The sequence below is a fragment of the Azospira sp. MPR-LB4 genome (assembly GCF_058809525.1).
The window spans coordinates 1,236,688-1,347,153 of record NZ_CM179521.1 but is presented as its reverse complement, the minus strand read 5'-3'; the positions used below and the strand labels follow the sequence as shown (position 1 = coordinate 1,347,153).

General features: G+C 68.0%; 99 protein-coding genes and 1 pseudogene (1 of these 100 only partly in view). 53 read left to right on the top strand and 47 right to left on the bottom strand.

Features of this window, described 5'->3' with window-relative positions; genetic code table 11:
* Nucleotides 1-254 carry the 3' portion of a YjhX family toxin gene (locus AC3QLZ_RS06135; RefSeq protein ID WP_014238442.1) on the top strand. It extends 4 nt beyond the left edge of the window, so 254 of the gene's 258 nt are visible here — the last part of the coding sequence; its start codon lies beyond the left edge, outside the window; it ends in the stop codon at nucleotides 252-254.
* Nucleotides 255-336: 82 nt separating this feature from the next.
* Complete coding sequence (locus tag AC3QLZ_RS06130; RefSeq protein ID WP_130459006.1) at nucleotides 337-843, top strand: GNAT family N-acetyltransferase; 507 nt, start codon at nucleotides 337-339, stop codon at nucleotides 841-843.
* A 124-nt stretch (nucleotides 844-967) separates the two neighbouring features.
* Here the strand turns inward: AC3QLZ_RS06130 and AC3QLZ_RS06125 are convergent, their stop codons facing one another.
* The 5 genes from AC3QLZ_RS06125 to AC3QLZ_RS06105 form a co-directional block, all read right to left on the bottom strand.
* Entirely contained in the window at nucleotides 968-2,236 is a 1,269-nt protein-coding gene (locus AC3QLZ_RS06125) for a TolC family protein (protein WP_157870666.1), read from the bottom strand.
* 8 nt (nucleotides 2,237-2,244) lie between these two features.
* Nucleotides 2,245-2,565 carry a DUF3240 family protein gene (locus AC3QLZ_RS06120; RefSeq protein ID WP_492783505.1) on the bottom strand — a complete coding sequence of 107 codons (321 nt, stop codon included), beginning with the start codon at nucleotides 2,563-2,565 and terminating at the stop codon, nucleotides 2,245-2,247.
* Complete coding sequence (locus AC3QLZ_RS06115) at nucleotides 2,562-5,648, bottom strand: efflux RND transporter permease subunit (protein WP_492783504.1); 3,087 nt, start codon at nucleotides 5,646-5,648, stop codon at nucleotides 2,562-2,564. Before AC3QLZ_RS06115 ends, AC3QLZ_RS06120 begins: the two co-directional genes overlap by 4 nt.
* Nucleotides 5,648-6,805 carry an efflux RND transporter periplasmic adaptor subunit gene (locus tag AC3QLZ_RS06110; RefSeq protein WP_492783503.1) on the bottom strand — a complete coding sequence of 386 codons (1,158 nt, stop codon included), beginning with the start codon at nucleotides 6,803-6,805 and terminating at the stop codon, nucleotides 5,648-5,650. The genes AC3QLZ_RS06115 and AC3QLZ_RS06110 overlap by 1 nt, the downstream gene beginning before the upstream one ends.
* Nucleotides 6,806-7,024: 219 nt before the next feature.
* Nucleotides 7,025-7,984 (bottom strand): helix-turn-helix domain-containing protein, encoded by a 960-nt coding sequence (locus tag AC3QLZ_RS06105; protein WP_152089652.1) that lies wholly within the window; start codon nucleotides 7,982-7,984, stop codon nucleotides 7,025-7,027.
* 118 nt (nucleotides 7,985-8,102) lie between these two features.
* On the opposite strand from AC3QLZ_RS06105, the gene AC3QLZ_RS06100 reads away from it, so the two are divergent.
* Nucleotides 8,103-8,627 (top strand): cysteine hydrolase family protein, encoded by a 525-nt coding sequence (locus AC3QLZ_RS06100; protein WP_287873885.1) that lies wholly within the window; start codon nucleotides 8,103-8,105, stop codon nucleotides 8,625-8,627.
* 137 nt (nucleotides 8,628-8,764) lie between these two features.
* Here the strand turns inward: AC3QLZ_RS06100 and AC3QLZ_RS06095 are convergent, their stop codons facing one another.
* Nucleotides 8,765-9,667 carry a LysR substrate-binding domain-containing protein gene (locus tag AC3QLZ_RS06095; protein WP_492783502.1) on the bottom strand — a complete coding sequence of 301 codons (903 nt, stop codon included), beginning with the start codon at nucleotides 9,665-9,667 and terminating at the stop codon, nucleotides 8,765-8,767.
* Between the two features lie 189 nt (nucleotides 9,668-9,856).
* Here AC3QLZ_RS06095 and AC3QLZ_RS06090 point away from each other — a divergent pair, with 189 nt between their 5' ends.
* Entirely contained in the window at nucleotides 9,857-10,255 is a 399-nt protein-coding gene (locus tag AC3QLZ_RS06090; protein WP_014238433.1) for a RidA family protein, read from the top strand.
* Between the two features lie 157 nt (nucleotides 10,256-10,412).
* On the opposite strand, the gene AC3QLZ_RS06085 is transcribed toward AC3QLZ_RS06090, so the two are convergent.
* Complete coding sequence (locus tag AC3QLZ_RS06085; protein ID WP_287873883.1) at nucleotides 10,413-10,991, bottom strand: cob(I)yrinic acid a,c-diamide adenosyltransferase; 579 nt, start codon at nucleotides 10,989-10,991, stop codon at nucleotides 10,413-10,415.
* An 85-nt stretch (nucleotides 10,992-11,076) separates the two neighbouring features.
* On the opposite strand from AC3QLZ_RS06085, the gene otnI reads away from it, so the two are divergent.
* On the top strand, nucleotides 11,077-11,871 hold the full coding sequence (gene otnI / locus AC3QLZ_RS06080) for a 2-oxo-tetronate isomerase (RefSeq protein ID WP_492783501.1): 795 nt from the start codon (nucleotides 11,077-11,079) through the stop codon (nucleotides 11,869-11,871).
* A gap of 287 nt (nucleotides 11,872-12,158) precedes the next feature.
* Here the strand turns inward: otnI and AC3QLZ_RS06075 are convergent, their stop codons facing one another.
* Nucleotides 12,159-12,635 carry a bacteriohemerythrin gene (locus AC3QLZ_RS06075; protein WP_014238430.1) on the bottom strand — a complete coding sequence of 159 codons (477 nt, stop codon included), beginning with the start codon at nucleotides 12,633-12,635 and terminating at the stop codon, nucleotides 12,159-12,161.
* A gap of 359 nt (nucleotides 12,636-12,994) precedes the next feature.
* Between AC3QLZ_RS06075 and AC3QLZ_RS06070 the strand changes: the two genes are divergently transcribed.
* Entirely contained in the window at nucleotides 12,995-14,314 is a 1,320-nt protein-coding gene (locus AC3QLZ_RS06070) for a glycerate kinase type-2 family protein (protein WP_492783500.1), read from the top strand.
* 229 nt (nucleotides 14,315-14,543) lie between these two features.
* Here the strand turns inward: AC3QLZ_RS06070 and AC3QLZ_RS06065 are convergent, their stop codons facing one another.
* On the bottom strand, nucleotides 14,544-15,443 hold the full coding sequence (locus AC3QLZ_RS06065; protein ID WP_287873880.1) for a LysR family transcriptional regulator: 900 nt from the start codon (nucleotides 15,441-15,443) through the stop codon (nucleotides 14,544-14,546).
* A 109-nt stretch (nucleotides 15,444-15,552) separates the two neighbouring features.
* Here AC3QLZ_RS06065 and AC3QLZ_RS06060 point away from each other — a divergent pair, with 109 nt between their 5' ends.
* The 11 genes from AC3QLZ_RS06060 (at nucleotide 15,553) to AC3QLZ_RS06010 (ending at nucleotide 24,575) form a co-directional block, all read left to right on the top strand.
* Nucleotides 15,553-16,287, top strand: a complete 735-nt coding sequence (locus AC3QLZ_RS06060) for a sulfite exporter TauE/SafE family protein (RefSeq protein ID WP_492783499.1) — start codon at nucleotides 15,553-15,555, stop codon at nucleotides 16,285-16,287.
* Nucleotides 16,280-16,681, top strand: coding sequence for a hypothetical protein (locus AC3QLZ_RS06055; RefSeq protein ID WP_492783498.1), 402 nt, complete (start codon nucleotides 16,280-16,282; stop codon nucleotides 16,679-16,681). The genes AC3QLZ_RS06060 and AC3QLZ_RS06055 overlap by 8 nt, the downstream gene beginning before the upstream one ends.
* Nucleotides 16,682-16,732: 51 nt before the next feature.
* Nucleotides 16,733-17,542, top strand: a complete 810-nt coding sequence (locus AC3QLZ_RS06050) for a FadR/GntR family transcriptional regulator (RefSeq protein ID WP_492783497.1) — start codon at nucleotides 16,733-16,735, stop codon at nucleotides 17,540-17,542.
* Nucleotides 17,535-18,995 (top strand): FAD-linked oxidase C-terminal domain-containing protein, encoded by a 1,461-nt coding sequence (locus AC3QLZ_RS06045; protein ID WP_492783496.1) that lies wholly within the window; start codon nucleotides 17,535-17,537, stop codon nucleotides 18,993-18,995. The genes AC3QLZ_RS06050 and AC3QLZ_RS06045 overlap by 8 nt, the downstream gene beginning before the upstream one ends.
* Nucleotides 18,992-20,092, top strand: a complete 1,101-nt coding sequence (gene glcE / locus AC3QLZ_RS06040) for a glycolate oxidase subunit GlcE (RefSeq protein WP_492783495.1) — start codon at nucleotides 18,992-18,994, stop codon at nucleotides 20,090-20,092. The genes AC3QLZ_RS06045 and glcE overlap by 4 nt, the downstream gene beginning before the upstream one ends.
* 1 nt (nucleotide 20,093) lies before the next feature.
* On the top strand, nucleotides 20,094-21,356 hold the full coding sequence (gene glcF, locus AC3QLZ_RS06035) for a glycolate oxidase subunit GlcF (protein ID WP_492783494.1): 1,263 nt from the start codon (nucleotides 20,094-20,096) through the stop codon (nucleotides 21,354-21,356).
* Between the two features lie 6 nt (nucleotides 21,357-21,362).
* On the top strand, nucleotides 21,363-22,259 hold the full coding sequence (locus tag AC3QLZ_RS06030) for an HDOD domain-containing protein (protein ID WP_014238421.1): 897 nt from the start codon (nucleotides 21,363-21,365) through the stop codon (nucleotides 22,257-22,259).
* 61 nt (nucleotides 22,260-22,320) lie between these two features.
* The gene (locus AC3QLZ_RS06025) at nucleotides 22,321-22,632 is read left to right on the top strand and encodes a hypothetical protein (protein WP_014238420.1); all 312 of its coding nucleotides are present in this window, start codon (nucleotides 22,321-22,323) and stop codon (nucleotides 22,630-22,632) included.
* 21 nt (nucleotides 22,633-22,653) lie between these two features.
* A complete protein-coding gene (locus tag AC3QLZ_RS06020) occupies nucleotides 22,654-23,394 on the top strand; it encodes a PP2C family protein-serine/threonine phosphatase (RefSeq protein WP_492783493.1) in 741 nt (246 codons plus the stop codon).
* Nucleotides 23,395-23,462: 68 nt separating this feature from the next.
* Entirely contained in the window at nucleotides 23,463-24,029 is a 567-nt protein-coding gene (locus AC3QLZ_RS06015; RefSeq protein ID WP_492783492.1) for a hypothetical protein, read from the top strand.
* Nucleotides 24,030-24,164: 135 nt separating this feature from the next.
* Complete coding sequence (locus tag AC3QLZ_RS06010; RefSeq protein WP_014238417.1) at nucleotides 24,165-24,575, top strand: hypothetical protein; 411 nt, start codon at nucleotides 24,165-24,167, stop codon at nucleotides 24,573-24,575.
* A gap of 83 nt (nucleotides 24,576-24,658) precedes the next feature.
* Here AC3QLZ_RS06010 and AC3QLZ_RS06005 read toward each other — a convergent pair whose 3' ends face one another.
* Together AC3QLZ_RS06005 and AC3QLZ_RS06000 are read right to left on the bottom strand one after the other, a co-directional pair.
* Nucleotides 24,659-25,798, bottom strand: a complete 1,140-nt coding sequence (locus tag AC3QLZ_RS06005) for a methyltransferase (protein WP_492783491.1) — start codon at nucleotides 25,796-25,798, stop codon at nucleotides 24,659-24,661.
* A 106-nt stretch (nucleotides 25,799-25,904) separates the two neighbouring features.
* Nucleotides 25,905-27,329 carry a DEAD/DEAH box helicase gene (locus tag AC3QLZ_RS06000; RefSeq protein WP_492783490.1) on the bottom strand — a complete coding sequence of 475 codons (1,425 nt, stop codon included), beginning with the start codon at nucleotides 27,327-27,329 and terminating at the stop codon, nucleotides 25,905-25,907.
* A 344-nt stretch (nucleotides 27,330-27,673) separates the two neighbouring features.
* Here AC3QLZ_RS06000 and AC3QLZ_RS05995 point away from each other — a divergent pair, with 344 nt between their 5' ends.
* Complete coding sequence (locus tag AC3QLZ_RS05995) at nucleotides 27,674-28,246, top strand: GIY-YIG nuclease family protein (RefSeq protein ID WP_492783489.1); 573 nt, start codon at nucleotides 27,674-27,676, stop codon at nucleotides 28,244-28,246.
* Between the two features lie 208 nt (nucleotides 28,247-28,454).
* Here the strand turns inward: AC3QLZ_RS05995 and AC3QLZ_RS05990 are convergent, their stop codons facing one another.
* The 3 genes from AC3QLZ_RS05990 to AC3QLZ_RS05980 are packed head-to-tail and all read right to left on the bottom strand — an operon-like array spanning nucleotide 28,455 to nucleotide 30,703.
* Nucleotides 28,455-29,186 carry a hypothetical protein gene (locus AC3QLZ_RS05990; protein WP_014237851.1) on the bottom strand — a complete coding sequence of 244 codons (732 nt, stop codon included), beginning with the start codon at nucleotides 29,184-29,186 and terminating at the stop codon, nucleotides 28,455-28,457.
* A 27-nt stretch (nucleotides 29,187-29,213) separates the two neighbouring features.
* Nucleotides 29,214-30,380 carry a site-specific DNA-methyltransferase gene (locus AC3QLZ_RS05985; RefSeq protein ID WP_492783488.1) on the bottom strand — a complete coding sequence of 389 codons (1,167 nt, stop codon included), beginning with the start codon at nucleotides 30,378-30,380 and terminating at the stop codon, nucleotides 29,214-29,216.
* Nucleotides 30,377-30,703: a hypothetical protein gene (locus tag AC3QLZ_RS05980; RefSeq protein ID WP_014237849.1), complete on the bottom strand. Its 327-nt coding sequence runs from the start codon at nucleotides 30,701-30,703 to the stop codon at nucleotides 30,377-30,379. Before AC3QLZ_RS05980 ends, AC3QLZ_RS05985 begins: the two co-directional genes overlap by 4 nt.
* A gap of 162 nt (nucleotides 30,704-30,865) precedes the next feature.
* Between AC3QLZ_RS05980 and AC3QLZ_RS05975 the strand changes: the two genes are divergently transcribed.
* The gene (locus AC3QLZ_RS05975) at nucleotides 30,866-31,885 is read left to right on the top strand and encodes an IS1595 family transposase (RefSeq protein WP_014237848.1); all 1,020 of its coding nucleotides are present in this window, start codon (nucleotides 30,866-30,868) and stop codon (nucleotides 31,883-31,885) included.
* 59 nt (nucleotides 31,886-31,944) lie between these two features.
* On the opposite strand, the gene AC3QLZ_RS05970 is transcribed toward AC3QLZ_RS05975, so the two are convergent.
* On the bottom strand, nucleotides 31,945-32,394 hold the full coding sequence (locus AC3QLZ_RS05970; RefSeq protein ID WP_014237847.1) for a hypothetical protein: 450 nt from the start codon (nucleotides 32,392-32,394) through the stop codon (nucleotides 31,945-31,947).
* Between the two features lie 225 nt (nucleotides 32,395-32,619).
* On the opposite strand from AC3QLZ_RS05970, the gene AC3QLZ_RS05965 reads away from it, so the two are divergent.
* Nucleotides 32,620-33,696: a toll/interleukin-1 receptor domain-containing protein gene (locus AC3QLZ_RS05965; RefSeq protein WP_492783487.1), complete on the top strand. Its 1,077-nt coding sequence runs from the start codon at nucleotides 32,620-32,622 to the stop codon at nucleotides 33,694-33,696.
* Nucleotides 33,697-33,829: 133 nt separating this feature from the next.
* Here AC3QLZ_RS05965 and glnE read toward each other — a convergent pair whose 3' ends face one another.
* Nucleotides 33,830-36,613, bottom strand: coding sequence for a bifunctional [glutamate--ammonia ligase]-adenylyl-L-tyrosine phosphorylase/[glutamate--ammonia-ligase] adenylyltransferase (gene glnE / locus AC3QLZ_RS05960; protein WP_205230782.1), 2,784 nt, complete (start codon nucleotides 36,611-36,613; stop codon nucleotides 33,830-33,832).
* 158 nt (nucleotides 36,614-36,771) lie between these two features.
* Here glnE and AC3QLZ_RS05955 point away from each other — a divergent pair, with 158 nt between their 5' ends.
* From AC3QLZ_RS05955 to AC3QLZ_RS05935, 5 genes are all read left to right on the top strand, one after another.
* On the top strand, nucleotides 36,772-40,749 hold the full coding sequence (locus AC3QLZ_RS05955) for a YhdP family protein (RefSeq protein ID WP_492783486.1): 3,978 nt from the start codon (nucleotides 36,772-36,774) through the stop codon (nucleotides 40,747-40,749).
* A complete protein-coding gene (locus tag AC3QLZ_RS05950; protein WP_014238411.1) occupies nucleotides 40,730-41,563 on the top strand; it encodes a carbon-nitrogen hydrolase family protein in 834 nt (277 codons plus the stop codon). Before AC3QLZ_RS05955 ends, AC3QLZ_RS05950 begins: the two co-directional genes overlap by 20 nt.
* Nucleotides 41,564-41,662: 99 nt before the next feature.
* On the top strand, nucleotides 41,663-43,102 hold the full coding sequence (tldD, locus tag AC3QLZ_RS05945) for a metalloprotease TldD (RefSeq protein ID WP_416243989.1): 1,440 nt from the start codon (nucleotides 41,663-41,665) through the stop codon (nucleotides 43,100-43,102).
* A gap of 213 nt (nucleotides 43,103-43,315) precedes the next feature.
* Nucleotides 43,316-43,819, top strand: coding sequence for a hypothetical protein (locus tag AC3QLZ_RS05940; RefSeq protein ID WP_492783485.1), 504 nt, complete (start codon nucleotides 43,316-43,318; stop codon nucleotides 43,817-43,819).
* Between the two features lie 1,593 nt (nucleotides 43,820-45,412).
* The gene (locus tag AC3QLZ_RS05935) at nucleotides 45,413-45,790 is read left to right on the top strand and encodes a hypothetical protein (RefSeq protein ID WP_492783484.1); all 378 of its coding nucleotides are present in this window, start codon (nucleotides 45,413-45,415) and stop codon (nucleotides 45,788-45,790) included.
* 528 nt (nucleotides 45,791-46,318) lie between these two features.
* Here AC3QLZ_RS05935 and AC3QLZ_RS05930 read toward each other — a convergent pair.
* The gene (locus AC3QLZ_RS05930; RefSeq protein ID WP_492783483.1) at nucleotides 46,319-47,191 is read right to left on the bottom strand and encodes a LysR family transcriptional regulator; all 873 of its coding nucleotides are present in this window, start codon (nucleotides 47,189-47,191) and stop codon (nucleotides 46,319-46,321) included.
* Between the two features lie 134 nt (nucleotides 47,192-47,325).
* Between AC3QLZ_RS05930 and AC3QLZ_RS05925 the strand changes: the two genes are divergently transcribed.
* The 5 genes from AC3QLZ_RS05925 (at nucleotide 47,326) to AC3QLZ_RS05905 (ending at nucleotide 54,802) form a co-directional block, all read left to right on the top strand.
* A complete protein-coding gene (locus tag AC3QLZ_RS05925) occupies nucleotides 47,326-48,531 on the top strand; it encodes an MFS transporter (RefSeq protein WP_416243992.1) in 1,206 nt (401 codons plus the stop codon).
* A gap of 64 nt (nucleotides 48,532-48,595) precedes the next feature.
* Nucleotides 48,596-51,343 (top strand): cation-translocating P-type ATPase, encoded by a 2,748-nt coding sequence (locus tag AC3QLZ_RS05920; RefSeq protein WP_492783482.1) that lies wholly within the window; start codon nucleotides 48,596-48,598, stop codon nucleotides 51,341-51,343.
* A gap of 186 nt (nucleotides 51,344-51,529) precedes the next feature.
* On the top strand, nucleotides 51,530-52,774 hold the full coding sequence (locus AC3QLZ_RS05915) for a cation:proton antiporter (RefSeq protein ID WP_152089622.1): 1,245 nt from the start codon (nucleotides 51,530-51,532) through the stop codon (nucleotides 52,772-52,774).
* Nucleotides 52,767-53,891, top strand: coding sequence for a YbdK family carboxylate-amine ligase (locus tag AC3QLZ_RS05910; RefSeq protein WP_287873859.1), 1,125 nt, complete (start codon nucleotides 52,767-52,769; stop codon nucleotides 53,889-53,891). The genes AC3QLZ_RS05915 and AC3QLZ_RS05910 overlap by 8 nt, the downstream gene beginning before the upstream one ends.
* Nucleotides 53,892-54,022: 131 nt before the next feature.
* On the top strand, nucleotides 54,023-54,802 hold the full coding sequence (locus AC3QLZ_RS05905; protein ID WP_130458974.1) for a gamma-glutamyl-gamma-aminobutyrate hydrolase family protein: 780 nt from the start codon (nucleotides 54,023-54,025) through the stop codon (nucleotides 54,800-54,802).
* A gap of 36 nt (nucleotides 54,803-54,838) precedes the next feature.
* Here AC3QLZ_RS05905 and AC3QLZ_RS05900 read toward each other — a convergent pair whose 3' ends face one another.
* The 3 genes from AC3QLZ_RS05900 to scpB are packed head-to-tail and all read right to left on the bottom strand — an operon-like array spanning nucleotide 54,839 to nucleotide 56,490.
* On the bottom strand, nucleotides 54,839-55,237 hold the full coding sequence (locus AC3QLZ_RS05900; RefSeq protein ID WP_287873858.1) for a hypothetical protein: 399 nt from the start codon (nucleotides 55,235-55,237) through the stop codon (nucleotides 54,839-54,841).
* A gap of 34 nt (nucleotides 55,238-55,271) precedes the next feature.
* Nucleotides 55,272-55,664, bottom strand: a complete 393-nt coding sequence (locus AC3QLZ_RS05895; RefSeq protein ID WP_287873857.1) for a VOC family protein — start codon at nucleotides 55,662-55,664, stop codon at nucleotides 55,272-55,274.
* 46 nt (nucleotides 55,665-55,710) lie between these two features.
* Nucleotides 55,711-56,490, bottom strand: coding sequence for a methylmalonyl-CoA decarboxylase (gene scpB, locus AC3QLZ_RS05890; RefSeq protein WP_152089618.1), 780 nt, complete (start codon nucleotides 56,488-56,490; stop codon nucleotides 55,711-55,713).
* Nucleotides 56,491-56,625: 135 nt separating this feature from the next.
* On the opposite strand from scpB, the gene AC3QLZ_RS05885 reads away from it, so the two are divergent.
* The 5 genes from AC3QLZ_RS05885 (at nucleotide 56,626) to AC3QLZ_RS05865 (ending at nucleotide 63,975) form a co-directional block, all read left to right on the top strand.
* Nucleotides 56,626-57,993, top strand: a complete 1,368-nt coding sequence (locus AC3QLZ_RS05885) for a citrate transporter (RefSeq protein ID WP_130458970.1) — start codon at nucleotides 56,626-56,628, stop codon at nucleotides 57,991-57,993.
* A gap of 90 nt (nucleotides 57,994-58,083) precedes the next feature.
* A complete protein-coding gene (locus AC3QLZ_RS05880; protein WP_308806116.1) occupies nucleotides 58,084-59,853 on the top strand; it encodes an ATP-binding protein in 1,770 nt (589 codons plus the stop codon).
* Nucleotides 59,850-60,509, top strand: coding sequence for a response regulator transcription factor (locus AC3QLZ_RS05875; RefSeq protein ID WP_014238396.1), 660 nt, complete (start codon nucleotides 59,850-59,852; stop codon nucleotides 60,507-60,509). The genes AC3QLZ_RS05880 and AC3QLZ_RS05875 overlap by 4 nt, the downstream gene beginning before the upstream one ends.
* A 196-nt stretch (nucleotides 60,510-60,705) precedes the next feature.
* Nucleotides 60,706-61,974: a putative Na+/H+ antiporter gene (locus tag AC3QLZ_RS05870; protein ID WP_130458968.1), complete on the top strand. Its 1,269-nt coding sequence runs from the start codon at nucleotides 60,706-60,708 to the stop codon at nucleotides 61,972-61,974.
* A 36-nt stretch (nucleotides 61,975-62,010) separates the two neighbouring features.
* Nucleotides 62,011-63,975: a monovalent cation:proton antiporter family protein gene (locus tag AC3QLZ_RS05865; protein WP_205230774.1), complete on the top strand. Its 1,965-nt coding sequence runs from the start codon at nucleotides 62,011-62,013 to the stop codon at nucleotides 63,973-63,975.
* Between the two features lie 21 nt (nucleotides 63,976-63,996).
* Here AC3QLZ_RS05865 and AC3QLZ_RS05860 read toward each other — a convergent pair whose 3' ends face one another.
* Entirely contained in the window at nucleotides 63,997-64,698 is a 702-nt protein-coding gene (locus tag AC3QLZ_RS05860) for a Crp/Fnr family transcriptional regulator (RefSeq protein ID WP_492783481.1), read from the bottom strand.
* Nucleotides 64,699-65,084: 386 nt separating this feature from the next.
* Between AC3QLZ_RS05860 and AC3QLZ_RS05855 the strand changes: the two genes are divergently transcribed.
* Together AC3QLZ_RS05855 and AC3QLZ_RS05850 are read left to right on the top strand one after the other, a co-directional pair.
* Complete coding sequence (locus AC3QLZ_RS05855) at nucleotides 65,085-65,996, top strand: universal stress protein (RefSeq protein ID WP_492783480.1); 912 nt, start codon at nucleotides 65,085-65,087, stop codon at nucleotides 65,994-65,996.
* Between the two features lie 393 nt (nucleotides 65,997-66,389).
* Nucleotides 66,390-66,965 (top strand): hypothetical protein, encoded by a 576-nt coding sequence (locus AC3QLZ_RS05850; RefSeq protein WP_492783479.1) that lies wholly within the window; start codon nucleotides 66,390-66,392, stop codon nucleotides 66,963-66,965.
* Nucleotides 66,966-67,044: 79 nt separating this feature from the next.
* On the opposite strand, the gene AC3QLZ_RS05845 is transcribed toward AC3QLZ_RS05850, so the two are convergent.
* Together AC3QLZ_RS05845 and mtnA are read right to left on the bottom strand one after the other, a co-directional pair.
* Nucleotides 67,045-67,695, bottom strand: coding sequence for a class II aldolase/adducin family protein (locus AC3QLZ_RS05845; protein WP_492783478.1), 651 nt, complete (start codon nucleotides 67,693-67,695; stop codon nucleotides 67,045-67,047).
* Nucleotides 67,685-68,776, bottom strand: coding sequence for an S-methyl-5-thioribose-1-phosphate isomerase (gene mtnA, locus AC3QLZ_RS05840; RefSeq protein WP_492783477.1), 1,092 nt, complete (start codon nucleotides 68,774-68,776; stop codon nucleotides 67,685-67,687). The genes AC3QLZ_RS05845 and mtnA overlap by 11 nt, the downstream gene beginning before the upstream one ends.
* A gap of 196 nt (nucleotides 68,777-68,972) precedes the next feature.
* On the opposite strand from mtnA, the gene AC3QLZ_RS05835 reads away from it, so the two are divergent.
* The 4 genes from AC3QLZ_RS05835 to AC3QLZ_RS05820 all read left to right on the top strand — a co-directional run bounded on the left by AC3QLZ_RS05835 (nucleotide 68,973) and on the right by AC3QLZ_RS05820 (nucleotide 72,618).
* Complete coding sequence (locus AC3QLZ_RS05835; RefSeq protein ID WP_492783476.1) at nucleotides 68,973-69,932, top strand: YXWGXW repeat-containing protein; 960 nt, start codon at nucleotides 68,973-68,975, stop codon at nucleotides 69,930-69,932.
* 253 nt (nucleotides 69,933-70,185) lie between these two features.
* On the top strand, nucleotides 70,186-70,908 hold the full coding sequence (locus AC3QLZ_RS05830; RefSeq protein WP_492783475.1) for a hypothetical protein: 723 nt from the start codon (nucleotides 70,186-70,188) through the stop codon (nucleotides 70,906-70,908).
* A gap of 186 nt (nucleotides 70,909-71,094) precedes the next feature.
* Nucleotides 71,095-72,261 (top strand): pyridoxal phosphate-dependent aminotransferase, encoded by a 1,167-nt coding sequence (locus AC3QLZ_RS05825; RefSeq protein WP_492783474.1) that lies wholly within the window; start codon nucleotides 71,095-71,097, stop codon nucleotides 72,259-72,261.
* A 180-nt stretch (nucleotides 72,262-72,441) separates the two neighbouring features.
* Nucleotides 72,442-72,618: a hypothetical protein gene (locus AC3QLZ_RS05820; protein ID WP_492783473.1), complete on the top strand. Its 177-nt coding sequence runs from the start codon at nucleotides 72,442-72,444 to the stop codon at nucleotides 72,616-72,618.
* Between the two features lie 126 nt (nucleotides 72,619-72,744).
* Here the strand turns inward: AC3QLZ_RS05820 and AC3QLZ_RS05815 are convergent, their stop codons facing one another.
* Genes AC3QLZ_RS05815 through AC3QLZ_RS05800 form a run of 4 tightly spaced genes read right to left on the bottom strand, consistent with a single transcriptional unit; the run spans nucleotide 72,745 to nucleotide 77,936 of the window.
* Complete coding sequence (locus tag AC3QLZ_RS05815; protein WP_492783472.1) at nucleotides 72,745-73,680, bottom strand: 5'-nucleotidase; 936 nt, start codon at nucleotides 73,678-73,680, stop codon at nucleotides 72,745-72,747.
* A gap of 17 nt (nucleotides 73,681-73,697) precedes the next feature.
* Nucleotides 73,698-74,063 (bottom strand): Crp/Fnr family transcriptional regulator, encoded by a 366-nt coding sequence (locus tag AC3QLZ_RS05810; RefSeq protein WP_492783471.1) that lies wholly within the window; start codon nucleotides 74,061-74,063, stop codon nucleotides 73,698-73,700.
* A 20-nt stretch (nucleotides 74,064-74,083) separates the two neighbouring features.
* Nucleotides 74,084-75,775: a Na/Pi cotransporter family protein gene (locus tag AC3QLZ_RS05805; protein WP_492783470.1), complete on the bottom strand. Its 1,692-nt coding sequence runs from the start codon at nucleotides 75,773-75,775 to the stop codon at nucleotides 74,084-74,086.
* 16 nt (nucleotides 75,776-75,791) lie between these two features.
* Nucleotides 75,792-77,936 carry a hypothetical protein gene (locus AC3QLZ_RS05800; RefSeq protein WP_492783469.1) on the bottom strand — a complete coding sequence of 715 codons (2,145 nt, stop codon included), beginning with the start codon at nucleotides 77,934-77,936 and terminating at the stop codon, nucleotides 75,792-75,794.
* Between the two features lie 154 nt (nucleotides 77,937-78,090).
* On the opposite strand from AC3QLZ_RS05800, the gene AC3QLZ_RS05795 reads away from it, so the two are divergent.
* Nucleotides 78,091-79,143 carry an aldo/keto reductase gene (locus AC3QLZ_RS05795; RefSeq protein ID WP_287873843.1) on the top strand — a complete coding sequence of 351 codons (1,053 nt, stop codon included), beginning with the start codon at nucleotides 78,091-78,093 and terminating at the stop codon, nucleotides 79,141-79,143.
* Between the two features lie 119 nt (nucleotides 79,144-79,262).
* Here the strand turns inward: AC3QLZ_RS05795 and AC3QLZ_RS05790 are convergent.
* From AC3QLZ_RS05790 to AC3QLZ_RS05775, 4 genes and pseudogenes are all read right to left on the bottom strand, one after another.
* A pseudogene (locus AC3QLZ_RS05790) lies at nucleotides 79,263-79,991 on the bottom strand (YoaK family protein); the annotation flags it as partial.
* 198 nt (nucleotides 79,992-80,189) lie between these two features.
* Nucleotides 80,190-80,621 carry a hypothetical protein gene (locus AC3QLZ_RS05785; RefSeq protein ID WP_287873842.1) on the bottom strand — a complete coding sequence of 144 codons (432 nt, stop codon included), beginning with the start codon at nucleotides 80,619-80,621 and terminating at the stop codon, nucleotides 80,190-80,192.
* 49 nt (nucleotides 80,622-80,670) lie between these two features.
* Nucleotides 80,671-81,855, bottom strand: coding sequence for an acyl-CoA dehydrogenase (locus AC3QLZ_RS05780; RefSeq protein WP_287873841.1), 1,185 nt, complete (start codon nucleotides 81,853-81,855; stop codon nucleotides 80,671-80,673).
* A gap of 79 nt (nucleotides 81,856-81,934) precedes the next feature.
* Nucleotides 81,935-82,648, bottom strand: coding sequence for a hypothetical protein (locus AC3QLZ_RS05775; RefSeq protein WP_287873840.1), 714 nt, complete (start codon nucleotides 82,646-82,648; stop codon nucleotides 81,935-81,937).
* Between the two features lie 174 nt (nucleotides 82,649-82,822).
* Here AC3QLZ_RS05775 and AC3QLZ_RS05770 point away from each other — a divergent pair, with 174 nt between their 5' ends.
* From AC3QLZ_RS05770 to alaS, 4 genes are all read left to right on the top strand, one after another.
* A complete protein-coding gene (locus AC3QLZ_RS05770; RefSeq protein ID WP_287873839.1) occupies nucleotides 82,823-84,187 on the top strand; it encodes an extracellular solute-binding protein in 1,365 nt (454 codons plus the stop codon).
* A 20-nt stretch (nucleotides 84,188-84,207) separates the two neighbouring features.
* On the top strand, nucleotides 84,208-85,002 hold the full coding sequence (gene ugpQ, locus AC3QLZ_RS05765) for a glycerophosphodiester phosphodiesterase (RefSeq protein WP_287873837.1): 795 nt from the start codon (nucleotides 84,208-84,210) through the stop codon (nucleotides 85,000-85,002).
* Between the two features lie 120 nt (nucleotides 85,003-85,122).
* A complete protein-coding gene (locus AC3QLZ_RS05760; protein WP_014238375.1) occupies nucleotides 85,123-85,506 on the top strand; it encodes a hypothetical protein in 384 nt (127 codons plus the stop codon).
* Between the two features lie 251 nt (nucleotides 85,507-85,757).
* On the top strand, nucleotides 85,758-88,451 hold the full coding sequence (alaS, locus tag AC3QLZ_RS05755) for an alanine--tRNA ligase (protein WP_014238374.1): 2,694 nt from the start codon (nucleotides 85,758-85,760) through the stop codon (nucleotides 88,449-88,451).
* Between the two features lie 73 nt (nucleotides 88,452-88,524).
* On the opposite strand, the gene AC3QLZ_RS05750 is transcribed toward alaS, so the two are convergent.
* From AC3QLZ_RS05750 to AC3QLZ_RS05740, 3 genes are read right to left on the bottom strand one after another with little or no spacing between them, the layout of a single operon-like run.
* Nucleotides 88,525-89,181 carry a Crp/Fnr family transcriptional regulator gene (locus tag AC3QLZ_RS05750; RefSeq protein ID WP_014238362.1) on the bottom strand — a complete coding sequence of 219 codons (657 nt, stop codon included), beginning with the start codon at nucleotides 89,179-89,181 and terminating at the stop codon, nucleotides 88,525-88,527.
* Nucleotides 89,182-89,213: 32 nt separating this feature from the next.
* Nucleotides 89,214-90,536, bottom strand: a complete 1,323-nt coding sequence (locus AC3QLZ_RS05745; RefSeq protein ID WP_492783468.1) for a cytochrome-c peroxidase — start codon at nucleotides 90,534-90,536, stop codon at nucleotides 89,214-89,216.
* A gap of 52 nt (nucleotides 90,537-90,588) precedes the next feature.
* On the bottom strand, nucleotides 90,589-90,897 hold the full coding sequence (locus tag AC3QLZ_RS05740; RefSeq protein ID WP_014238360.1) for a DUF4242 domain-containing protein: 309 nt from the start codon (nucleotides 90,895-90,897) through the stop codon (nucleotides 90,589-90,591).
* 232 nt (nucleotides 90,898-91,129) lie between these two features.
* Here AC3QLZ_RS05740 and AC3QLZ_RS05735 point away from each other — a divergent pair, with 232 nt between their 5' ends.
* The gene (locus AC3QLZ_RS05735; protein ID WP_014238359.1) at nucleotides 91,130-91,441 is read left to right on the top strand and encodes a hypothetical protein; all 312 of its coding nucleotides are present in this window, start codon (nucleotides 91,130-91,132) and stop codon (nucleotides 91,439-91,441) included.
* On the top strand, nucleotides 91,441-91,944 hold the full coding sequence (locus AC3QLZ_RS05730) for an NUDIX domain-containing protein (RefSeq protein ID WP_492783467.1): 504 nt from the start codon (nucleotides 91,441-91,443) through the stop codon (nucleotides 91,942-91,944). Before AC3QLZ_RS05735 ends, AC3QLZ_RS05730 begins: the two co-directional genes overlap by 1 nt.
* 54 nt (nucleotides 91,945-91,998) lie before the next feature.
* On the opposite strand, the gene AC3QLZ_RS05725 is transcribed toward AC3QLZ_RS05730, so the two are convergent.
* The 9 genes from AC3QLZ_RS05725 to AC3QLZ_RS05685 form a co-directional block, all read right to left on the bottom strand.
* Nucleotides 91,999-92,937, bottom strand: coding sequence for a C-GCAxxG-C-C family (seleno)protein (locus AC3QLZ_RS05725; protein ID WP_014238357.1), 939 nt, complete (start codon nucleotides 92,935-92,937; stop codon nucleotides 91,999-92,001).
* 217 nt (nucleotides 92,938-93,154) lie between these two features.
* A complete protein-coding gene (locus AC3QLZ_RS05720; RefSeq protein WP_492783466.1) occupies nucleotides 93,155-94,417 on the bottom strand; it encodes an EAL and HDOD domain-containing protein in 1,263 nt (420 codons plus the stop codon).
* 5 nt (nucleotides 94,418-94,422) lie between these two features.
* A complete protein-coding gene (locus AC3QLZ_RS05715; RefSeq protein ID WP_152089594.1) occupies nucleotides 94,423-95,667 on the bottom strand; it encodes an EAL and HDOD domain-containing protein in 1,245 nt (414 codons plus the stop codon).
* 10 nt (nucleotides 95,668-95,677) lie between these two features.
* Complete coding sequence (locus AC3QLZ_RS05710) at nucleotides 95,678-97,072, bottom strand: phosphomannomutase/phosphoglucomutase (protein WP_152089593.1); 1,395 nt, start codon at nucleotides 97,070-97,072, stop codon at nucleotides 95,678-95,680.
* A gap of 61 nt (nucleotides 97,073-97,133) precedes the next feature.
* Nucleotides 97,134-98,126, bottom strand: a complete 993-nt coding sequence (locus AC3QLZ_RS05705; protein ID WP_014238353.1) for a hydrolase — start codon at nucleotides 98,124-98,126, stop codon at nucleotides 97,134-97,136.
* Nucleotides 98,126-98,563, bottom strand: a complete 438-nt coding sequence (locus AC3QLZ_RS05700; protein WP_014238352.1) for a YybH family protein — start codon at nucleotides 98,561-98,563, stop codon at nucleotides 98,126-98,128. Before AC3QLZ_RS05700 ends, AC3QLZ_RS05705 begins: the two co-directional genes overlap by 1 nt.
* 15 nt (nucleotides 98,564-98,578) lie before the next feature.
* Nucleotides 98,579-99,586, bottom strand: coding sequence for a lipopolysaccharide heptosyltransferase II (gene waaF / locus AC3QLZ_RS05695; RefSeq protein WP_152089592.1), 1,008 nt, complete (start codon nucleotides 99,584-99,586; stop codon nucleotides 98,579-98,581).
* A 28-nt stretch (nucleotides 99,587-99,614) separates the two neighbouring features.
* Complete coding sequence (locus tag AC3QLZ_RS05690; protein WP_014238350.1) at nucleotides 99,615-99,803, bottom strand: zinc-finger domain-containing protein; 189 nt, start codon at nucleotides 99,801-99,803, stop codon at nucleotides 99,615-99,617.
* 26 nt (nucleotides 99,804-99,829) lie between these two features.
* Complete coding sequence (locus AC3QLZ_RS05685; RefSeq protein ID WP_014238349.1) at nucleotides 99,830-100,750, bottom strand: branched-chain amino acid transaminase; 921 nt, start codon at nucleotides 100,748-100,750, stop codon at nucleotides 99,830-99,832.
* A gap of 147 nt (nucleotides 100,751-100,897) precedes the next feature.
* Here AC3QLZ_RS05685 and AC3QLZ_RS05680 point away from each other — a divergent pair, with 147 nt between their 5' ends.
* The 3 genes from AC3QLZ_RS05680 to mnmA are packed head-to-tail and all read left to right on the top strand — an operon-like array spanning nucleotide 100,898 to nucleotide 103,064.
* A complete protein-coding gene (locus tag AC3QLZ_RS05680) occupies nucleotides 100,898-101,350 on the top strand; it encodes an NUDIX hydrolase (RefSeq protein WP_014238348.1) in 453 nt (150 codons plus the stop codon).
* Nucleotides 101,347-101,943 (top strand): hypothetical protein, encoded by a 597-nt coding sequence (locus tag AC3QLZ_RS05675; RefSeq protein ID WP_492783465.1) that lies wholly within the window; start codon nucleotides 101,347-101,349, stop codon nucleotides 101,941-101,943. The genes AC3QLZ_RS05680 and AC3QLZ_RS05675 overlap by 4 nt, the downstream gene beginning before the upstream one ends.
* Nucleotides 101,940-103,064 carry a tRNA 2-thiouridine(34) synthase MnmA gene (mnmA, locus tag AC3QLZ_RS05670; protein ID WP_130458941.1) on the top strand — a complete coding sequence of 375 codons (1,125 nt, stop codon included), beginning with the start codon at nucleotides 101,940-101,942 and terminating at the stop codon, nucleotides 103,062-103,064. Before AC3QLZ_RS05675 ends, mnmA begins: the two co-directional genes overlap by 4 nt.
* Before the next feature lie 51 nt (nucleotides 103,065-103,115).
* Here the strand turns inward: mnmA and AC3QLZ_RS05665 are convergent, their stop codons facing one another.
* The 4 genes from AC3QLZ_RS05665 to AC3QLZ_RS05650 form a co-directional block, all read right to left on the bottom strand.
* On the bottom strand, nucleotides 103,116-104,096 hold the full coding sequence (locus tag AC3QLZ_RS05665) for a response regulator (protein WP_492783464.1): 981 nt from the start codon (nucleotides 104,094-104,096) through the stop codon (nucleotides 103,116-103,118).
* Between the two features lie 85 nt (nucleotides 104,097-104,181).
* Nucleotides 104,182-106,821, bottom strand: coding sequence for an EAL domain-containing protein (locus AC3QLZ_RS05660; protein WP_014238344.1), 2,640 nt, complete (start codon nucleotides 106,819-106,821; stop codon nucleotides 104,182-104,184).
* Nucleotides 106,818-107,825, bottom strand: coding sequence for a response regulator (locus tag AC3QLZ_RS05655; RefSeq protein ID WP_492783463.1), 1,008 nt, complete (start codon nucleotides 107,823-107,825; stop codon nucleotides 106,818-106,820). The genes AC3QLZ_RS05660 and AC3QLZ_RS05655 overlap by 4 nt, the downstream gene beginning before the upstream one ends.
* 166 nt (nucleotides 107,826-107,991) lie before the next feature.
* Nucleotides 107,992-108,600, bottom strand: a complete 609-nt coding sequence (locus AC3QLZ_RS05650; RefSeq protein WP_014238342.1) for a glutathione S-transferase — start codon at nucleotides 108,598-108,600, stop codon at nucleotides 107,992-107,994.
* Nucleotides 108,601-108,805: 205 nt separating this feature from the next.
* On the opposite strand from AC3QLZ_RS05650, the gene purB reads away from it, so the two are divergent.
* Together purB and AC3QLZ_RS05640 are read left to right on the top strand one after the other, a co-directional pair.
* Nucleotides 108,806-110,173 (top strand): adenylosuccinate lyase, encoded by a 1,368-nt coding sequence (gene purB / locus AC3QLZ_RS05645; protein WP_014238341.1) that lies wholly within the window; start codon nucleotides 108,806-108,808, stop codon nucleotides 110,171-110,173.
* 31 nt (nucleotides 110,174-110,204) lie between these two features.
* Nucleotides 110,205-110,435, top strand: coding sequence for a hypothetical protein (locus AC3QLZ_RS05640; protein WP_152089589.1), 231 nt, complete (start codon nucleotides 110,205-110,207; stop codon nucleotides 110,433-110,435).
* Nucleotides 110,436-110,466 lie beyond the last annotated feature (31 nt).

Here is a 110,466-nt window from a genome sequence, read left to right as displayed (position 1 = left end):
ATCTTTCCAAGCCCGAGCAGCGGACGTTGCACGTCCTCGCCAAAGGCGGCCATATCGAACATCACCGCGATGCTTCCGGCCGCATTACCCACGTCGATTGCTATACCCGCGAAGGTTTCGTCCTCAGCGACTGCACCTTGCCGGTGTTCAAGAAGCTGAAGGCCAAGCGCCTCATCGCCTCCCTGGACGGCCGGCCTTACCGGATCAACCGGGCCGGCCTGGGGGCCGTGCGCGGCCAGCTCGACAACCAGTAATCCTCCCGCGCCACCGCCCGGCCCGGGTCCCTACTGGCGGCTGGGCGGAGCGGCGCCTGCATTGCAAAAAGGAATTCATCACATGACCATCACCATTCGTCCCGAAGAGCCGGCCGACAGCGCCGCCATTTTCGACCTGACCCGCCTGGCCTTTGCCACGGCGGCCCACAGCGCGGGCACCGAGCAGTTCATCGTCGGCGCCCTGCGAGATAGCGGCAGGCTCAGCCTTTCCCTGGTGGCGGAGGAGGGCGGGCGTCTCCTCGGCCACGTGGCCTTTTCGCCGGTGACCCTGAGTCCGGCCGCTCCCGGCTGGTTTGGGGTCGGCCCGGTTTCGGTGCTGCCAGAGCATCAGGGCTGCGGCATCGGCAGCCGGCTGATGCGGCACGGCCTGGAGGAACTACGCCGGCGCGGCGCCGCCGGCTGCGTGCTGGTGGGGGTGCCGGCCTTCTACGCCCGCTTCGGCTTCGTCCAGGCGGCGCCGCTGCTGCTGCCGGAGGTGCCGCCCCAGTACTTCCAGGCCCTGGCCTTCCAGGGCCCGCTGCCGGCTGCCAGCGTCGCCTTCGATCCGGCCTTCTTCGCCACCGCCTAGCCGTAGCGGTCCGCTGCCCGGCAGCGGCACCATCGCCACCAACAAGAAGGGACGGGCTTTCCCACCGCTGCACGGTGGGGAGGCCCGTCCCTTCTGCCTTCCAGGGCGGTGCTTCGTGACGGCCTTATTTCTCCGTGTGCTCCCCGTCCACCGGCCACAGGCCGTGGCCGTCCAGGTACACCCGGTAGCGGCTTTCCAGGGCGTCGAGGCGGCTCTGGTTGGCGGCGAGGCGGGCTTCGTTGGCCTGGCGCTGGGCGGTGAGCAGTTCGGTGATGCCGGCTTCGCCCAGCTGGTAGGCCCGGGCCATGAGGGCGGCGGCCTGTTCGATGCGCTGGGCGGCATCCTCGGCCCGGCGCCAGGATTCGTAGGCGGCCCGGGCGTTGGCCAGGAGGGCGGCCACTTCGGCGTTGATGCGGGCCAGGGTGGCGGCTTCCCGGCTGGCGGCGGCGCTGGCGTAGGCGGCGTCGCGGCGGGCGGTGGCGCTGCGCAGGCTGCCGGAGAAGGGGATGGAGATGCTGACCCCGGCGATGCGTTCCTCGCCGCCCTTGTCGGAGCCCACGTGCACCCCCAGGGTGGGGTCGGGCATCCGCTCGGCGTCGGCCCGGTTGGCCACCAGCCGGGCCTGTTCGCTTTCGGCCCGGGCCAGCATCAGCTCGTGGTTGTGTTCCAGCAGGTGCTCGCGCCACTCAGCCTCTTCCAGGGGCAGGGGCTCGCTGGGGGCCACCTGCCTGGGCTGGGGCAGGGAGGGGAAGCGGGCCGCCAGGTCGGCCTCGGCCACCTGGCGGCGCAGGCGGGCCTGTTCCAGGGCGGCCTGGGCCTGGGCGGCGGCGGCTTCGGCCTGCATCAGTTCCAGGCGCGGCGCGTCCCCCAGCTGCACGCGGCGGGCGGTGACCTGGCGCTGGCGGGCCAGGGATTCGCTCTGGCGCTGCCACTGGGCGGCGCCTTCGTTTTCCCGCAGCCAGATGAACCAGTAGCGCAGCAGGCTGCGGGAGGTCTCGTGCAGGGTGTCGCCCAGGGCCACCTTGGCCATGGCTTCGCCGTTGGCGCCGAGCTGCTCGTCGAGGGCGGCCTTGCCGGGCAGGCGGATGCCCCGCTCGATGCCGCCGCTCCATTCCCGGTAGCGTTCGTTGGCGGCACCATTGACGCCGTTGACGTTGCGCCGCTGGCTGCCGACCCGGGCGGTCCATTCATAGGGGCCGGCTTCCAGGCGCTTGCGGTTTTCGCCCTCGGCTTCCAGCATGGCTTCGGCGGCCTTGGCCTGGGGCGCGAGGCGGATGGCGTTCACCGCCGCTTCCCGCGGCGGCAGGTCGGTGGGGTAGGCCAGGGGTGGCGGTTCGGCGGCCTGGAGGGCGGCGCTGCAGAGCAGGGCGGCCAGGGGCATCAGTTTCAGCATGGGGCCCATTACAGCCTCCCGGATTGCTGGACCGGGGCGGTCCAGTAGTAGATGTCGGCGCCGGTGAATTGCTGGCGCAGGTCCCGCAGCAGGTCGTGCACATGGGTGCCGGCCATGAGGGCCTGGATGCGGAAGCGGCGGGCCCGGCCGCGCACCCGTTCGGCGGCGGTTTCGTAGGCGATGTCGCCGCCGTGGGCATCCACCGGGCGGGAGGTGAAATGGCCCACGGTCTCGGCCCGGTCGAGGAGGAAGTCCACCACCGCATCTTCCAGATTGGGGTGGATCACCAGGGTCAGGCAGGTATCCACGGGGCGATTGTTTGCGTTCATGGCCGTTCTCCCGGAGTGTTGTCGAAGCCGAAGCGGCGGTAGAGGATGGGCAGCAGCAGCAGGGTCAGCAGGGTGGAGCTGAGCAGGCCGCCGATGACGACGATGGCCAGAGGCTTCTGGATCTCGGAACCGGGGCCGCTGGCGAAGAGTAGGGGTACCAGGCCGAAGGCGGCGATGGAGGCCGTCATCAGCACCGGGCGCAGGCGCCGCCTGGCCCCTTCCCGCACCACCTGCTCCAGGGGCAGGCCCTGGGTGCGCAGCTGGTTGAAGTAGGTGAGCATCACCACGCCGTTGAGCACGGCGATGCCGAGCAGGGCGATGAAGCCGACCGAGGCGGGCACCGACAGGTACTGGCCCGAAAGCAGCAGGGCGAAGACGCCGCCCACCAGGGCGAAGGGGATCATGGCCAGGACCAGGCCGGCCTGGCGCAGGGAGCCGAAGGTGGAAAAGAGCAGCATGAAAATCAGGCCCAGGGCCACCGGCACCACCAGCATCAGGCGCTGGGCGGCCCGCTGCTGGTTCTCGAACTGGCCGCCCCAGACGATGCGGTAGCCCTGGGGCAGCTTCAGCTGCTGGGCCACCTTGGCCTGGGCTTCCTCGACGAAGCCCACCAGGTCCCGGTCCCGCACGTTGGACTGGATCACCACGTAACGCTGGGCGTTTTCCCGGTCCACCTTGACCGGGCCTTCCACCCGCTCGATCTTGGCCACCTGGGACAGGGGCACGGTGCGGACATTGGCGCCTTCGCCGGGCAGGGACAGGCGCAGGTCGGCGAAGCGCTCGACGCTGGTCTTGTAGTCCGGGCCGCCCCGCAGCAGCACCGGGGTGCGCCGCCCCGGCTCCACCACCAGGCCGGCGGGCAGGCCTTCCACCAGGGTCTTGAGGGCGTTCTGCACGTCTTCAATGGGCAGGCCCAGGCGGCCGGCGGCGAGGCGGTCGATCTCCACCTTGAGGTACTGCACCCCTTCGTTCTTCAGGGTGAACACGTCCTCCGCGCCCTTGATGCCCTTGAGCAGGGCGACGATGCCGTCGGCGGCGTGATTGAGCTGGTCCAGGTCGGTGCCGAAGACCTTCACCGCGATGTCGCCGCGCACGCCGGTGAGCATTTCCGAGATGCGCATGTCGATGGGCTGGGTGAAGGTGTAGGCGATGCCGGGGAAGTCTTCCATCACCTGGCGCAGCTGGTCGGTGAGCCAGTCCTTGTCCGGCTGGCGCCATTCGTTGATGGGCTTGAGCACGAGGAAGGTGTCGGTCTGGTTGAGGCCCATGGGGTCCAGGCCCAGTTCGTCGGAGCCGACCCGGGCGATGATGTTCTTCACCTCCGGCACCCGCTCCAGGATGGCCCGCTGCACCCGCTGGTCCGTTTCCACCGTCTCCTCCAGGCTGATGGAGGGCAGCTTTTCCAGCTGGATGATGAGGTCGCCCTCGTCCATGGTGGGCAGGAAGGTCTTGCCCAGCAGGGTGTAGGCGCCGATGGCCAGCACCAGCAGGGCCAGGGCGGCGACCACCACCTGCCGGGTGTGGGCCAGGGCCCAGTCCAGGGCCGGGGCGTAGGCGGCGTTGAGTTTCTGCACCAGCCAGGCCTCGTGGTGGCCGCCCCGCTGCATGAGCATGGAGGCCAGGGCCGGGATGACGGTGAGGGCCAGCAGCAGGGAGGAGACCAGGGCGAAGACGATGGTCAGGGCCACCGGGATGAAGAGCTTGCCTTCCAGCCCTTCCAGGGTCAGCAGGGGCACGAAGACGATGACGATGATGGCGATGCCGGAGGCCACCGGCACCGTCACCTCCCGCACCGAGCGGTAGATGACGTGCAGCAGGGGCAGGCGGGCGGAGGTGTGGGGGCTGGAGAGGTGGCTCTCCACGTTTTCCACGATCACCACCGCCGCATCCACCAGCATGCCGATGGCGATGGCCAGGCCGCCCAGGCTCATCAGGTTGGCGGAGAGGCCGAAGTACTGCATGAGGATGAAGGTGAGCAGGGCCGAGAGGGGCAGGATCACCGACACCACCAAGGCCGCCCGCAGGTTGCCGAGGAAGGCCAGGAGCAGGATCACCACCAGCACGATGGCCTCGCCCAGGGCCTTGGAGACGGTGCCCACGGCCCGCTCCACCAGATGGCCCCGGTCGTAGAAGGGCACGATGCTGACGCCTTCGGGCAGGGTGGCCTGGATCTCGGCCAGCTTGGCCTTCACCTGGTCCACCACCTGCTGGGCGTTGGCGCCGCGCAGGCCCAGCACCAGGCCTTCCACCGCCTCGCCCTGGCCGTCCTTGGTCACCGCGCCGTAGCGGGTGAGGGCGCCGAAGCGCACCTCGGCCACGTCGCCCACCCGCACCGGATTGCCGCCGCGCTGGGCGATGACGATGGCGCGCAGGTCGTCCAGGCTGTGCACGGCCCCTTCGACCCGCACCAGCAGGGTTTCCTCGCCCTCGGTGAGGCGGCCGGCGCCGTCGTTGCGGTTGTTGCCTTCCACCGCCTGGCGCAGTTCGTTGAGGCTGACGCCGCGGGCGTTGAGGGCCGCCGCATCGGGCACCACCTCGAAGGCCTTGGCGTGGCCGCCCAGGCTGTTCACGTCGGCGACGCCGCGCAGGGTGCGCAGCTGGGGGCGGATGGTCCAGTCCAGGATGGTCCGCTTCTCCTCCAGGGAGAGGGGGCCTTCCACGGTGAACATGAACATTTCCGAGAGGGGCGTGGTGATGGGGGCCAGGCCGCCGCTGGCGCCGGGGGGCAGCTCGACGCCGCCGAGGCGCTCGGCCACCTGCTGGCGGGCCCAGTAGATGTCGGTGCCGTCCTCGAAGTCGATGGTGACGTCGGCGATGGCGTATTTGGAGGTGGTGCGCAGGATGCGCTGCTTGGGGATGCCCAGCATTTCCTGCTCGATGGGCACCACGATGCGGGCCTCCACCTCTTCCGGGGTCATGCCCGGGGCCTTCATGATGATTTTCACCTGGGTGGTGGAAACGTCGGGGAAGGCGTCGATGGGCAGGTTGTGGAAGGCCATGATGCCGGCGCCCACCAGCAGGGCCGTCAGCACCAGCATCAGGAGGCGCTGGGCCAGGGAGAATTCGACCAGGCGGGAGAGCATTATTGGGCGCTCCCGGCATCGCTGGCGGCGCTGGCAGCAGTGCTCCAGGCGGACTTGAGGGCACTGACGCCCTTCACCGCCACTGCCGCGTTGGCCGCCAGGGAGCTGCCGCTCACCAGCACATCGGCGCCGGCGTTACCGGCCACGCTCACCGGGGTGGCCTGGAAGCCGGGCCTGGCGCCGGCCGTCTGCACGAAGACCCAGGCCTGGCCGGCCTGGCGCACCACGGCGGCCTGGGGGATGCGGTAGGTGGCGCTCTTGCCGGCAGTGGCGCCGGCCTGGGGCGCCGCGGCCACCGTGGCTTCCACCATCTGGCCCGGGTGCAGGGAGTCGAGACCCGCGTCCATCCTCGCCCGCAGGGTCACGGTCTGGCTGCCGGGGCTGATCTGGCGGCCCACGTTGATGAGCTTGCCGCTGGCCTCGCTGCCGGCGATGTGCACCGCCGCCCCTTCCTTCAGGTTGCCGGCCAGGGCGGCGGGGGCCTGGATTTCCAGCCACAGGGGATTCAGTTGGGCCACGGTGAACAGGGCGGTGGCCGCCTCCACCCGGCTGCCCACGGCGGCGCTGGCTTCCAGCACCACGCCGTCCAGGGGCGCGCTGACCGCCACTTCCGGGGTCAGGCTGCCGCCGCCGGCGGTGGCACCGGCAATGCGCAGTTCGGCCTGCAGTTCCCGCGCCGCCACCGCCGCCTGGGCCTGGCTGGCGCGGCTGGCCTGGAGCCGGGCTTCGGCGATGATGCCTTCCTTGAACAGCTGTTCGTCCCGGGCCAGGCTGCGCTGGGCCAGGTCGGCCTGCTGCCTGGCCTGCAGGTAGTCCCGCTGCACCTGCAAGAGGCCCGGGCTGGCCAGGCGGGCCAGCATCTGGCCCTTCTTCACCGTCTGCCCGGCCACGGCGCCCACCTGGGTCAGCAGGCCGGCCAGGGGCGCCGCCACCACCCGCATCTGCTCCACCGGCACCACCACCTTGGCCGGCAGGCCGGCGGCGCTGCCCGTGTCGGCGGCGGCCAGGGGCCGGGTTTCCACCCCCAGGGCCTTGGCCTGGGCAGGGGCCAGGGCAATGAAGTCGGCCGGGTTGGCAGCCCGGGCCGGAAAGGACAGGGCGCAGAGCAGGGCGACGGCGGCGAGGCTGAAGCTGGGGGAAGGATGGCGACGGTTCATGGCGGCACTCTGAGTCAGTTTGTGCGCCACCTTAACCGGCGAATCTTAAGGCGGTCTTAAGGCGCAGGGATGGGGCTTGCCGCCCTGCCTGCCCGGCGGGGCAGGAAGGACGCGGATTTCCGCCATGCCATGCCGGAGAGGTAGGCGAGGCAAGGCGTTCCGGGCATGGGGGCGTTGGCGGGCTGAGCGGCGGGCGGTGTTGCGGGCATGGCGGCAACCTCAGGCCCCGTCCCGGGCGCCGAAGGATTGCCGCCACTGGCTGGGGGAAACCCCCAGGCTGCGGCGGAAGTGCAGGCGCAGGGCTTCCGGGGAGCCGAAGCCGGCCAGCTGGGCGATGCGCTCGATGCCGTGGTCGGTGCTTTCCAGCAGGCGCTGGGCCAGGCCCAGCCGTTCCCCCAGCAGCCACTGGCCGACCGTGGCGCCGGTGAGCTGGCGGAAGTGGCGGGTGAAGGTGCGCCGGCTCATCAGGGCCTGGGCCGCCAGGCTGTTGAGGTCGTGGGGCTGTTCCAGGCTGGCCCGCACCCGGTCCAGCAATGCCGCCAGGCGGGAATCGCCGGCGCTGGCGGGCAGGGGCTGGGGGATGTACTGGGCCTGGCCGCCCTGGCGGTGGGGCGGCGTCACCAGGCGGCGGGCCACCCGGTTGGCGGCAGTGGCGCCGCAGCGCTGGCGCAGCAGGTGCAGGCAGGCGTCGATGCCCGCCGCCGTGCCGGCGGAAGTGAGGAGGTTGCCTTCGTCCACGTAGAGCACCCCCGGGTCCAGGGTCACGGCCGGGTAGCGGCGGGCGAAGTCCGCGGCGAACTCCCAGTGGGTGGTGGCGCGGCGGCCGTCCAGCAGGCCCGCCTCGGCCAGCACGTAGGCCCCCAGGCACAGGCCCACCACCTGGGCGCCGCGCCGGTGGGCGGCCACCAGGGCGTCGAGCACTGCCTGGGGCGGCCGTTCCGCCGGATCGCGCCAGCTCGGCACGATCACCACCCGGGCCGTGGCCAGGGCCTCCAGGCCCTGTTCCACGTTGAGGCTGAAGCCGGCGCTGGTGGCGAGGGGGCCGTCCTCCCAGGCGCACACCCGCAGTTCGAAGGCCGGGGCGCCCAGGTGGCGCTCGCCGAAGACGACGCAGGGCACGGAGAGGTGGAAGGGGCTGATGCGCTGGTAGGCCAGCACGGCGACGGGGAGCCGGTTCATGGCAGTTCCCGGGAAATGGTGTGGCCCGATATTAACGGAAATTGTCATTCGGGCCACTGCCGGTGGTGCCGGGGCTGGCCAATAATCGGCCCATCGCACCCCACTCAAGGAGATTCCCATGAGCAACAGCAAACCCGCCCTGGTCGTCATCGACCTGCAGAACGACTATTTCCCCGGCGGCGCCTTTCCCCTGTGGCAGCCGGAGGCGTTGCTGGAGCGCACCCTGGCGGCGGTGGCCGCGGCCCGGGCCCGGGGCTTGCCGGTGATCCTGGTGCAGCACGTGGCCGATCCGGCCAAGGGACCGGCGCCTTTCTTCAACCAGGGAACGTCGGGCGTGGACCTCCACCCCCGTCTCCTGGCCGCTGCGCCGGAGGCGCCGGTGGTGCTGAAGCGTTTTGCCGACAGCTTCCACCAGACCGATCTGGAAGCCGTGCTGGCACAGCGGGGCATCACCGAGCTGTGGCTGTGCGGCATGATGACCCACAACTGCGTCACCCATACCGCCCTCTCCAGGGCGGCGGAGAAGTACCCGGTCTCGGTGCTGAAGGACTGCTGCACCACGGTCAGCGAGATGATCCACCGCATCGCCCTCAGCGCCCTGACCACCCGGGTGGCGGTGGTGGACACGGCGGCGCTGCTGTAGGCCGGCCCGCCCGGGGCGGTCGGCACCGGCGGTTTGCCGGCGCTGCGGCTGCTGCTGTGGAAAGTGCCGTCCGGCGGGCCGCCAATCGCGGCGAGGGCGCCGGCAGGCCGTGGCGCGGGTCGGCTCCCGGCCCGGCGTCAGGAAATGCCGGCGATCAGTTCGGACGCCCAGTCGATGAAGGCCCGCAGCCGGGCATTGTTGCGCCGGCTGGGGGGGAAGGCGGCATGCAGGGGCATGGGGTCCAGTTGCCAGTCCGGGAATAACCGGATCAGGGAGCCCGCGGCCACGTGGGGCCGGGCCATGTAGTCGGGCAGCCAGACGATCCCCAGCCCGGCCAGGGCCGCCGCCAGGTAGGCGTTGCCGTCGTCCACGGCCAGGGCGTAGTGGCCGCGGATGCCGAGGGCCTCCTGCTGCCGTCGCATCAGATAGGACGCCTGCTGGTTCCGGTGGGCCCACAGATAGCCGACGATCCGATGCTCCGGACCCTCCAGTTCCCGGGGGTGCTGCGGCGAACCCAGGCGCTGCAGATAGTCGGGCGCCGCGTAGGTCTGCAGGCGCAGGTCGCCCAGGCGTCTGGCAATCAGGGTCGGGTCCGCCATGGGGCCGCCCCGGATGACGCCGTCGATGTTTTCGTCCAGCAGGTCCGAAGTACGGTCGCTGACCCGCATGTCGATCTGGATGTCGGGATGGCGTGCGAAAAAGGCGGACAGGGCCGGCAGCAGCACCAGGCGCGCCAGGGGGCTGGGCACGTCGAGGCGCAGGCGGCCGCCCAGGGTCTCCTGGCTTGCGGTGACGCTGTTTTCCGCATCGTCCAGATCGGCCAGCAGGCGCACCGCCCGCTCGTAAAAGGCGCTGCCGGTGCCGGTCACTCCCACCTTGCGCGTGGTCCTGTCCAGCAGCCGGACCTGCAGCCGCTTCTCCAGCTGCTGCACCAGCTGGGTCGCCGTGGCCCGGCTGATGTGCAGGGTCTCCGCCGCCTTGGTGAAGCTGCCGGTGTCGACGACGCAGGTAAAGGTGCGCATGGCATCGAAGCGGTCCATGTTTGTTTTGATTTTCCGGTGATGATTGTTTGCATTTTACAAACACTGTTGCCCAGCCGCCGCCATTTATCGGCCCCGGCCCCGGCGCTACAGTGGGTGCTCCGCTGCAGCGTTCCCTGCCTCCGGGGGGGCGCTCCCCTTACCGCCATGTCCGGCCATCGCCGCCGGCCAAGAAAGAGAGCCCTTGCCATGACATCACCCCGCGATGCGGTATTTCCGCCGGGGCGCCAAGCCCTGTATGAACGCAACCGCTATTCCCCCGCCGTGCGCTCGAACGGCTTCCTCTTCGTCTCCGGCCAGGTCGGCAGCCGTGACGACGGTTCGCCGGAACCGCAGCTGGAGGCCCAGATCCGCCGCGCCTTCGACAACCTGAACGGGGTGCTGGAGGCCGCCGGCTGCACCTTTGCCGACGTGGTGGAGGTGACCGTGTTCCTGGTCGATCCCGAGGCCGTGCTGGAGACCTTCTGGCGGGTGTTGCCGGACTACTGGGGCGAGGCTCCCTATCCCGCCCTGACCGGTGTGGGGGTGACCTGGCTCTATGGTTTCCAGTTCGAGATCAAGGTCATCGCCCGCCTGCCCGGGGCCTGAGCCCGATACGCCCGGCAGACTGGGGCCGCCCGGTAACTCTGCCCAGCCGGTCGCTGCCCCCTTGATGGCGCCAGGGCTTGCGGCCAGGACTGGCTGGCGGCCACCGGCCAAGAAAAAAGGCACCGAGCGGTGCCTTTTTCTTTCCAGCTTCAGACCTTCACGCCTGTTTCGGCTTGGCCTTGCGCTCGTGCTTCCACAGCACGTCGCCGCAGCCGGCGGCGTGATTGAGCCCACGGCCGAGGACGAAGAGCAGGTCGGAGAGCCGGTTGAGGTACTGGCGCGGGCCGTCGGCCACGCTCTCGGCGTGGGCCAGGCGCACCACGGCGCGCTCGGCGCGGCGGCAGATGGTGCGGGCCAGATGGGCGTGGGCGGCGGCCCGGGTGCCGCCGGGGAGGATGAATTCCTTGAGGGGCGCCAGGGGCTCGTTGAAGTCGGCCACCCATTGCTCCAGGCGCAGCACCTGTTCTTCCTTGACCATTTCCATGCCGGGGATGCACAGCTCGCCCCCCAGGTCGAAGAGGTCGTGCTGGACCTGGATCAGGGCTTCCCGCGCGGCGGCGTCGATGGCCTCGGGGAAGCTTTCGGCCAGCAGCAGGCCGAGGGAGGAGTTGAGCTCGTCCACCTCGCCGATGGCGTCGATGCGCAGGCTGTCCTTGCCGGTGCGGGAACCGTCGCCGAGGCCGGTTTCACCCTGGTCGCCGGTGCGGGTGACGATCTTGGAAAGGCGGTTGCCCATGGCGGTCTCCTCTGTCTTATAGATAACTTGGTGGGCCGATTATACTGAGGCTTTCCCCTTCGCCGCCCTTGCGTTTCCCGCCCTTATGTTGAAATTTGCCGCCAATCTGAGCTTTCTCTTTGCCGAGCATCCCTTCCTCGATCGCTTCGCCCGGGCCGCCGCCGCCGGCTTCCGGGGCGTCGAGTACATGTTCCCCTACGCCCACGCCAAGGAGGAAATCGCCGAGCGCCTGCGGGCCCACGGCCTGGAGCAGGTGCTGTTCAACCTGCCGGCGGGGGATTGGGAGGCGGGCGAGCGGGGCCTCGGCTGCCTGCCCGGGCGGGAGGCGGAATTCCGCCAGGGCGTTGAGCTGGCGCTGGAGTACGCGCTCACCCTGGGCTGTCGCCGGCTGAACTGCCTGGCCGGTCTGGCCCCTGCCGGGGCGGTGGAGGCGGCGGACGTGGAAGCCGAATTGCGCGCCACCTTCATCGCCAACCTGCGCTGGGCCCACGCCAAGCTGGCGCCCCACGGCATCGAGCTGCTGGCCGAGCCCATCAACAGCCGGGTGGACATGCCCGGCTTCTGGCTCGACCGCCCGGCCAAGGGCCTGGAGGTGCTGGCGGAGGCGGGCGTGGGGCGGCTGCAGTACGACCTCTACCACGCCCAGATCATGGAGGGGGACCTGGCCCGATTCCTGGAGCGCCATCTGGCGGCCATCGGCCACCTGCAGATCGCCGACAACCCGGGGCGCCACGAACCGGGCAGCGGCGAAATCCATTACCCCTATCTCTTCCGCCGCCTGACGGAACTGGGCTACGACGGCTGGATCGGCTGCGAATACAAGCCCGCCGCCGGCACCGAGGCCGGCCTGGGCTGGCTGGCGGCGGCGCGGGACATCTGAAAGGGGAGTGGCCTGGGGGCCAGGCAGGACGGCCATCTCAGCCATGGGTCATCGGAGAATGGCTTCGTTGCTGCCTCAGCGGGCAGGTGTTGTACGGCGGTCGCGCCGGGCTCCTCTCGGCGGGCCTTGTCGCTTACGGGGCAGGCGGGCCGATTTTCCCGGCGGCAGTCCCCTATAAGCGGCAAGCCGCGGGGGCGGCAGCATCGCCCGGGGCGCCACGGCCGCGGCAAAAAGAAACGGCAGCCTCGCTGCCGTTGTCCTGCACTGCCGGCCTCAAGCGGCCCGGCTTACCAGAAGCGCCACCAGGCCTTCTTCGAGTTCATGGCCGCCTCCACCTCCGGCGACCAGTCGGCGGCCAGGGGCACGCCGAGGAAGTGGCTGCCGAAGCGCTTGTCTGTCTCGCTGATGTGCTTGGTCAGCCACACCTTGAGGAAGTGCAGCAGCTCGAAACTGATGGCGGCCTTGCCCGTGTCCAGCTTCTCCTGCAGTTCCCGGATCTGGCGGATCAGCTCCTCGTGCTGGGCCTTGTGGCCGGGGAAATCCGGGTAGTTGGTGACCCGCATGAGGCTCTCTTCCACGGTGAAATGGGTGCGGGTATAGTCGGCCAGCCGGTCCAGGATCTCCCGGGAGGTGGCGCTGCCCTGGTGGTCGCGGATGGCCTCGTGGAGCTGGTTGAGCAGGCCCACCAGGACCTTGTGCTGTTCGTCGATTTCCTGGATGCCGACGGAAAAATCGTCGCTCCAGGTGAAAAGTTCGGTGCTCATGGACGGGCGCTATGGTCAGAAAGGCAGAAGGCGGTAAATAGGCGGCAACGGGGCAACGGCCCCATGTCCGCCCCGGCCGGCCCGAGGCCGGCGCAGACCGGGCCCTTGGCCGCAGGGAGCCCGGAGGCTGGGCGGTCAGCCTAACCCCTGGACGCCGGCGGCCGTTGATCCAGGTCAAGAAAGTATGCATTAGGTAATAGCGAGGTAATAGCGCGCTGCCGGGCGACCTGCCCAGCGCACGGCCGGCCCGGGCAGCACCGGCGCGGGCCATCGGCCCCGCTTCTGCCGCCAGCCGCCGCCAGCCGCCGACGCTGGCGGCGAGTGCCGTCCGGCCAGTCCCGACTTTTCCCGGAGTCCCCATGTCCGCTGCCTCCCACAAGCAACTAGCCCCCGACGCCCTGCTCCACAACCTGCTGCAGGCCGCCCTCGCCGCCGCCGATCCGGCCCGGCTGGTGCCGCCCCATCTGCCGGACCCGGCCAGCCTGCCCGAGGGCGGGCGCCTGGTGGTGGTGGGCGCCGGCAAGGCGGCAGGGGCCATGGCCCGGGCGGTGGAGGAACACTGGCCCGGCCCCCTCTCCGGCCTGGTGGTGACCCGCTACGGCCACGGCCTGCCCTGCCGCCGCATCGAAGTGGTGGAGGCGGCCCATCCGGTGCCGGACGTCGCCGGCGAGGCCGCTGCCGCCCGCATCCTGGAACAGGTGCGGGGCCTGACGGAAAAGGACCGGGTGCTGGCCCTCATTTCCGGCGGCGGTTCCGCCCTCATGGCGGCCCCGGCCCCCGGCGTCAGCCTGGCCCAGAAGCGGGCCCTGACCCGGGCCCTGCTGCTCAGCGGTGCCGACATCGGCGAGATCAACTGCGTGCGCAAGCACCTCTCGGCGGTCAAGGGCGGGCGCCTGGCCGCCGCGGCCTGGCCGGCCCCGGTGCTGACCCTGGCCATTTCCGACGTGGCCGGGGACGATCCCTCGGTCATCGCCTCCGGCCCCACCGTGGCCGATCCCACTACCTGCGCCGACGCCCTGGCGGTGCTGGCCCGCCACGGCATCGAGGTACCGCCGGAAGTGGCCGCCCTGCTGCAGTCCGGCGCCCTGGAGATGCCCAAGCCCGGCGATCCCCGGCTCGGCCGCAGCGACTACCGGCTCATCGGCCGGCCCCAGCAGTCCCTCCTGGCCGCCGCCGAGACCGCCCGGGCCGCCGGCATCACGCCCCTGGTGCTGGGGGACCGGGTGGAAGGGGAGGCGAAGGAGGTGGCCAAGGTCTCGGCCGGCCTGGCCCTGGCCTGTCAGGACCACGGCACGCCCCTGGCGCCGCCCTGCGTGCTCCTCTCCGGCGGCGAGACCACCGTCAGCGTGGCGCCGGGCGCGCCCCTGGGCCGGGGCGGGCGCAACAGCGAATTCCTCCTGGCCCTGGCGCTGGCCCTCGGCGGCCGGCCCGGCATCCACGCCCTGGCGGCGGATACGGACGGCATCGACGGTTCCGAGGACAACGCCGGCGCCCGCATCGATCCGGCGACCCTGGCCCGGGCCGCCGCTGCCGGCCTGGACGCCCGGGCCCATCTGGCCGGCCACGACGCCTACGGCTTCTTCGCCGGCCTGGGGGACCTGCTGCTGACCGGCCCCACCCGCACCAACGTCAACGACTTCCGCGCCGTGCTGGTGCTGCCGGAGGAGGACAACGGCTGAGGCCGGGCCCTTGGCCGGCTCAGGCGCCGGCGCGGCACCACCAGTTTGGCGGTCTGCTCCTGCACCTGTACCGTGTCGCCGTGCTGGTTGAGGATTTCGCTGCGCACCGTGACCATGCCCTGCCTGGGTTTGGAACGGGAGGACAGCACGGACTGCACCTCGTTTTCCACCCGCAGGGTGTCGCCGGGCAGGGGCGGCGGATGAGGCGCCGGGGGCCGGGTGTGGCGCCTCAGATGGCCGGCGGCGCGGCTTGCCGCAGATGCTCCACCAGCTGCCGGGCATAGGGCGGCAGCGCCTCCAGCCGGCGGCAGCAGAGCCGCAACTGGCGGCTGGCCCAGGCATCGGCCAGGGGCAACACCGCCAGATCCATGCTGCGGGCGTAGCGGCGGGCTGCCGTCACCGGGATGATGCCGACGCCGACGCCCGCTTCCACCATGCGGCAGAGGGCGTCGAAATTGCCGAGCCGCACCCGGTAGCGGGGCTGGCGGCCGATGCGGGCGCCGTGGGCGGCGAGAAAGTCGGGCAGGGCGCTGCCCGGGGTGAGGCCGACCCATTCCCAGTCCAGGGTGTCGGCGAAATTGACCGTCTCGCGCCCGGCGAGCCCATGACGGCGGCTGCATACCAGCACCAGGCGGTCTTCCCGGAACGGCAGGGTTTCCAGCTCCCCCGGGTCCACCGAGTCGGCAATGATGCCCACATCGCCCAGGCCGGCGGCGATGGCCTCGACGATGTGGTGGCTGAGCCGTTCCTCCACGTCCACATCGACCTGGGGATGGGCGGCGAGAAAGGCAGCCAGGGCCTCCGGCAGGAACTCGCTGAGGGCGGCGGTGTTGCCCAGCAGCCGGATGTGGCCCTTGAGGCCCTGGGCATACTGGCCCAGGTCGCCGCGCAGATGCTGCACCTGGGCCGCGATGGTCTGGGCGTGGTGCAGCAGGGCCCGGCCGGCGGGTGTCGGCGTGACGCCGCGCCGGCCCCGTTGCAACAGGGGCGTGCCCAGGGTTTCCTCCATGCCGCGGATACGGGCGCTGGCCGAGGCCAGGGACAGATGGCAGCGCTCGGCGCCGGCCGTGATGCTGCCGCTGTCGGCGACCTGGATGAAGAGATTGAGGTCCGTGAGATCGAAACGCATGGCGCGGCTCCCTGCTCAGCCTATGGAATAGCCGAAGTGTGCCTGAGGAAAATGCCGATTTTCAGGGGGTGATCCATGTTTCAGACTGAGGCTCATGGAAAACTCACTCATGCTTCTCGCCGTCGGCACCCTGGCCGGCGCCATGAATGCCCTGGCGGGCGGCGGCTCCTTCGTCACCCTGCCGGCCCTGATCCTGGCCGGGGTGCCGTCCACCGTCGCCAATGCCACCAGCACCGTGGCCCTGTTCCCCGGCGCCCTGGCCAGCGCCTGGACCCTGCGGCGGGACTTTGCCCCCTTTCCCGGGGTGGCCACCTCCCGCCTGCTGGCGGTCAGCCTGGCCGGCGGGCTGATCGGCGCCATTCTGCTGCTGCTGACGCCCTCCCGCCATTTCGACCTGCTGGTGCCCTGGTTGCTCCTGCTGGGGGCCGTGGCCTTCGCCTGGGGCGGCGCGGCGGGCCGCCTGCTGCGACGGCAGCGCCATCCGGGGCCGGGCCTGATGCTGGCCGGCCAGGGGCTGCTGGCCGTCTACGGCGGCTATTTCGGCGGCGCCGTGGGCATCATGATGATGGCCCTGTGGGGCATCTGGGGCTACACCGAACTGCGGGCGGTGAACGGTGCCAAGAGCCTGTTCGTCGGCGCCACCAATGCGGTGGCCGTCCTCTGCTTCATTGTCGCCGGCCAGGTGCGCTGGGGGCCGGGTCTGGCCCTGGCGGCTGGCGCCGTTGCCGGGGGCTGGCTGGGGGCGCGGCTTAGCCAGCGCCTGGAACCCCGGCGTCTGCGGAAGGGGGTGGTGCTGCTTAACTTCGTCATGGCCGGCGCCTTCTTCTGGCGCACCTATGGCTGAAGTCCTGCCGCCCTTGCCCGGGTGCCGGCGGCTGTATCTGTACGAGAGGCCGGGGGAAGGGCTGGTCAATGGCCGGGGGGAACCCCTGGCCGGCTGCGGGGCGGCCCGGGTGGTGTTCCTGTTCCGTCACGGCCGCTGCCGTCGGCTGTTGCTGTCGCCAACTGCCGCGAGGCTTGGCGCTGCCGGCCCGTCCGGGTTGCGTGCCTACGGGGCCGCCTATTTCCATCTGGCCCGCGACTTTAGCGGGGTCGCGCTGCCCGCTGACCCCATTGCCGGCTGGCTGGCCGGGTTCATGCTGGAAGTGCCGAGGGAGATGCCGCCGGGGCTGTTGCATTTCCTCTCCGCCCCGGCGTGGGGCGCAGGCCGGGGGCGGGGAGGGTTTCCCCTAGGTTGACCGGTGGCGGGGCGGGTTTTAGTCTTGGCAAAAATTTGTCAGACAACTTTCATGGCCGCTTCCCCATCCCTTGCCAGCACTGCCGCCCCGGGTTCCGCCCGGGGCCGTGGCGTGGGCCCTTCGGCCGGGCTTTCCGCCGACATCGGGGCGGCCCTGGAGCAGCGCATCCGCAGCGGCGCCTATGCGCCGGGGGCGCGCCTGCCGACGGAAATGGCCCTGGCCGCCGAGTTCGGCGTTTCCCGCGCCGTGGTGCGGGAGGCGGTGGCCCGCCTCAAGGCCGACGGCCTGGTGGCTTCGCGCCAGGGCTCGGGCATGAGCGTGGCCGCCCGGCCCGACAGTGGCAGCTTCAAGCTGGCCCCGGGGACCCCGGCGGGGGAAGCCCTCAGCCACATCTTCGAACTGCGGGCCCTGGTGGAGACCGGGGCGGCGGAACTGGCGGCACGGCGCCGCACCCCGGCCGACCTGGCGGCCATGTACGCGGCCCTGCAAGCCATGGGCGAGGCGGTGCGCCAGGGCGACGACGGCGCCGAGGACGACGACGTCTTCCACCAGGCCATTGCCGCCGCCACCCACAACCCGGAAATCCGCCGCTTCGTCAGCTTTCTTTCCGCCCAGTTTTCCGAAAGCCGCCGTCCCACCTGGGACGAAGCCGGCCATGCCACGGGCCGGGCCGCGGCGGCCCAGGCCGAACACGAACGGCTCTACGCCGCCATCGCCGCCGGCGATGCAGCGGCGGCACGCCAGGCGGCGGCCGGCCATCTCTATCAGGCGGCGGCCCGGGTGGGCGCGGCGCCCCAAGCAACCTGTCTTGAAGCCAAGCTGGCCGTGGGCCCAGCGCACGAGGAGAACGACCATGGGTGACCGTCTGCCGGACAGTCCGGATTTCGCCGTGGACCAGGCGGCCCTGCTGGCCGCCCTGGGGCGCATCCTGCCCCCGGGCCGGGTCTACGGGGAGCCGGAGGACCTGCGTCCCTACGAATGCGACGGCCTCACGGCCTACCGCAACCTGCCCCTGGCGGTGGCCCTGCCGGAGACGGAGGCGGAGGTGCAGGCCATCCTGCAGCTGTGCCACCGGCTCAAGGTGCCGGTGGTGCCCCGGGGCGCCGCCACGGGCCTTTCCGGCGGCGCCATGCCGCACCACAAGGGCCTGCTGCTGTCCCTGGCCAAGTTCAAGAAAATCCTCAAGGTGGACCCGGTGGCCCGCACCGCCCTGGTCCAGCCCGGGGTGCGCAACCTGGCCGTGTCCGAGGCCGCCGCGCCCTATAACCTCTACTACGCGCCGGACCCTTCTTCCCAGATCGCCTGCACCATCGGCGGCAACGTCTCGGAGAACTCGGGCGGCGTGCATTGCCTCAAGTACGGCCTCACCGTGCATAACGTGCTGCAGGTGCGGGGCTACACCATGGCCGGCGAGGCGGTGACCTTCGGCAGCGCCGCCCTGGATGCCCCGGGCTTCGACCTGCTGGCCCTGCTCAACGGCTCCGAAGGCATGCTGGCGGTGATCACCGAGGTGCTGGTGAAGCTGACGCCCAAGCCCCAGGTGGCCAAGGTGGTGCTGGCCTACTTCGATTCCGTCACCAAGGCCGGCAACGCGGTGGCCGACGTCATCGCCGCCGGCATCATTCCCGCCGGCCTGGAGATGATGGACAAGCCCGCCACCCACGCCGTGGAGCCCTACGTCAAGGCGGGCTACGATCTCGACGCCGAGGCCGTGCTGCTGTGCGAATCCGACGGCACGCCGGAGGAGGTGGAGGAGGAAATCGCCGCCATGCGCGCCGTGCTGGAAAAGAGCGGCGCCACCTCCCTGCGGGTCTCCGCCAACGAGGCCGAGCGCCTGCGCTTCTGGGCCGGACGCAAGGCCGCCTTCCCCGCCGTGGGCCGCATCACCCCGGACTACCTGTGCATGGACGGCACCATTCCGCGCAAGAACCTGGCGAAGATGCTGCTGGCCATCGCCGAGATGGAGAAAAAGTACGGCCTGCGTTGTGCCAACGTCTTCCACGCCGGCGACGGCAACCTGCACCCCCTGATCATGTACGACGCCAACCAGCCCGGCGAACTGGAGCGGGCCACCGCCTTCGGCGCCGAGATCCTGGAGCTGTCCGTGGCCCTGGGGGGCTCCATCACCGGCGAGCACGGCGTCGGGGTGGAGAAGATCACCCAGATGTGCGCCCAGTTCACGCCGGAGGAGCTGGCCCGCTTCGAGGGCGTCAAGCAGTCCTTCGACCCGGCCGGCCTGCTCAACCCGGGCAAGGCCATCCCCACCCCGGCCCGCTGCCGGGAGTATCGCCAGACCCGTGGAGAAAAGGCATGAGCCAGGTTTTCGAACAACAGTGCCGGGAGCGCATCCTGGCCGCATCCGCCGGCGCCCCCCTGCTGCTCCGGGGTGGCGGCAGCAAGGACTTCTATGGCCGCCCGGTGCAGGGCGACATTCTCGACACCCGCAGCCATCGCGGCGTGGTGGCCTACGAGCCCACCGAACTGGTGGTCACGGTGAAGGCCGGCACGCCCCTGGCCGAACTGGAGGCGGTGCTGGCGGAAAAGGGCCAGTACCTGGCCTGCGAGCCGCCCCATTTCGGCCCTGATGCCACCGTCGGCGGCATGGTCGCCGCCGGCCTCTCCGGCCCCCGCCGGGCCCAGGCCGGGGCCGTGCGGGACTTCGTCCTCGGCGTGCGCCTGATGGACGGCCAGGGCCAGGTGCTCGACTTCGGCGGCCAGGTGATGAAGAACGTGGCCGGCTACGACGTGCCCCGGCTCCTGGCCGGCAGCCTGGGGCAGCTGGGTCTGCTGCTGGAAGTGTCCCTCAAGGTGCTGCCCCGGCCCGTGGCCGAGGCCACCATCCGCCTGGAAACCTCCCAGGCCAAGGCCCTGGCCCTGATGAACCAGTGGGGCGGCAAGCCCCTGCCCATTTCCGCCACGGTGTGGAGCGACGCCGGGCACCCGGACGGAGAGGCAATCACGGTGCGCCTTTCCGGCGCCCGTGCCGCCGTCGCCGCAGCCCAGGCCGCTCTTGGCGGCACCCTGGTGGAGGCCAGCGTTGCGTCTGCCTTCTGGGCCGGGGTGCGGGAACAGACCCATCCCTTCTTCGCCGGCGCCGGCGGTGCCAACGAGGCCGCCCTGTGGCGCCTCGCCGTGCCCTCCACGGCGCCCCAGCTGGACCTGCCGGGGCGCACCCTGGTGGAGTGGGGTGGTGCCCAGCGCTGGCTGGTATCCGACGCCGAGGCCCGCCACGTGCGGGCGGTGGCGGAAAAGGCCGGCGGCCACGCCACCCTGTTCCGCGGCCCGGCAGCGGCCCGGGACCAGGCCTTCCACCCCCTGGCCTCGCCCCTGCTGGACATCCACCGCCGCCTGAAAGCCACTTTTGACCCCCGCGGCGTCTTCGCCGCCGGGCGCCTCTACGAGGGCCTCTGAGATGCAGACCCAACTCGCCGATTTCATCAAGGACACGCCGGCCGGCAAGGAGGCGGACGCCATCCTGCGCACCTGCGTGCACTGCGGCTTCTGTACCGCCACCTGCCCCACCTACCAGCTGCTGGGGGACGAGCTGGACGGCCCCCGGGGCCGCATCTACCTGATCAAGCAGGTGCTGGAGGGCGGCCCGGTGACCGAGCGCACCCGCCTGCACCTGGATCGCTGCCTCACCTGCCGCTCCTGCGAGACCACCTGTCCCTCCGGCGTGAAGTACCACCGCCTGCTGGACATCGGCCGCCAGGTGGTGGAGGAACGGGTGCCCCGGGGCGGCCTGGAAGCCCTCACCCGCCTGGCCCTCAAGGAGGTGCTGCCGCGGCCCTGGCTGTTCAACCCGGCGGTGGCCGTGGGCAAGGTGTTGAAGCCCTTCCTGCCCTCCGTCCTCGGCGACAAGATTCCCGCGGCCGCCGGCGGGCCGGCCAAGCCCCGGCCCACGGCGGTGCGCCAGCGCAAGGTGCTGGCCCTGGCCGGCTGCGTGCAGCCCGGCCTGGCGCCCAACATCAACGCCGCCGCGGCCCGGGTGCTGGACCGCCTGGGCATCCAGATGATCGAGGAGCAAAAGGCCGGCTGCTGCGGCGCCCTGCGCTTCCACCTCAATGCCCAGGAGGCGGCCCTGGACGACATGCGGCGCAACATCGACGCCTGGTGGCCCCACGTCGAGGCCGGGGCCGAGGCCATCCTCATGACCGCCTCCGGCTGCGGCGCCCACGTCAAGGAATACGGCCACCTGCTGCAGGACGATCCGGCCTATGCCGCCAAGGCGGCCCGCATCGCCGAACTGACCAAGGACGCGGCCGAGCTGGTGCTGGCCCACAAGGAAGCCCTGCTGCCCCTGCTGGCCCACCAGCCGGCGGCCGGGCGCAAGGTGGCCTTTCACTCGCCCTGCACCCTGCAGCACGGCCAGGGCATCCGCGGCGTGGTGGAGGAGCTGCTGGCCGCCGCCGGCTTCACCCTCACCCCGGTGGCCGACAGCCACCTGTGCTGCGGCTCGGCGGGCACCTACTCGATCCTGCAGCCGGAACTGTCCAAGCAGCTGCGGGACAACAAGCTTTCGGCCCTCGGCGCCGGCCTGCCGGAAGTGATCGCCACCGCCAACATCGGCTGTCTCACCCACCTGCAGAGCGGCGGCGCACCTAGGGGGACTCCTAGTGCCGTGCCGGTGCGGCACTGGGTAGAATTGCTGGAAGAGCAATTACCCCAGACTTAAGGCCCCATGACCTCCTCTGCCTCCGCCGCCGCAACGGTCGAATCCGTCCCTGAAAGCCGTCTGCAAAAGGACGAGAAGACGCTGCAGCGGCTGCTGTCCCAGGGCGTCAAGCTGCCGCCCCAGCCCAAGGTGGTGGAGGAACTGGAGCGGCTGCTGCGCAGCGACGAGGCGGACCTGCGGGCCCTGGCCAGGGTCATTTCCCAGGATGCGGGCATTACCGCCATGCTGTTCAAGGCGGTGCAGTCCTCCGCCTACCGCCAGCACCAGCCCTTCGACAACCTGGAGAAAATCCTCCAGGCCATCGGCCTCAAGCAGACCCTCAACCTGGTGCAGGCCATCGCCCTCATGGGCGCCAACAAGGTTTCCAAGCACCGCAAGGCCTACGAGCGCTTCTGGAGCCGCTCCCAGACCATCGCCCAGCTGGCCATGCTGATCGCCGACGAGCGGGTCATGGTGTGCAACGTCTTCCCCGACCAGGCCTACCTGGCCGGCATCTTCCACGACTGCGGCGTGCCCCTGCTGATGGAGCGTTTCCCCTCCTATTGCCGGGCCATGCACCTGGAGGAGAACGACACCTGGATCGACCTGCTGGAGGAGGACAAGAAATACCAGGCGGACCACTGCGTCGTCGGCTATTTCGTGGCCCGCCACTGGCACCTGCCCGAGTTCATCTGCGAGGCCATCCGCTTCCACCACGACCTGCCCCAGCTGGTGCCGGGCGACTCCCGCAGCCTGGCGGCCATCATCCAGCTGGCCATCCACGCCTACCACCAGTATCTGCACCTGGACGACCCGGACTGGGGCCGGGTGGTGGAGGACGTGCAGGAGGAACTGGGCATCCATGCCGACGACCTGCCCGAATACCTGGACGTGCTGCTGGAGCGCTTTCAGCACCAATCCTGACTCGGGGCCGGCCCCGGCGCTATAATCGTCCGGAAAAACCATCCCCTGAAGGACAGCACCCTTGAATACGGCCACCTTTATCGACGCCAACGGTCAGGAACGCCCCGACCGCCGCGGCAACAGCAAACTGCGCAATGTATTCGACGCGGTGTATGTGCAGATCGAACCCTTCTTCGACCCCAAGAACACCTGGGGCGGCCACTCCCTGGAACACCTGGCCTTCCGCGTGGTGCGTGACAGCCACCCGGAACTGACCCAGCAGGAAGTGCATCAGGTCATCGTCGCCGCCACCCGGGTCTTCCACAGCCGCAATCCCCACATGGCGGGCAAGGTGCCCAGCGCCGAGGAAATCAAGGACAAGCTGCTCGGCTAGGCACGGCCCCGGGAGCCTCTCATGGCGCTGACCCTGGATGCCTGCGTCGCCCAGCATCAGGGCGACCGCAAGGAACAGCAGGACCGGGTGGGGCTGATGGCCCATCCCCGGCTCAAGGGCACGGTGCTGGCAGTGCTGGCCGACGGCATGGGCGGCCACACCGGCGGCGCCCTGGCGGCCGAGCAGGTGGTGCATACCGCCCAGAACAACTTCTCCAGCTACGCCCCCAAGGATGAGGCCGCCGGCGACCTGCTGCGCACCGCCATCCACGAGGCCCACCTGCTGATCCGCACCAGCCGCTTCCTCAACGAGAAGGACCCCCACAGCACCGCCGTCATGCTGGTGCTGGAGCCCGGCGGCGCCACCTGGGCCCACTGCGGCGACTCCCGCCTCTACCACTACCGGGGCGACCGGCTGCTGCAGCACAGCGCCGACCATTCCTACGTCGAGCATCTGGTGCGGGCCGGCAAGATCACGCCGGAGCAGGCCCTGATCCACCCCAACCGCAATGTCCTGCTCACCTCCCTGGGCGACAAGGACGATCCCAAGATCGACGTGGGCCAGGCCGAAGTGCAGCCCGGCGACAGCTTCCTGCTCTGCTCCGACGGCCTCTGGGCCTATTTCTCCGACGCCGAGATCGGCGGCGTGCTGGCCGCCTTCCCGGCCCGGGAAGCGGCGGAAATCCTCATCAACCGGGCCCGCCAGCGCTGCCAGGGGGAGGGCGACAACTGCTCCCTGGCCATCCTCCGCCTGCTGCCCTGAGCCGTCCGCCGCCAGGCCGCTGGCATGGAAATCGCAAATGCATGGCCGTCTTCCCCCCGGAGCCGGTCATGAACATCGCTTCCCTCAACAGACTCTACGCAACCTACAGCACCGCCTCGGCCACGCCCGTAAAGGCCGCCGCCACTGACGGCAGCAGCACTGCCACCCAGACGGCGGCCGCCAGCAACCTGCCCCAGGAGTTGCCGCCCCTGGAGTGCCCCACGCCCGCATCGGTGGCCGCCGCCAAGGAAAAGTTTGCCGCCAATGCGGCAGAGAAGTTCCGCCAGGCCGGCATCCAGGTGCCGCCCGAGCCCGTGCTGACGCCGGACCGCATGGGCTACGTCAGCGTCGCCAACGACCATCCGGACAAGGCCAGGATCGAGCAGTTGTTCCATGAAGACACGGAGCTGCGGGACCAGTTCGCCGAGGTGGCTTCCGGCGAAGAGATGCTTCATGCCGTTCAGGGTTACGAGGACTACGCCGCCCGCTATGCCGCGCTGCAGGGCAATCCCTCGGCCCAGGCCGCCCTGGTGGAAGCCCGCATCGCCTACAACAACCAGAGTTTCTACATCACCCTCAAGGGCGACGGCGGCACCGAGACCTTCTTCGGCGGCCTGCAGGGAGTGTCGGCCTGAGCTTTGGCGGTGGCCGGCTGTCACCGCTTCATCAGCATTTTTTGATATTGATTCTGGCATCCCGGGTCGCGGCGGCCTAGATTGAAGGCAGGGAATCGCCGTGTCTTGCCAACCCCTCTGTGGAAGGAGCCAATCATGAAAACACCGACCCTCTGTGCCGTTTCCGCCCTCCTGGGCGCCCTGCTGCTGCCCGGCCTGGCCCAGGCCGCCGATACCGCCAAACAGGCGGCGCCGGCCAAGCAGGAGCAGATTTACGGCAGCCAGCTGATGACGCCCCAGGAACGCCGCGAACACCGGGCCAAGATGCGCAGCGCCAAGACCGCCGAGGAGCGGGAAAAGGTGCGCCTGGAACACCACGAGGCCATGCAGGCCCGGGCCAAGGAAAAAGGCGTGACCCTGCCCGAGGTGCCGCCGGCCCGGGGCGGCGGCATGGGCCCGGGAGGTGGCATGGGTCCCGGTGGCGGTGGGATGGGGCCCGGCGGTGGCGGCATGGGTCCGGGCGGTGGGGGTATGGGCCCCGGCGGCATGCGCAACGCCAATCCCTGAAACAGTCTCACCTCAAGACAAGGGCCGCGTCACGACGCGGCCCTTTTGCGTTGACCGGCCCGGGGCGGGCCCTGCTGCCGGCGCTAAGCGGCCCGCAGGCGCCACAGGGAGGTGACTTCGGCGGCCCGGGCGGCGTGCAGGGGATCGTCGGCGTCCCGGGTCTTGCCGTGGCTGGGGCGGATGTCGTGGCGGGCCGCCACTTCCAGGCCGGCGGCGGCGATCCAGTCGAGCAGCTGCTGGCGGGAGCGCAGGCCCAGGTGCTCGGCCAGGTCGGAGATGATCAGCCAGCCTTCGCCGCCGGGCGCCAGATGGTCCTTGAGGCCGGCCAGGAAGCCGCGCAGCATGCGGCTGTCCGGGTCGAAGACGGCGTATTCGATGGGGGAGCTGGGCTTGGCCGGCACCCAGGGCGGGTTGCACACCACCAGGGGCGCCCGCCCCTCGGGAAAGAGGTCCCGCTGCTGCAGTTCCACCCGGGCGGAGAGGTCCAGGCGTTCCAGGTTTTCCCGGGCGCAGGCCAGGGCCCGCGGGTCCATATCCGTCGCCACCACCCTGGCCAGGCCCCGCTTGGCCAGCAGGGCGGCGATGACGCCGGTGCCGGTGCCGATGTCGAAGGCCAGCTCCGAGGCAGGAAGGGGGGCCTGGGCCAGCAGTTCCAGGTATTCGCCGCGCAGGGGCGAGAAGACGCCGTAATGGGGGTGGATGGCGGCGCCCAGGGCCGGGATGGAGACGCCCTTGCGGCGCCATTCGTGGGCGCCCACCAGGGCCTGCAGTTCCCGCAGGCTGACGACGAAGGGCTCCCTGGCCGGGCCGTAGGCCTCAGTGCAGGCGGCGCTGAAATCCGGCGCCCGGCGCAGGTTCACCCGGTAGTCGGCGTCCACGGCGATGAGCAGCATGGCCAGGATGCGGGCCCGCTGGCCCTGGGCCTGGCGGTGCAGATGGAAGGCTTCGGTGAGTGAGGCCGGCTTGCTGGCCTTGCCTTTGCCCTTGGGCTGCTTGCGCTCGATGCGCCGGGCCAGGGCCTGCAGCAGCTGGCGGCCGTTGTGGAAGTCGCCGCGCCAGAGCAGGGCCGTGCCCTCGCAGGCCAGGCGGTAGGCCTGGTCGGCGTTGAGGGTGTCGTTGGCCACCAGCACCCGCTTCGGCGGCGGCAGCCCGGCCTCGGAGCGCCACAGGGCGGTGTGGTCGGTGCCGTCTTCGCTCCAGCGGATCATCGGTGCGTCGCTCATGCTTGCTTTCTTGGCCGGCCCCGTGGGCGGCCCGCTCGGTTGATTCGGATGCCGGGAGTAAAAAAGGCCACCGGGAGGTGGCCTTTTTGCTGCCCGCAGGCTTGCCTTACTTGCGCCCCAGGCCGCCCAGGAGGGCCGCCACCATGGGCTTCTTCGGCTTGTGGGGATCGGGCTTGCCGACCGGGGTGTGGGCCGCTTCCTCCTTGCTCGGCACCGTGGCCGGGGCGGCCTTGGGCTCGTAGGGCTTGGAGAAGTCGAAGCCGTCCTTGGCGATCATGTTGTTGCGCTTCACCGGGGGCTTGCTGCGGCCGGCCACGGGCTGGGACGGGGCGTGGGTCTCGTGGGCCCGGCGCTTCTTGCCGCTGCCGGGGGGATATTCGTAATCCATCTCCGGCTCGAAGCCGGCCACGGCCACCTGCTCGATCTGCATCTTGATCAGCTTTTCGATATCCGCCAGATAGCCGACCTCGTGGGCGCAGACCAGGGAAATGGCGTTGCCCTGGCGGCCGGCGCGGCCGGTGCGGCCGATGCGGTGCACGTAGTCTTCCGGCGTGTGGGGCAGCTCGAAGTTGATGACGTAGGGCAGGTGGTCGATGTCCAGGCCGCGGGCCGCCACGTCGGTGGCCACCAGCACCTTGCAGCCGCCGTTCTTGAAGGCGTCCAGGGCCTTGATGCGCTCGTTCTGGGACTTGTCGCCGTGGATGGAGTCGGCGGCGATGCCGGCCCGCTCCAGTTCCCGGGCCAGACGGCCGCAGCCCTGCTTGGTGCGCATGAAGACCAGGGTCTGGGTGATTTCGCCGGAGCGCAGCAGCTTGATCAGCAGGTCCTTCTTGCGCGTCTCGGCCACCGGGTGCACCCGGTGGGTGATGGTGTCGTTCACCTGGTTGCGCCGCGCTACTTCCACCAGGATCGGCGACTGCAGCATGGTGTCGGCCAGGCGCTGGATCTCGTTGGAGAAGGTGGCGGAGAAGAGCAGGCTCTGCCGGGTCTTCGGCAGCATGTTGAGGATGCGCTGGATGTCGGGGATGAAGCCCATGTCCAGCATGCGGTCGGCCTCATCCAGCACCAGGGCCTGGACCTGATTGAAGGAGACGCTCTTCTGTTCCACGTGGTCCAGCAGGCGGCCCGGAGTGGCGACGACGAACTCCACGCCCTTCTTCATCTCGGCGATCTGGGGCTTGATATCCACGCCGCCGAAGAGGCAGATGGAGCGGAAGTGGGTGTGCTTGGTGTAGGACTTCACCGACTCATACACCTGCAGCGCCAATTCCCGGGTGGGGGCCAGCATCAGGGCGCGCACCGGGTGCTTGGCCGGCGACGGGCTGGCCGTATCGAGGTGCAGCAGGCGCTGGATCAGGGGCAGGGTGAAGGCGGCGGTCTTGCCGGTACCGGTCTGGGCGCAGGCCTTGAGGTCCTTGCCCTGCAGGACCAGGGGAATGGCCTGCTGCTGAATCGGGGTTGCTTCGGCGTAACCCATCTCGGTCACGGCCTTAAGAATTTCGGGCGCCAGGCCCAGTTCGTCAAAACGCAAAGGGGGCGTCTCCGCAGAAAAGTAAATGTGGCATCAAGGACATAGGGCCGGGATTATACACCCATGCGAGCCGGAGGCCGGAATGGGGGAAATGGGTCGTTTGCGGCGACCGGCCTGGGAGGCAGGCGGGATGCGCTTCTCCGGAATGGCATGTCCGGGAGGGGCGTGGGGATTGGGTTGCAGGGCAGGGGTCTGGGGCGATTCGGGGATGGCTGGTGGCCGGGTTGATGCCCAGGTTTTCCGGGGAGGGAAAGTTGCAGTGCTTTGACTTAGTCACTCGACATAGGTTGAACGGCTGATTATGCTCATGGCCTGAAATTCATACTGGTGAGTCAGGAAAATTCATGCTTATTCGAAACTATGGTTTGCTCTGGGAAAGGAAATATGTGTTCTGGGGGCGCGGCAGTAACAGAGGTCATTTACATGGCTATCGGCGCCCAAGCGATGATGGCGCAGACTTTCGCGACCAAATTGGCATTTATGTCCTCTACGACAAAGACCTTAATGCCATTTACGTTGGTCAAGCCGGAAGTGGAGAAACTCGGTTATTTCATCGTCTTAAACAACACACGAATGATCACCTGTGGAATCGATGGGAATATTTTTCGTGGTTTGGATTTCGACGAGTCAATGGAAGTGGGGCTCTCTCTGAACACGATCATCCAGACAAACTGTTCAAATCTGATGGCTCCATCTTATTAAATGAGCTGGAGGGCGTATTGCTATCTATTCTGGAACCTAAGCTCAACAAGCAAGGGCCGCGGTGGAAAGATGTTGAAGAGTTTTATCAGTGGGTTGACGAAAATTTGGAAGAGCGTCAAGTAGGCGAGGTACTTAAGCGCATAGATGATTTGGAAAAAAAGATCGAGTTGCTACAGCACAATATCCGGAATTATGTAGCAGCCGCACAAAGCTGAATTTTGTGCCTTCTACCGCCATGTCGCCCACCGCCAAATAGAAACGCCGCGCAATGGCTTCGTGCAGTCGGGCTCCAATTGCCCGAGGCGAACACCATTGAACGGCGAAGTTTCAGTGTGCTTATTGCTGCGGGCACTGTCAACGTCAACGCATTTAGTCACCCGCTGGCATCGGTGGCTCCTCCCGCAACTCGAACATCTCGCTTTCTTATGGTGTTGCTATGCCAAACATAGCCTGGCTCATACCCAAATAGTCAAGACCAGCGCAGATGGGGGTGATGGCGCGATACCACGCGTTATCTTGGTCAGTACGGCTCACGCCAATTGTTTCCAATAGCTCACGGCTCGCGCCACCAACGATGTAGCCGATCAGCTCACCCTTCTCCAACTCATCCTCAAAGATGCGTACCGCCGGTCCGCTCTCTTGGGGAATATCGCACGGGCGAAGGTAGAAGATAACTTGCCAGTACCAATCGCGGGGAGGTTCGGCAGGTTTGTTTGCCGAGGTATACCAGCCGTAGATGGATAGCTTCTTTACGATCTTATCCGGTGGCGCAAGTCGATAGCAGAACGATGAACGAACCTCTATTGTTTGCGTACTTCCCGGCTTATTTAATTCAAGATCGTATGGATCTGGATGCTCAAAGCCGTCCGTCCGGGTCTTATCGTATTCATTTACCGAAAATGACAATCCCAATTGAGCTATGCGCTGATTAAGCAGTTCGGCTACCGCAGCATCAGCCAGTTTTCCCGCAATAATCCGATTACGGATAACGTGCGGAGGCCGGCGGATGCCCCCCGGGTTATGAACATTGATGAAGTTAACCTTGGCGTCTGCGACTGCACTTGCTGCTTTTATATCGTTAGCATCAAAGACCACCTCAATTATAACGTGATCCTTGTCGCCTTCGCACTTCCACTTCTTAGCTGAGAACTTCACCTGACCCCCTGTGGTACTGGAATGGCATTATGCTAGCAGGGTTTTCACCCTCTTCGCTACCGTTTGTTTCTGTTGTACAGGTTGGTTCAGATCGTTGAACTGGTAGTGCACATCTGGGAAGAATGCATTAAGTCGGTGACGCATTAGCGTCACCGCAAGCTCTGATACGTCAATACCAATCCATTTACGGCCAAGCTTCTGTGCCGCATGCGTTGAGGTGCCACAGCCAGCAAAAGGGTCAAGTACCACGTCTCCCTCATTACTACTGGCACCTATGATTCTCTCCAGCAAGGACAATGGTTTCTGTGTTGGGTAGCCCATCCGCTCTGCCGCCGCATGGGAAAGCGGGGGAATGTCGGTCCATAGTCCAGGGCACGGAGTGCCCTTCTGCTCATGCAAATAGCGCTTGAGGTACGGGCGTCCCGTGGTACTCCAAGTAAGACGATTCTCCTGATCTAGTGCCTCCACCTTTTCTCTCACCAGACGCCAGCCCCACTCAGGACGATAGCCTTTGTATTCATACGCTAGATTGGGACGTGGCCCCATCGAGGCCGTACGTATGATTTCATGGAGTCGGTAGCGTCCGCGTTCATCCTCAAATCGGTAGAACTTTCGCACGTACTCTGGATCGTGGGGAAGATACACAGGATTCCAAGTAAAGCCTTTGCCTGCGTAGAACAACAGAGTGTCATGGATATGCGCCCATTTCTTACTGTCATTGTGGCTGCTGGTGCGCTTCCAGACGATCTCATTGCGGAAATTATCCGCACCAAATATTAGGTCAAGCACAACTCGCAAGTAACTGCTGGCTGATGTATCGCAATGTAGATACAAGCTACCAGCAGGTTTTAGAACTCGCTTCAACTCCAGCAGCCGTACGCTCATCATCACCAGATAGGCAGCCAAGCTATTAAAACGAAGCCCCTGCGTTATCGCCCCCAATAGCGCGCCAAGCTCAACGTGACGAGTTTGAATATCCAGTAACGTTTCTGCCGTCTCGGCTGTCCACGTCCAAGTATCCACAAATGCCATAACACGCAAGCTGCCTTGTCCATTTCCCGATGGATTAGCAGATACGTAATCGTAGTCCGCGTTTGACGCAAATGGCGGGTCAAGATAGATCAGATCAACGCTATTGGAGGCCACGCTATTCCGCAAGACTTGCAAATTATCACCTAGGTAAAGCTGATTCATGGCAGGACATCCTTGGTAGTTGCGCTTCTTGCCTTCTTGTCGATGAACATATCCGGCTGCTTGGTGCCACCGAACTTCCCTTTGGCCGCTCCGCCGCGTTCTTTCTTCGGCGTTAGCTCCAGCTGTGACAGCGGCCCCTTGAAATCAACTTCACGCCTCGCCATTTCCGCAATCAGTGTCACCACGATGGCCCAGTGGTCGGGCACATGGCCGTCTTTTGCGTAATTGGTGAAGGTGTTGGCGTGGGTGCAGACCAGCCGGGAAAAGCCGCGAATGCTTAACCGCGCACGTCCCAAGCAATCAACGAAATCGTCGTAGGTCATTCTGAATACCCATTAACAGATACCTAAAGCATAGTAAACAAAAGTATGTAAGTCAATAAATATTTTAATTCGCTGACGACAACAAATTAATTTGTGTTTTCTTGACTTCAGCATGCTGTGGCATATAATTAACACATAGATATATGTGTATTGAGGTGGCCCATGTCCCAGCACTTCCTCCTGTCAGCAAAAGCCCGGACGCTCTCCTTGAAGCGGCTGTTCGACATGAGCGATGCGGAAGCCTTTGACCTGTTCAAGGAACTGCGCTGGGGTGAAGGGGAAGAAGTGGCGTGCCCGTGCTGTGGCTCGGTGGCAAAGCACTACTTCATCGCCACCCGCCGCCAATGGCGCTGCCGGGACTGCAAGCACACCTTCTCGGTGACCTCCGGGACGATCTTCGCCTTCCACAAGCTGCCGTTGAAGACCTACCTGATCGCCATTGGCATCTTCACCAATGCCGCCAAGGGCATTTCCGCCCTGCAATTGGGCCGCGACCTGGATGTGCAGTACAAGACGGCCTTTGTCCTGGCTCACAAGATCCGGGAATCCCTGATGGAGCACCGGGACGAATCGGCCCTGGCCGGCGAGGTGCACATGGATGGGGCCTACGTGAATGGGCATATCCGCCCGAAGAACAAGAAGGTGGATCGCATTGACCGCCGCCTGGCGGTGAATCAGCGCCCGGACAAGCGTTGCGTGTTTGTGATGCGACAGAAGGTGGAAGTGGAGGGCAACGAAATCCGGGGTGCCAACAAAACCCTGTCCTTCGTCATCAAGGCCGAGAATCAGGCCGATGTATCCAAGCTGGCGGCAGCCTTCGTGTCCCAGGGCGCCGTGATCTGCGCGGACGAATCCAACGCCTACGATCCCCTGCATGCCAAGTTCCAGACCCGGCGGGTGAACCACAGCCAGGAATACCGGGCCGACGATGGCACGACCAACAACCTGGCCGAGTCTTATTTCAGCCGCTTCCGCCGCATGCAGTACGGTCAGGTGCACAAGTTCGGGAACCTCTACCTGGCCAACTACGCCAACGAGGCCGCTTACCGGGAAGACACCCGGCGGGAGTCCAACGGGACCATCTTCATGGACATCGTGAAGAAGTGCGCCCGGACCCGGACGCACCATGACTGGTGTGGTTACTGGCAGGGCAACCGGCGCACTGAGGAACGGCTGATGTAACAACTAGCCATTCGACTAAGCGAGCAACCAACGCTCGCCAAGTCGCTGGTTATAGCCTCTTAAGCCAGTTTCCAGAAGGTGGTCAGGCCATCCCGGTCCTTCCCCGCTTCCACGACGAAACCCCGGTCCTTGAGGCGGCGCAGGGTGCCCGACAGGGTGCGTTGCAGGGAGCCACGTAGTTTCTGAGAATCTTCCCATCCCTTTTGCTCAATGATCTGTGCAGCCAGCAGGGCGGTGGTGAGAGGCTGTTCGGACACGCGCAGCAGATCAAGAACCAGGGTGTGGCTTTCTCCCTGTTTGAAGTGTTTGAAGCCACCGGCTTTGGCGCCACGCACGCGCTTTACGCCAATCCCCGCCAGGTTGAAGTCCGGGGCGAATATCTTGATGCTGGCATTGAGGTTTGCCAGGTCTGCACCGAGTCGGCTAATCTCTTTCCGATGGAATTCCACCAGCCCGGCCAGTTCAGCCCGCTTCTCTACCAGGGCCGACACCACATGCGGTTGCGCCATTTCTTGCTCCTGTCCTTCAATTTGACAGGCCGATTCTAGGCGCTCAGGTCAGCAGGGGCTTTGTGCGGCTGCTACATAATTCCGACAATATCTAACCATTTTGTCGAGAAGGGTAGTCCAAAACTTCGCGTTTGGTTTCTTGTCTTCGGCACCCGCAACTCCTCACGTCAAACGTTAGCCGCCATCAGCACTTCGCCATATCCATCTCAAGGGAGATAGCAAAGAATGACCGACAGCACAGATTCAATTGACAAACCCAAGGGAACTGCCAATCCGCTGATATTCATCAGCCACGACACGAGAGACGGTGACCTCGCGGAAGCGTTCAGTAAGTTGCTTAAGAGTGTCAGTGCTGGAATGCTTAAATCATTCCGATCGTCCGATAAGAAAGGCACTGAAGGAATCGAATTTGGCGATGAGTGGTACAAGGCTCTTATGGCAAAACTACACTCCGCGTCAGATGTAGTGTGTCTGCTTACTGAGCGTAGCCTGGAACGCCCGTGGATACTCTACGAGGCAGGGGTGGCGAAAGGAAAGCTTGATACCCCGGTGCATGGGCTTGCACTCGGAGTGCCGTTAAGCCGAGTTAGTACAGGACCGTTCTACCAATTTCAAAACAGCGACGATAGCGAAGATCTTCTTTCAAAGTTGACACTTCAACTGTGTCGCCGCGTTCCGGGATTGGAACCCGATGCAGATGTGGTAAAGGCGCAGGTTCAAATATTCAAGGCGACTGCTGGCGAGATACTGAAGAGCCTTGGAACAGCGAAAAAACCAGAGAAGAAGGAATCTATCGAGGAAGGCGCCGTCGCAAAGGTGCTGGAAGAAATGAAGTTACTCGTTCGAGAACTGCCCATCCGCCTAGAGCAGAGGATGGTTGATGGTCCAGATCGTTTTCGCCCACGCCGCCCGCGCCGATTTCATCCGATGATGGTTGATGAAATGTCTCACATGATTGCCCACCGCCCGGACGATCCTGTGGGAATTCTCTTAATTGCTGGCTTTCTGCGTGATGATTTTCCGTGGCTTTACGAAATTGGCATGGAGGCCTACAGGGTTGCAAAGGCAGGTTCTTCCGAAGCTACGCACGATGCATTGCGCACGTTTCGAGATGCTTGCGAGGTAACCATGCGAGGGCCATTCCTCGATGAACTTGGCCTGTCGAGTAAGGATGCCCACATGATGTTCAGGGAGCTACCGATGATCGTAGATCACTACATGCATCGAATACTCGACAACAAACCAATTCGGAAACGCCCTCGTGCGCCGAAGAGCGATGAGCCACAAACCAATAGCGGCTAACCTATCAATTGAGAGAATTTCGCACGAAAAGCCGCGCGAGATTCTCTCATTTAGGCGTCGGCACCTCCCCGGAGCCGCCGGATTCCCGGCGGCTTTTTCATTTCGGGCCCGCGGAATCTGCCGCCTCTAGCCCTTACCCCTTGAACACTTCCTCCCACAACGCCCGTACCGCGGCGATGCGCTCCGCCACCGACTCCCTGGCCACCCGGCTCTTGGGGCTGCCGTTGAGGCGTTTGGCGTGTTGCAGGCGGCGGTAGTCGCGGTAGGCGTTTTGCACCGGCTCGGCCAGGGCGGCGGGGATCAGGCCGAGGCGGGCGGCGATGCCGAGGAGGGCGATGTTGCCCAGGTTGCCGGTGAGTTCCGGGTGCTCGTGGGCGTGGCCCAGCACCAGGTACTGGATGATGAATTCCACGTCGATGATGCCGCCCGGGTCCTGCTTGATGTCGAATTCGCCCCGGGCCACGGTTTCGGCATCCGAGGCGTTGGCGTCGATCATCTTCTGGCGCATGGCCAGCACTTCTTCCTTGAGCTTGGCCCGGTCCCGGGGCTGGCGCAGGATTTCCTCCCGGATGGCGTCGAAGCCCCGGCCCACGTCCGCGTCGCCGGCGACGAAGCGGGCCCGGGTGAGGGCCTGGTGTTCCCACACCCAGGCGCTGTGCAGCTGGTATTCGCGGAAGGAGGCGAGGGAGGAGACCATGAGGCCGGAATCGCCGTTGGGGCGCAGGCGCAGGTCGGTCTCGAAGAGCAGGCCGGCGGGGGTCTGGGAGGATAGCCAGGTGTTTACCCGCTGGGCCAGGCGGGCGTAGACCTCTTCGGCCTCCTGGGCGGTGTCCTTCTTTTCGTCGAAGAGGAAGATGATGTCCAGGTCCGAGGCGTAGCCCAGCTCCTTGCCCCCCAGCTTGCCGTAGCCGATGACGGCGAAGACGGGCTCTTCCCGGTGCCGGGTCTTCAGCTTGCCCCAGCACAGGCGCACCGTCTCGGCCACCATGATGTCGGCCAGTTCGGTCAGGTGGTCGGAGATTTTCTCGATGCTGTGCAGGCCGGCCAGGTCCTGGGCCAGCAGGCGGAAGACCTGGGCGTGGTGCATTTCCCGCAGCAGGTCCATTTCCCGTTCCGTGTCGCCGGCGCATTCGTCCAGGGCCCGGCGCAGTTCGCGGCGGAAGCGCTGCCAGTCGGTGGCCACTTCCAGCAGGCGCGGGTCCAGCAGTTCATCCAGCAGGATGGGGTGGCGGGTCAGGTATTCGGCGGCCCAGCTGGAGCCGCCGATGAGTTCGGCCACCTTCTTCAGGGCCTGGGGATACTGCTGCAACAGGGCCAGATAGGCGCCGCGGCGGCCGATGGCCTCGAGGAAGGCGAGGCAGCGGGAGAGGGTCAGGTCCGGCGTCGGCGTCGCCGCGGCGGCTTCGATCAGGCGCGGGCCCAGGGCGTCCATGCGTTCCCGGTTGCTGGCGGGCAGCTGCTGGTAGCGGGCGCCGTCGCGGAAGGCCTGCAGCCGTTCCAGGGAGTCCTGCACGTCGGCAAAGCCGAGGCCGGCGAATTTTTCCTGGGCGCCGTCGCATTCCAGGGCGCCCTGCCACAGGGCGGTGAGGGTCTCGCTCTGGGAGCTGGGGGCCTCCGGTTCGGCAAAGACGGCCTCGAAGTGCAGGGAGACCCGCTGGCGATGGCCGTCGAGCACGGCCAGCAGGGCCGGGTAGTCGGGAAAGCCCATGGATCGGGCGATGCGGGCCTGGCCCTCCGCATCTTCAGGCAGGCTGTGGGTCTGCTGGTCGGCCACGTATTGCAGGCGGTGTTCCAGGCGGCGCAGGAAGTCGTAGGCGGTGCTCAGCTCGTCCACCGCCTCCTGGGCCATCAGGCCCCGTTCCGGCAGCAGGGCCAGGACCTGCAGGGTGGGGCGGATCTGCAGGGCGGTGTCGCGGCCGCCGCGGATCAGCTGGAAGACCTGGGCGATGAACTCGATTTCCCGGATGCCGCCGGGGCCCAGCTTGACGTGGTTGGCCATGTCCTTGCGCGCCACCTCGCGGCGGATCTGGGCGTGCAGGTCGCGCATGGCGTTGATGGCGCCGAAGTCCAGGTACTTGCGGAAGACGAAGGGGCGGCCGGTCTGGCTCAGCACCGGGCCCCAGTTGTTCACGTCGTTGGCGCCGGCGTTCATGACCCGGGCCTTGATCCAGGCGTAGCGTTCCCACTCCCGGCCCTGGGTGATGAAATAGTTTTCCAGGGCGTCCAGGCTGCACACCAGGGGGCCGGAATCGCCGTTGGGGCGCAGGCGCATGTCCACGCGGAAGACCTGGCCGTCGGCGGTGAGGTCTCCCAGGGCGATGATGAGGCGCTTGCCCAGGCGGTGGAAGAAGTCGTAGTTGTCCACCTGGCCGCCGCCGTCGGCGCGGCCGGCGGTCTGGCCTTCTTCCGGATAGACAAAGATGTAGTCCACATCGGAGGAGACGTTCAGCTCCCGTCCGCCCAGCTTGCCCATGCCCACCACCAGCAGGCGCTGGGGCCGGCCCTGGCTGTCCAGGGGTTCGCCGTACTGCTGCACCAGGCTGCGGTGCACGAAGTCCAGGGCGAAGTTGGTGGTGATGTCGGCCAGCAGGGTCATGGTTTCCACCACCTCCTGCAGGGGCGCGGCGGCGGCCAGGTCGCGGATGATGAGATGGGCCATGACCCGCTGGCGCAGGCGCCGCAGCACCGGTTTCAGGGCTTCCTCGTCGGCCGGGGCGGCCTGGGCGATCCACTCCTCCAGATCGGCGGCGGTGAGGGGGCGCTGCCAGGATTCGGCCAGGATCGGCACCAGTTCGCCGCGGCAGGAGAGCAGCTGGCGCAGGTAGGCACTGTGGTCCAGGGCTGGTTGCCAGGCGGCGGGAAAAGTCGTGTCGGCGGCGGGGGCGGGAGCGGCGTTATTGTTGGAATCGTTATTCATCAGGGAATCATCCGGTTATATCCGGGGTTTCCGGGGGTGGCTGGGTTAAAATCCACCCCTTCGCCCAGAACTTGCCATTGTAGTGACCCGCCCAATACCTTTGCAAAGCGCCGCCGCCATCGTTGCCGCCGCCTCCGCCCTGTTGCCGGTCGAGGCCCATGACTGATTCCGTCCTGCGGTCGGCCCTTTACCACCGCCTGCACGCTCTCCTGCCCTTCCTCGTCAGCCCCCGGGCGCGCCAGTTCTGGCGCCGCGCCGGCCGCCTGGCCCTGGTGGCGGGGGTGGTGGTCTATTTCGTCTTCGCCTTCCTGGTGCTGGCCCTGCGCTACTGGGTGCTGCCCAACGTGGGCAACTACCGGGCCGACATTGAACAGGCGGTGAGCCAGGCCGTCGGCCTGCCGGTCACCATCGGCCACATCGATGCCGGCTGGCGCGGCCTGCGCCCCGAGCTGACCCTGGCCGATGTGCGGGTGGCCGACAGGCAGGGCTATCCGGCCCTGGCCTTCGAGCGTGTGGAGAGCGTGCTCTCCTGGTGGAGCGTGCCCCACCTCTCGCCCCGCCTGCACCTGCTGGAAATCAGCGAGCCGACCCTGCTGGTGCGGCGCCTCGCCGACGGCCGCTTCGAGGTGGCCGGCATTCCCCTGGAAGACGGCAAGAGCGACGGCAGTGCCCTGCACTGGGTGCTGAGCCAGGAGCGCATCCACATCAAGGACGCCACCATCGTCTGGGAAGACCTGCAGCGGGGCGCCCCGCCCCTGACCCTGGAGGCGGTGAATTTCCTCCTGGAGAACCGGGGCCGCCGCCACCGTTTCGGCCTCTCTGCCCTGCCGCCGGCGGAGCTGGCTTCCCGCCTCGATCTGCGGGGTGACCTGCGGGGCTCCGATCCGCAGCAGCTGGAGGACTGGAGTGGCGAGCTGTACACCGAATTCGTGCACACCGACCTGGCGGCCTGGCAGGCCTGGGTCGATTACCCCGTTTCCCTGCCCCAGGGCAGTGGCGCCCTGCGCCTGTGGCTGGAGGTGGAAAAGGGCCTGCCGGTGGCGGCCACCGCCGACGTGGGCCTGCAGGACCTGCGCCTGAAGCTGGCCAAGGACCTGCCGGAACTGGACCTGCTGCGCCTGGCGGGCCGCATCAGCGGCGAGCGGCGCAACGGCGACACCCGCTTCTCCGGCAAGCGGGTCGGCCTTGCCACCCGGGACGGTACCAGCCTGGAACCCACGGATTTCGCCTTCTCCTGGCAGGAGGGCGGCCTTTTCTCCGACCGCCGCCGCGGCAGCGCCGCCGCCACCACCCTGGACCTGGGCGCCCTGGCGGCCCTGGCCGAGCACCTGCCCCTGGGGGCCGAGGTGCGCCAGTGGCTGAACGACTACGCCCCCCGGGGCCTGGTGCGGGACCTCAAGGCCAGCTGGACGGAAAACGAGGGCAAGCCCCAGGACTACAACCTCAAGGCCCGCTTCGACGGCCTCGGCATCAAGGCCAGCAGCCGCTTCCCGGGCTTTGCCGGCATGAGCGGCACGGTGGACGCCGGGGACCGGGGCGGCAGCCTCACCCTGCGCTCGGCCAAGGCCCAGCTGGAACTGCCCCAGGTCTTCCCCGATCCGCGCCTGGCGGTGGATGCCCTCAACAGCCAGGTCAGCTGGAAGATCGACGGCAGCCGCCTCGACGTCAGCCTGGACAGCCTCACCTTCAACGGCCCCGACGCCACCGGCTCGGCCCAGGGCACCTACCGCCTTAGCGGCGACGGCCCCGGCAGCATCGACCTCACCGCCGGCATCAGCAAGGCCGACGGCACCGCCGTCTGGCGCTACATGCCCAAGGTGGTGTCCCAGGACGCCCGGGACTGGCTGAAGAGCTCCATCACCGGCGGCACCGCCTCCGAAGCCAAGCTGGTGCTCAAGGGCGACCTGGCCCGCTTCCCCTTCCTCGACCCCAAGGACGGCCAGTTCCTGGTCACCGCCCGCATCAACGGCGCCACCCTGGAATACGCCTCCGGCTGGCCCCGCATCGACGACATCCAGGGCTCCCTGCGTTTCGAGGGCGCCCGCATGCTGATCGAAGCCAAGAGCGCCAAGCTGCTGGGGGCCCGCCTTTCCGGCGTCAAGGCTGAGATCGCCGACCTGGAGGCGCCGGAGGAGCTGCTCAGCATCACCGGCAAGGCCGAAGGCCCCACCGGCGAATTCCTCAAGTTCATCGACCAGAGCCCGGTGGGCGACAAGATCGACAACTTCACCGACGGCATGAAGGCTCAGGGCGAAGGCCGCCTCAACCTGCAGCTGGAACTGTTCCTGCGTCGCATGGCCGACAGCCGCATCAAGGGTGACTACGAATTCCTCAACAACCAGGTGACGGTGGAGCCGGGCCTGCCGCCCATCACCCAGGCCAACGGCCGCCTGCACTTCACCGACGCCGGCATCAGCGTCAAGGAAATCACCGGCCAGTTCCTCGGCGGCCCCATGAAGCTCTCCGCCAGCAACGAGGGCGACAAGGTGCTGGTCAATGCCTCCGGCAGCCTCACCGCCGCTGCCCTGCGCCGCCAGCTGGACCTGCCCCTGTTCGACAACGTCTCCGGCAGCGCCGCCTGGAAGGGCGAGGTGCGGGTGCGCAAGAAGACGGCGGAGCTGGTGGTTGATTCCGACCTCAAGGGCCTGGCCTCCAGCCTGCCCGAGCCCTTCAACAAGAGCGCCGCCGCCGCCCTGCCCCTGCACCTGGAGCGGGGCGCCCTGGCCGAAACCGCCCCCCGCAAGGGCGCGCCGGCCCCGGTGGCGAGGGAACAGGTGAAATTCACCCTGGGCAAGCTGGCCAGCGCCCACATCATCCGCCGCCGGGAAGCCGCCGGCCCGGTCACCGAGCGCGGCGCCATCGCCATCGGCGAAGGCCTCAGCCTGCCCGAGCGGGGCCTCGCCCTGACGGTGAGCCTGCCCAGCGTGGATGCGGATTTCTGGCGCAAGGCCCTGACTCCGGCCAACGGCAACGGCGCTAGCGCCAGTAGTGGCGGCAGCGCCACCGCCGGCGAGTCGGCGGCGCCCCTCTCCCTGGCGGTGCTGAAGACGCCCCTGCTGGACATCTCCGGGCGGCGCCTGCACGACGTCACCCTGAAGGCGGCGCCCGCCGGCAACAGCTGGCAGGTGGAGGTCAACGCCAAGGAAGCCGCCGGCCAGATCAACTGGGACGGCGCCGGCCAGGGCAGGGTCAAGGCCCGCCTCAAATACCTGACCCTGCCGGAAAGCACGCCCCAGCAGGAAGCCATGCAGCGCCTGGGCGAGGCCGAGAGCCAGGACGAACTGCCGGGCCTGGACATCGTTGCCGACAATTTCGTCCTGGGCAGCCGCCGCTTCGGCAAGCTCGAACTGCTGGCCCGCAACGAAGGCCGGGTGTGGCGCCTGGACAAGGTGCTGCTCTCCAGCCCGGACGGTTCCATCAACGGCAAGGGCCTGTGGCGCACCGATCCCCGGGGCGCCCACCGCACCGACGTGGAGTTCAGGCTGGAAGCGGGGGACGCCGGCAAGTACCTGGATCGCCTGGGTTTCCCCGGCACCCTCAAGCGGGGCAGCGCCACCCTGGCGGGCAAGCTGGCCTGGAACAACACGCCCACCACCCTGGACATTCCCAGCCTCTCCGGCGAGGTCAAGCTGACGGCGGAAAAGGGCCAGTTCGCCAAGGTGGAGCCGGGCATCGGCAAGCTCATCGGCCTGCTTTCCCTGCAGTCCCTGCCCCGGCGCATCACCCTGGATTTTCGCGATGTCTTCTCCGAAGGTTTCGCCTTCGACAATGTGGAGGGCACCTTCAAGGTGCAGAATGGTCTGATGAAGACCTCGGACCTCAGCATCGACGGTCCGGCGGCCAAGGTGGGCATCAAGGGCGACATCAACCTGGACAACGAAACCCAGAACCTGCGGGTGCGGGTGCAGCCGGCCCTGGGCAGCTCCGTGGCCCTGGGCACGGCGGCCCTGGTCAATCCGGTGGCCGGCGTGGCCGCCCTCATCGCCCAGAAAGTGCTGCAGAATCCGGTGGACCAGATTTTTGCTTTCGAATACGCCGTCACCGGCAGCTGGGAAGACCCCAAGGTGGAAAAAGTATCCGCCGCCAAAGCCGATAAATCCGAGAAGGCCAAGACCGATGAATCCGCCAAGCCCTGAGCGCCAGAAGACCGAAAATGCCCTGATCGCCGCCGTGCAGCTGGTGTCCGGCCCCCGGGTCGCCGACAACCTGGCGGCCGCCGCCCACGGTGTCGCCGAAGCGGCGGCCCAGGGCGCCCGCATCGTCGCCCTGCCCGAGTACTTCCCCATCATGGGCATGGCCGAGGGCGACAAGGTCAAGGTGCGGGAAGCCGACGGCCACGGCCCGATCCAGGAATTCCTCGCCGCCACGGCAAAGCAGCACGGCATCTGGCTCATCGGCGGCTCCATTCCCCTGGAGGCGAAGGACGCGGCCAAGGTGATGAATTCCACCGTGGTCTACGACCCGGCCGGCCAGCGCGTGGCCCGCTACGACAAGATCCACCTGTTCGGCTTCCAGAAGGGCCTTGAGCGTTACGACGAGGCCGCCTCCATCGAGGCCGGCAGCGAGCCGGTGGCCTTCGACACGCCCTATGGCCGCATCGGTCTTTCCATCTGCTACGACCTGCGCTTCCCCGAGCTGTACCGCCGCCTGGCGCCGGTGGACCTGATCGTGGTGCCCGCCGCCTTCACCGAGACCACCGGCCGCGCCCACTGGGAAATCCTGCTGCGGGCCCGGGCCATCGAGAACCAGTGCTACGTGCTGGCCGTGGGCCAGGGCGGCAAGCACGAGAACGGCCGGGAGACCCACGGCAACAGCATGATCGTGGACCCCTGGGGCACCATCGTGGACCGCAAGCTGAAAGGCCCCGGCGTGGTCCTGGGCCTGCTCGACCACGGCTGCATCGCCGAGACCCGGGCCAACCTGCCGGCCCTCAAGCACCGGGTGCTGTGACGTATCCTCTATTCACGCAGAGCCAGGACTCGATCGCTAAAAACTCTGTGAACTCTGTGCCCTCTGTGGCAAAAGTTTTTTAAGGCTTTAGGTTTCCCCATGAGCAAGATCATCAAGCAAGCCGAATCCCTGTTGCTGACCCCCTACGGCCTGGACGACAAGCGCCTGTCCGAGGTATTCGGCCAGATCATGAAGAACGACGTGGATTACGCCGACCTCTACTTCCAGTACAGCCGGGCCGAGGCCTGGAGCCTGGAGGAGGGCATCGTCAAATCCGGCAGCTTCAACATCGACCAGGGCGTCGGCGTGCGCGCCATCTCCGGCGAGAAGACCGCCTTCGCCTACTCCGACGACATCAGCCGCAACGCCCTCGGCGACGCTGCCGCCGCCGTGCGCGCCATCGGCGCCGCCGGCCAGTCGGGCACGGCGCCCAAGCTGAAGGGTCGCAAGGGCCACGGCCTCTATCCGGCCCAGGACCCCATTCCCTCCCTGCAGGCCGCCGACAAGGTGAAGCTGCTGGAACGCCTGGAAGGCTACGCCCGGGCCATCGATTCCCGCGTCACCCAGGTCATGGCCTCCCTCGCCAGCGAATACGACGTGGTGCTGGTGGCCGGCAGCGACGGCCGCCTGGCCGCCGACGTGCGGCCCCTGGTGCGGGTCTCCGTCACCGTCATCGTGGACGGTGGCAAGGGCAAGCGGGAACAGGGCTCCGCCGGCGGCGGCGGCCGCTACGACTACGGCTACTTCAGCGAGGAAGTGCTCAAGCGCTACGCCGCCGAAGCCGTGCATCAGGCCGTCACCAACCTGGACGCCCGGCCCGCGCCGGCCGGCACCATGACCGTGGTGCTTGGCCCCGGCTGGCCCGGCATCCTGCTGCACGAAGCCATCGGCCACGGCCTCGAGGGCGATTTCAACCGCAAGGGCTCCTCCGCCTTCTCCGGCCGCATCGGCGAGCGGGTCGCCGCCAAGGGCGTCACCGTGGTGGACGACGGCACCCTGCCGGACCGCCGCGGCTCCCTCAACATCGACGACGAGGGCAACCCCACCCGCCGCACCGTGCTGATCGAGGACGGCATCCTCAAGGGCTACATGCAGGATTCCCTCAACGCCCGCCTCATGGGCGTCGAGCCCACCGGCAACGGCCGCCGCGAATCCTTCGCCCACCTGCCCCTGCCGCGCATGACCAACACCATCATGCTGGCCGGCGACAAGTCGCCGGAGGAAATCCTCAAGTCGGTGAAGAAGGGCATCTACGCCGTCAATTTCGGCGGCGGCCAGGTGGACATCACCAGCGGCAAGTTCGTCTTCTCCATGTCCGAAGCCTACATGGTGGAAAACGGCAAGATTCTCTACCCGGTGAAGGGCGCCACCCTCATCGGCAACGGCCCGGACGCCCTGACCCGGGTGAAGATGATCGGCAACGACCTGGGCCTGGACCCGGGTGTCGGCACCTGCGGCAAGGACGGCCAGTCCGTGCCCGTGGGCGTGGGCCAGCCCACCCTGCGCATCGACGGCCTCACCGTCGGCGGCACCGCCTGAGTACCCGGCCCGGGGTCGCGGGCGTTGTTGCGTCGCCTTGCCGTACTTGCGTACTGTCTGCGGCGACACGCCTGGCCCGCGGCCCCGGGCCTGACGCTCAGGCTGCGTCCCCGGGGTTCCGCCGCCTGGTGTTCGCCGGGCCGGTTCCGGAACCTGGGGGCCGGCCGTGGGGTCTCTCCCTGATCCCGGCCCCGTAATGGAGGAGAAAGCATCATGACCGTGCATCGCCGCCTATTCCCGCTCCTGCTGCCCCTGGCCCTGCTGGCCGGCTGCGCCAGCGCCCCTCCCGACGGCACCGCCACCCCCAAGCTGGCCCGCCTCACTCCCGAGCAGATGCAGCGCCTGGCGCCCGACACGCCCAAGCTGGGCTTCCCCGAACTGGTGGCCATGGCCAAGTCCGGCATGAAGGCCGACGCCATCATCGCCCGCCTCAAGGAAACCCAGTCCCGCCTCGACCCCACCCCCAGCCAGGTGCTGGACCTGACCCGCCAGGGTCTGCCGGTGGCGGTGCTCGACTACCTGCACGAATACCGGGAAAAGGCCCTGCGGGCCGATCTGGCCACCACCCTGACGGAAAAGGAACAGCAGAACGCCCGGGAGGTGGAGGCCGTGCGGCAGCAGGAGCGGCTGCGGGCCATGCCCTACTACGACCCCTTCTGGGGCCCGCGCTGGGGGCCCTACTACCGCCGGGGCGGGGGCGTCTATTACGGCTGGTGAGCCGGATTAGCGGGGTTTGAATTGGCCGGCGCACCGGGGTGCGCCAGGAGGCAGGAAGGACGGGCATTTCCGCCGGGGTATGGTGGAGATGGCCGTCCTTTTTGTTTGGTGGCGGGGTGGGGAGGCTTTGTTACTGGGGGATTGGTTGGGCGTGGACTGTTGATTTTGCGGCTGTGTTCCGCGCCTGACGCGCGGGTTACTTATTCTTGTCTCGCCAAGAACAAGTAACCAACAAGAAGGCGACCCTCACCCCCGGCCCTGCGGGCTCCCCTGCGCTGCTCAGTCGGACGGGGCGGCTGCGGAACTCGGCCCTTCGGGCCTCAAACAGTCCTCGCCGAAAGCCCCCCGCCCGCCTTGCGCTGCTCGGCGGGGGTGGAAGGGGATGGAAAACCGGTGGCGTAGCGAAGGTGGTCGCGCCGGTTGGGGCTGGGGGGTAGTTCTTTGGGATATGCGATTTGCAACTTTTGGTTGCGATTCTGGTGTCCTGTCGGTAAGTTTGAGGCTGTCCGGTTTCACGGATTTTTAGTGAGGCCAGTAAACGGAAGGTTTGCTGAACCCGCTGCGGGGCAATCGATTCGGCTGTCCGGTGTTCCAGGATGATATTGGACATTTTTTTCGTCTAATACTAGTTAGGCCTTAGTCACGATGCAGCATTCGTATCGATTCGAGATAGTCGATGGTCAGATTGCCAAGATTAATGAAGTATCTGAAGAGGTCCTTGGTGTCCTTAAACCCCGCGGTACGTCGATAGTTCAAGTTCTGCCCCTCGGCGGTCAGTTGGTTGTTCGAGAGGATTACTACGAATTTCCATATAAACAATCGAATGTTTACTGTGTAAGTGGTTCGTTCCAGCCAATTTGGAACGCAGAGCTTCCTTCTTGGAGAGATGCCTACGCAAACCCGGTGTTGCTCCTTGATGGGTGGCTGCATTGTGCGTCTTGGAATGGAATGAGTTGCACAATAGATCCAAGCTTTGGCCGAATTGTCAAAAAGGTGTTCACCAAATGATGGGCTGTCTGCCTAACACTACAGCCGAGAGGGGCAGCCACAAGCTACGCTTGTGGTTCCCTGCATTTCACTCCGGCTGCCCCTCACTTCCACGTTAGGCTCCAGATGTATCTTCTAATGGCCTTTGGTTGCTTTGCCATCTTCGAACTGTTCATCCCGAAGTCTGGGCGCACCTTGGTCAGCCCTCTCTTATGCAAACCAATCTCGCGACGCCTCGGTTGCGGTTGATGAAGTTCGTGTGGTCACAGCAGTTCCGATCGCTCAACGACAAAGCACTTTCCCGCTCGTGTGGTTTGGCCATGGCCGCTGAAATCGCACTGGTACTGACTTTCGCTGCGTTTATCGCGGGCGCCATATGACCCAGGTGGCTAACCCTCCAGTCAACACGGGCCTTGCGCATAAAACTGCGCAAGGCCGGTTACCCCCACGTTGGTCATCACTTTTTATCTCATCTCTACCTATCCAATGAAGCTCATTCGATATCTTGTAACTCCGTTAGCGTTCTCGTTATTGGTAGGAGCTGCCACTGCTCAAACCGGGCCTACGCCTGAGCAAGCGCCAAAGATCGCGGAGATTGCAGTAACCATGGTTCAGCAGGTCGACGGTTATCAACTCGACTATTCGCCAGAAAGCCTGAAAGCTGTTGATCGAATCCTGCTCAACCTGCATAACCAGGGGGTTTCTCCTCAATCGATTCAGAAAACTGTGATTAGCTTGGGTTGCTACGTGGGCGAGGTGATGGTTCGCAATCTTGGCTACAAATGGGATTTGCCATCCGAGACGGAAAGAGCAGTTGGTTTCTCAATGATCGGCGTCCGCGACAAGAAGGGGGGCTTCTCGAACCCGATAGGCAAGGTCTACAAGCGGGTGCAAAACGGCCAGGAAGATAGCGTTGTTTTCTTCTATGAAGTCTTTTCCAAAAGCATTGTCGACTCCGTAGAAGGTGCGAGTTCGGCCAAGTGATGCTGCGAAGCCCAACCCATCCTTCCACCGGACCTGCACGAAAAGCTGCGTAGGCCGGTAAAGTCAAACGTTGAACATTTGCTTTCCCCTGGCAATTACCGTTTCGGGTCGATAGCTGAATTCGGCAAGCGCCAATCCCGCCCTGTGCGGTGCCGAGCAACGGAGTTTTTGGCGGGAAATGGGCGAGCACAGTTTGAGGGCCTTTCGACCCGACCAACTGTCAACACTCGCAGCCCCCGCCGGAAGCGAGTAGCGCAGGGGACACCGCGTAGCGGGGCGCCAAACCGGGCTCGCCTTCTTGTTGGTTACTTATTCTTGGCGAGACAAGAACAAGTAACCCGCGCGTCAGGCGCGGAACACAGCGGTCAATCAACCCACCACGCCTGAAGATTCCGCCTCACAGGCAATATCCCCAGCCGAAAAGCACCAGCCCCACAACCCAACAGCGACGCCACTCTCCGCCATGCCATGGCCGGAAGGCCCGTCCTTCCTGCCTCCCAGACCGGGATGCCCTGAGCGTCCCGCCGCTCACTCCAACGCCTGCTGCACCAGCCCGAGGAAGGCGAGGGCGGCCGGGGTGGGGTGGCGACCCCAGGCGAAGTAGACCCGGCGGCGGGGCGCGGCCTGGACCGGGATGGTGACCAGCCCCGGGTAGTGGGCGGCCGTGGCCAGGGGCACCAGGGCGATGCCGACGTTTTGCCGCACCAGGGCTTCCAGCCATTCCACGTGATTGACCTCCACCGTCACCCGGCGCTCGATGGCGGCGGCCTGGAAGGCGGCGTCGGTCTGTTGCCGGGGGCCGGTGCCGGCCTGGTAGTCCACCAGGGTTTGCCGGGCCAGTTCGGCCAGGCTCAGGCGCTTGCGCCCGGCCAGGGCGTGGTCCGGGTGCAGCAGGGCCACCAGGGGCTCTTCGCTGAGGAGGCGGGCGTCCACCCCGGCCACCGGCTCACCGGGCCAGACGCCGATGAAGGCGGCGTCGGTTTCCTGCTGCCGCAGTTCTTCCAGCAGGCGGTCGCTCATGCCGGTGTGCAGGCGGATGTCCACCTGGGGGTGGCGGCAGTGGAATTCGGCGAGGAGGGCGGGCAGGTTCACCACGGTGAGGGTGGAAATGGTGCCCAGGGTCAGGGTGCCCCGGATCTCGCCGGTGGCGGCGGCCATTTCGTCTCCCAGGCGGCGGGCGGCTTCCTGCACCTGGCGGGCGTGGGTGAGAAAGGTGCGACCGGCCGGGGTCAGGGCCACCCGACGGGAGGTGCGCTCGAAGAGGCGGGCTCCCAGCTGCTCTTCCAGGCGGGAGATCTGGTGGCTGAGAGCGGATTGCACCGTGTGGCAGCGCTCGGCGGCCCGGGTGAAGCTGCCGGTTTCGGCCACCGCCACGGCATAGTCGATCTGGCGCAGGTTCATGGCGATCAATCTGAAAAATGGATTGGTTGGATGATAACAATGCATTGGCGTCATTGATCGGCCATTCCCATACTGGCGCCACATAACGCCGCTCCGGCCAGGACCGGGGCGCCCACCTTCCCCTGGAGATTGCCGTGTCCTCTGCTGCCGCCGTTCCTGCCACCCCGGGCCTGACGCCCGGTCTGGTGCCCATCATGTCCGTCGCCACCGGCCTGGCCGTGGCCGGCAACTACTACGCCCAGCCCCTGCTGCCGGCCATCGCCCGGGAGATGGGGCTGTCCGCCGCCGGGGCCGGGGCCATCGTCACCACAGCCCAGCTGGGCTACGCCCTGGGCCTGCTGCTGATCGTGCCCCTGGGCGACCTGCTGGAACGGCGTCGCCTGATCGTGGTGATGACCCTGCTGGCGGCGGCGGGCCTGCTGGTCACCGCCCTGTCGCCCTCCATGGCCGGCGTCTTCGTCGGCACCGCCCTGGCCGGCCTGTTCTCCGTGGTGGCCCAGGTGCTGGTGCCCCTGGCGGCGACCCTGGCGGCGCCGGCCCAGCGCGGCAAGGTGGTGGGTACGGTGATGAGCGGCCTGCTGCTGGGCATCCTGCTGGCCCGCACCGTGGCCGGGGCCCTGGCCACCCTGGGCGGCTGGCGCACGGTCTATTGGGTCGGCGCCGCGGCCATGGCCCTGGCGGCCCTGGTGCTGGCCCGGCGCCTGCCCCGCTACCAGCACAGCGTCGGCCTCAGCTACCCGCGGCTGCTGCTGTCGGTGCTCGGCCTTTTCCGGGAGGAGCCGAGCCTGCGCCTGCGGGCCTTCCTCGGCGCCGCCGCCTTCGCCGCCTTCAGCGTGTTGTGGACTTCCATGGCCTTCCTCCTGGCCGGCCCCGCCTACGGCTTTTCCGAAGTCACCATCGGCCTCTTCGGCCTGGCCGGCGCCGCCGGCGCCCTGGCCGCCTCCGCCGTCGGCCATCTGGCGGACCGGGGCCACGGCGACCGGGCCACCACCCTGGGCTGGTGGCTGCTGCTGCTCTCCTGGGGCGCCCTCTATTTCGCGCCCCTGTCCCTGGTGGCCCTGATCCTCGGCGTGCTGGCCCTGGACCTGGCGGTGCAGGGCGTGCACGTGAGCAACCAGGGCGCCATCTACCGCATCCGGCCCGAGGCCCGCAACCGGCTGACGGCGGCCTACATGACCTGCTATTTCATCGGCGGCGCCGCCGGCTCCCTGGTCTCCGCCGCCGCCTACGGCGCTGCCGGCTGGAGCGGCGTCTGCCTCTGCGGCGGCATCGTCAGCCTGGCCGGGCTGGCGGCCTGGCTGGGCGGCAGCCGTTTGCACAAGGCCGTGTCGGGAGCCTGACGTACTCCACCGGAAAGGGGAAAGGGCGGACAATAAGGCTGTCGTCATTGCCTTCTCGCCCACCATGCCCCGTCCCGCCGCTTCCTCCCCCGTCTGGCACCACCTCTCCGGCGACGCCGTTGCCGAGCACTGGCAGACCTCCTGCGCCGAAGGGCTGTCAGAGGCCGAGGTGGAATGCCGCCGCCAGACCCACGGCGAGAACCGGCTGACGCCCAAGCCGGGCAAGGGGCCCCTGCTGCGCTTCGCCCTGCAGTTCGCCCAGCCCCTGGTGCTGGTGCTGCTGCTGGCCGGGGCCGTCACCGCCTTTCTCGGCGAGTGGGTGGATTCGGGAGTCATCTTCGGCGTCACCCTGATCAACGCCATCATCGGCTTCATCCAGGAAGGCAAGGCGGAGAGCGCCCTGGCGGCCCTGGCCCGTTCCGTCGCCAGCGAGGTGACGGTGCTGCGGGAAGGGGAGAAGAAGCGCCTGCCCTCCCGCGCCCTGGTGCCCGGCGACGTGGTGCTGCTGGCTGCCGGCGACAAGGTGCCGGCAGACCTGCGCCTGTTCCGGGCCAAGGAGATGAAGGCCATGGAGGCGGCCCTCACCGGCGAATCCACGGCCAGCGACAAGCACGCCGAGACCCTGCCGCCGGAAACCCTGCTGGCGGACCGGGGCAACATGGCCTACGCCGGCACCATGGTGGTGAGCGGCCAGGGCGCCGGCATCACCATCGCCACCGGCGACGCCACCGAGACCGGACGCATCTCCAAGCTGATGGGCGAGACGCCGGACCTGATGACGCCCCTCACCCGCAAGATGGCGGCCTTTTCCAACTGGCTGCTGATGGCCATCGGCGCCCTGGCCCTGTTCACCTTTGCCGTCGGCCTGTGGCGCGGCGAATCCCCCTTCGAGATGTTCATGGCGGCGGTGGCCCTGGCCGTGGGCGCCATTCCCGAAGGCCTGCCGGCGGCCATGACCATCACCCTGGCCATCGGCGTCTCGCGCATGGCCAAGCGCCGCGCCATCATCCGCAAGCTGCCGGCGGTGGAAACCCTGGGCAGCACCACGGTGATCTGCTCCGACAAGACCGGCACCCTCACCGAGAACCAGATGACGGTGCGGGAAGTGGTGGCCGGCGGCATCGCCTACCCGGTGAGCGGCAACGGCTACGCCCCGGAAGGGGAGATCGGCGGCCGTCGTCTGGGCAACGAGGCGCCGCCGGAGCCGGCCCTGCGGGAAACCCTGCTGGCCGCCGCCCTGTGCAACGACGCCGGCCTCTTCAAGGAGGGGCGCCACTGGCAGATCAGCGGCGACCCGACGGAGGCTGCCCTGCTGGTGGCGGCGCGCAAGGCCGGGCTGGACGAACACACCCTGCTTTCCCTCTATCCGCGCCAGGACGAACTGCCCTTCGACTCGGCCCGCCAGTACATGGCCACCCTGCACCGGGGCGACGGCGGCCTGGTGGTCTATGCCAAGGGCGCCCTGGAAAAGCTGCTGCCCCACTGCCGCCGCCGCTGCAATGCGGAAGGCCAGCCGGTGCCCCTGAGCGCGGCCGACGCCGCCGCCATCGAGCGCCAGGCCCGGGAGATGGCGGCCCGGGGCCTGCGGGTGCTGGCCGTGGCCCGCCGCGGCTGGGCGGCCGAGGCCGTGCTGGAGGCCGACTCCCTGATCGCCGGCGAGGGCCTGGACTACCTGGGCCTGATCGGCATGATGGACCCGCCCCGGGCCCAGGCCGTGGCGGCGGTTAAGGCCTGCCGCAACGCCGGCATCCGGGTCAAGATGATCACCGGCGACCATGCCGTCACCGCCCTGGCCATCGCCCGCCAGATCGGCATTGCCGCCGAGGGCGAGCAGGCCCTCTCCGGCGGCGAACTGGCGGCCCTGGACGACGCCGGGCTGCTGGCGGCGGTGCAGCAGATCAACGTCTTCGCCCGGGTCGAGCCGGAACAGAAGCTGCGTCTGGTGCGGGCCCTGCAGGCCCAGGGCCAGGTGGTGGCCATGACCGGCGACGGGGTGAACGACGCCCCGGCCCTGAAGCAGGCCAACATCGGCATCGCCATGGGCATTACCGGCACCGAGGTGGCCAAGGAGGCCGCCGCCATGGTCCTCACCGACGACAACTTCGCCGCCATCGAGGCGGCGGTGGAGGAGGGCAGGGGCGTCTTCGACAACCTGGTGAAGTTCATCACCTGGACCCTGCCCACCAATTTCGGCGAGGGCCTGGTCATCGTCGCCGCCATCGTTGCCGGTGCCACCCTGCCCATCACGCCCCTGCAGATTCTCTGGATCAACATGACCACGGCCGTGTTTCTCGGCCTCATGCTGGCCTTCGAGCCCATCGAGAAGGGCGTCATGGCCCGCCCGCCCCGGGCGCCCCAGACGCCGGTGCTGGACGCCCCCCTGGTGGGGCGCATCCTGCTTGTGAGCCTGTTGCTGCTGCTCGGCGCCTTCGGCCTCTTCCTGCGGGAGTTGGACCAGGGCCACACCCTGGCCGAGGCCCGCACCGTGGCGGTCAATGTGTTCGTGCTGGTGGAGACGGTCTATCTCTTCAACTGCCGCTCCCTCACCCATTCCTTCTGGAGCATCGGCCTGTTCACCAACCGCTGGTTCTGGGGCGGCATCGGCACCATGGCGGCCCTGCAGCTGCTGTTCACCTACGCGCCGATCATGAACCGGCTCTTCGCCACGGCCCCCATCGGCCTCACGGAATGGCTGGAAATCGGCGCTTTCGCCCTCTTCTGCGGCCTGGTCATCGGCACCGAGAAGCGTCTGCGCCTGGGCTTTGCGCGCCGTCAGGCCGTACGGAACTTGCCGGGGTCCGGCCGACTCTGACCTGAAGTAACCTACGGCCTCCACCGTCCCCGCCCCCGGGGATGATCCCGGGGCGCCTTGCCGGCGCCCGTCTTTCAATAACAAAAACAGGCTGTGCGCTGACCGCTCCTGCCCCATCGGGCAGGCCGCCCGGGCGCCGCATTGTTGAGACATTGCTGAACAGCCGTCCCATGGGAGCACCGCGCTATGGACGGAAACATCTCTTTCGCTTTTCTGCCGGCCCTGCCGCCGGCCCTGGGCCCCGCCGCCCTGTTCGGCAGCCTGCTGCTGGCCGGGCTGTTCGGCGGCGAGCTGGCCCGCCGCCTGAAACTGCCGCGCCTGCTGGGCTGGCTCCTGGCCGGCCTGCTGTTGGGCCAGGCCGGCCCCTGGCTGCCGCCGGGCTGGTCCCTGCACCCCCTGCTGGGGGAAACCCGGCTCTTCTTCGACGTGGCCGTGGGCCTGATCCTCTTCGACCTGGGCCGGCGCCTGGACCTGACCTGGTTCAAGCGGGACCGCTCCCTGCTGGCCGCGGCCCTGCTCGAATCGGCCCTGGCCTTCGCCGCCATGGCCGGGGTGCTGTGCCTGTTCGGCTTCACCCGGGTGGAGGCGGGCCTGGCGGCGGCCATCGGCCTGTCCACCTCGCCTGCCGTGGTGCTGCTGGTGGCCCGGGAATTCCGGGCCGAAGGCCAGGTGACGGAGCGCACCCTGGCCCTGGTGGCCATCAACACCCTGCTCGCCTTCCTCACCGCCACCACCCTGCTCTCGGTGGCCCATGCGGAAAATGCGGCGCCCTGGCACAAGACCCTGCTGCATCCCCTCTACCTGCTGCTGGGTTCGGTGCTGCTGGGCAGCCTGGCCGCCCGCCTGGTGCTGTGGGGCGCCCGCCTGCTGGGCAAGGGGCCTGAATCCAAGTTTTCCCAGTTCATCTTGCTGGCCGGCATGCTGCTGGCGGCGGTGGGCCTGGCCCACGCCTTCCAGCTGTCGGTGTTCCTGGCCCTGCTGGTGTTCGGCCTGGCCTGCCGCCAGTGGGACAGCCGCTACGCCCTGCTCAGCGTGGACCTGGGGGGCGCCGCCCAGCTCTTCTACATCGTCCTCTTCGTCCTCACCGGCGCCAGCCTGCCCCTGGCGGCAGTGCTGGCCGCCGGCCTGCCGGTGCTGGCCTATCTGGCGGCCCGCAGCCTGGGCAAGGCGGCCGGGGTCATGCTCACCGCGCCTTTCTCCCGCATCACCTGGCGCCAGCACGCCTGGCTGAGCCTGGCTTTGCTGCCCATGTCCGGGGTGGCCATCGCCCTGGTGCATGACCTCACCAGCCTCTATCCCCAGTTCGGCGAACGGCTGGGCAACCTGGTGCTGGCGGCGGTGGTGCTGCTGGAATTCCTCGGCCCCCTGGCAGTGCAGGCGGCTTTCAAGGGCGCCGGCGAGAGCCGGCCGGAAGGAGACGAGCATGCTTGAGTTCAAGTCCGTCAGTCCCTACACCCTGGGGGTGGAGCTGGAACTGCAGGTGATCAACCCCCATACCCAGGACCTGACCCGGGGCGGCCCGGACCTGCTGCGGGCCCTGGAGAAGGTGGCCCACCCGGGGGAGATCAAGCCCGAGATCACTGAGAGCATGATCGAGCTCAACAGCAGCCCCCACGCCCGCCACGACAGCCTGCTGGAGGAGCTGCACGCCATGCGCGACGCGGTGGTGCATACCGCCGGCAGCCTCAACCTGGCCATCGCCGGCGGCGGCACCCACCCTTTCCACCTCTGGCACGAGCGGCGCATCTTCCCCACCGAGCGCTTCCAGCAGCTGTCCAGCCTTTACGGCTACCTGGCCAAGCAGTTCACCGTCTTCGGCCAGCATATCCACGTGGCCTGCGAGTCGGGGGACGACGCGGTGTATCTGACGCACCAGCTGTCCCGCTACATTCCCCACTTCATCGCCCTCTCGGCGGCCTCGCCCTTTTCCCAGGGGCAGGACACCTCCTTCGAGACCTCGCGCCTGCACGCCGTTTCCGCCTTTCCCCTCTCCGGCCACATGCCGCCGGTGAGCACCTGGGCCGGCTTCGAGGAGTTTTTTGCCAAGATGCTGGGCTACGGCATCATCGGCAGCATCAAGGACTTCTACTGGGACATCCGCCCCAAGCCCGAATTCGGCACCGTGGAGGTGCGCATCTGCGACACCCCCCTGGAGGTGGATACGGCCGCCGCCCTGGCCGCCTTCGTCCAGGCCCTGGCCTTCTGGCTGCTGGTGGAGCGCCCCTACCCGGCGGACCGGGTGGAGGAGGGCCTGTACCTGGTCTACGGCTACAACCGCTTCCAGGCCACCCGCTTCGGTTTCGACGCCACCCTGGTGGACCCGCGCAGCCAGCAGAGCCTGGTGCTGCGGGACGACCTGCTGGCCACCCTGGAGCGCCTGCAGCCCTTCGCCGACATCCTCGGCAGCCGCGCGCCCCTGGCCCGGCTGGCCGCCATGGCCGGCAGCGGCGCCAACGGCAGCGCCTGGCTGCGGGCCCGGCACGAGGAAAGCGGCGCCCTGGAGGACGTGGTGCGCCACTCGGCCCGTTGCTGGGCGGGGGGCGTGTAGCGGGTGTATTGAAAATGCTATTGCCACAGAGGGCACAGAGTTCACCGAGAGGGGCCTGGTTTGCGGCGTGCTCCCGGGCGCTTGTCCTTGCTGCGGCAATGCCCTGAAACCCGGATCGAAAGGAGTCAGACATGGCCAAGCGCACCGTCAAGATCGGCATTTCCGCCCGCCTCTACCATCCCCAGCCCGAGAGCGTCGGCCTGCTGGGCAAGACCCTGCAGTACCTGGAGCAGTCCGTGGCCCACTGGGTCATGTCCCGGGACGTGCTGGTGTTCATGGTGCCCTCCATCGTCCAGGACAGCCCCATGCAGCGCAGCAACATGCGCCTGGCCGACTACGTGGGCGCCCTCGACGGCCTGGTGCTGCAGGGCGGCACCGACCTCTCGCCCCTCAGCTACGGCGAGGAACCCCTCAAGCCCGAATGGGCCGGCGACCGGGTGCGGGACGCCTACGAGATGGAACTGCTGCACGAGTTCATGGAGGCGGGCAAGCCGGTGCTGGGCATCTGCCGCGGCCTGCAACTGATCAACGTGGCCCTGGGGGGCAGCCTGCACCAGGACATCCCCAGCCTGGTGGAAGACGCCATCGCCCACGAGGCCCCCGAGTACGACCGTCACACCCACCCGGTGCAGTTCGCCGAGGGCGGCCTGCTGGCCAGGCTCTACCCGGAGCAGACGGGCGGCCAGGTGGTTTCCATCCACCACCAGGCGGTCAAGGTGCTGGGCAAGGACCTGACGGTGGAAGCCACCGCCGCCGACGGCCTGGTGGAAGCCGTGCGCTGGACCGGTCGGGGCTTCGTGGTGGGCCTGCAATGGCACCCGGAATTCCACACCCCGGGCAAGGGCGAACTGCTGGACGGGGAGCCGCTGCTGCAGGCGTTTCTGGACGAAGCAAGAAAGCGGCGGTGGTAGGGGGTTGATTCCGGCCTTGGCGGTTCTACTGAAGGCTTACCTGAGTTTCAAGGCGTAATAGATGCCGACGCCTGCAAGCAATGCCCAGAAATAGATGTTCTTCGATAGCAGAAGGGGCCAGTAGAAAGTGACCCATAGGCCTGTGAGCAATGTTCTTTCTACCCCCGCCGGCAGTTGGCGCGTCTTGGCCAACCACTCATGTTCCATTTCGAACCGGCAGAAAACTGGGTGGCTCCAGAAAACGATGAGGACGCCCCACCAAGCGCCCAGGAGGAGCAGGGCCGCCAGGCCAATCCCCAGTCCGAGTTGCAACGAGACTGTCAAAGCAATAAAGAGAACAACCGCGGCGAAGCCGTAGACAATGCCGGCATGCAGCGTCTGATATTTCCGACGTTCCACTTCGGGGGGCGGAGACTGCCTGGGATTGGTTTCCATTGGTTCAGGCGATATGGATTCGGGCGCTGGGGCACTAACGCTTGATGGCCGTACACAACTCCACCAGGGTTCCCTCCGGGCAGCGGACGAAGGAGACGGTCTGGCCCCAGGGGGTGGTGCGCGGCGGCGTCAGGCCGGTGGCCCCCTGGGCCAGGGCCTTGGCGTAGGCGGCCGGCACGTCTTCCGTGAAGAGGCCGATCTCGAAAGCGTGATGCTGGGGCAATGGCGGCTCCGTCACGCATTCCGGGGGCAGCAGATCCGCCATCAGGCCGTGGCTGGCGAAGGCGATGCAGGTGGCGCCGGCCTCCAGCTCCCCGTAGACGCCCGTTGCGTCGATGAAGCGCCGGTGCAGGCCGAAGGCCCTTTCCCAGAAGGCGATGGCGGCCGGTACGTCGGCGACGTAGATGATGGTGTAACCGAATTTCACGCTTTGTCTCCCCTTCGCGGCCCGATTGCCGGAAGCCTAATCCTACCTACTGCCCCCGGTAGATCGGCTTGCGCTTCTGCTTGAAGGCGTGGATGCCTTCGGCGTAGTCGGCGCTGTTGTACACCACCCGGCGCAGGCCCTGGATGCGTTCGAAATCCTGGGGGGAGAGGGCGTGGGCGCCGGCCAGGATGCGCAGCTGTTCCTTGATCACGGAGATGGAGAGGGGGGCGTTGTGGGCCATGCCCTTGGCCAGCTCGTGCACGAAGGCGTCGATCTCGGCGGCGGGCACCAGGTGGTTGATGACGCCCTGGCGTTCCAGGCGGGCGGCGCCCATGGGGCTGCCGGTGAACAGCAGTTCCTTGGCCAGGTGCAGGGGCAGGGCGTTGAGGAAGGTGAGCAGGCCGGTGGCGTTGTAGGGCACGCCCAGCTTGGCCGGGGTGGCGGCGAAGGTGGCTTCGGGGGTGGCGACGATGAGGTCGCAGGCGAACACCAGTTCGCAGGCGCCGCCCCAGACGCTGCCGCCCACCTGGGCGATGACCGGGCCGGGAAAGGCTTCGATCTCCCGGATCACCATGCGCAGGGAGTCCTTCCAGCCCAGGGGGTCGTGGCCGCCGGTGGGCAGCTCGTCCACGCTGTGGCCGGCAGACCACACCTTGGCCCCGGGCTGGCCCCGGATCACCGCGACCCGGGCCCCTTCCTGGGTGAACAGGGCGAGGGCGGCGGCGATTTCGCCGGTCATGGCTTCCGACAGGGCGTTGCGCTTGAAGTCGTAGTTGAAGGTGATGCTGCCGATGCCTTCGGCGAGGTGGGCGTTGATGAGGGACATGGGGCGGGCGGTGGAAGACGATGTCCTATTGTGCGCCAGAATGCGGCGTTGCAGCATGGGGCTAAGTGTTTTCCCCTAAGGGGGAGGCCGCGGGGCGAATGTTAGAATCCGGCCCACAAAAATCTGGAGGACTCCATGCTGTCGACCCTGTCCCGCCCGGGAGCGCGCTCCCTCGGCCTGCTGGCCCTGTGCCTGGCTTTTCCCCTCTCCGCCTGGGCCGACGGCCCGGTGCTGGTGGCCGGCATTCCCCTGGACTTCATCCTGTTCGGCCTGACCCTGCTGGGCGTGGCCCTGTTCCACAACTACACCCTCTACGTCGGTCTCACCGGCGTCACCGTGATCAGCCTGTACAAGATCTTCGTCACCGGCTTCAAGACCGGGGTCGGCTTTGCCGGCTTCGCCGCCCACCTGGGCCACGAGTTCGTCACCCTCTCCAACCTGCTGTGCCTGCTCATGGGCTTCGCCCTGCTCTCGCGCCACTTCGAGAAGAGCCACGTGCCGGTGATCCTGCCCAAGTACCTGCCGGGCGAGTGGAAGGGCGGTTTCGTGCTGCTGGTGATGGTCTTCGTGCTGTCCTCCTTCCTCGACAACATCGCCGCGGCCCTCATCGGCGGCGCCATGGCCCACCAGCTGTTCCGCGGCAAGGTCCACGTGGGCTACCTGGCCGGCATCGTCGCCGCCTCCAATGCCGGCGGCTCCGGCTCCGTGGTGGGGGATACCACCACCACCATGATGTGGATCGACGGCGTGCCGCCCCACATCGTGCTCGACGCCTACGTGGCGGCCATCGTCGCCCTGCTCATCGTCGCCTTCGTCGCCTCCAGGCAGCAGCATGCCTACTCCCCCATCATCAAGGGCGGCCACCAGCACACCAAGATCGACTGGGCCCGGGTCGGCATCGTCGGCATGATCCTGGCCTTCGCCATCGGCGCCAACGTGCTGGTGAATATCAATTTCCCCGAAGAGGCGGACCATTTCCCCTTCATCGGCGTCGCCGTGTGGCTGGCCATCCTCATTTCCACCTCCATCCGCCGGCCCGACTGGGAAGTGCTGCCGGAAACCTTCAAGGGCTCCATCTTCCTGCTCTCCCTGGTCACCTGCGCTTCCATGATGCCGGTGGAAGAGCTGCCCGGCGCCTCCTGGCAGACCGCCCTGGGCCTGGGCTTCGTTTCCGCCGTCTTCGACAACATTCCGCTGACGGCCCTGGCCCTGAAGCAGGGCGGCTACGACTGGGGCTTCCTGGCCTACGCCGTGGGCTTCGGCGGTTCCATGGTGTGGTTCGGCTCCTCCGCCGGCGTGGCCCTCTCCAACATGTTCCCCGAGGCCAAGTCCGTGGGTAACTGGCTGCGCCACGGCTGGCACGTGGCCCTGGCCTACGTGGTCGGCTTCTTCGTCCTGCTCACCGTGCTCGGCTGGCATCCGGATGCGGACCACAAGGCGCCCGCCGCCGTCGAAGCGGCAGCCGCTGCCGCCGTTCCGGCCGAGGCTGCCGCCAAGCCCTAACTTCTGATTCAGGGCCGGTCCGGGACCAAGGTTCCGCGGCCCTCTCCGGACACCCATGCCCGACAGCGCCGTCCCGTGCGCTGCTCGGGCATGGTGCTTTTACGGGTGCGTACTGCGCCGCACGGGGGATGCGTTCGGCATTTCCGCTGGCGGCGTGTCGTGACAAATCCGTACGTACCCCGGCAGACCCAGTCCTGGCCTGTTTTCAGGCATGATCCGGGTATGACTTTTGCCCGCTTTTTCCACCTGCCCGTTCCCCCTGCGCTGAACCCGAGTCGGGTTGCGGCCGTAGGGTGCGTCTACGTGCTGCTTTACCTCCTGCTGGACTGGGTCAGCTTCATCCATCCCCTGCCGGCCTTCGAGGTGACGCCCTGGAATCCGCCCCCCGGACTGACCCTGGCCCTGCTGCTGGCCTTCGGCCTGCGCTTCTGGCCCCTGGCCTTCGCCACCGTGTGGTGCGGCAATGTGCTGGTGCACGGCATGGCCGCCCTGTCCGTGGAAACCCTGCTGCTCACCGGCATCACCGCCGGCGGCTACGGCCTCATGGCGGCCCTGCTGCACCGGGTCGGCGCCGCCGACATCCGGGACCGGGGCGCGCTGCCCCGCTTCCTCGCCGTCCTCGCCGGCACCGCCCTGCTTCTGGGCGGGCTCTATCTGCTGGTGGTCAGCGCCTTCCTGCCCGACAGCCAGCGGGGCTTCCTCTACGCCCTGGTGCGTTTCTGGGTGGGGGATGCCATCGGCGTCCTGGTCAGCGCCCCCCTGATCCTGGTGCTGCTGCGCCCGGGGGACTGGAAATTCCTGGAGACCCGGGAATTCACCCTGCAGTGCCTGGCGGTGATGCTCTCCCTGTGGGTGGTGTTCGGCCTGCCGTGGACCGACGAATTCAAGTATTTCTACCTGCTGTTCCTGCCCCTCACCTGGATTTCCCTGCGCCACGGCCTGGAGGGGGCCTGCCTGACCCTGGCCATGATCCAGGTGGGCCTCATCGTCAGCGCCCAGTGGCTCGGCTACAAGGGTGGCACGGTGCAGGAGATGCAGTTCCTCATGGCCTCCCTGGCCATCACCGGCCTCACCCTGGGGGTCACCTCCAGCGCCCGCAAGGTGGCCGAGAGCGAGCTGAAGCGGGCCCTGCGCCTGGCGGCGGCCGGCGAGATGGCGGCGGCCCTGGCCCACGAACTGAACCAGCCCCTCACCGCCGTGGCCAACTACGCCCGGGCCGGCCAGCTGATGCTGGAGGCGGGGCGGGGCGGCGAGCTGTCCGACGTGCTGGACAAGGTGGCGGCCGAGGCCCGCCGCGCCGGCGCCGTGGTGCGCCGCCTGCGGGACTTCTTCAAGACCGGCCACACCCGGCGCGATCCGGTGCCGATCCTGCCCCTGGTGGTGGAAACCATCGGCGAGGTGGAGGAACGGGCCAAGCGCCAGGCCTGCCGCCTCGAATACGCCATCCCGGCCGACCTGCCGCCGGCCCGGGGCGACGGGGTGCAGCTCCAGGTGGTGCTGCGCAACCTGCTCATCAACGCCCTCGACGCCGTGTCGCCGGAAAGCTTCGGCCGCAGCACCGACGAGCCGGTGGTGAGCCTGGCCGCCCACCGGGAAGGCAACGAACTGCAACTGGTGGTGCAGGACAACGGGCCGGGCATCCTGCCCCAGTTCCGCGAACGCCTGTTCGAGCCCTTCGCCACCAGCAAGCCCACCGGCATGGGCCTGGGCCTGGCCATCAGCCGGGCCATCGTCGAGGCCCACGGCGGCCGCCTGTGGGCCGAATCGCCCAGCGCCGGCGGCAGCCGTTTCATCATCGCCTTGCCGCTGCACCATTCCGTTTATTCCGTAAAACCGCTGCCTGTGAAAGGAGCCCCATGAATCTGAGCATTCCTCCCAACGCCCCCACCGTCTATGTGGTGGACGACGACGCGGCCATCCGGGATTCCCTGGGTCTGCTGCTCAACCTCAAGGGTTACCGGGTCCAGGCCTTCGGCTCCGCCGAGGACTACCTGGCGGCCGTCGATCCCGACGCTCCCGGCTGTCTCATCGCCGACGTGCGCCTGCCCGGCATGGACGGTCTCTCCCTGCAGGCCACCCTGGCGGAGAAGGGCATCCAGCTGCCGGTGATCGTCATTTCCGCCCACGGCGACGCCTCCACCGCCCGCACCGCCTTCAAGGCCCAGGCCGTGGATTTCCTGGAAAAGCCCATCGACGACAACCAGCTGTTCAACGCCGTCGCCACCGCCCTGGCCCTGGACACGGCCCGCCGCAAGGAGGCCGCCACCGGCGCCGAGATGCGCGACCGCCTGGAGCGCCTCTCCCGGCGCGAGCGGGAGGTGATGCGCCTGGCCGCCGCCGGCAAGCCCAACCGGGAAATCGGCGAGGTGCTCGGCATCAGCCCCCGCACGGTGGAGGTGTACAAGGCCCGCATGATGGAAAAGCTGCAGGCCCGCAACCTCTCCGAGCTGGTGCGCATCGTCGTCCAGTTCGACAACGAGGTGCCGCCCCCGGCGCCGGACGAAGAGGCCGCCTGATGGCCCGGCGTGTCCTTAGGGTTGGCCGCGTCGTTGATCGGCCGTACGCTGAACGGCGAATTACCGCCGGGAGCGGTCGCGCCTATGATGCCCAGGCTGGATTCAGCAACAATCCTGTTGGACACCCACTCGTGTCGCCCGCTGCGTCGTCATCCGCAGCGGGCGTTTCTTTTGCCCCGCGCCCGGACCTGCCCTGATGTCGGCCCTCGCCCCCACTCCCGTTGAAATCGCCGCCACGGTGCTGTTCGCCCTGGCCATCGTGCATACCTTTTCCACCAAGTACTTCGAACACCTGGCCCACACCCAGCCGGCCCATGCCGGCCTGTGGCACCTGCTGGGCGAGGTGGAGGTGGTGTTCGGCTTCTGGGCCATGGTGCTGGTGCTGGTCATGGTCGGCCTGCAGGGCACCGGGGAGGCGGTGACCTACCTGGAATCCTGCAACTACACGGAGGCCCTGTTCGTCTTCGTCATCATGGTCATCGCCGCCAGCCGGCCCATCCTCGCCCTGGCCGGCCACAGCGTCCGTGCCGCGGCGCGAACGCTGCCCCTGCCGGACAGCGTCGCCACCTTCTTCGTCATTCTCTTTCTGGTGCCCCTGCTCGGCTCCTTCATCACCGAGCCCGCCGCCATGACCCTGGGGGCCCTGCTGCTGCGGGACCGCTATTTCGCCCGGCCCGTTTCCAGCCGCCTCAAGTACGCCACCCTGGCGGTGCTGTTCGTGAACATTTCCATCGGCGGCACCCTGACCCCCTTCGCCGCGCCGCCGGTGTTGATGGTGGCCGGCAAGTGGGGCTGGGACCTGGCCTTCATGGCCAGCACCTTCGGCTGGAAGGCCGCCATCGCCGTCGGCATCAACGCCCTGGTGGTGACCTTCGTCTATCGCCGGGAGCTGGTCAGCCTGTGCGGCGCCGTGGAAGGCGAGGCCGCCCCCGCCGTGCCGGCCGGCATGGTGCTGGTGCACCTGGCCTTCCTGGTCGGGGTGGTGGTGTTCGCCCACCATCCGGCCGTGTTCCTCGGCCTGTTCCTCTTCTTCCTCGGCTTCTGCGAGGCCTACAAGCACCACCAGGACCGCCTCATCCTGCGGGAAGGCCTGCTGGTGGCCTTCTTCCTGGCCGGCCTGGTGACCCTGGGCGGCCTGCAGAAGTGGTGGCTGCAGGACGTGCTGGCGGGCATGGCGCCCACCGTGCTGTTCTTCGGCGCCACCGCCCTCACGGCCCTCACCGACAATGCGGCCCTGACCTACCTGGGCTCCCTGGTGGAGGGCGTCACCCCGGCCTTCCAGTACGCCCTGGTGGCGGGGGCCGTCACCGGCGGCGGTCTCACGGTGATCGCCAACGCCCCCAACCCGGCGGGCTTCTCCATCCTCAAAGGCACTTTCCACGAGCAGGCCATCAGCCCCATCGGCCTGCTGCTGTGCGCGTTGCCGCCTACGTTGGTGTCCGTCCTGGCCTTCCAGCTTCTATAATCCGCCCCAACCCATTATTCGGAGCCGGAGTCCGCCGTGACCGACTCACTGTTCAGCGTCGTCCTCCTGCTCTCCCTGGCGGTGTTGTTCGTCGTCGTCGCCAAGCAGCTGCGTCTGCCCTCCCTGCTGGCCTACCTGGCCATCGGCCTCATCGTCGGCCCCTACGGCTTCGGCCTCCTGGCGGAGAGTGAGGAGGCCAGCCACTTCGCCGAGTTCGGCGTGGTCTTCCTGATGTTCTCCATCGGCCTGGAGTTCAGCCTGGCCCGGCTCAAGGCCATGCACCGCCTGGTATTCGGCCTGGGGGGCGCCCAGGTGGGGGTGACCCTGGTGGGCACCACCCTGGTCACCATCCTCTACTACGGCCAGGACTGGCGCATCGGCCTGGCCGTCGGCGCCGCCTGCGCCATGTCCTCCACCGCCATCGTCAGCAAGCTGCTCTCCGAGCGCCTGGAGCTGCATTCCCAGCCCGGGCGCCAGACCATGGCCGTGCTGCTGTTCCAGGATCTGGCGGTGGTGCCCCTGCTGATCATCATTCCCGCCCTGGCCGCCGACGCCAAGGGCATGGCCGGCGCCATTTCCATGGCCCTGGGCCAGGCCGCCCTGGCCCTGGTGGCCATGATCCTGGTGGGCCAGCGCCTGATGCGCCGCTGGTTCGATGCCGTGGCCCGGCAGAAGTCCCCCGAGCTGTTCATGCTCAGCGTACTGTGGATCGTGATCGGCCTCTCCGCCCTCACCGCCTGGGCCGGCCTCTCCCTGGCCCTGGGCGCCTTCATCGGAGGCATGCTCATTTCCGAGACCCTCTACCGGCACCAGGTGGAGGCCGATATCCGGCCCTTCCGCGATGTGCTGCTGGGCCTCTTCTTCGTCACCATCGGCATGCTGCTGGACCTGCACTTCGTCCTGCAGAACCTGCCGGCGGTGCTGCTGGCCCTGGCCCTGCTGGTGCTGGCCAAGGGCGGTATCGTCTTCCTCATCACCCTCCTGATGCGCAACTCGCCGGAAGTGGGGGCCCGCACCGCCATCCAGCTGGCCCAGGCCGGCGAGTTCGGCTTTGTGCTGCTGGAACTGGCCCGGGACAACAAGCTGCTGCCCACCGACGTGTTCCAGGTGACCATGGCGGCCATGCTGCTCTCCATGTTCATCGCCCCCCTCCTGATCGGCCAGGCCGGCCGCTGGAGCAAGCACCTGTCGCGGCAGGAATGGAGCGACCGCACCCGCATGATCCACGAGGTGGCGGTGCACGCCATGGGCATCGAGCAGCACGTGATCCTCTGCGGCTTCGGCCGCACCGGCCAGAGCGTGGCCCGCTTCCTCGACCTGGAGAGCATTCCCTTCATCGCCCTGGACGTGGACGAGGCCCGCATCCGCCAGGCGGTGGAGGCGGGGGAAAACGTGGTGTACGGCAACGCCGACCGCCGCGAGATTCTCAAGGCGGCGGGCCTGGACCGGGCCCGGGCCCTGGTGGTGACCTACGCCGACCTGCCGGCGACGGAGAAGGTGCTGCATCTGGTGCGGGAATTGCGGCCGGACATGCCCATCATCGTCCGCGCCCAGGACGACCTGCACCTGGAGCATCTGAAGAGTCTGGGGGCCACCGAAGTCATTCCCGAAGTGCTGGAAGGCAGCCTGATGCTGGCGGCCCAGACCCTGACCCAGCTCGGCGTGCCGGTGGAGCGGGCCCTGGAACAGGTGCGGGAAGTGCGGGCCCACCGCTACACCGCCCTGCGGGCCTTCTACCGGGGCGAGAGCGACCGCCTGCAGCGCATCTCCCAGGAGAAGCTGGCCTGCGTCATCGAGCAGCAGGCCTACGCCGTCGGCCGCAGCCTGGCCGAACTGGACCTGGGCCGCTTCGGCGTCGAGCTGGAAGCCCTGCGCCGGCACCGGGTGCGGGACGAGGCGCCCCTGCCGGAGACCGTGGTGCAGCCCGAGGATGTGTTGATTCTGGTGGGAACCAGCGAGGCCCTGTCGGCCGCCATGCACTTCATTCTCGACGGCAAGTAGCCGTCGTCCCCGCCGCCGTCCCTAGGACTTGCGGCAACCCTCGCACAGGGCGCCCTCGAAGCGGCTCAGATCGCCGATCTGCAGGCCGCCATGGGTGCGCTGCACCACTCCGCTCTGCAACAGCCGCCGCGCCGCCCGGGACAGGTGGCCGGCGCTGCAGCCCAGACGGCGGGCCAGCACCTGCATGGGCAGGGGGCCGTGGCCGGGATGGCGCTCGGCGCTTTCGGACTGGCAGCTTTCGCCGCAGATGAGATAGCACAGCAGCCGTTCCGCCACCGGGCGCGAGAGGGTGTGCTCCCGTTCCTGTTCCAGGTGGCAGATGCCGGAGGCCAGGCGATTGGCTAGGGCGCGGCGGAAATCGGGGCAGGAGAGGATCCAGCGGTCCACCAGTTCCGGATTGACGGCGATCACCGCCGAGCGGGTCAGGGCCCGCACCTGGTAACCGCCCGGGGCCTGGGGCAGCAGGCATTCCAGGCCGAAGATGTCGCCGCTGCCCATCAGGCGCAGGGAGCGTTCGCCGCCGTTGGCGTCCCGCACCATCAGTTCCAGGCGGCCGTGCTGGACGCAGTAGAGGCCGCCGTTGTGGCCCTGGCTGTCGAGGCCGACGGCGCCCGGTTCCCACAGCTGCACGCGCACGTGCCGCTCCGCCGTTTCCCTCTCCGTCTGGGCAAGTGCTGCCCTGAACAGCTCGTCGTCGATGACGGGCCGATGGTTCTGGTGCATGGGATTCCCCTCCCTTTGCTTGTTTGACAGTCGCTATGACGGAAAGCTAGCACACCAACCATGCCAAATATATTGCGTAACGTGACGTACGTCACGTTTTTCTAGGTGCCCTAGAAGGCCCAAGGGGCGGGCATCTTCACCTGGGGTGCCTCGAATGCCGCAATTCTGGCCGCTCTCCCGGCAGAGGGGCCGGGGAACATTCATTGTAGCCATTTCCAGGCCGATGCCAAGGCGCCATCCGCCCTCGCCGGACCTTCGCCCCGGCGCCGGTTCGGGGCCACCCCGGCTGGGGCCCCGCCGGACTGTGCAAAACCCCGCTTGCCGCTAGAATTTGCCGTCAGCATGTCCCCCATGGGACCGACCCCCTTCGCTCCGGAAGCCAGCCCATGAACGCCCCCGTCAACGCCCTGCGCCACCTGCTCATCGCCACCGACTTTTCAGCTGCCGCCGACCGGGCCCTGGCCCGGGCCGCCCAGCTGGCGCGGCAGCGGGGCGCCCGCCTGACGGTGCTGCACGTCATTCCCCAGGGCCCCCTGGACCTGGCCCGGCGCTTCGCCATGCAGGCGCCGGAAGCGGCCGAGGCCGAAGCCCGCCGCGGCGCCCGCCAGGAGCTGGAGGAGCGCCTGGCCCGCCTGCCCGAGCTGCCGCCCCACCAAGTGGAATTGCGGGTCGGCCGGCCCGGGGCGGAAATTGCCAAGGCCGCCGGCGAACTGGGGGCCGACCTGATCGTCCTCGGCGCCCACGGCGAACGCTTCCTCAAGGAAGTGCTGCTCGGCTCCACGGTGCACAAGGCCCTGCGCCTGGCCCCCTGCCCGGTGCTGGTGGTGAAGCAGGCCGCCGCCGGCCCCTACCGGCGGGTGCTGCTGCCCACCGACTTCTCCGCCAACGCCCGCACCGCCGCCGCCATCGCCCGGGCCTTCGCCCCCGAGTCGGACCGGGAGTTCCTGCACGTCTATGAGGCCCCCTTCGAGCGCCAGATGTATTTCGCCGGCGCCCGGGACAGCACCCTGGACTTCTACCGCCACAAGGCCGAGAGCGACGCCCGGGAAGCCATGGGCCGCTTCGTCGCCGAGCTGGGCTGGCAGGACGGCCCGGCCCCGGGCACCCGCCTGCGCCACGGCTACGCCCCGGCGGAAATCGAGCGGGTGGTGCAGGACTTCAGCTTCGACCTGATCGCCCTGGCGACCCAGGACAATTCCGAACTCACCGCCGCCCTCCTGGGCAGCGTCAGCCTCCATGTCATTGAGGAAATCCAGTGCGACCTGCTGGTGGTGCGGGGCATGGGCGCTCCGGACTGAATCCGGCTCCGGCTTGCGTCGCGGTGGCGGGATGATGGCGGCGCCGCGGGCGCCTTCGGCGTTTGCAGCAGATATGGCGCCCCAGGCCGGCCGCGGCCGCGATGGCCGGCGACGGGCGCCTGTTCCGTAGCTTCCTCCCAGCCGCGGCGCTCCGCTGCCCGGCTGTCGCTGCAGCGTTCACGCTCTCGTCAGGGGCGCGCGGAGGGCCTATAGTGGCGCCTGGCGCCGCTGCCGGGTGGTTCGCGGCTCTGCCGCCGGCGAGCTTTGCCGGCGGCGTGCCCGGCCCGTACCCGGCCCGCACTCGGTCCGCATTCGGTCAATCCTGGCTGATGCCCGGCCCGCGAATTTTCCCGTTTCCCTTTTTTCCGCCCAGCTTCCACCTGAGCCCGCCCCATGAGCCTGCCCTTCAAGCCCTCCACCGCCGCTTCCTGCCGTGCCCGGGAAACTGCCGAGGCGGCACCGGCCAAGGGACCGAGCCCGGCCCTGCGCATCGCGCTCTTTCTCGGGGTTTTCTATCTCTTCGTCTGGCCGGCCCTGGCCCTCTATCTGCTCACCCTGGCGGTAAGCGGGGCCTGCCTGTTGCCGGGGGTGACGGGCTGCGAGGCTTTCCTGGCCCTGGATTCGGCCCTGCCGGCCTGGGCGGCGCGCAGTCTGGGGGGGCTGCTGTTGCTGGCCCTGGCCCTGTCCTTCCTGGTGCCGGCGCCCCGGGGCAGCTGGCGCCGGCCGGCCCTGTGGTCCTTCCGCATGGTCTGCGGCCTGGCGCCGGCGGTCATCGGCGTGGCCGACATGAGCGTGCCGGTGCCGTTCCCCGTGGCCTGGCTGGTGGGCATGTTCCAGCCCGGGAGCCTGGCCCTGTCCCTGCGCCTGTGGGCGGCGAGTCTGCTGCTGGTGGGGGTGGTGCTGGCGGGCTGGCTGCTGCTGGCACGGTTGCGGCGTTCAGAACGACGCCCTGCCAGGGGCCGCTCCTAGCAAGCCTCTTCAGGCAGGGTGTCCCGAGATTGGCGTCCCTGCTGCCTTCCAGACTATCCCGTTGTTGAGTTCCGGCCCTTCAGGCCTGTTTGCCGTAGGTGGCGAATCTGGCCAGGGCTTCGGCCATCTGTTCCGTGTCGAGCAGCACCGGCGAGCCCAGCTGGCTGGCGCGCCAGAACTGCTCGCTGAGGCTTTCCAGTTCCACCCCCAGGGCCAGGGCCTCGCCCAGATCCTTGCCGCAGACGATCATGCCGTGGTTGGCCAGGAGGCAGCCCTTGCGCCCTTCCAGGGCGGCCAGGGCGGTGTCGGAGAGGGCCTGGGTGCCGAAGGTGGCGTAATCCGAGCAGCGCACCGTGTCGCCGCCGAAGCGGGCGATCATGTAGTGGAAGGGGGGAATGTCCCGGCGCAGGCAGGCCAGGGACGTGGCGAAGGGGGAATGGGCGTGCAGCACCGCGCCCGTTTCCGGCCGGGCGGCGTAGATGTCCCGGTGGAAGCGCCATTCGGAGGAGGGCAGGCGGCGCCCCACATGGCTGCCGTCCGCCAGCTTGACGAAGGGAATGTCCTCCGCCTGCAGGCTGTCGTAGCTCATGCCGGTGGGGGTGACGTAAAAGCCGTCCACCCCGTCCAGCTTGGCCCGCAGGCTGAGATTGCCGGCGGTGCCCCGGTTGAGGCCCTCCGCCGCCATGCGGTGGGCGGCGGTGATGAGGCTCTGGCGCGGGTCAGCGGGCATGGTCCTGTTCCTCCGGGTAGAGGCCGAAGATGCCGTCGGCGCTGGCCGGGCAGGCGCCGCGCTCGGTGATGAGGGCGGCCACCAGGCCCGCCGGGGTGACGTCGAAGGCCGGGTTGGCCACGGCCTCGGCGGCGGCGATCTGGCGGATGGAGCCGGGGCTGCCGGCGCCATCCAGACCGTGCACCAGGCGCAGCTCGTCGCCTTCCCGCTCCTCGATGGGAATGGCAGCGCCGCCGGGGCAGGCAAAATCCAGGGTGGAACGGGGTGCCGCGACATAGAAGGGCACGCCCGCCTCCCGGGCCGCCAGGGCCTTGAGGTAGGTGCCCACCTTGTTGGCCACGTCGCCGTTGGCGGCGATGCGGTCGGCGCCGACGATCACCGCATCCACCTCGCCCCGGGCCAGCAGCAGGCCGGCGGCGTTGTCGGCGATGAGGGTGTGGGGCACGCCCTTCTGGGCCAGTTCCCAGGCCGTCAGCAGGCCCTGGTTGCGGGGCCGGGTCTCGGAGACCCAGACATGCACCGGCAGGCCGGCGGCGTGGGCGGCATAGACGGGGGCGAGAGCGGTGCCGTGTTCCACCGTGGCCAGCCAGCCGGCGTTGCAGTGGGTCATGATCTCCAGCCGTCCCCTCTTTTCCGCCAGGGGCCGCAGCAACTCCAGGCCATGCTGGCCGATGCGGCGGTTCTGCTCAGCGTCCTCGTCGGCGATGGCGGCCGCTTCGGTCCATGCCGCTTCGGCCCGCTCTTCCTGGGGCAGCAGGCGCAGCAGGGCCTGCATGCGGTTGAGGGCCCAGTGCAGGTTGATCGCCGTCGGCCGGGTGGCGCCCAGGGTGGCCACAGCCTGGCTCAGGGCCGCGTCGGAGGCATCCCGCTGCAGGGCCAGGGCGACGCCGTAGGCGGCGGTGGCGCCGATCAGGGGCGCGCCCCGCACCTGCATGGCGCGGATGGCGTGGGCCGCCTCTTCCAGGGTGAACAGGCGCAGGGTGCGGAAATGATGGGGCAGGGCCGTCTGGTCGATGATGTCCACGGCGCAGGTGCCGGGCACGGGCAAGAGGGTGCGGGAGGGGAGGGTGGTTGGGCTCATGGGGCGATTCTAGGCCAAGGCGGCGGGCGGCCCAAGCACGGCAACGCCACGGTCCGGCCCAGGGGGCCGCGGCAAGATTGGGTAAAGGCAGTTGCAACAATTCGTAAGGCCCGGGGCAACGGGTCGGCGGTGCCCGCCGCTGCCGCGTTAAAGCCGGCAACAGCGCTTTTTTCCAACGCCCCATGAGGCAGGCACCATGAAACGCAAACTCTGGCTTTCCCTTCTCTTCGCCGCCGTGGCCGGCCTGGCCGGCTGTGCCGTGGAACCTGTCAGCCGTCCCTACTACGGCGAGCCGGTGCGCATGGCGCCGCCGCCGCTGCGGGTGGAAGTGATGGGAGCGCCGCCGGTGGTGGGCTATGTCTGGATCGGCGGCTACTGGAACTGGATTGGCGTGCGCTACGTCTGGGTCCCGGGCCGCTGGGAGGCGCCCCGCCCCGGCTATCGCTGGGTGCCGCGCCAGTGGGAGCGGGACGGCGACCGCTGGCAGCCCCGGGGCGGCCAGTGGGAACGGCATGATGAACCCAGGCGCGATTCCCCCCGGGAGCATCGCTGGGAATCCCCGGCCCAGCCCCGGCCCCAGGCCGTGCCCCAGCCTGCCCGCCCCGGTGCCGACGGCCAGGGCCGCCCCGGTTACGGCTACGGCGGCACCGACGTCTCGCCCCGGCGCGACCGGGATGGCGCCGGCGGCTGGGACAGCCGGCAGGACCGGGACCGGGACGGCATCCCCGACGGCGTCCAGGGGCGCGACCGCGATGGGCGCCGCGGCAACCAGGATGGCGGCTGGGGCGACCGCAACGACCGGGGTGACGACAGCCGCCGCGGCACTCCGGGCAACGGCGCCGCCCCCCAGGAGCGCAACCGGCCCGCTACCGACAGCAGCGTCGAGCAGCGCCGCCTGACGCCCCTGGACCGGGACAGCGGCTACCGTCGCGAAGAGATCCGCAGCGCTCCGCTCCAGCCCCGGGGCCAGTCCGGCCAGCCGGGCGGGGAGCGCAGCATGGGCCGGGACGGCGGCGGCCGCAGCGCCGACGGCGGCAGTTCCGGCGAGAGTCGGGCGGCCCCGCCCCGGGGTGGCGATGGCGGCGAGCAGCGCCAAGGCAGCCCCTGGGGCGGCGGCCGGCGCAACGATCGGTCGGGCGGCGACGGCGACCGCTGAGCCTTGGCCGCGGCGATGTGGCAATACGGGCGCCCCCAGGGGCGCCCTTTTTTATGTCCTGTAAAAGTTTGTTGTTGCGAGTCGTTCTCGTTTACATGGGGTGGCGACTGTACTAGGATGACGCCATGGCACCTCGCCGGGCGCCCCTGCCGCCGCCGTCTGGCGCGCAGCCCGGGGCGGCCGGCGGGGTGTAAAACGGGCCGGCGGATGCCGCCCCGTGCCACCCTCCATCCACCTTTCCTGGGAGCCGACCATGGCCCATCCGCCTGCCGACCTTCCGCCCCTGCCCGGCGCTACTGCCGACGCCGCCATTTTCCCAGCCGGCCCCGGCCGTTCTGCCCAACCCTGCGAGCGCAGCATCCTGCTGCGCTACCTGGGCCAGGTGCAGCAGCGGGTGGGGCGGCAGTTCGAGGAGCTGCGTGCCGAAGTACGCAGCGAACTCCAGGCTGAACTGCAGACGGAGCACGACGCCGAGTGCCGGGCCCTGGCGGACCAGCTGGCGGCGCGGGATGACCAGCTGCTGGCCCTGCGCGGCCAGCTCATGGTGCGGGACACGGCCCTGGAACTGCTGCGGGAGGAAATGGCGGAACTGCGCCGCCAGGTGCCGGGTCTGGCCGGGCGGCAGGAGCTGGTGCGCCTGCTGGACATCCAGGCCGAGCGCATCGTCGCCCTGGAGCGGGAGCGCAACGCCGCCCTGTGGCGGGCCGAGCGGGAAAGCCTGCGGGCCAGGGAAGCGGCCGCCGGGCCGGGCACCGTGGCCATCCTCTCCGCCGACCTGGTGGCGGCCCTGCCCGACGAGGCCCAACTGACCGAGGCCCTGGCGGCGGCCGACCTGGTGCTGTGCCAGACCGGCTGCCTCAGCCACGACGACTACTGGCGGGTGCAGGACTACTGCGCCCGCAGCGGCAAGCGCTGCCTGCTGCTGGCCAAGGAGGATGCGGCGGCCCCCGCGCCGGCCCGGGCCGCGGCGGACTGAGGCGTACCGGAGCAGCCGGCCCCCATCAATGCGGCCCGCCGGGAACCGGGAAGACGGGCCGGGCGCCGCCCAAACCCCCGGCAGGCCAGCCGTCGCCTTCCCGCCCCAACCGGGGATGGTCCCAGGTGCCTATTCCGGTGAAAGGGCCTAAACTTCCGCTTCCCCAAGCCTCAAGTCCCGATTTCCATGCCCCAATCTCCCGTCGCCATCGACTCCAAGCTGCCTTGGGTCGGCACCACCATTTTCACCGTAATGAGCAAGCTGGCCGCCGAATGCGGCGCCATCAACCTGTCCCAGGGCTTCCCCGACTTCCAGGCCGACCGCAGCCTGTTCGACGCCGTGCATCAGGCCATGCTCGACGGGCGCAACCAGTACGCCCCCATGACCGGCCTGCCGGAACTGCGCCAGGCCATCGCCGCCAAGGTCCAGGCCCTCTACGGCACCGCCTATGATGCCGAGAGCGAGATCACCGTCACCGCCGGCGCCACCCAGGCCCTGTTCACCGCCATCGCCGCCTTCGCCGGCCCGGGGGACGAGGTCATCGTCTTCGCCCCGGTGTACGACTCCTACGTGCCCGCCATCGAGACCGTGGGCGCCAAGGCCGTCTACGCCAACCTCCGCTACCCGGACTACAAGCCCGACTGGAACGAGGTGCGCGCCCTGATTACGCCCCGCACCCGCATGATCATCGTCAACACCCCCCACAACCCCACCGGCAGCCTGCTCGACGCCGCCGACCTGGAGGCCCTGGCGGAACTGACCCGCGACACCGACATCGTGGTGCTGGGGGACGAGGTGTACGAACACATCTGCTTCGAAGGCGAGCACCAGTCCCTGGCCCGCCATCCGGAACTGGCCGCCCGCAGCCTGATCGTCTCCAGCTTCGGCAAGACCTACCACATCACCGGCTGGAAGATCGGCTACTGCTACGGCGCCGCCGCCCTCATGGCCGAATTCCGCAAGGTGCACCAGTTCAACGTATTCACCGTGCACGCCCCCTCCCAGGTGGGCCTGGCCGCCTTCATGGCCGACCACTCCCGGCACCTGCAGCTGGCCGAGTTCTACCGGCAGAAGCGGGACTTCTTCCGCCAGCAGCTGGCCGACACCAAGTTCCAACTGCTGCCCAGCCGCGGCACCTACTTCCAGCTGGCCCGCTACGACGCCCTGCCTGGCCCCGCTGCCGATCTGCCCGACACCGAGTTCGCCCAGTGGCTGACCCGGGAAGTGGGGGTGGCGGTGATCCCCGTCTCCGTCTTCTACCCGGACGGCCGGGACGACAAGGTGGTGCGCTTCTGCTTTGCCAAGCAGGAATCCACCCTGGCCGCCGCCGGCGAAAAGCTGCGCGGCATCTGAGCCGGGCGCGGCCCGGAGCGCCATCGGCGGGCCGGCGGCAGCTCCGGACCCCAAAGAAAAAGCGCGGCAATCGCCGCGCTTTTTTCATGGCCGGGGAATTTTCCGCCGCCCCGGCGGTCTTTGCAGCGGGCCGGCGCCACAGCCGGCGTTTCGATCAACCGCAACATCAGGAGCATCCCCATGCGGGTACAGGAAAATCCGGCCGACATCGGCCGCTGCGGCTGCGGCCGCCGCGAATACTGCGACGGCAGCCACGGGCTGAGCGAAGCCCAATGGCAGGAACTGCGGGCCAGGGAACTGGCCGAAGAGGCCGCGTGGAAGCGGACCGCCGGCCAGCCGGAAGACGCCGGCAAGTGATTCCGTAATCCGCCTGGCCTGGGAGCCAGGAGGGACGCCATTCTTCGGGCGGCGTTCCTGGAGAATGGCGTGGATTGGGTGTCTCCGGTGAGGCAAAGAAAAAGGGCACGGTGACGAGCCCTTTTGCTATACGTTTTTGATTCCAAATGGCACGTGAACTGAAGGTACGACGGTTGCCGCTCCTTCCAAATGCCTGGACTGATCGTCGAAGAAAATGTGGGGCTTGAGGATTTCAAGAACCTTCTTCTTTTCTATCCCCCCGAGAAAAAAGGCATCGTTGGGCATGGCGCCCCAGCTTTTGAGTGTTCTCAATGCTCGCTCATGTGAGGGGGCGTTACGGGCTGTAACCAGAGAAACTCTGAGCCTGTTCTGATAGGACGGGTTTTGCTTCCGCTTCTTTTCCTCGGTTTTTTGTATTTCTGCGATTCGTAAAATGAACGAGTGCAGAGGGCCCGGTCCCAGAGGTTGGGATATTTTATCGACCTCATGTGCATGGAACTTCGTTAAGTCCTGCGTCTCATGCATGACAGTCTCAGACGTGTCATCAGCCAGAACCCCATCAAAGTCGAAAGCGATGCGTAGTCCGGCATCCGCTTCGTCGTCGATTATCGCGGAGTCGACCACTAAGCCCGCCGGGAAGCCGGCGGCAATGGCTGCACGCACGTCTGACTCATTGCCGGAGAGGAATAGGGAGATATTGAGTGCAGGTATGTACTCATAGGGCGCTTTCCCTTGGAGAAAAATCGCCCGGGTCATTCCTAATTGGTGGTGGGCTACCGATCTCATAACCCGCATGCCGGTGTCCGGATCATTGCGTGAAAGCAGAATGACCTCGACAAGTGGGTCGTTAAGAGGATCGTCGCTCAGGTCGTTCAAGCTTAGTAGCCTCTTGATAAACGGAAAGGCGATGCCCTTTTTAAGAGGGTTGTGCAGGTTCGATTCCTGGTACTTCCGGTATTCCTCCTCCCCTTCACGGCGGAATACGGCGTCTGATTCGCTCAAATCAAAAACGGCGCTGGATGCAACGCCAATCACCAGGCGGTTCGCCAATTCGTAAGCCATGTTCTGCGAGGCCGATATTAGTTTTGACTCAGCAACTGATTCGTCGCCCGCAGCCGGTGGGCCATGATGCGCATGACTTCGGTGGCGAAGTGGGGCGTCTGGGCGATGAGGATGTGGAAGCGTTTTTCGTCGATGGCGGCGAAGGTGCAGTCGCTGACGGCGAGGACGCTGGCGGAGTGAGGCAGCCGTTCCACCAGGGACATTTCGCCGAGGATGGCGCCGGCTTCCACTTCGTCCACCGCCCGCTCGCCCACCAGCACCCGGGCGTGGCCATCGAGGAGGACGTAGAGGGCGTCGCCCGGGTCGCCGGCGCGGAAGAGGAAGTCGCCGGCGGCGATGCGGCGCTGGTTGGGTTCGTGGCGGAAGAGGTCGTGGAACAGCATGGGGTTTCTCCTTGGAATGTTCAGTCTTCCGACTCGCTGTCCAGGGCCGGTTCCTTCAGCTCGGGCAGGGAGGCGAAGCGCTGGCTGGCCTTGAAGCCCTGGGCCACGGCGCGGCGCAGGTCGCTGAGGCAGGCCAGCCAGTCGTACATGGCATTGACGTCGGTACCGCCGGCCCCGGCCTGGAGCAGGGCGGCCTTGCTGCGCTGGTAGGTGTCCTCGAAGCTGTCCCGGGCCTCTTCGGCGCGCAGGGCGATGTTCTCCGGGGCTTCGCCGCAGTCCGGGTCGGCGGCGCCGAAGAAGGCCTGGGCCGAGACCAGCACGGGGGCGACGGCGGCCAGCAGGTCGGTCTGTTCGTCCCGGTTGGGGCTGCTGAGGACCCGGGGGCCGGCCTGGCCGCTGAGAGCCACGTGGTACATGACCCGGGCCAGGGTGTCGTAGTAGTTGGCGATGCGCAGCAGCTCGGGCAGCTGTTCGGCCTGGTCCCGGTGCACCTGGCGGCGGCTGACTTCGCCGACGAAGCGGCCGATCTCGGCCTGGAGCTTTTCGATCACTTCCAGGCGGCGGGTGAATTGCACCGCGTCGGCCGGCGCCTGCTGTTGCAGGTGGCGGCAGGCCAGGTCCCCCAGTTCCAGGGCCAGGTGGGCGACCCGGGCCAGTTCCCGGCGCAGGGCCTGCAGCGCCAGCTGGGGCACGGTGGCGACGTTGCGGTCCAGGTAGCGGGGATGGGCGGCGTTGTCTTCGGTGGAGGCGAAGCGGGACAGCAGGAAGGGCACCAGCCAGCGGGAGAGCAGGCCCATCAGCACCACGCCGAGGGCGTTGAAGAGAGTGTGGAAAATCACCAACTGGGTCACCGGGTCGTCGCCGTCGCCCAGCCCCAGGTCGATGGCCTTTGACAGCCACAGCAGGGGCACCAGCAGGGCGGCGGCCACCACCGCGGTGGCGACGTTGAAGAAGACGTGGGCGGCGGCCAGACGCTTGGCGTTGGCGGTGGCGCCGATGGCGGCGACGATGCCGGTGAGGGTGGTGCCCACGTTGGCGCCGATGACCAGGGCGGCGGCGGCGGTGAGGGGCAGCATGCCGCCGGCCACCGCTGTCAGGGCCAGGGTCAGGGTGGCGGCGGAGGCCTGCAGGATGACGGTGAGGGCGATGCCGATGAGGATGGCCAGGGCCAGGGCGCCCGGGTCGCTGCCCAGGCGCGGCAGGGCGTCCGGCCCCAGGCCGGCGAAGCCGTCCTTGAGCAGTTCGATGCCGAGGAAGAGCAGGCCGAAGCCGGCCAGGCTCATGCCCAGGCCGCTGCGCCGGGTGCCTTCGCCGGTGAGCTTGAGGGCCATGCCGATGCCGATGAAGGGCAGGGCGAAGGCGTCGATGGAAATCTTGAAGCCGATCCAGGCCACCAGCCAGCCGGTCACCGAGGAGCCCAGGTTGGAGCCGAAGACCACCCACAGGGCGGCGGCGAAGCTGAGCAGGCCCGCATTGACGAAGCCGATGGCGGCCACGGTCATGGCGGTGGAGGACTGCACCAGGGCGGTGACGCAGATGCCGGTGATGAGGCCGTGCAGGCGGGTCCGCGTCCACGCCGCCAGAATGCGCTCCAGGGCCCGCCCGGCGGCCAGCTTGAGGCCGTCGGTGAGCATGGTCATGCCCAGAAGGAAGAGGCCGATGCCGCCCAGCAGGGCGGTCAGCAGGCCGAGGAGGGAGGTGCCTGCCGTCACGGGCGGCCCGCGCCCATCAGACGTGGCCCCGCAGCACCACCCAGGCGAAGACGGCCAGCAGCACCAGGAAGGTCAGGGCCCAGGGCCACACCCGGCGCTTGTCGGCGTAGGGGTCGGTGAGGGCCCGCTCGGCGCCCTCCGGCAGCTTGGCCAGCTGGGTCAGGGCGGTGCCGAAGGGAATGTTGATGCGGGCCCGGGCATTCACCGCCCAGCCGTTGGCGTCCAGCAGGGGCCCCAGGGTGCGGCTCCTGAGCTTGAACCAGGCCAGCAGCATGGAGGGGCCGGAAACCATGAGCATGAGGCCGGCCACGGCGATGGGCATCTGCCACCAGGAGAGGCCGAGGAAGCCGGTGACCACCGAGGCGATGGCAGTGCCGATGGCGCCCACGGCCAGGCCCAGGGCGGCGAAGATACCGGCGAACTTGCCCACGTCGAAGGGTGTCGGCGCCGGCTTGGCCGCAGCCGGGGCGGCGGGGGCGCTTTCCACCTTCTTGGCGCCGTCGGCCACCAGGGAGGCGGACTGCTGCTCCACGGCGGCGGCCTTGGCGGCGGCGAATTTCTGGAACTGCTCGCCGATCATGCGCGCCACCTTGCGGTAGGGCGACCAGAAGGCCTGGCGGATGCTGATGGGGTGGTCCACGATCTTGCTGATGGTGGCGTTCCAGTCCCGGCCCTGGCGGTCGTAGAAGACGCCGTTGCGGCCCACCAGCAGCTGGTCCGAATCGCCGGCGGTGAAGGCGGCGGCGATGGATAGCTTTTCGCCGCCGCGCTGGCAGTCGCAATAGACCAGGCAGATGCGGGAAAGGCCGGCCAGGGCGGCGTGCTTGGCAGCGTCGTTCACCGGGATTACCAGTTCGCAGCTGCGGCCGTCCAGGTACAGGGTGCCGGCCTGGAACATGGCCTTGCCGCGGCGGGTGTAGAAATCGCGGAAGGAGACGAAGTTGTTGGCCAGCAGGGCCAGGTCGCGCACGTAATGCACCAGCCGGTCGGCGCTGCTGATGGCCTCGAATTCGGGCGCCACGGCGGCGTCCTCGGCGATGAGGGCGAGCAGGCGCGCCGGCAGGTGGCCGGCGAGGATGGCCTGCAGCCGCTCCAGGCCCAGCTCGGCCACCGGGGTTTCGACCCGGGCGGCGAGCCAGTCCTCATGGGCCTGCAGCCTGGCCAGCAGGGCCTGCCAGTCGGCCTCCGTCAGTGCTTGCCGCTGGCCCAGCAGGGGCGTCACGGCGGCGCTGGCCAGGGTGGCCACGGCGGCGCTCCAGGCCGGGTTGAGGCCGCCTTCCAGGGGCAGGGGGCGGCCGGCTTCGATGCGGGCCAGGGGCAGGGCGGCGATGGCCGCATCCCCCGCTTCCAGGTTGCGCGTCGCCAGGGCCTTGAGGTCGTCCTCGGCGCCGTTCATGAGGCCGCCGGCCCGGGGGTCGAAGGCGGCCAGGCGGCAGCGGGTGAAATAGTCTTCCACCTTGGCCCGCACCGCGGCCACGGCGTCCCGGGCGGCGGCGGTGGCCTCGCCCAGGGGCAGCACGGCGCCATCCTGCCGTGCGGCGGCCTGCCATTCGCACCAGGCCTTGGCCTCGGCCAGGAAGCGCTCGGCCTGGGCCTGGGATACGCCGGGCTCGCCGCTGCGGTCGGTGTCGCTGCCGATGCGCTCCATGATGTCCTGCACCAGGGCGGCCAGGGCCTCGTCCTGGCAGTTGGCCGGGGTGACGATGCCATCGCCGTTGAAGCGGGCGGCGGCGAAGATGGCGGCGATGTCGGAGGTGTCGGCCGGGGTGATGCTGGCGGCTTCGCCCTTGCCCAGGCTCTGCAGGATGCGCCGGGCGGCGGCCAGCACCTGGCGGCCTTCCTCGCTGCTGTCGTCGATGGCGTCCAGGGGCAGGGTGGCGGCGCCGGCGCCGAGCAGGGCCTTGTCCTTGAGCAGGGCGCCGGTCCAGTGCAGGGCGGCGATCAGTTCCGGGGCGCGGATGTGGCCGTCCTGGTCGGTGTCGATCAGCTCCAGGGTGCGGCGGTCGAATTCCAGGCCCTGGATGGGGCAGGAGAGGGCGACCCACAGTTTCTGGTCCAGCTGGTCCAGGTGCAGCAGGTCCTCGGCCCGGTCCAGGCGCACCTGGTCGAAGCCCCCGGCGCGGAAAAAGCGCCAGCGGTGGGTGTTCTGGGGAGTGGTCATGGAATGGCGGTCCTCGGTCGGTGGGCGGGAAGGCAGCGCCGGCCCTTCGTTGGCTGGGCCGTGCCTGGATATGCGCCGAGTATAGGAAACCCGACCCGCTCTGAATAGTGGGGGCGAGCCGCTAGAATGGCGTACCCCCTCTACGGAGCACAGCATGGAATATCGCGCATTGGGCCGCAGCGAGCTCAAGGTTTCCGCCGTCTGCCTCGGCACCATGACCTTCGGCCAGCAGAACAGCGAGGCCGAAGGCCACGCCCAGCTGGACCGGGCCGTCGCCGCCGGCATCAATTTCATCGACACCGCCGAGATGTATCCGGTGCCCGCCCGGGCCGAGACCTACGGCGCCACGGAGCGCATCGTCGGCTCCTGGCTCAAGGGCCAGGCCCGGGACCAGGTGGTGATTGCCACCAAGGCCGCCGGCCCCGCCCGCAAGATGGAGTGGATCCGCGGCGGCCCCCTGGCTTTCGATCTGGCCAATCTGCGCCGCGCCCTGGAGGATTCCCTCCAGCGCCTGCAGACCGACTACGTGGACCTCTACCAACTGCACTGGCCGGCCCGCAACCAGCCCATGTTCGGCCAGTGGCAGTTCGAGCCGGAACAGGAGCGGGAGTCCACGCCCCTGCGGGAAACCCTGGAGGCCCTGGCGGTGCTGGTGCAGGAGGGCAAGATCCGCCAGGTGGGCGTCTCCAACGAGCATCCCTGGGGCATCATGGAATTCCTGCGCCTGGCCCGGGAGCACGGCCTGCCGGCCATCGCCTCCACCCAGAACGCCTACAACCTGATCAACCGCCTCTACGACACCGGCGGCCTGTCCGAAGTCTGCTTCCGGGAGCGGGTTTCCCTGCTGGCCTATTCGCCCCTGGCCTTCGGCCATCTCTCCGGCAAGTACCTGGCCGATGCCAAGGCGGCCGGGCGCATCACCGCCTTCCCCGGTTTCGGCCAGCGTTACGAGAAGGTCAATGTGCCGCCGGCCCTGGCCGCCTACCGGGAGCTGGCCGCCCGCCACGGCCTTTCCATGACCGGGCTGGCCCTGGCCTTCTGCTACAACCGGCCCGGCGTCACCAGCACCATCATCGGCGCCACCTCCCTGGCCCAGCTGGAGGAAAACCTGGAAGCCTGGGAACGGCGGCCCGGGGCCGAGCAGTGGCGCGCCATCCAGGCCGACATCGACGCCGTGCACCAGCGCTATCCCAATCCGGCCCTGTAGGCTGGAGGCGGCTTGCCACCTGCGGGAAAAAAACAAAGGCGCCCAGGGGCGCCTTTGTCGTTTCTGCCCCTGGAGCCGGCTGCCGGCGTCTAGCGGCTGCGGCCGGAGAAAAAGTGGCTGAGGTCGTCGATGGTGGGGACGCTGGCCAGGATCACCAGCAGCAGGGCCAGGGGAATGGTGGTGGCGTAGCCGATGTGCTTGAAGCCGAGGGCGCCGGCGACGCCGCCGACGAAGAAGCACACGGCCAGGCCCAGCAGGATGGCGACTCGGGGGCGATTGACCCGCACCGCGGGCTCTTCCGGTCGGCGCGAGGAATTCCAGTACACCGCCTTGCCCAGTTCGATGCCCAGGTCGGTCACCAGGCCGGTGATGTGGGTGGTGCGGATTTCGGCCCGGGAGAGCTTGGTCACCAGGGCATTCTGCAGGCCCATGATGAAGCTGAGCAGCATCACCGTCAGCGGCACGAACAGGCCGTGGATATGGGACAGGCGTTCCCCCAGGGCGCCAAAGCAGAGCAGCAGCACGGCCTCCAGCAGCAGGGGCAGGGCGTATTCGCCGTGCAGGTGGCGGCGGCGTCCCAGATTGACCAGGATGGCGGTGCAGGCCGAGCCGGCGATGAAAGAAAGCAGGGCGCCGAAGCCGGCCAGGTAGGCGTGGAATTCGCCCAGGGCCAGATGGTCCGCCATGGCCGAGACGATGCCGGTCATGTGGGAGGTGTACTGGTGCACCGCCAGGAATCCCCCCGCATTGGCGGCGCCGGCGACGAAGGCCAGCACCAGCCCCAGTTGCCGGTTGGCTTCCGGACTGCGCCTCTTGCCTGTGAGCTTGCGGGAATACTGGATGGGCATGGTGTGCCGCCGGCAGGTGGTTGGGGGAGCGGCGACGGGCCGGGACGGCCGATCGGGCGCGGGGCATGGTAGCGGATGGCGCCGGCCCGAGTCCAGGCGCCTGCCACGCTCCTCCGCTTCGGTGCCGGCCCGACGGGCAGCAAAAAGCCCGTTGCGGACGGGGCCGGAACGGGCTTCTCTGGGCGGTGGCGGCGAGGCTCAGTGCTTGGCTGCTTCGCCTTCCTTGGCGGCTTCCTTGGCCTCTTCCTTCGGCGCTTCGGCGCCACCTTCGGCCGGTGCGGCTTCGGCGTCGGCCTTCTTCTTGGTCTTCTTCTTTTTCGGGTCTTCCGGCGGCGGTGCCGGGGGCAGGGTGGGGGCGATGGTCTGGATCTGGTTTTCCCGCATGTACACGTCCATCTCGCGCCAGCCGCCGTACACCGCGTCCTTGGGCAGCCAGTAATAGACGCTGTAGCAATCCTCGATGGCGCGGCCGGACTGGCGGCAGGCGCCGCCTACGGCCTTGCCTTCGGCCTCCAGTTTGGCGGCCTTGGCCGCCTGGTCCTCGATGCCCAGCTTGCTCTGGACCTGGTCGCAGCCGCCCAGCAGCAGGGGCGCGGCGAGAATGGTGATGGCGATGGCGCTTCTTTTCATGGTCGGCCTTTGATTTGGTCCCTGGATTCTATCTCAGCTGGCGCTTCTGTCAGTTGGCGAAGGCGGCGATGCCGGTCTGGGCCCGGCCCAGGATGAGGGCGTGGATGTCGTGGGTGCCTTCGTAGGTATTCACCACTTCCAGGTTCAACATGTGGCGCACCACGTGGAATTCGTCGCTGATACCGTTGCCGCCGTGCATGTCCCGGGCCGTCCGGGCGATCTCCAGGGCCTTGCCGCAGGAGTTGCGCTTCAAGAGGGAGGTCATCTCCGGTGCATCCTTGCCTTCGTCCTTCAAGCGGCCCAGGCGCAGGCAGCCCTGCAGGCCCAGGGCGATCTCGGTCTGCATGTCCGCCAGCTTCTTCTGGATCAACTGGTTGGCGGCCAGGGGACGGCCGAACTGGGGCCGGTCCAGGGTGTATTGGCGGGCCGCGTGCCAGCAGGCTTCGGCGGCGCCGAGGGCACCCCAGGCGATGCCGTAGCGGGCCTGGTTGAGGCAGGCGAAGGGGCCCTTGAGGCCCTTCACCTTGGGCAGCAGGTTCTCTTCGGGCACGAAAACCTTGTCCATGACGATCTCGCCGGTGACCGAGGCCCGCAGGCCCATCTTGCCCTGGATGACCGGGGCGGACAGGCCCTTCATGCCCTTCTCCAGGACGAAGCCGCGGATTTCGCCGCCGTCCTCACCCTGGCCGTCCTTGGCCCAGACCACGAAGACGTCGGCGATGGGGGAATTGGTGATCCACATCTTGGCCCCCGTCAGCTCCCAGCCGCCGGGCACGGCCTTGGCGCGGCTTTCCATGGAGCCGGGGTCGGAGCCGTGGTTGGGCTCGGTGAGGCCGAAGCAGCCGATCAGCTCGCCGGTCGCCATTTTGGGCAGCAGACGTTCCTTGAGGGCCTCGCTGCCGAAGACGTGGATGGGGTACATGGCCAGGGAGGACTGCACCGAGACCATGGAGCGGTAGCCCGAATCGACCCGCTCAATCTCCCGGGCCAGCAGGCCGTAGGAAACGTAGCTGGCGCCGGCGCAGCCGTAGCCGTCGAGAGTGGCGCCGAGCAGCCCCAGTTCCCCCAGTTCGCGGAAGATGGCCGGATCAGTCTGTTCGTGGCGGAAGGCCTGGACGATGCGGGGCAGCAGCCGGTCCTGGCTGTAGTGGCGGGCGGTGTCCCGGATCTGGCGCTCTTCGGCGCTGAGCTGGTCGTCCAGCTGCAGGGGGTCTTCCCAGTTGAAGCGGCTCATGGGCTCCTCTTCCTTCATTCCTCCTTGATGGAGCGGGGATTTTAACCGCATTCCCCGGTGCCGCAGGCGGCCGCCGGGCTCACTCGGCCTCCTGGCGCCGGTCGCCCTGGCGGCGTTCGGGCCCTTCGTGGGTCTGTTCCGCCTGGCGCCGGTCGTCGCCCCGGCCCAGGGTCGGGCGGGCCTTGTGGGCCAGCACCTTCTGCCGCATCTCCTCGCCCAGGGCCTGCAGGGCCTCGTCGTCCAGGGATTCGGCCAGTTCGATGATCTTGCGCCGGGTGGCGTCCTCGTTGCGCTGCACGACGTTGAAGAGCAGCCACAGGGCCAGGGCGTTGATCACCACCAGCACCACCTCCAGATAGAGCAGGGGGGTGAAGATGGGGCGCTGGGAACGGTCGCCGAGGATGAAGTAGAAGCTGTCGAAGCCCGAGGTCGCCGCCTGGCGCAGCAGGGAGGGATAGGGCTCGAAGGGCGGGAAGAGGCAGATCAGCGCCAGGTTCACCAGGGTGAACAGGCCGATGGCCCGGCTGTAGCGGAAGCGGGGAATCTCGTGGGCCTCCCGCTGTTGCAGCAGCAGCCAGGCGCTGAGGGCGTTGGCGGCGACGAACATGAGCTGCAGGGTCAGCAGCTCCTGGTGGATGGGCTTGTGCCCCAGCTGGGTCAGCAGGGGGTAGAAGCCGTCGAAGGAATTGAGGGCGCCCCGGGCCAGGGGGATGTTGTTGAAGGGGGGGAACAGCACCATCAGCAGCAGGTCCAGCAGGGCGACGATGCACACCAGTCTCTGATATTTGTTCATGGCTCTCGCTCTCGGTGGCGCCGGGCATGGATGCCCATGCACGAGTCATTATGGTGGCTGGGCCGGGGGCTGACAAGCAGGCCGGCGGCCCCCGGGGCCGGGTCTGGCGTTGTCCTCCGGCGGTCATCTTTCCGGCGCTATAATTGCCGTTTTAGCACTGCTTGAGGATTGGCGATGTTCATTTCCGCCCGACGCACTTCTTTGCTTGCCCTTTCCCTGGCCGCCGCCTTCGCCCTGGCCGGCCCCGCCCAGGCTGCCAAGCCGGCCAAGGCCCCTGCCGCCCCGGCCAAGGCTGCCGCTCCCCAGGAACCGGTGGAACTGACCCTGTCCCACCAGCTGGAAGAATCCCGCACCTCCCGCCTGCAGGAAGTGGTGGACCGCTTCAACGGCCAGCAGAAGGCCTACAAGGTGGTGCTGGTGCACCGCCAGGGCGGCGCCGGCAACTACCACATGAACCTGGCCCTGCGCGACGAGCTGAGCCACTTCGTCAGCGGCAAGGAACCCTACCGGGCCCTGCACCAGGTCATCAGCGAGAGCAAGGAAAAGATCGACACCGCCCGCCTGGCGCCCGAACTGCGCAGCGGCGTCACCGATGGCAAGGGCCGTCTGCTGGGCCTGCCCATGGCCTACTCGACCCCCGTGCTGTTCTACAGCAAGAGCGCCTTCCGCCGCGCCGGCCTGGATCCCGAGGCCCCGCCCAAGACCTGGTGGGAACTGCAGGCCGTGGCCGGCAAGCTGTTCGACGCCGGCATCAAGTGCCCCTACACCACCTCCCGCCCGGCCTGGGTGCACATCGACAACCTGGCCGCCCGCAACAACGTGGAAACCGTGGGCGAGAAGGGCGAGATGGCCTTCAACGGCATGATGCAGGTGAAGCACGTGGCCCTGCTCAACTCCTGGTACAAGGCCCGCTACTTCCATACCTTCGGCGGACAGAACGAGGCTGACGCCCACTTCGCCAGCGGCGAGTGCGGCATGATCACCACCGCCTCCGACCGCTTCGTCACCTTCCGCGAGAACAAGGACCTGGACGTGGGCGTGGCGCCCCTGCCCTATTACGATGATGCCTACGGCGCTCCCCGCCAGGCCCTGGCCGATGGCGCCTCCCTGTGGGTCGGCCCCGGCCACAAGGCCGCCGAGTACAAGGGCGTGGCCAAGTTCGTCGGCTTCCTCATGGCTCCCGACATGCAGGTGGAAATCGCCCGCTCCGGCGGCTACCTGCCCCTCACCGCCGCCGCCCAGGCCGCGGCCAAGGGCAAGCTGCTCAAGGACGACATGCGCAACATCGACGTGGCCCAGGCCCAGCTCGGCCCGGTGCTGCCCCGCACCTCGGTGAGCAAGGCTGCCGCCCTGACCCCGGTGGTCTCCGCCATCAACCCGGTGCGCCTGATCATCGACGAGGAGCTGGAGCAGGTGTGGTCCAACAAGAAGCCGGCCAAGCTGGCCCTGGACAACGCCGTCAGCCGCGCCAACGCGGTCCTGCGCTCCGGCGCCGCCGCCCGCCTGGCCGAAGCGCCGGCGGCCTCCAAGGTGCGCTGATCCGCGTCGTGGGCCAGCAAGTGCCGCCACAAGAAACGCCGGTCCCTGGGGCCGGCGTTTTTGCATCCGCCCCCGCCTATCCCCGGCTCATCGCCCACCGGGGCGGCGGCAGCAGCGCGCCGGAAAACACCCTGGCCGCCATCCGCGCCGGCCACCGTGCCGGTTTCGCCGGGGTGGAATTCGACGCCATGCTCAGTGCCGACGGCACCCCTTTCCTGATCCACGACGAAACCCTGGAGCGCACCAGTAACGGTCGCGGCGCCGTGGCGGCCAGCAGCGACGCGCTCCTGGCCGGCCTGGATGCGGGCAGCTGGCATTCCCCCGCCTTCCGCGGCGAACCCCTGCCGACCCTGGCAGCGGCCCTGGACCTGTGCCGCAGCCTGGGCCTGTGGGTCAATCTGGAAATCAAGCCGAGTCGCGGGCGGGAGGCTGAAACCGGCGCCGCCGTGGCCGAGGTGGCGGCCCGGGCGGTGGCCGCCGGCCTGCCGGCGTCCGCCCTGGTGCTCTCCTCCTTTGCCGAAGAGGCCCTGGCAGCCGCGCGGCAGACGGCTCCCGGCCTGGCCAGGGCCCTCCTGGTGACGGCCGTGCCGGCGGACTGGGAAGCCCGTCTGGCGCGCCTGGGGGCGGTGGCCCTGCATTGCGCCGCCCCCGGGCTGGATGAGTATACGGTGCGGCAACTGGCCGCCGGGCTGGCCGCCCGGGGCGGGGCCCTGGCCTGCTACACGGTCAATGACGCCGCCCGTATTTCCGCCCTGCTGCAGTGGGGCGTCGCCGGGGTGTTCACCGACCGCCTGGACCTGGCCGGCCCGGCCTGACCTGGCATCTCGGATACATCCGCTTACACACGCTTACTTCCTGCTTGTCGTCGGCCGCCGGGCCATGACGTTAAAGTGGCCATGGGAATCGCCCATGACATTCAAATCAGGAGACCTGCCATGAAGACCTTCAAGCCCGTTGCCGCCGCCGCCTTCTTCCTCGCCCTGTCCGGCCCCCTGCTGGCCCAGACCGTCACGCCCAAGGTGGATCAGCGCCAGGCCAACCAGGAGCAGCGCATCGACCAGGGCGCCCAGAGCGGCACCCTCACCGGCAAGGAAGCGGCCCGGCTGGAAAAGGGCCAGACCCACGTGGAAAACGTGGAGACCCGGACCCAGGCCGACGGCAAGGTGACGGCCCGGGAGCGGGCCCGCCTGGACCACGCCCAGGACGTGCAGAGTCGCCGCATCGCCCGGGAAAAGCGGGACGGCCAGCACGATTTCAACCACGACGGCCGCAGCGACCGGGCCGAGCGCCGGGCTGCCCGCCGCGCCGCGCGTCAGTAAGCCGCCGCCGGCCGCGGCCCCGCCGTCGCCGCCGGCATTTGCGACCACCCGGCCAGGAGCCCCGTCCCGCGGGCATCCTGGCCGGCCCGGGGCCCGCCTGGCGCGGGCCTTGGCGCTTTCTCCATGGCCGCCATGTTCCTGCCGATCGCGGGTACTGCGGCAAGCCGGTCCCGGCCCGGTTCAATGATAAAATGCGCGTTTTTCCAATTCAGCCGCCCCCGCCATTGGCCGGGGCCAAGGATGCAACGACGATGAAAAGCGCCGAAATCCGCCAGAAGTTCCTCGACTTCTTCGCCTCCAAGGGCCACCAGATTGTTTCTTCCAGCTCCCTGGTGCCCCACGAAGACCCCACCCTGCTGTTCACCAACGCCGGCATGAACCAGTTCAAGGATGTCTTCCTCGGTTTCGACAAGCGTCCCTACACACGAGCCACCACTTCCCAGAAGTGCGTGCGCGCCGGCGGCAAGCACAACGACCTGGAGAACGTGGGCTACACCGCCCGCCACCACACCTTCTTCGAGATGCTGGGCAACTTCAGCTTCGGCGACTACTTCAAGCGCGACGCCATCACCTACGCCTGGGAGCTGCTCACCGTCGTCTTCAAGCTGCCCAAGGACAAGCTCACCGTCACCGTCTATGCGGAGGACGACGAGGCCTACGACATCTGGACCAAGGAAATCGGCGTGCCCGTGGAGCGGGTCATCCGCATCGGCGACAACAAGGGTTCCCGCTACGCTTCCGACAACTTCTGGATGATGGGCGACACCGGTCCCTGCGGCCCCTGCACCGAGATTTTCTACGATCACGGCGAGCACATCTGGGGCGGCCCTCCCGGATCCCCCGAGGAAGACGGCGACCGCTTCATCGAAATCTGGAACAACGTGTTCATGCAGTTCAACCGGGACGAAGCCGGGGTCATGCACCCGCTGCCCAAGCCCAGCGTGGACACCGGCATGGGCCTGGAGCGCATCGCCGCCGTGCTGCAGGGCGTGCACGCCAACTACGAGATCGACCTGTTCCAGCGCCTGATCGCCGCCGCCGCCCGGGAAACCTCCGGTGCCGACATGGACAGCCCCTCCCTGAAGGTGCTGGCCGACCATATCCGCGCCTGTTCCTTCCTCATCGCTGACGGCGTCATCCCGGGCAATGAAGGCCGGGGCTACGTCCTGCGCCGCATCATCCGCCGCGCCATCCGCCACGGCTACAAGCTGGGCGCCCGCGCCGCCTTCTTCCACAAGATGGTGCCGGACCTGGTGGCCGAGATGGGCGCCGCCTATCCCGAGCTGGCCTCCGGCGAAAAGCGCGTCATGGACGTGCTGAAGCAGGAAGAGGAACGCTTCTTCGCCACCATCGAACACGGCATGGCCATCCTGGATGGTGAACTCAAGAAAATGCTGAAAATTGAAGACGGCCAGTCGTTGCATGACCGGATTCAAGCCTTGGCAGCAGATAGCAATGGCGATGTTGCCAAGCTTTCTGTTGGCAAGTTTGACGGCGATGTTGCTTTCAAACTGCACGACACCTACGGCTTCCCTCTGGACCTGACCGCTGATGTTTGCCGCGAGCACGGCGTTACTGTCGATACTGCGGCGTTCGACGCCGCCATGGCCCGCCAGAAGGAACAGGCCCGCGCCGCCGGCAAGTTCAAGATGGCCGCCAACCTGGAATACGACGGCCCCGCCACCACCTTCCACGGCTACGACACCCTGGAGTTCAAGGGCAACGTGCTGGCCCTGTACAAGGACGGCGTCGCGGTCAATGAACTGCACGAAGGCGACATGGGCGTGGTGGTGCTAGACAACACCCCCTTCTACGCCGAATCCGGCGGCCAGGTGGGCGACCGGGGCGCGCTGCAGAGCGTGCACGGCATCTTCGCGGTGGAAGACACCCAGAAGATCCAGGCCACCGTCTTCGGCCACCACGGCGTGGTCAAGACCGGCACCCTGACGGTGGGCAACAACGTCACCGCCAAGGTGGACATCCAGGCCCGTAGCCGCACCGTGCGCAACCACTCCGCCACCCACCTGATGCACAAGGCCCTGCGCGAAGTGCTGGGCGGCCACGTGCAGCAGAAGGGCTCCCAGGTGGACCCGGACAAGACCCGCTTCGACTTCGCCCACAACGCCCCCATGAGCGATGAGGAAATCCGCAAGGTGGAAGCCATCGTCAATGCGGAGGTGCTGGCCAACGCCGCCACCGAAGCCCAGGTCATGGGCATCGACGACGCCCAGAAGAGCGGCGCCATGATGCTCTTCGGCGAGAAGTACGGCGACGAGGTGCGGGTGCTTTCCATCGGCTCCTCCAAGGAACTGTGCGGCGGCACCCACGTCACCCGCACCGGCGACATCGGCCTCTTCAAGATCGTGGCCGAATCCGGCGTTGCCGCCGGCGTGCGCCGCGTCGAAGCCGTCACCGGCGACAACGCCCTGGCCCTGGTGCAGCAGCAGCAGGCCGTGCTGGCCCAGGCCGCCGCCGCTTTCAAGGCACCCGTGGCCGAGCTGCCGGCCAAGATCGCCCAGACCCAGGAGGCCGTGAAGGCCCTGGAAAAGGAACTGGCCAAGCTGAAGTCCAAGCTGGCCTCCAGCCAGGGCGACGACCTGGTGAACCAGGCCGTGGAAGTGAAGGGCGCCAAGGTCCTCGCCGCCACCCTGGAAGGGGCCGACGTCACCGCCCTGCGGGAGACCATGGACAAGCTGAAGGACAAGCTCAAGTCCGCCGCCATCGTCCTGGCCTCCACCGCCGAAGGCAAGGTCACCCTGATCGCCGGCGTCACCGCCGACCTCACCGCCAAGGTCAAGGCCGGCGAGCTGGTCAATCAGGTGGCCCAGCAGGTGGGCGGCAAGGGCGGCGGCCGTCCCGACATGGCCCAGGCCGGCGGCACCCAGCCGGAAAACCTGCCGGCAGCCCTGGATTCCGTGGCTGCCTGGGTGGCAGGCAAGCTCTAAGCTGCCGCTTTCCCTCGGAAAAAAGCCCTCCCCTGCGGGAGGGCTTTTTTTTATGGTCGTTCCCCGTCTTGGCTCAGGGGCTGGCGATGAGGGCGGCCAGGCGCTGGGCGTCGCGGATGCGGATCAGGCCCCGGCCGGTGGCCACCAGGCCGTCGGCCGCCAGTTCCCCCAGCAGGCGGGCCACCACCTCCCGGGTGGTGCCCAGGTGGTCGGCCAGCTGCTGCTGGGTCTGGCGAAGCTCTCCGGCGGCCGAGGCCTGCAGCAAGAGGAGGTTGGCCAGGCGCTGGTTGAGCTTGTAGGCATGCACCTGCTCCAGTTCCTGCATCAGGCGGAACACCAGGGTAGCCAGGGTGTGCACCGTCAGGTCCCGGATGGCGTCTTCCCGGGCGAACAGGGTGCGGTACAGGGGGCCGGGCACCAGGGCCACGGTGGTGGGCTGTTCGGCCTGGACCCAGGCCGGGTAGCGCAGGTCGTTGAAGAGGCTGTTGAGGGCGAAGACGCAGGTCTCCCCCGGATCGATGCAATAGAGGGTGGCCTCGTTGCCGTTGGGGGCCAGGGAATAGACCCGCAGCCTCCCCCGCAGGACGAAATAGGCGCCGGAGATGGCCTGGCCCTTGTAGAGGACCGGCGAGCCCGGCTGGCACTCGGCGGTTACCACGCCCTGGCGCAGCAGTTGCAGGCTGTCCGGGCTGAGCTGGCGAAAGAGGGGAAGGGTGTCGAAGTCCTGCACGGGGCGGTCTCCCGGGGGGCGGTGGGGCCATTCTAGCCCGCCGGCATGGCGCCGGCATGCTTGCCGGCGGCGGCCCGCTGCCGGGCCAGCAGGCTGTCGCTGCTGAGGGCGTTGAGGAATGCGACGATGTCCGCCACCTCCCGCGGGCTCAGGGGCGAGCGCTCGATGCGGTGCAGGGCCCGGTCCTGGCCGCGCCAGGCCGTCAGGCGGCCGGAACGGCCCAGCTGGGCGCTGGCCATGATGCGCACCACTTCCTCCAGCCGGTCTACCGAGCCGTTGTGCAGCCAGGGGCCGGTGAGGGCCACGTTGCGCAGGGAGGGCACGCGCCAGACGCCCCGCCGGCCGCCCTCCAGCAGCAGGGGGTACTGGTCCTCGTAGGCCGTCGGGTTGGCCGGGAAATGGCGGCGCGGGGCCTGGCCGCCGAGCAGGCTGGCGTCGCTGAAGGCCGGCCCCTTGTGGCAGAGGACGCAGCCGACGGACTCGAACAGGGCCATGCCCCGCAGCTGGGCCTGGCTGAGGGCGGTGGCGTCGCCGCGGACGAAGCGGTCATAGGCGCTGTCCGGGGTGATCAGGGTGCGCTCGAAGGCGGCCAGGGCCTGGGCGATGCGGTTGAAGGTGACCTCCCCGTCGCCGAAGGCCCGGGCGAAGTCCCGGCGGTAGCCGGGGTCGGCGGCGAGGCGCCGTTCCGCCTCGCCGGGGCTGTCCAGGTTCATTTCCACGGGGTTGAGGATGGGACCCTTGGCCTGCTCCTCCAGGGAAGGGGCGCGGCCGTCCCAGAACAGCACCGACTGGAAGGCCGCGTTCCATACCGTCGGCGTGTTGCGCGGGCCGCTCTGCCCCGCTTCCCCCAGGGCGGTGGGGCGCCGGTCGCCGCCGGCCTTGGCGTAGAGGTCGTGGCAGGAACTGCAGGACTGGGTGCCCCGGCCCGAGAGGCGGGTTTCGTGGAAGAGGCGTTCGCCCAGGGCGATCTTGGCGGCGTTGCCCGGGTTGTCGGCCGGCTCCGGCGCCTGCAGCGGCAGGGCTTCCCAGACGTAGGCCGGGGCCGCCTGGGGCACCGCCGGCAGGGCGACCGGCAGGACGGCTGCCTCCTCTTCCGCCGGGGGCGGGCGGTAGGCGGCGGCGATGAGGGGAGCCACCGTGCCGCCGGGGGCCTGGACCAGCACCGCCGCCACCGCCATTTTCAGGCTGAAGGCCAGTAGCCCGGTGCCCAGGGCGCCGGTGAGCAGCCAGCGCCCCTCCCGGGTGAGGCCGGCGCGGGGGGCCAGGTCCTGCCGCACCATCAGGGCCAGCAGGGTGAAGAGGCCGATGACGGCGACCAGACCGATCGCCAGTAAGTCAAACAGATCGCTGTCCATGATGTTCTCCCTTGGGTGGCGGGCGCCCCCTGGCCCCGGGGGCGCCCTGGGGTCAGGCCCGGGCGGGGCGGCGGAAGAAGGTGTCGGCCGGGGTGGCGGTGGACACTTCGCAGATGCTGTCGAAGGGCAGGCCCACCCGTTCGTGGGCCCGCCGCACCGCTTCCGCGTCGGGCGCCATGTTGAGGCAGAAGGCGCGGCCGTCGGCGTAGCTGAGGTGGGTGCGCAGGGGGATGACGCCTTCGGCGTAGCAGGCGGCTTCGTACTGGGCGTAGAAGCCCTCGAAGTCGGCGGCGCTGAGGCCGGCGGGGAAAGTGCCGTGCTGCTGGTCGTGGGTGTCGATGAAAAAACGCAGGGCTTGCATGGTCGGCTCCTTGGCGGTGACTACGGGATGTAGTGGGGCGGAGCTTAGGCCGTTGCCGGCGGCACCTCTGTAGCAAAAGCTACACAAGCTTCCCGGGCCGGCCTGGCCGGAGAGGCGCACCGTTCCTGCCTTCCGGGGTACCCCTGCGGCAGGCCGGCCACCGGTCCCGGCCGTGGGCCGGCGGCGCCAGCAGTGCTATCCTGCGGTTTTCCCTTTTCCGCTTGCCGACATCATGCGCATCCTGCTGCTCTCTTCCCTCCTGGCCCTGTCTTCCCTGGCCCCGGCCCTGGCCGCCGACAACCTGGACCGCACGCCGGTGGAGGCCACCACCGCCGCCGGCGACAAGGTGCGTCTCTACCCCACGGGCAAGTGGGAATTCGTGGACGGGGCCAAGGCCGCCGAGGCCAGGAAGCGGGCCGAGCAGTACCCGGAAAACCAGGTTCGCCCCATTGAGGCCCAGGGTGGCTGGGTGCCGGGCAGCAAGATGCTGATGCCCGGCGACAAGGACTACAACCGGGGCTCCCTCAACCCCAAGGCCCGCTGATGTCGGAGCTGTCTTCCCCCTACCGTTTCTGTCCCTGCTGCGCCGGCACCCTGAGCTGGCGCGAGATCGGCGGCGCGCCGCGCCAGGTCTGCGACGACGCGAGCTGCGGCCACGTCTTCTGGGGCAATCCGGTACCGGTGGTGGCGGCCCTGGTGGAGTGGCAGGGCAGCGTCATCCTGGCCCGCAACGCGGCCTGGGCCGAAGGCCAGTTCGGCCTGGTGACGGGCTTCCTGGAGCGGGACGAGGCGCCGGCCGAGGCCGCCTGCCGGGAGGTGGGGGAGGAGCTGGGGCTGGTGGCGGTGGGTGCCCAGCTTATCGGCACTTATCCCTTTGCCCGCAAGAACGAGGTGATCATGGCCTTTCACGTGCCGGCCCAAGGGGAAATCTGCCTCAACGAGGAACTGGCGGAAGTCCGCCTGATCGCGCCGGAAAAGCTGAAACCCTGGGATTACGGCACCGGTCTGGCGGTGGCCGACTGGCTGCGCCGGCGCGGCTCCGGCTGAAGGGATTCCTGCGTCGCCGCTTGGGGCGCACGGCCCGGGGGGCAGGCCCCCGTCTCAGAGATTGGGCAGGCGTTCGTCGCCGTTCTGCTGGTCCAGGATTTCCCGGGCCAGACGGGTGGCGATGACCACGTATTCCCGGCACTGGGCGTGCAGGTGGTTTTCCCGGTACACCTGGCGTCCTTCCTGGGTCTGCAGGTCGCAGCCGAGGAGTTCGCTGCAATGGCCGCCGCCGCAGGTGGCGCGGAATTCGTCGGTGAAGCGCTGGATGGCGTCGTAGTTGGCGGTCACCGGTTCCCGCGGGTCGCTGCGGCCCAGGGCCAGATTGAGGGCCAGCACGCCGCCCGAGTAGGCGCCGCAGGTGCCCCAGGTGCGGGAGAGGCCGCTGCAGAAACCGGTGGCAATGCCGGGAATGAGGGGAGAGTCCAGGCCCATGTGCCGGGCCAGGGCCAGCAGCACACTCTCGGCGCAGTAGAAACCGGAATCGAAGAAGTCGCCGGCCTGGCTGGTGGGATCCACGCCGTGGTAGCTGTGGGGGGTGCTGGGCACGCTGCGGGCGTGGGCCAGGGAGCGGCGCATCAGGGCCGTCTGGTCCGGGTCCGGATCGTCCCGCAGCAGGGCCTGGCGCAGAGACTCGGGGGCCGTGTCGCGGTGGGCCGGGGTGAAGCCCAGGGTCTCGAAATAGGTGCGGCTGGAGGCGGTCAGGGTGTACAGCTCCCGGATGCCCATGCCGTAGGCGTGGTCCAGGACGTGCTGGTAGAGCTGGCGGGCGATGCGCTGCTTGCGGAAGCCGGGACGGACGATGAGGGAATGGAGCAGGGCCACGTCGCCGCAGGGGGCGAGGCCTCCGGCGCCGACCAGGCCCACGTCCGAGTCGGCGACGTACACCACGTCTTCCACCTGGCGGCAGTGGCTGGGTTCGTCCGGGTGGGCCAGGGACAGCAGGGCATGGATGGCGTCGTGATCGGCGCCGGCAGCTTGGCGAATCTGGAACATTGCTTGCCTCCTCCTCGTCCGCCGGGGGCGGCGGATGGTCAGTGTGCAGCGGGGATTCCGGATGGACGGAGGCCGCCGCGAGGCGACCTTTGAGCCTGGTTTTCCAACGTTTTATATGAAGCCGGCAAGGGGTGCAATTTGCAGTGCACCATCAGCTTTCTTTATTTTGCCGCCAGCCCAGCAGGGAGGCGGCATTGGCCCGGCAGGCCGGCGCAAATCAGTTTTGCTGTTCCTGGCCGATGGCCCGGGTCCAGGCCAGCGCCTGGGCCTGGGCCAGGTTGACCCGCTCCGGCGAGAGCCCCGGCAGCTGCGCCACCAGGGCCGGAACCTGGCTCAGGTCCTCGCTTTCCAGGGCCTCGATGAGGCGCAGCAGCAGCCCCAGGGAGCCCTGGTGGCGAAGCAGGGCCTGCTTCACGTCCGTGGCCAGGGTGGAAATCTGGCTGAGGATTTCGTCTATGGGCGTGGCGAAGAGGGCCGGGGTGAGGGAAAGGATGCCGGTCATGAAGGCCCGGTCGGCGAAATCCCGGTCTGCCGCCATGTGGCTTTCCGCCAGCAGTTCCAGCAGCCGCGCCCGGGTCGCCGCCAGTTGCAGCAGGGGCGGGAAGCCGGTGTTGCCGGCCGGGTCGGTATAAAGCAGCAGTTGCAGCCAGCGCTGCAGCTGGCGCCGGCCCAGCAGGGTGATGGTGTGGCGCAGGGAGGTGATGCGGGTGCGGGCGCCGACGGCCGCGGAATTGGCCATGCGCAGCAGGTTGATGGAGAGCCCGGGCTCGTGCTTGAAGGTCTGCTCCAGCTGGGGCGTGTCCGAATCGTCCAGGACCTGGGACAGCAGCTTCAGCAGGGAGAGGCGGGACTGGCCCAGCTTGCGCCCGGAGAGGATGGTGGGGTGGGCGAAGTAGTAGCCCTGGAAGAGATGGAAGCCGAGGTTGCGGCAGTGTTCCATCTGTTCCCGGCTTTCCACCTGCTCCGCCAGCAGTTCCAGGGGACGCCGGGCCAGGGCCTGCACCAGGCCGGGCAGGGCCTCCTCGGACACGGCGGAGATGCACACCTTGGCGATGTCCATCAGGTCCAGCAGGGGCTCCATGGCCGGGGTGACGGCGACGATGTCGTCCAGGGCCAGGGTGAAGCCCTTGGCCTTCAGCTCCCGGCAGCGCTTGAGGAGTTCCGGCGTCACCTCCACCGTCTCCAGAATTTCCAGCACCACCTTGTCCTTCGGCAGCAGCTCCACCGCCTCGCTGAGGAGGAAGTCGCCGTCCACATTGATGAAGGCTTTCTGTTCCCCCAATGCGTCGGCCAGGCCCAGTTCGGTGAAGGCGTGGGTGATGACCGTGGCGGTGGCCACCATGTGGTTGGCAACGATGGCCCGGTTGGGCGCCGGCCCGGAGCGGAACAGCAGCTCGTAGCCGTAGAGGCTCTGCCGGGCATCCAGGATCGGCTGGCGGCCCAGGTAGATGGGCGTGGTGTGGGTGGTGTCGGGGGCCATGGCGGTCAGCTGTCGCGGGCCAGCATGTTGGCCCAGGCCATGGCCTGGGCCAGGCATTCGGTGAGGAGGGCGCCCCGCAGGCCGGGCATCTCGGCGATGAGGCCGTTGAAGGTGGCATCGCCGTCGGCCTTCTCCAGCTGCTCGGCCAGGGCCAGCAGGCGGCCCAGGTCGCCCTTGTATTCGATCAGGGCCTGCTTCACGTCCGGCGGCAGGGGCAGGGGCGTGATGATGTCGGCGATGGGCTGGCCGATGACGGCGGGCAGCAGGGAGAGGATGCCGACCATGAAGGCCCGGTCCGGCAGGTCTTTCTGCCGGGGCAGGAACTTCTGGGTCACCAGTTCCAGGAAGCGGCCCCGGGTGGCGGCCAGCTGCAGCAGGGGGCCCACCTCGCCGCCTTCCGGATCGGCGTAGAGCAGCAGTTGCAGCCAGCGTTGCAGCTGGTTGCGGCCGAGGATGGTGATGGCGTGGCGCACCGAGGCGATGCGCACCGCCAGGCCGCTGGCGCAGGAGTTGGTGAGGCGCAGCAGGTTCAGGGTGAGGCCCGGCTCGCCCTTGAAGGAACGCTCCAGGGCGGCGGTGTCCGCGTCCTTGAGGATCAGGTCGAGCAGGCGCATCACCGTCATGGCCGAATGGGTCAGCTTCTTGCCGGAGATGAGGGTGGGGCGGGCGAAGTAGTAGCCCTGGAAATATTCGAAGCCCAGGTCGAAGCAATGCTCCATCTGGCTCTGGTTTTCGATCTTTTCCGCCAGCAGCTTCTTCTGCAGGGGGCGCAGCTTGCAGGCCAGGAGGAACAGCTGGTGGTTGTCCAGCAGCAGGTGGTCCACCTTGAGGATTTCCGCTTCCGGCAGCAGGGGCAGGTTGATTTCCGCGAACTCGGCGACGCCGCCCAGGGCGAAGGTGAAGCCCTGCTGCTTCAGCTCGCGGCAGCGGGCCAGCAGGGCCTCGTCCGCCGGCGTGTCGGCGGGCAGTTCCAGGACCACGCTGGCGCCGGGCAGGATTTCCACCTCGGGGCCGAGGACGAAGTCCGGGGTGGCGTTGATGTAGGCCTTGTAGGGCCCCAGCACGTCCCCCAGGGACATTTCGCCGAAGGCATTGGCCACCACCCGGGCCGTGGCCAGGCGGCCGTCGGCCACGGCGGCCCGGTCCACGCCGCTGCTGCGGAACAGCAGTTCGTAGGCGACGAGCTTCTGCTCCCGGTCCAGGATGGGCTGGCGGGCCAGGAAGATGTCGGCGTCCAGGGGCAGCATCATGGCGGTCGGGTCAGAAGGGCAGGGCCAGGCCGGGCCAGGCGGCGGCCAGTTCGCGGCGGAAGTCGGCCTGGATGCGGGCCAGGGCCTCGGCGTTGTCGGCCTCGAAGCGCAGCACCACCACCGGCGTGGTGTTGGAGGGGCGGGCCAGGCCGAAGCCGTCGGCGTACTCCACACGCAGACCGTCGATGGTGATGATCTCCCGGGCGGCCTCGAACTTGGCGCCGGCCTTGAGCTTGTCCAGCAGGGCGAAGGGTTCGCCTTCGGCCATCTTGATGTTCAGCTCCGGGGTGGAAGTGGCGTTGGGCAGGCTCTTCAGCACCGGGTTGGCGTCGGCGGCCCGGGCCAGGATTTCCAGCAGGCGGGCGCCGGTGTAGAGGCCGTCGTCGAAGCCGAACCAGCGTTCCTTGAAGAAGACGTGGCCGCTCATTTCGCCGGCCAGGGGGGCGCCGGATTCCTTCAGCTTTTTCTTGATCAGGGCGTGGCCGGTCTGCCACATCACCGGCTTGCCGCCGTGTTCGCGGATCCAGGGGGCCAGCAGGCGGGTGCATTTGACGTCGTAAACAATCTCGCCGCCGGGGACGCGGGACAGGACGTCGGCGGCGAAGAGCATCAGCTGGCGGTCGGGGAAGATCACTTCGCCGTCCTTGGTCACCACCCCCAGACGGTCGCCGTCGCCGTCGAAGGCGATGCCGATCTCGGCGTCGGTCTCCTTCAGGGCGCGGATGACGTCGGCCAGATTCTCCGGCTTGGAGGGGTCCGGGTGGTGATTGGGGAAGTTGCCGTCCACCTCGCAGAAGAGGGGCACGATGTCGCAGCCGAGTTTCTTGAACAGTTCGGGCGCCACGGCGCCGGCGACGCCGTTGCCGCAATCCATGACGATCTTCATGGGGCGGGCCAGCTTGACGTCGGCCAGGATGCGTTCCACGTAGGCGGCCTTGACGTCGGCCTGGGTCAGCTTGCCTTCGCCCCGGGCCAGGTCGCCGGATTCGATGCGGCGCTTCAGGGCCTGGATCGCCTCGCCGGCCAGGGTCTCGCCGCCGATGACCATTTTCAGGCCGTTGTAGTCCGGCGGATTGTGGCTGCCGGTGACGGAGACGCAGGAGTGGCAGCCCAGGTGGTGGGCAGCAAAATAGGTGACCGGGGTGGGCACGCAGCCGATGTCGATCACGTCCACCCCGGCGGCGCGGATGCCGTCGGCCAGGGCGCCGGCCAGCTCCGGGCCGGAGAGGCGGCCGTCGCGGCCGATGGCGATGGCCGTCTGCTGCCGCTCCCGGGCCAGGCTGCCGAGGCCGTGGCCGATGGCGCGCACCACGTCGGCGGTGAGGCTTTTGCCGACGATGCCGCGGATGTCGTAGGCCTTGAAGATTTCGGGGGGCAGGGCGGGAATCTGGACGGAGGCGTTCATGAATCGGACTCGTGTTTTTATGTTCGGGCGAATGTTCGGGTGGCAGCGCCTGGTGGCGGCGTCAGCAGTGTTGCCGGAAAAAGTGCAGCAGGCGCCGGGGCAGCCAGTCCAGGCGGCCCGGCGGGCCGCCCCGGACGAAGCCCACGTGACCGCCGTGGGCCGGTTGCTCCAGCCGGACCTGCAATGATACCTGAGTAGGGGTGGGCAGGGCATGGGCCGGCAGGAAGGGGTCGTTGCGCGGATTGAGCACCAGGGCGGGCACCCGGATGCCCTGCAGCAGGGGCTTGCTGGAAGCCCGTCGCCAGTAGTCGTCCACCCCGGCGAAGCCGTGCAGGGGCGCCGTCACCGCATCGTCGAAGGCCCGCAGGCTGCGGGCCCGGCGCATGGGGCGCGGGTCGAAGAGGTCGGGGAAGCGCCGCAGGCGGGCCTCCGCCCCCCGTTTCAGGGTGCCGAGGAAATGGGCGCTGTAGACCCGGTTGAAGCCCCGGCCCAGGGCGTCGCCGCAGACGGTCAGGTCCAGGGGCGGGCACACCGCGGCGGCGGCCTCCACCACCCGGGTGGCCTGGAATTCCTGTTCCCCCAGCCACTTAAGCAGGGCGTTGCCGCCGAGGGAAACGCCGGCGGCGAACAGGGGCCGTTCGGGGAAGCGCTGCCGGAGGCGGTGCAGGATCCAGTCGATTTCGGCGGAGTCGCCGGAATGGTAGGCCCGGGGCAGACGGTTCAGTTCGCCGGAGCAGCCGCGGAAGTGGGGCACCACACCGCCCCAGCCGGCCTCGGCGGCGGCGGCCATGAGGGCGGTGGCGTAGTGGCTGCGGGAACTGCCCTCCAGGCCGTGGAACAGCACCAGCAGGGGCCGCCGGCAGGGCGGATGGGCCAGGGGCGGGGCCTCCCGGTCCGGGTCCAGCCAGTCCAGGTCGATGAAATCGCCATCCGGCGTTTCCCAGCGCTCCCGCACGTAGGCCGGGGGCGCCGGCCGGATCAGCAGGGGGTAGATGGTCTGCAGGTGGCCGCCGGGCAGCCACCCCGGCGGGGTGTAGGCCGGCGGATGGGCCATCAGTGCAGGACCCGGGGCTGGGCGTCCCCGTCGCTGTCGCCGTTGCCCTCTTCGGCGCCGGGGGAGGCGTGGTGGGAGAGCAGGCGCCAGCCGTCGCTGCCGCGGATGAAGACGTTGGTCACCAGCACCGGGCCCCGGGGTTCCGGGTCCCCTTCGGCGAAAAAGGTTTCCTGCAGGCTGTGCACCGCCAGCATGCCGCCGAGCCAGGCGACCCGCTCGCCGATGCGCACGGTGAGCCGGGGAGCGCTGGCGAAGAGGCTCTGCCAGCCGTGGCGGATCTGGGCGTGGCCGCACAGGCGCTGGCCGTCGGGATGGATGCAGACGACGTCCTCGTCGTCGGCCCAGATGGCCATCATGGCCTCCAGATCGCCCTTCTCCAGGGCCTCGTAGAAGGCGTTTTCGGCATCTTCAGGGCGGGGGAAGGGCGGTGTCGGCATGGGAGACTCCGGCGGTCAGCGGGGGAGGGTGTCCAGGACCCGGAGAGGTTCCAGGTCCTGCAGGCATTTGAAGTGCCCCAGGGGGCACTCCCGTTTGAAACAGGGGCTGCATTCCAGGCCCAGCTGCAGCACCGTGGCCCGCTCGCTGAGGGGTGGCGTGAAGCCGGGGGAGGAGGAACCGTAGAGGGCGGTGAGGCTGCGCCCCAGGGCGGCGGCCACGTGCATCAGGCCGGAATCGTTGCAGACCACGTGGTCTGCCAGGGCCAGCAGGTCGATGGCCTGGTCCAGGCTGGTGGCGCCGCACAGGTTGCGGGCGCAGCCCTCGGCGGCCTGGGCGATGCTTTCGCCCACCGGCCCATCCTTGTGGGAGCCCAGCAGCCAGACGGTCCAGCCCTGGGCGGCGGCGGCCCGGGCCAGGCTGGCGTAGTGGGCCTCGGGCCAGCGTTTGGCGGGGCCGTACTCGGCACCGGGGCAGCAGACAAGCAGGCGGGACGGGCGTTCCAGGCCCAGGGCTGCCAGGGTCCGCATCTGGTCTGCCTCCCGGGAGTGCAGGCGGGGCGGGGCAATGGGCCGGGGCGGCTGCCGGCCGGGGGCTTCCGCCAGCTGGGCGAAGCGTTCCACCATCAGGGGCGTGGCGCTTTTGTCCAGGGTGTGGCGGCAGTTGAGCAGGCCGTAGCGGGCCTCGCCGGTGAAGCCGACACGCAGCGGAATGCCGGCGAAGGCGGTGACCAGGGCGGATTTCAGGGAATTGGGCAGGACCCAGGCGGCGTCGTAGTCCCGGGCCGCCAGCTGGCGGCCGAGGGCCCAGCGGGCCTTGAGATTGAGTTCGCCGTGGGCGAAGGGGTTGTCCAGGACTTCCCCGATCTCGTCCATGCGGGAGAGCACCGGCGCCACCCAGCGGGGCGCCAGGGCATCGAGCACCAGCCCCGGGTGGCGTTCCTGCAGGCGCTGGAACAGGGGCTGGGCGAGGACGGCGTCGCCGATCCAGGAGGGGGCGACGATGAGCCCGCGACGCAAGGTCATCGCCTCTCCTCCATGAAACGGCACGGGGTCAGTGGTGACCCTTGGGCGCTTCGCCCTTGAAGACGTAGCGGGTGCTGCAGTAGGGACAGGTCACTTCGCCGGTCTTCAGCACGTCCAGGAACACCCGGGGATGCTGGCTCCACAGGGGAGCCTTGGGGGTGGGGCAGTGCAGGGGCAGGTCGTCGGCGGTGACTTCGACGGTCAGATTGTCGGCCATGGTCGGTCTCGGAACGGGCGAAAGGATTAAACGAAGGCCAGCCAGTCGGCGTGGGCGGCGGAACGGCCATTGACCACGTCGAAGTACTTTTCCTGCAGGGCCTTGGTGACGGGGCCGCGGTGGCCGACGCCGATCTGGCGGTTGTCCAGTTCGCGGATGGGGGTCACTTCGGCGGCGGTGCCGGTGAAGAAGGCTTCGTCGGCGCAATAGACTTCGTCGCGGGTGATGCGCTTTTCCACCACCTCGATGCCCATTTCGCCGGCCAGCTGGATCACGGTGGCGCGGGTGATGCCTTCCAGGCAGGAGGTCAGGTCCGGGGTGTACAGCTTGCCGTTCTTGACGATGAAGATGTTCTCGCCGGCGCCTTCACAGACGTAGCCTTCCGGGTCCAGCAGCATGGCTTCGTCGTAGCCGTCGGTGAGGGCTTCGTTGTTGGCCAGGATGGAGTTCATGTAGTTGCCGGAGGCCTTGGCCCGCACCATGGTGATGTTCACGTGGTGGCGGGTGAAGGAGGAGGTCTTGATGCGGATACCGCGCTGCATGCCTTCCTCGCCCAGGTAGGCGCCCCAGGGCCAGGCGGCGATGATGACGTGCACCTTGGCGCCCTTGGGGGAAACGCCCATCTTCTCGGAGCCGTAGAAGGCCAGGGGGCGGATGTAGCCGGATTCCAGGTTGTTGGCGCGGATCACTTCCTTCTGGGCTTCGTTCAGCTCTTCCTGGCTGTAGGGCAGGGCCATCTGGAAGATGTGGGCGGAACGGGCCAGGCGCTGGGTGTGGTCCTGCAGACGGAAGATGGCGGTACCCTTGTCGGTCTGGTAAGCCCGGACGCCCTCGAACACGGCCATGCCGTAGTGCAGGGAGTGGGTGAGGGCATGGGTGGTGGCTTCGCGCCAGGGCACCAGTTTGCCGTCTTGCCAAATGAAACCGTCGCGGTCCGACATAGACATGTTGAATCTCCGTTCGCTGCGTGTTCGATAAAGTCCGAAATTCTAGCCCAAATCCGCACCGCCTGCATTGGTGCGGCGCGGCATGACGGCTGGCCCCGGCCTTGGGCCTGGGGGTAAAATGCGGCCTTTGCGCAATCCGGAATTCCCATGGCACCCGTCTGGAAACCCAATGTCACCGTGGCCGCCGTCGTCGAGCGGGACGGCCGTTTTCTCCTGGTGGAAGAAGAGACCGACGACGGTCTGCGCTTCAACCAGCCTGCCGGCCATCTGGACGAGGGCGAGTCCCTGGTGCATGCCTGTGCCCGGGAGTGCCTGGAGGAAACCGCCTACCGTTTCCGTCCCACCGCCCTGGTCGGTATCTACCAGTGGCCGCGGCCGGCCGGCGACATCACCTACCTGCGCTTCGCCTTCACCGGCGAGATCGAAGGTTTCGAGGAAGGTAGGGCCCTGGATACGGGCATCATCGGCGCCCGCTGGCTGACCCTGGAGGAGGTGCGGGCCACGGCGGAACGCCACCGCAGCCCCCTGATCCTGCGCTGCATCGAGGACTACGTGGCCGGCAAGCGCCATCCCCTGGACCTCATCACCCACTATTCATGAGAGTCCTTGTCGTCGCACTGCTGGCTCTGGGGCTGCCCCTGGGGGCCGCCGCGGAGCCGGTGGGACTCTGCTACAACTACGGCTGCACGGTGCAGACGGAAGTGGAGGTGAGTCGGGCCCAGCTGGATGCCATCGGGCGGGACATGCTCAAGGCCCGGGACGCCGAGTCCGAGCGCCGCTTCCTGGCCGAGGCGGTGGCCCGCCTGTACCGCATCGCCGGCACCCAGACGCCCATCTGGCGCGACAAGGGCGGCAATTCCGAGGACGACGCGGTGGAGGGGCGCATGGACTGCATCGACCACTCCACCAACACCACCCATTTCATCGAGTTGCTGGCCGGCCGCGGCTGGCTGCGCTACCACACCCTGCTGTCCCGCCAGATGCGGCGCCGCGGCCTGATCTTCGATCACTGGACCGCCGCCATCGAGGACGGCAACGGGGAGAAATTTGCGGTGGATAGCTGGTTTTTTGACTACGGGGAGACGCCGGCCGTCATCCCCTTCGAGGATTGGCTGGACGGCCGGGACCCGGAAGTGCGGCACCGGGTCGCCGAGGCGGTCCAGGAACAGATGGAAAGACAGGTGAAGCAATGAGCGCAGCACAGGAAAAAGGTACGGTCGTGGTCGGTCTTTCCGGCGGGGTGGATTCCTCCGTCGCAGCCCTGCTGCTGAAGCGCCAGGGCTGGAAGGTGGTGGGCCTCTTCATGAAAAACTGGGAGGACGACGACAACGAGGAATACTGCTCCTCCCGCCAGGACCTCATCGACGTCATGAGCGTGGCCGACACCATCGGCATCGACGTGGAGGTGGTGAATTTCGCCAAGGAGTACAAGGAGCGGGTCTTCGCCGAGTTCCTCAAGGAATACCAGGCCGGCCGCACCCCCAATCCGGACATCCTGTGCAACTCGGAAATCAAGTTCAAGGCCTTCCTCGACCACGCCATGCAGCTGGGAGCCGACAAGATCGCCACCGGCCACTATGCCGGGGTGCGGGAAGTGCCCCATCCGGCCGGTGTCGGCGTCGAGTACCAGTTGCTCAAGGCCGAGGACGGCACCAAGGACCAGAGTTACTTCCTGCACCGCCTCAACCAGGCCCAGCTCTCCAAGACCCTCTTCCCCCTGGCCGACTGGTACAAGCGGGACGTGCGCAAGCTGGCCCTGGAAGAAGGGCTGCACGTGGCGGCGAAGAAGGACTCCACCGGCATCTGCTTCATCGGCGAGCGGCCCTTCAAGGATTTCCTGATGCGCTATCTGCCGCCGCAGAAGGGCGAGATCCGGGATCTGGACAGCGGCAAGGTGCTGGGGGAACACGACGGCATGACCTACCACACCATCGGCCAGCGCAAGGGCCTGCACATCGGCGGCCTGGCCGGCGGCCAGAAGGCCAACGGCGAGCACGATGCCTGGTTCGTGGCGAAGAAGGACGTGGCGGCCAACGTGCTCTACGTGGTCCAGGGCCACGACCACCCAGCCCTGCTCTCAGGCCGCCTGGAAGCCCATGACCTGTCCTGGGTCTCGGGCCGGGCACCGCGGCCCCACTGGGTCTATTGCGCCAAGACCCGCTACCGGCAGGAGGATGCGCCCTGCGAGGTGGAGCGGGTGGATGGGGAATCCTGCCTGATCGATTTCGCCGAACCCCAATGGGCCGTGACCCCGGGGCAGTCGGTGGTGCTGTACGAGTCCCGGGTCTGCCTGGGCGGCGGCGTCATCCGCTAAAGGGAGGGTAAAACCGGCTGTGGCCGGGCCGGCGCGGGGCCGGCCCCGGTGCTACACGGCGCCGGCCTGCTGCACGATCTCGGCCAGTTGCCGGTTTTCCAGGAGCATGCGGCGCTGGGCCAGGGCCTGGGCGATGCTGGTCTTCAGTTCGAAATCGCTCCAGGGCTTCTGGATGAAGGCGAAAATGTTGGCGCCGCCGATGGCCTGGATCAGGTCGCCTTCGCAGATTTCGTTGCTGATGAGGATGCGGAAGCAGTCGGGCTGCAGGTCGGCAAAGCGCTGCAGCAACTCCACCCCGTCCATTTCCGGCATCTTGCGGTCGGCGATGATGCAGGAGAAGGTGTTGTTCTTCACCAGCTCCAGGGCGTGGCGGGCCGAGGGCGTGACCTGCACGCTGATCTTGCCTTCCTGCAGCACCGGCGTGGTGGCGTGGGCCACTTCGGCACGGATCGCCAGGTAGAGGTCGTCCACCTCGGAGTGGTGGGTGAGCACCCGGGAGAGGGAGCTGAGCACGCCCGGGTCGTGGTCCACGATCAGGATCTGCTCCATGTTGCCTTCGGGCAGGGGCGGCACGCTGATCTGCCGCTGCCGCACCACAGCCGCCAGTTCCCGGTGCTGGCGCAGGGTCTGGTGATAGCCGATGGCCTGGGCCAGGGAGCTCTTCAGGTAGTAGTCGTGCCAGGGCTTGGGAATGAAGCGGTAGATGTGGGTCTCGTTGACCATGCGGATCAGGGTGGCCATGTCGGTCTGGCCGCTCAGCACCAGGCGGGCGCATTCGGGCTGCAACAGGGTCAGTTCCTTGAGAAACTCCAGGCCGTCCATGTCGGGCATGCGGTAGTCGCTGATGACCGCGTCGAAACTCTGTTTCCGGGCCTTGGCCAGGGCCTGCAGCGGGTCGGTGCAGCCGGTCACCTGGTAGCGGTAGCGGCCGTGGGGCGGCGAGGCCAGCTCCCGTTGCACGGCGCTGACAATGTTGGGCTCGTCGTCCACAACGAGGATGTGGCGGATGTTGTTTTGGTCCACGATCTGCATTCCTGAATGAGGGAGTGGCCGCACGCTGGGGCGGCGGGACATGTCAAAAGGGTAGCACAGGCACGGCCGGCTTTCCCAGCCGGCCTCAGTGCTCCGGCGCGGCGCCGTCGGCGGGCGGCGGTTTGCGCATTTCGTACTGGCGGAAGGCGTCCCGGATGGTTTCCAGCAGTTCGCCGTCGTCCCAGGGCTTGGTCAGGAACTTGAACAGTTCGCCCCGGTTCACCGCACTGGTGACGGCCTTCAGGTCGGTGTAGCCGGAAAGGATGATGCGCATGGTGTCCGGGTACATGGCCCGCACCTTGCCCAGGAATTCGGCACCGTCCATCTCCGGCATGCGGGCGTCGGAAATGATGACCCCGACGTCGTGGCCGGCCAGGATGTCCAGGCCCTCCTTGCCGCTGTTGGCGGTGAGGATGACGTAGCCTTCGCGGCGGAAAAGGCGTTTCAGGGCCGAGAGAATCCCCGGTTCGTCGTCCACCAGCAGCAGGGTGCGTCCGGGCACCTTGGACTCGGGCTGGAACTCCAGCTTGCGGCCCTGGCGCAGCATGGCCTCGAATTCGTCGGCGGGCAGGGCCGGGCTGAAGAAGTAGCCCTGCATTTCGTCGCAATTGCGGGCCCGCAGGAAATTGAGCTGGGCCTCCGTCTCCACCCCTTCGGCAATGGCCAGCAGCTTCAGGCTGTGGGCCAGGGAAATGATGGCCAGGGCGATGGAGGCGCTGTCGGGATCGTGGGTGATGTCGCGGACGAAGGTCTGGTCGATTTTCAGCCGGTCGATGGCGAAGCGCTTGAGGTAGCTGAGGGAGGAGAAGCCGGTGCCGAAGTCGTCGATGGAGAGGGCGATGGAGAGGCCCTTGAGCTTTTCCGTGGCGCGGATGAAGGCCTCGGCGTCGGCCATGACGGCGCTCTCCGTCAGCTCCAGTTCCAGGTAGTTGGGGGCCAGCCCGGTGTCGTGCAGGATGCGGGCGGCCAGCTCCACCACATCCTGGGCGGCGAACTGGCGGGCGGACAGATTCACCGCCACGGGAATCTTGGGCAGGCCCGCGTCCTGCCAGGCCTTGTTCTGGCTGCAGGCGGTGCGCAGCACCCATTCGCCGAGGGGCACGATGAGGCCGGTTTCCTCCGCCAGGGCGATGAAGGAGCCGGGCATGACCAGGCCCTTCTCCGGGTCCTGCCAGCGCACCAGGGCTTCGGCGCCGATGATGGCGCCGTTGCGCAGGTTCACCTGGGGCTGGTAGTACACCACCAGCTCGCCCTGGTCGATGGCCCGGCGCAGGCCGTTTTCCAGGTCCAGGCGCTCCAGGGAGCGCTGGTTCATTTCCGCCGTGTAGAACTGGAAGCGGTTGCCGCCCTTGGTCTTGGCCTTGTACATGGCGGCATCCGCGTTGCGCAGCAGTTCCTCGCCGTTGTCGCCATCCTTGGGAAAGGTGGCGATGCCGATACTGCCGGACAGGAAAAACTCCCGCTCCGCCACGTGGAAGGGATTGGCCAGGGCCTTCAGGATGGGCTGGGCGAAGGCGCTGGACTGCTCGGCCGTGGCCACCTCCACCACCAGCACGAACTCGTCCCCTTCGAGGCGGGCCAGGGTATCCATCTTGCGCACCTGGCGCCCCAGGCGCTGGGCCACTTCCCGCAGCACCTGGTCGCCGGCGGCCCGGCCCAGGGTGTCGTTGATGCTCTTGAAGCGGTCCAGGTTGAGGGTGAGGACGGCGATGTTCATGCCGCTGCGGCGGCACACCTCGATATTGTGGTTGAGGCGGTCGTAGAGCAGGTTGCGGTTGGGCAGGTCCGTCAGTTCGTCGTAGTTGGAGTGGCGCTCCAGCTGTTCCAGGTAGCGTTTGCGGTCCCGGATGTCGCGCAGGGTGGTGACGGCGCCGATGATCCTGCCGTCCTCGACGATGGGGGTGTGGGAGCACTCCAGGGGCAGGGGCGTGCCGTCCCGGTGCCAGAGGGTGCTTTCCCGGTCCCGGATGGTGATGCCGGAGTGCAGGCACAGGTGCATGGGGCAGTCTTCGACGGCGTAGTGGCTGCCGTCGATGTGGGAGTGGTGCAGCATGCGGTGGGAGTCCTGGCCGAGCAGTTCCTCCTCGGTGTAGCCCAGCAGGGCCGTGGCGGCCGGGTTGATGAAATTGATGCGCCCCTCCACGTCCACGCCGAAGATGCCTTCGCTGGCGGAGGAAAGGATCAGCTGCCGCATGCGGTTGAGACGGGCCTCGTTGCGCTGCCCCTGTTCCTGGATGGCCAGGTTTTCCGCCACCCGGCGCTGCACCTCCGCCTCCAGGGAGGCGTTCTGCCGGCGCAGCTGGTCCTGGGCCAGCTTCAGGTCCAGCTGGGTGCGGATGCGTCCCAGCAGGATGGCCGGGCGGATGGGCTTGGCGATGTAATCCACGGCCCCCAGGGCCAGGCCCCGCTCCTCGTCCTCGTCCGCATCCAGGGCCGTGACGAAGATCACCGGAATGTGCCGGGTGGCCGGATTGGCCCGCAGCTCGGCCAGGGTTTCGTAGCCATCCATCTCCGGCATCATGATGTCGAGCAGGATCAGGTCCGGCACCGGGGTGCTGTTGGCCACCTTCAGGGCCCGCTGGCCGCTGTTGGCGATGCGCACGTTGTAGTGGGGATTGAGCAGCTCGCCGATGACGGTGAGGTTTTCCTTGGTGTCGTCCACCACCAGGACGGTTTCCTGGTGCAGGGGGGCGCCCCCCGCCTCGGGCAGGTCGTTTTCAATCATCCTGGGAAGACTCCGGAAGCCGCCGGCTCCGCCTCCGGCCGCATGAATGCCGCCAGCCAGCGGTTTTCCAGCTGCAGACGATGCTGGGCCAGGGCGAGGGCGATGTTGGCCTTCAGTTCGAAGTCGCTCCAGGGCTTTTCGACGAAGGCGAAGATGTGGGCCTGCTGGATGGCCTGGGCCAGTTCGGCCTCGCCGATCTGGCCGCTGATGAGGATGCGGCTGCAGTCCGGCTGGCGGGCGGCAAAGCGCTGCAGCAGTTCGATCCCGTTCATCTCCGGCATGCGGTAGTCGGCGATGATGCAGGAAAAGGCGACCCGCTCCGCCATCTGCAGGGCGTAGGCGGGGGATGGGGTGATCTGGACGCTGATGTGGTCCTCCGCCAGGGTCCGGCGGCGGGGCTGGCCGTGCTGTTCGGCCAGGATGGCGGCGAAGAGGCCGTCGGACTTGCTGTGGTGGGTGAGCACCCGGGCCAGGCTGTTGAGCACGCCCATGTCGTCGTCCACGATCAGCAGCTGTTCCACCGCCGCCGGTTCCGGCAGCAGTTCCGACAGCTGGCGTTGGCGCGCCGCTTTGGCCAGGCGCCGGTTTTCGGCCAGGGTCTCGGCGTAGTCGATGGCCTGGGCGAGGGCGGCCTGCAGCATGTAGGCCGGCCAGGGCTTGGCGATGAACCGGTAGATGTGGGTTTCATTGACCATGCGCACCAGGCTGTCCATGTCGGTCTGGCCGCTCAGGACCAGGCGGGGACAGTCCGGCTGGATGGCCGCCAGGGCCTTGAGGAATTCCAGGCCGTCCATGCCCGGCATGCGGAAGTCGCTGATGACGGCGTCGAAGGTCTGCCGCTCGGCGGCCACCAGGGCCTGGCGCGGGTCGGTGAAACCGGCCACGGTGAAGGCATAGCGGCCCAGGCGGCGGCCCTTGAGCTCCCGCTCCACGGCATGGAGGATGCTCAGTTCGTCGTCCACCACCAGAATGTGGCGGGTGGGATGATCGTGCCCATATTCCATGCCAGCCTCCTGCCTCTGCCTGCATTGACCCCGGTGTCCCGGCGATAGTCCCTACTCTACCGAAAAACCGTCCCCTTTCGCCCTAGGATAATGCCGGGGGCAAGAAAAAAGGCTGCCCGCGGGCAGCCTTTTTCGGGGAGGCGCAATGGCCGCCGAGCCCTGGCGTTCAGTCGTGGGGCAGGGTGTCGCTGAAGGCGGGGCGCTGCATCAGCTTCTCGTGGATGCGGGCCAGGCCCGGATAGGCCGGCCGCCATTCGATGTCGGCAAAGCGGAAGTCCAGGTAGCCCAGGGCGACGCCCACGGCGATGTCCGCCAGGGAGAAGTGGGTGCCCATACACCAGGGGTTCTCGCCCAGTTCCTTGGCCATGTAGTCCAGGGTGCGCTGGATCTTTTCCCGTTGCCGGGCGATGGTGGCTCCATCCTGCTTCTGCTTCGGCCGCTTGCCTTCGAGGAAGGTGGCCACCGCCGCTTCCAGCAGGCCGTCGGCCAGGGCCTCCCAGCGCTTCACTTCCATGCGTTCCCGGTTGGGGGCGGGCATCAGCTTGTTGTTGGGGGTGACGTTGTCCAGGTATTCGACGATGACCCGGGAATCGAACAGGGGCGTGCCGTCGTCCAGCAGCAGGACGGGAATCTTGCCCAGGGGGTTGTGCTCCGGAACGCGGCTTTCCGGCGTCCACGGCGACTCGATTTCGAACTCGGCCTCGATCTTCTTTTCCGCCAGGACCACCCGTACCTTGCGCACGAAGGGGCTGGTGTAGGAACCGATCAGTTTCATGAGCTTCTCGTTGTCTGTATGCGTGTTTTCGACCGGGCAGGCCCGGCCGGATGGGGAGGCAAAGTATAACACCCCGGACCACCGTCCCCTGCCAAGCAAGTCACGTACGCCATGCCGTGCTGGTTCGGGGACGGCAATTCCGGTTTGCCCAGACCTTTGCCCGGCGGGTAAAATTCCGCTCTTGGCTCAACAGGATACCCATTCCATGTCTCTTCACGCTCTCACCGCCCTTTCCCCCCTGGACGGCCGCTATGCCGGCAAGGTGGATGCCCTGCGTCCCCAGTTCTCTGAGTACGGCCTGATCCGCCGCCGCCTCCAGGTGGAAATCGAATGGCTCAAGGCCCTGGCGGCTGAACCCCATTTCGCCGAAATCCCCGCCTTCTCCGCCGCCACCGTGGCCGAGCTGGATGCCCTGGTGGCCGGTTTCGGCCCCGAACAGGCCGCCGAGGTGAAGGCCATCGAGGCCACCACCAACCACGACGTGAAGGCCCTGGAATACTGGATCAAGGACAAGACCAAGGCCAACGCCGAAGTCACCAAGGTCACCGAATTCATCCACTTCGCCTGCACCTCCGAAGACATCAACAACCTCTCCCACGCCCTCATGCTCAAGGCCGCCCGGGACGAGGTGATGCTGCCCTCCCTGGACAAGGTCATTGGCCGCCTGCGCGACCTGGCCCATGAACTGGCCGAGGTGCCCATGATGAGCCGCACCCACGGCCAGCCCGCCACGCCTTCCACCATGGGCAAGGAACTGGCCAACGCCGTCTATCGCCTCAACCGGGCCCGCGTCCGCATCGCCGAAGTCGGCCTGCTGGGCAAGATCAACGGTGCCGTCGGCAACTACAACGCCCACCTGGCCGCCTACCCCGGCTTCGACTGGGAAGGCTTCGCCAAGCGCTTCGTCGAGAGCCTGGGCCTGGAATTCAACCCCTACACCATCCAGATCGAGCCCCATGACGCCATGGCCGAACTGTATGACGCCTTCGCCCGCACCAACACCATCCTCATCGACCTGGACCGGGACGTCTGGGGCTACATCTCCCTGGGCTTCTTCAAGCAGAAGGTGAAGGCCGGCGAAGTGGGTTCCTCCACCATGCCGCACAAGGTCAATCCCATCGACTTCGAGAACTCCGAAGGCAACCTGGGCCTGGCCAACGCCGTCTTGAAGCACCTCTCCGAGAAGCTGCCCATTTCCCGCTGGCAGCGCGACCTGACCGACTCCACCGTGCTGCGCAACATGGGCGTCGGCCTCGGCTACGCCCTGCTCGGCTACGATTCCCTGCTGCGCGGCCTGAACAAGCTGGAAGTGAATTCCCAGGCCATGCACGACGACCTCAACGCCAACTGGGAACTGCTGGCCGAGCCGATCCAGACCGTGATGCGCCGCTACGCCGTGCCCCAGGCCTACGAGAAGCTCAAGGAACTGACCCGGGGCACCCGCGTCACCCGCGAAGGCATGCAGACCTTCGTGCAGTCCCTGGAAATCCCGGAAGCCGCCAAGGCCGAACTGCTCAAGCTGACGCCCTGGGACTACACCGGCAAGGCTGCCGAACTGGCCAAGCGCATCTAAGCCCATGCGCTGCCCCCGCTGCGATCAGCCCATGGAGGACCGTCGGAGCGACCTCTGCCCCGACTGTCTTGAAGCCCGGCAGAAGGCCATGGTCCGGGGCGCCCGCCAGGGCGGCCTGGCCGGCCTGTTGCTGGGCCTGCTGCTGGCCGGCCTGCTGCTCGGCGCCTACGGGCCCGAGCGGGGCATCAAGGCCATCGCCTTCGGCATCGCCTCGGCCTGCGCCATCACCGGCGTGCTGTTCGGCATGCTGCGCCGGCGCTGATTTTTTTCTCCCAAGAACCACAACCAGAGTT

Bases quoted from the DNA above. Each gene is read 5' to 3' on its own strand.
- AC3QLZ_RS06130 (WP_130459006.1), top strand. From the start codon at position 337: ATGACCATCACCATTCGTCCCGAAGAGCCGGCCGACAGCGCCGCCATT.
- AC3QLZ_RS06125 (WP_157870666.1), bottom strand. From the start codon at position 2,236: ATGCTGAAACTGATGCCCCTGGCCGCCCTGCTCTGCAGCGCCGCCCTC.
- AC3QLZ_RS06120 (WP_492783505.1), bottom strand. From the start codon at position 2,565: ATGAACGCAAACAATCGCCCCGTGGATACCTGCCTGACCCTGGTGATC.
- AC3QLZ_RS06115 (WP_492783504.1), bottom strand. From the start codon at position 5,648: ATGCTCTCCCGCCTGGTCGAATTCTCCCTGGCCCAGCGCCTCCTGATG.
- AC3QLZ_RS06110 (WP_492783503.1), bottom strand. From the start codon at position 6,805: ATGAACCGTCGCCATCCTTCCCCCAGCTTCAGCCTCGCCGCCGTCGCC.
- AC3QLZ_RS06105 (WP_152089652.1), bottom strand. From the start codon at position 7,984: ATGAACCGGCTCCCCGTCGCCGTGCTGGCCTACCAGCGCATCAGCCCC.
- AC3QLZ_RS06100 (WP_287873885.1), top strand. From the start codon at position 8,103: ATGAGCAACAGCAAACCCGCCCTGGTCGTCATCGACCTGCAGAACGAC.
- AC3QLZ_RS06095 (WP_492783502.1), bottom strand. From the start codon at position 9,667: ATGGACCGCTTCGATGCCATGCGCACCTTTACCTGCGTCGTCGACACC.
- AC3QLZ_RS06090 (WP_014238433.1), top strand. From the start codon at position 9,857: ATGACATCACCCCGCGATGCGGTATTTCCGCCGGGGCGCCAAGCCCTG.
- AC3QLZ_RS06085 (WP_287873883.1), bottom strand. From the start codon at position 10,991: ATGGGCAACCGCCTTTCCAAGATCGTCACCCGCACCGGCGACCAGGGT.
- otnI (WP_492783501.1), top strand. From the start codon at position 11,077: ATGTTGAAATTTGCCGCCAATCTGAGCTTTCTCTTTGCCGAGCATCCC.
- AC3QLZ_RS06075 (WP_014238430.1), bottom strand. From the start codon at position 12,635: ATGAGCACCGAACTTTTCACCTGGAGCGACGATTTTTCCGTCGGCATC.
- AC3QLZ_RS06070 (WP_492783500.1), top strand. From the start codon at position 12,995: ATGTCCGCTGCCTCCCACAAGCAACTAGCCCCCGACGCCCTGCTCCAC.
- AC3QLZ_RS06065 (WP_287873880.1), bottom strand. From the start codon at position 15,443: ATGCGTTTCGATCTCACGGACCTCAATCTCTTCATCCAGGTCGCCGAC.
- AC3QLZ_RS06060 (WP_492783499.1), top strand. From the start codon at position 15,553: ATGCTTCTCGCCGTCGGCACCCTGGCCGGCGCCATGAATGCCCTGGCG.
- AC3QLZ_RS06055 (WP_492783498.1), top strand. From the start codon at position 16,280: ATGGCTGAAGTCCTGCCGCCCTTGCCCGGGTGCCGGCGGCTGTATCTG.
- AC3QLZ_RS06050 (WP_492783497.1), top strand. From the start codon at position 16,733: ATGGCCGCTTCCCCATCCCTTGCCAGCACTGCCGCCCCGGGTTCCGCC.
- AC3QLZ_RS06045 (WP_492783496.1), top strand. From the start codon at position 17,535: ATGGGTGACCGTCTGCCGGACAGTCCGGATTTCGCCGTGGACCAGGCG.
- glcE (WP_492783495.1), top strand. From the start codon at position 18,992: ATGAGCCAGGTTTTCGAACAACAGTGCCGGGAGCGCATCCTGGCCGCA.
- glcF (WP_492783494.1), top strand. From the start codon at position 20,094: ATGCAGACCCAACTCGCCGATTTCATCAAGGACACGCCGGCCGGCAAG.
- AC3QLZ_RS06030 (WP_014238421.1), top strand. From the start codon at position 21,363: ATGACCTCCTCTGCCTCCGCCGCCGCAACGGTCGAATCCGTCCCTGAA.
- AC3QLZ_RS06020 (WP_492783493.1), top strand. From the start codon at position 22,654: ATGGCGCTGACCCTGGATGCCTGCGTCGCCCAGCATCAGGGCGACCGC.
- AC3QLZ_RS06015 (WP_492783492.1), top strand. From the start codon at position 23,463: ATGAACATCGCTTCCCTCAACAGACTCTACGCAACCTACAGCACCGCC.
- AC3QLZ_RS06010 (WP_014238417.1), top strand. From the start codon at position 24,165: ATGAAAACACCGACCCTCTGTGCCGTTTCCGCCCTCCTGGGCGCCCTG.
- AC3QLZ_RS06005 (WP_492783491.1), bottom strand. From the start codon at position 25,798: ATGAGCGACGCACCGATGATCCGCTGGAGCGAAGACGGCACCGACCAC.
- AC3QLZ_RS05995 (WP_492783489.1), top strand. From the start codon at position 27,674: ATGCTTATTCGAAACTATGGTTTGCTCTGGGAAAGGAAATATGTGTTC.
- AC3QLZ_RS05985 (WP_492783488.1), bottom strand. From the start codon at position 30,380: ATGAATCAGCTTTACCTAGGTGATAATTTGCAAGTCTTGCGGAATAGC.
- AC3QLZ_RS05980 (WP_014237849.1), bottom strand. From the start codon at position 30,703: ATGACCTACGACGATTTCGTTGATTGCTTGGGACGTGCGCGGTTAAGC.
- AC3QLZ_RS05975 (WP_014237848.1), top strand. From the start codon at position 30,866: ATGTCCCAGCACTTCCTCCTGTCAGCAAAAGCCCGGACGCTCTCCTTG.
- AC3QLZ_RS05970 (WP_014237847.1), bottom strand. From the start codon at position 32,394: ATGGCGCAACCGCATGTGGTGTCGGCCCTGGTAGAGAAGCGGGCTGAA.
- AC3QLZ_RS05965 (WP_492783487.1), top strand. From the start codon at position 32,620: ATGACCGACAGCACAGATTCAATTGACAAACCCAAGGGAACTGCCAAT.
- glnE (WP_205230782.1), bottom strand. From the start codon at position 36,613: ATGAATAACGATTCCAACAATAACGCCGCTCCCGCCCCCGCCGCCGAC.
- AC3QLZ_RS05955 (WP_492783486.1), top strand. From the start codon at position 36,772: ATGACTGATTCCGTCCTGCGGTCGGCCCTTTACCACCGCCTGCACGCT.
- AC3QLZ_RS05950 (WP_014238411.1), top strand. From the start codon at position 40,730: ATGAATCCGCCAAGCCCTGAGCGCCAGAAGACCGAAAATGCCCTGATC.
- tldD (WP_416243989.1), top strand. From the start codon at position 41,663: ATGAGCAAGATCATCAAGCAAGCCGAATCCCTGTTGCTGACCCCCTAC.
- AC3QLZ_RS05940 (WP_492783485.1), top strand. From the start codon at position 43,316: ATGACCGTGCATCGCCGCCTATTCCCGCTCCTGCTGCCCCTGGCCCTG.
- AC3QLZ_RS05935 (WP_492783484.1), top strand. From the start codon at position 45,413: ATGGTTCAGCAGGTCGACGGTTATCAACTCGACTATTCGCCAGAAAGC.
- AC3QLZ_RS05930 (WP_492783483.1), bottom strand. From the start codon at position 47,191: ATGAACCTGCGCCAGATCGACTATGCCGTGGCGGTGGCCGAAACCGGC.
- AC3QLZ_RS05920 (WP_492783482.1), top strand. From the start codon at position 48,596: ATGCCCCGTCCCGCCGCTTCCTCCCCCGTCTGGCACCACCTCTCCGGC.
- AC3QLZ_RS05915 (WP_152089622.1), top strand. From the start codon at position 51,530: ATGGACGGAAACATCTCTTTCGCTTTTCTGCCGGCCCTGCCGCCGGCC.
- AC3QLZ_RS05910 (WP_287873859.1), top strand. From the start codon at position 52,767: ATGCTTGAGTTCAAGTCCGTCAGTCCCTACACCCTGGGGGTGGAGCTG.
- AC3QLZ_RS05905 (WP_130458974.1), top strand. From the start codon at position 54,023: ATGGCCAAGCGCACCGTCAAGATCGGCATTTCCGCCCGCCTCTACCAT.
- AC3QLZ_RS05900 (WP_287873858.1), bottom strand. From the start codon at position 55,237: ATGGAAACCAATCCCAGGCAGTCTCCGCCCCCCGAAGTGGAACGTCGG.
- scpB (WP_152089618.1), bottom strand. From the start codon at position 56,490: ATGTCCCTCATCAACGCCCACCTCGCCGAAGGCATCGGCAGCATCACC.
- AC3QLZ_RS05885 (WP_130458970.1), top strand. From the start codon at position 56,626: ATGCTGTCGACCCTGTCCCGCCCGGGAGCGCGCTCCCTCGGCCTGCTG.
- AC3QLZ_RS05880 (WP_308806116.1), top strand. From the start codon at position 58,084: ATGGTGCTTTTACGGGTGCGTACTGCGCCGCACGGGGGATGCGTTCGG.
- AC3QLZ_RS05875 (WP_014238396.1), top strand. From the start codon at position 59,850: ATGAATCTGAGCATTCCTCCCAACGCCCCCACCGTCTATGTGGTGGAC.
- AC3QLZ_RS05870 (WP_130458968.1), top strand. From the start codon at position 60,706: ATGTCGGCCCTCGCCCCCACTCCCGTTGAAATCGCCGCCACGGTGCTG.
- AC3QLZ_RS05860 (WP_492783481.1), bottom strand. From the start codon at position 64,698: ATGCACCAGAACCATCGGCCCGTCATCGACGACGAGCTGTTCAGGGCA.
- AC3QLZ_RS05855 (WP_492783480.1), top strand. From the start codon at position 65,085: ATGAACGCCCCCGTCAACGCCCTGCGCCACCTGCTCATCGCCACCGAC.
- AC3QLZ_RS05850 (WP_492783479.1), top strand. From the start codon at position 66,390: ATGAGCCTGCCCTTCAAGCCCTCCACCGCCGCTTCCTGCCGTGCCCGG.
- AC3QLZ_RS05845 (WP_492783478.1), bottom strand. From the start codon at position 67,695: ATGCCCGCTGACCCGCGCCAGAGCCTCATCACCGCCGCCCACCGCATG.
- mtnA (WP_492783477.1), bottom strand. From the start codon at position 68,776: ATGAGCCCAACCACCCTCCCCTCCCGCACCCTCTTGCCCGTGCCCGGC.
- AC3QLZ_RS05835 (WP_492783476.1), top strand. From the start codon at position 68,973: ATGAAACGCAAACTCTGGCTTTCCCTTCTCTTCGCCGCCGTGGCCGGC.
- AC3QLZ_RS05830 (WP_492783475.1), top strand. From the start codon at position 70,186: ATGGCCCATCCGCCTGCCGACCTTCCGCCCCTGCCCGGCGCTACTGCC.
- AC3QLZ_RS05825 (WP_492783474.1), top strand. From the start codon at position 71,095: ATGCCCCAATCTCCCGTCGCCATCGACTCCAAGCTGCCTTGGGTCGGC.
- AC3QLZ_RS05820 (WP_492783473.1), top strand. From the start codon at position 72,442: ATGCGGGTACAGGAAAATCCGGCCGACATCGGCCGCTGCGGCTGCGGC.
- AC3QLZ_RS05815 (WP_492783472.1), bottom strand. From the start codon at position 73,680: ATGGCTTACGAATTGGCGAACCGCCTGGTGATTGGCGTTGCATCCAGC.
- AC3QLZ_RS05810 (WP_492783471.1), bottom strand. From the start codon at position 74,063: ATGCTGTTCCACGACCTCTTCCGCCACGAACCCAACCAGCGCCGCATC.
- AC3QLZ_RS05800 (WP_492783469.1), bottom strand. From the start codon at position 77,936: ATGACCACTCCCCAGAACACCCACCGCTGGCGCTTTTTCCGCGCCGGG.
- AC3QLZ_RS05795 (WP_287873843.1), top strand. From the start codon at position 78,091: ATGGAATATCGCGCATTGGGCCGCAGCGAGCTCAAGGTTTCCGCCGTC.
- AC3QLZ_RS05785 (WP_287873842.1), bottom strand. From the start codon at position 80,621: ATGAAAAGAAGCGCCATCGCCATCACCATTCTCGCCGCGCCCCTGCTG.
- AC3QLZ_RS05780 (WP_287873841.1), bottom strand. From the start codon at position 81,855: ATGAGCCGCTTCAACTGGGAAGACCCCCTGCAGCTGGACGACCAGCTC.
- AC3QLZ_RS05775 (WP_287873840.1), bottom strand. From the start codon at position 82,648: ATGAACAAATATCAGAGACTGGTGTGCATCGTCGCCCTGCTGGACCTG.
- AC3QLZ_RS05770 (WP_287873839.1), top strand. From the start codon at position 82,823: ATGTTCATTTCCGCCCGACGCACTTCTTTGCTTGCCCTTTCCCTGGCC.
- AC3QLZ_RS05760 (WP_014238375.1), top strand. From the start codon at position 85,123: ATGAAGACCTTCAAGCCCGTTGCCGCCGCCGCCTTCTTCCTCGCCCTG.
- alaS (WP_014238374.1), top strand. From the start codon at position 85,758: ATGAAAAGCGCCGAAATCCGCCAGAAGTTCCTCGACTTCTTCGCCTCC.
- AC3QLZ_RS05745 (WP_492783468.1), bottom strand. From the start codon at position 90,536: ATGGACAGCGATCTGTTTGACTTACTGGCGATCGGTCTGGTCGCCGTC.
- AC3QLZ_RS05740 (WP_014238360.1), bottom strand. From the start codon at position 90,897: ATGCAAGCCCTGCGTTTTTTCATCGACACCCACGACCAGCAGCACGGC.
- AC3QLZ_RS05735 (WP_014238359.1), top strand. From the start codon at position 91,130: ATGCGCATCCTGCTGCTCTCTTCCCTCCTGGCCCTGTCTTCCCTGGCC.
- AC3QLZ_RS05730 (WP_492783467.1), top strand. From the start codon at position 91,441: ATGTCGGAGCTGTCTTCCCCCTACCGTTTCTGTCCCTGCTGCGCCGGC.
- AC3QLZ_RS05725 (WP_014238357.1), bottom strand. From the start codon at position 92,937: ATGTTCCAGATTCGCCAAGCTGCCGGCGCCGATCACGACGCCATCCAT.
- AC3QLZ_RS05720 (WP_492783466.1), bottom strand. From the start codon at position 94,417: ATGGCCCCCGACACCACCCACACCACGCCCATCTACCTGGGCCGCCAG.
- AC3QLZ_RS05715 (WP_152089594.1), bottom strand. From the start codon at position 95,667: ATGATGCTGCCCCTGGACGCCGACATCTTCCTGGCCCGCCAGCCCATC.
- AC3QLZ_RS05710 (WP_152089593.1), bottom strand. From the start codon at position 97,072: ATGAACGCCTCCGTCCAGATTCCCGCCCTGCCCCCCGAAATCTTCAAG.
- AC3QLZ_RS05705 (WP_014238353.1), bottom strand. From the start codon at position 98,126: ATGGCCCATCCGCCGGCCTACACCCCGCCGGGGTGGCTGCCCGGCGGC.
- AC3QLZ_RS05700 (WP_014238352.1), bottom strand. From the start codon at position 98,563: ATGCCGACACCGCCCTTCCCCCGCCCTGAAGATGCCGAAAACGCCTTC.
- waaF (WP_152089592.1), bottom strand. From the start codon at position 99,586: ATGACCTTGCGTCGCGGGCTCATCGTCGCCCCCTCCTGGATCGGCGAC.
- AC3QLZ_RS05690 (WP_014238350.1), bottom strand. From the start codon at position 99,803: ATGGCCGACAATCTGACCGTCGAAGTCACCGCCGACGACCTGCCCCTG.
- AC3QLZ_RS05685 (WP_014238349.1), bottom strand. From the start codon at position 100,750: ATGTCTATGTCGGACCGCGACGGTTTCATTTGGCAAGACGGCAAACTG.
- AC3QLZ_RS05680 (WP_014238348.1), top strand. From the start codon at position 100,898: ATGGCACCCGTCTGGAAACCCAATGTCACCGTGGCCGCCGTCGTCGAG.
- AC3QLZ_RS05675 (WP_492783465.1), top strand. From the start codon at position 101,347: ATGAGAGTCCTTGTCGTCGCACTGCTGGCTCTGGGGCTGCCCCTGGGG.
- mnmA (WP_130458941.1), top strand. From the start codon at position 101,940: ATGAGCGCAGCACAGGAAAAAGGTACGGTCGTGGTCGGTCTTTCCGGC.
- AC3QLZ_RS05665 (WP_492783464.1), bottom strand. From the start codon at position 104,096: ATGCAGATCGTGGACCAAAACAACATCCGCCACATCCTCGTTGTGGAC.
- AC3QLZ_RS05660 (WP_014238344.1), bottom strand. From the start codon at position 106,821: ATGATTGAAAACGACCTGCCCGAGGCGGGGGGCGCCCCCCTGCACCAG.
- AC3QLZ_RS05655 (WP_492783463.1), bottom strand. From the start codon at position 107,825: ATGGAATATGGGCACGATCATCCCACCCGCCACATTCTGGTGGTGGAC.
- AC3QLZ_RS05650 (WP_014238342.1), bottom strand. From the start codon at position 108,600: ATGAAACTGATCGGTTCCTACACCAGCCCCTTCGTGCGCAAGGTACGG.
- purB (WP_014238341.1), top strand. From the start codon at position 108,806: ATGTCTCTTCACGCTCTCACCGCCCTTTCCCCCCTGGACGGCCGCTAT.
- AC3QLZ_RS05640 (WP_152089589.1), top strand. From the start codon at position 110,205: ATGGAGGACCGTCGGAGCGACCTCTGCCCCGACTGTCTTGAAGCCCGG.